The organism is uncultured Ruegeria sp. (assembly GCF_947500045.1).
In the GTDB taxonomy this organism is placed as follows: domain Bacteria; phylum Pseudomonadota; class Alphaproteobacteria; order Rhodobacterales; family Rhodobacteraceae; genus Ruegeria.
Genome location: NZ_CANMQQ010000009.1, coordinates 1 through 113,298, shown reverse-complemented (window position 1 = coordinate 113,298; position 113,298 = coordinate 1). Strand labels below are relative to the sequence as shown.

Annotated in this window: 109 protein-coding genes, 3 tRNA genes and 1 riboswitch (1 of these 113 only partly in view); of the genes, 72 read left to right on the top strand and 40 right to left on the bottom strand. The window is 57.3% G+C overall.

The window, feature by feature from the left end:
- Positions 1 to 270, top strand: the final stretch of a protein-coding gene (locus tag Q1B46_RS15475; RefSeq protein WP_299949277.1) for a TIM barrel protein. The gene continues 486 nt to the left of window position 1, outside the view; only the last 270 of its 756 coding nucleotides appear in the window; its start codon lies off the left edge, out of view; its stop codon occupies positions 268 to 270.
- A gap of 73 nt (positions 271 to 343) precedes the next feature.
- A complete protein-coding gene (locus tag Q1B46_RS15470; RefSeq protein WP_299949275.1) occupies positions 344 to 574 on the top strand; it encodes a DUF2798 domain-containing protein in 231 nt (76 codons plus the stop codon).
- 45 nt (positions 575 to 619) lie between these two features.
- Here the strand turns inward: Q1B46_RS15470 and polA are convergent, their stop codons facing one another.
- From polA to Q1B46_RS15455, 3 genes are all read right to left on the bottom strand, one after another.
- Positions 620 to 3,421 carry a DNA polymerase I gene (gene polA, locus Q1B46_RS15465; protein ID WP_299949273.1) on the bottom strand — a complete coding sequence of 934 codons (2,802 nt, stop codon included), beginning with the start codon at positions 3,419 to 3,421 and terminating at the stop codon, positions 620 to 622.
- A gap of 111 nt (positions 3,422 to 3,532) precedes the next feature.
- Positions 3,533 to 4,195 (bottom strand): YrbL family protein, encoded by a 663-nt coding sequence (locus tag Q1B46_RS15460; protein ID WP_299949271.1) that lies wholly within the window; start codon positions 4,193 to 4,195, stop codon positions 3,533 to 3,535.
- 47 nt (positions 4,196 to 4,242) lie between these two features.
- Positions 4,243 to 4,428, bottom strand: a complete 186-nt coding sequence (locus Q1B46_RS15455) for a zinc-finger domain-containing protein (protein WP_299661826.1) — start codon at positions 4,426 to 4,428, stop codon at positions 4,243 to 4,245.
- Positions 4,429 to 4,515: 87 nt separating this feature from the next.
- Here Q1B46_RS15455 and Q1B46_RS15450 point away from each other — a divergent pair, with 87 nt between their 5' ends.
- Positions 4,516 to 5,508, top strand: coding sequence for an ABC transporter ATP-binding protein (locus Q1B46_RS15450; RefSeq protein WP_299949409.1), 993 nt, complete (start codon positions 4,516 to 4,518; stop codon positions 5,506 to 5,508).
- Here the strand turns inward: Q1B46_RS15450 and Q1B46_RS15445 are convergent.
- A complete protein-coding gene (locus tag Q1B46_RS15445; RefSeq protein ID WP_299949270.1) occupies positions 5,505 to 5,972 on the bottom strand; it encodes a DUF1203 domain-containing protein in 468 nt (155 codons plus the stop codon). The two genes, Q1B46_RS15450 and Q1B46_RS15445, sit on opposite strands and share 4 nt — an antisense overlap.
- A 198-nt stretch (positions 5,973 to 6,170) precedes the next feature.
- Here Q1B46_RS15445 and Q1B46_RS15440 point away from each other — a divergent pair, with 198 nt between their 5' ends.
- Positions 6,171 to 7,109, top strand: a complete 939-nt coding sequence (locus tag Q1B46_RS15440; RefSeq protein WP_299949268.1) for a DMT family transporter — start codon at positions 6,171 to 6,173, stop codon at positions 7,107 to 7,109.
- Between the two features lie 53 nt (positions 7,110 to 7,162).
- On the opposite strand, the gene Q1B46_RS15435 is transcribed toward Q1B46_RS15440, so the two are convergent.
- Positions 7,163 to 8,275 (bottom strand): S-(hydroxymethyl)glutathione dehydrogenase/class III alcohol dehydrogenase, encoded by a 1,113-nt coding sequence (locus tag Q1B46_RS15435; protein WP_299949266.1) that lies wholly within the window; start codon positions 8,273 to 8,275, stop codon positions 7,163 to 7,165.
- Between the two features lie 128 nt (positions 8,276 to 8,403).
- Between Q1B46_RS15435 and Q1B46_RS15430 the strand changes: the two genes are divergently transcribed.
- Positions 8,404 to 8,691: an I78 family peptidase inhibitor gene (locus tag Q1B46_RS15430; RefSeq protein WP_299949264.1), complete on the top strand. Its 288-nt coding sequence runs from the start codon at positions 8,404 to 8,406 to the stop codon at positions 8,689 to 8,691.
- Between the two features lie 2 nt (positions 8,692 to 8,693).
- Here the strand turns inward: Q1B46_RS15430 and Q1B46_RS15425 are convergent, their stop codons facing one another.
- Positions 8,694 to 9,419: an SDR family NAD(P)-dependent oxidoreductase gene (locus Q1B46_RS15425; RefSeq protein WP_299949262.1), complete on the bottom strand. Its 726-nt coding sequence runs from the start codon at positions 9,417 to 9,419 to the stop codon at positions 8,694 to 8,696.
- 184 nt (positions 9,420 to 9,603) lie between these two features.
- Between Q1B46_RS15425 and Q1B46_RS15420 the strand changes: the two genes are divergently transcribed.
- Genes Q1B46_RS15420 through Q1B46_RS15400 form a run of 5 tightly spaced genes read left to right on the top strand, consistent with a single transcriptional unit; the run spans position 9,604 to position 13,801 of the window.
- On the top strand, positions 9,604 to 10,932 hold the full coding sequence (locus Q1B46_RS15420) for an FAD-dependent oxidoreductase (RefSeq protein WP_299949260.1): 1,329 nt from the start codon (positions 9,604 to 9,606) through the stop codon (positions 10,930 to 10,932).
- Positions 10,889 to 11,425 carry a hypothetical protein gene (locus Q1B46_RS15415; protein ID WP_299949258.1) on the top strand — a complete coding sequence of 179 codons (537 nt, stop codon included), beginning with the start codon at positions 10,889 to 10,891 and terminating at the stop codon, positions 11,423 to 11,425. Before Q1B46_RS15420 ends, Q1B46_RS15415 begins: the two co-directional genes overlap by 44 nt.
- The gene (locus Q1B46_RS15410) at positions 11,425 to 12,648 is read left to right on the top strand and encodes an MFS transporter (protein ID WP_299949256.1); all 1,224 of its coding nucleotides are present in this window, start codon (positions 11,425 to 11,427) and stop codon (positions 12,646 to 12,648) included. Before Q1B46_RS15415 ends, Q1B46_RS15410 begins: the two co-directional genes overlap by 1 nt.
- The gene (locus Q1B46_RS15405) at positions 12,645 to 13,262 is read left to right on the top strand and encodes a DUF3833 domain-containing protein (RefSeq protein WP_299949254.1); all 618 of its coding nucleotides are present in this window, start codon (positions 12,645 to 12,647) and stop codon (positions 13,260 to 13,262) included. Before Q1B46_RS15410 ends, Q1B46_RS15405 begins: the two co-directional genes overlap by 4 nt.
- Positions 13,259 to 13,801: a DUF3833 domain-containing protein gene (locus Q1B46_RS15400; RefSeq protein WP_299949252.1), complete on the top strand. Its 543-nt coding sequence runs from the start codon at positions 13,259 to 13,261 to the stop codon at positions 13,799 to 13,801. The genes Q1B46_RS15405 and Q1B46_RS15400 overlap by 4 nt, the downstream gene beginning before the upstream one ends.
- A gap of 36 nt (positions 13,802 to 13,837) precedes the next feature.
- Here the strand turns inward: Q1B46_RS15400 and Q1B46_RS15395 are convergent, their stop codons facing one another.
- The 3 genes from Q1B46_RS15395 to Q1B46_RS15385 all read right to left on the bottom strand — a co-directional run bounded on the left by Q1B46_RS15395 (position 13,838) and on the right by Q1B46_RS15385 (position 16,789).
- Complete coding sequence (locus Q1B46_RS15395) at positions 13,838 to 14,626, bottom strand: ATP-binding cassette domain-containing protein (protein ID WP_299949250.1); 789 nt, start codon at positions 14,624 to 14,626, stop codon at positions 13,838 to 13,840.
- A gap of 1 nt (position 14,627) precedes the next feature.
- The gene (locus tag Q1B46_RS15390) at positions 14,628 to 15,752 is read right to left on the bottom strand and encodes an ABC transporter permease (protein ID WP_299949248.1); all 1,125 of its coding nucleotides are present in this window, start codon (positions 15,750 to 15,752) and stop codon (positions 14,628 to 14,630) included.
- 86 nt (positions 15,753 to 15,838) lie between these two features.
- Positions 15,839 to 16,789 (bottom strand): sugar ABC transporter substrate-binding protein, encoded by a 951-nt coding sequence (locus tag Q1B46_RS15385; RefSeq protein ID WP_299661787.1) that lies wholly within the window; start codon positions 16,787 to 16,789, stop codon positions 15,839 to 15,841.
- Between the two features lie 187 nt (positions 16,790 to 16,976).
- Here Q1B46_RS15385 and Q1B46_RS15380 point away from each other — a divergent pair, with 187 nt between their 5' ends.
- Entirely contained in the window at positions 16,977 to 17,981 is a 1,005-nt protein-coding gene (locus Q1B46_RS15380; protein ID WP_299949245.1) for a LacI family DNA-binding transcriptional regulator, read from the top strand.
- Here the strand turns inward: Q1B46_RS15380 and Q1B46_RS15375 are convergent.
- Genes Q1B46_RS15375 through Q1B46_RS15365 form a run of 3 tightly spaced genes read right to left on the bottom strand, consistent with a single transcriptional unit; the run spans position 17,978 to position 21,141 of the window.
- A complete protein-coding gene (locus Q1B46_RS15375) occupies positions 17,978 to 19,111 on the bottom strand; it encodes a Gfo/Idh/MocA family oxidoreductase (RefSeq protein ID WP_299949243.1) in 1,134 nt (377 codons plus the stop codon). The two genes, Q1B46_RS15380 and Q1B46_RS15375, sit on opposite strands and share 4 nt — an antisense overlap.
- A 13-nt stretch (positions 19,112 to 19,124) precedes the next feature.
- On the bottom strand, positions 19,125 to 20,018 hold the full coding sequence (locus tag Q1B46_RS15370; protein WP_299949241.1) for a TIM barrel protein: 894 nt from the start codon (positions 20,016 to 20,018) through the stop codon (positions 19,125 to 19,127).
- Positions 20,019 to 20,037: 19 nt separating this feature from the next.
- A complete protein-coding gene (locus Q1B46_RS15365; RefSeq protein ID WP_299949239.1) occupies positions 20,038 to 21,141 on the bottom strand; it encodes a Gfo/Idh/MocA family oxidoreductase in 1,104 nt (367 codons plus the stop codon).
- 128 nt (positions 21,142 to 21,269) lie between these two features.
- Here Q1B46_RS15365 and iolD point away from each other — a divergent pair, with 128 nt between their 5' ends.
- From iolD to iolG, 6 genes are read left to right on the top strand one after another with little or no spacing between them, the layout of a single operon-like run.
- A complete protein-coding gene (gene iolD, locus Q1B46_RS15360; RefSeq protein WP_299949237.1) occupies positions 21,270 to 23,138 on the top strand; it encodes a 3D-(3,5/4)-trihydroxycyclohexane-1,2-dione acylhydrolase (decyclizing) in 1,869 nt (622 codons plus the stop codon).
- Positions 23,138 to 23,977 (top strand): phytanoyl-CoA dioxygenase family protein, encoded by an 840-nt coding sequence (locus Q1B46_RS15355; RefSeq protein WP_299949235.1) that lies wholly within the window; start codon positions 23,138 to 23,140, stop codon positions 23,975 to 23,977. The genes iolD and Q1B46_RS15355 overlap by 1 nt, the downstream gene beginning before the upstream one ends.
- A complete protein-coding gene (gene iolC / locus Q1B46_RS15350; protein ID WP_299949233.1) occupies positions 23,974 to 24,951 on the top strand; it encodes a 5-dehydro-2-deoxygluconokinase in 978 nt (325 codons plus the stop codon). Before Q1B46_RS15355 ends, iolC begins: the two co-directional genes overlap by 4 nt.
- 12 nt (positions 24,952 to 24,963) lie before the next feature.
- Positions 24,964 to 25,821, top strand: a complete 858-nt coding sequence (locus Q1B46_RS15345) for a 5-deoxy-glucuronate isomerase (protein WP_299949231.1) — start codon at positions 24,964 to 24,966, stop codon at positions 25,819 to 25,821.
- Entirely contained in the window at positions 25,818 to 26,648 is an 831-nt protein-coding gene (locus tag Q1B46_RS15340) for a class II fructose-bisphosphate aldolase (protein WP_299949229.1), read from the top strand. The genes Q1B46_RS15345 and Q1B46_RS15340 overlap by 4 nt, the downstream gene beginning before the upstream one ends.
- A gap of 1 nt (position 26,649) precedes the next feature.
- The gene (gene iolG, locus Q1B46_RS15335; protein ID WP_299949227.1) at positions 26,650 to 27,639 is read left to right on the top strand and encodes an inositol 2-dehydrogenase; all 990 of its coding nucleotides are present in this window, start codon (positions 26,650 to 26,652) and stop codon (positions 27,637 to 27,639) included.
- Between the two features lie 357 nt (positions 27,640 to 27,996).
- On the opposite strand, the gene Q1B46_RS22215 is transcribed toward iolG, so the two are convergent.
- Complete coding sequence (locus tag Q1B46_RS22215) at positions 27,997 to 28,317, bottom strand: amidohydrolase family protein (protein WP_366871591.1); 321 nt, start codon at positions 28,315 to 28,317, stop codon at positions 27,997 to 27,999.
- 248 nt (positions 28,318 to 28,565) lie between these two features.
- Here Q1B46_RS22215 and Q1B46_RS15330 point away from each other — a divergent pair, with 248 nt between their 5' ends.
- On the top strand, positions 28,566 to 29,222 hold the full coding sequence (locus Q1B46_RS15330; protein ID WP_299949225.1) for an invasion associated locus B family protein: 657 nt from the start codon (positions 28,566 to 28,568) through the stop codon (positions 29,220 to 29,222).
- Between the two features lie 788 nt (positions 29,223 to 30,010).
- On the opposite strand, the gene Q1B46_RS15325 is transcribed toward Q1B46_RS15330, so the two are convergent.
- Positions 30,011 to 33,427 carry an AAA domain-containing protein gene (locus tag Q1B46_RS15325; RefSeq protein ID WP_299949223.1) on the bottom strand — a complete coding sequence of 1,139 codons (3,417 nt, stop codon included), beginning with the start codon at positions 33,425 to 33,427 and terminating at the stop codon, positions 30,011 to 30,013.
- Positions 33,428 to 33,842: 415 nt separating this feature from the next.
- Positions 33,843 to 33,918: transfer RNA gene (locus Q1B46_RS15320), tRNA-Lys, on the bottom strand.
- 210 nt (positions 33,919 to 34,128) lie between these two features.
- Here Q1B46_RS15320 and dapF point away from each other — a divergent pair.
- Positions 34,129 to 34,971, top strand: a complete 843-nt coding sequence (gene dapF / locus Q1B46_RS15315) for a diaminopimelate epimerase (protein WP_299661673.1) — start codon at positions 34,129 to 34,131, stop codon at positions 34,969 to 34,971.
- Positions 34,968 to 36,224, top strand: a complete 1,257-nt coding sequence (gene mtaB / locus Q1B46_RS15310; RefSeq protein WP_299949222.1) for a tRNA (N(6)-L-threonylcarbamoyladenosine(37)-C(2))-methylthiotransferase MtaB — start codon at positions 34,968 to 34,970, stop codon at positions 36,222 to 36,224. The genes dapF and mtaB overlap by 4 nt, the downstream gene beginning before the upstream one ends.
- Positions 36,225 to 36,369: 145 nt before the next feature.
- Here mtaB and Q1B46_RS15305 read toward each other — a convergent pair whose 3' ends face one another.
- Genes Q1B46_RS15305 through petA form a run of 3 tightly spaced genes read right to left on the bottom strand, consistent with a single transcriptional unit; the run spans position 36,370 to position 39,106 of the window.
- On the bottom strand, positions 36,370 to 37,158 hold the full coding sequence (locus Q1B46_RS15305) for a cytochrome c1 (protein WP_299949221.1): 789 nt from the start codon (positions 37,156 to 37,158) through the stop codon (positions 36,370 to 36,372).
- Between the two features lie 17 nt (positions 37,159 to 37,175).
- Positions 37,176 to 38,507 (bottom strand): cytochrome b, encoded by a 1,332-nt coding sequence (gene petB, locus Q1B46_RS15300; RefSeq protein WP_299661667.1) that lies wholly within the window; start codon positions 38,505 to 38,507, stop codon positions 37,176 to 37,178.
- 14 nt (positions 38,508 to 38,521) lie between these two features.
- On the bottom strand, positions 38,522 to 39,106 hold the full coding sequence (gene petA / locus Q1B46_RS15295) for a ubiquinol-cytochrome c reductase iron-sulfur subunit (protein ID WP_299661665.1): 585 nt from the start codon (positions 39,104 to 39,106) through the stop codon (positions 38,522 to 38,524).
- A gap of 487 nt (positions 39,107 to 39,593) precedes the next feature.
- Here petA and Q1B46_RS15290 point away from each other — a divergent pair, with 487 nt between their 5' ends.
- Positions 39,594 to 40,046 carry a cytochrome C gene (locus Q1B46_RS15290; protein ID WP_299949218.1) on the top strand — a complete coding sequence of 151 codons (453 nt, stop codon included), beginning with the start codon at positions 39,594 to 39,596 and terminating at the stop codon, positions 40,044 to 40,046.
- 12 nt (positions 40,047 to 40,058) lie between these two features.
- Here Q1B46_RS15290 and Q1B46_RS15285 read toward each other — a convergent pair whose 3' ends face one another.
- Positions 40,059 to 40,670, bottom strand: coding sequence for an FMN-binding negative transcriptional regulator (locus Q1B46_RS15285; protein WP_299949215.1), 612 nt, complete (start codon positions 40,668 to 40,670; stop codon positions 40,059 to 40,061).
- 55 nt (positions 40,671 to 40,725) lie between these two features.
- Positions 40,726 to 40,921: riboswitch (FMN riboswitch) on the top strand.
- A 128-nt stretch (positions 40,922 to 41,049) separates the two neighbouring features.
- Here Q1B46_RS15285 and Q1B46_RS15280 point away from each other — a divergent pair.
- The 5 genes from Q1B46_RS15280 (at position 41,050) to cobO (ending at position 44,997) form a co-directional block, all read left to right on the top strand.
- On the top strand, positions 41,050 to 41,490 hold the full coding sequence (locus tag Q1B46_RS15280) for a 6,7-dimethyl-8-ribityllumazine synthase (RefSeq protein WP_299949213.1): 441 nt from the start codon (positions 41,050 to 41,052) through the stop codon (positions 41,488 to 41,490).
- A 113-nt stretch (positions 41,491 to 41,603) separates the two neighbouring features.
- On the top strand, positions 41,604 to 42,704 hold the full coding sequence (gene aroC, locus Q1B46_RS15275; protein ID WP_299949211.1) for a chorismate synthase: 1,101 nt from the start codon (positions 41,604 to 41,606) through the stop codon (positions 42,702 to 42,704).
- Complete coding sequence (locus tag Q1B46_RS15270; RefSeq protein ID WP_299949209.1) at positions 42,688 to 43,350, top strand: HD domain-containing protein; 663 nt, start codon at positions 42,688 to 42,690, stop codon at positions 43,348 to 43,350. The genes aroC and Q1B46_RS15270 overlap by 17 nt, the downstream gene beginning before the upstream one ends.
- Before the next feature lie 53 nt (positions 43,351 to 43,403).
- Entirely contained in the window at positions 43,404 to 44,339 is a 936-nt protein-coding gene (locus tag Q1B46_RS15265; RefSeq protein ID WP_299949207.1) for a DMT family transporter, read from the top strand.
- Between the two features lie 58 nt (positions 44,340 to 44,397).
- Entirely contained in the window at positions 44,398 to 44,997 is a 600-nt protein-coding gene (gene cobO / locus Q1B46_RS15260) for a cob(I)yrinic acid a,c-diamide adenosyltransferase (RefSeq protein ID WP_299949205.1), read from the top strand.
- Positions 44,998 to 45,470: 473 nt separating this feature from the next.
- Here cobO and Q1B46_RS15255 read toward each other — a convergent pair whose 3' ends face one another.
- From Q1B46_RS15255 to Q1B46_RS15245, 3 genes are all read right to left on the bottom strand, one after another.
- The gene (locus Q1B46_RS15255; RefSeq protein ID WP_299949203.1) at positions 45,471 to 45,836 is read right to left on the bottom strand and encodes a hypothetical protein; all 366 of its coding nucleotides are present in this window, start codon (positions 45,834 to 45,836) and stop codon (positions 45,471 to 45,473) included.
- 111 nt (positions 45,837 to 45,947) lie between these two features.
- Positions 45,948 to 46,898, bottom strand: a complete 951-nt coding sequence (locus Q1B46_RS15250; protein ID WP_299949201.1) for an AraC family transcriptional regulator — start codon at positions 46,896 to 46,898, stop codon at positions 45,948 to 45,950.
- A gap of 116 nt (positions 46,899 to 47,014) precedes the next feature.
- Positions 47,015 to 47,881, bottom strand: coding sequence for a branched-chain amino acid aminotransferase (locus Q1B46_RS15245; protein WP_299949199.1), 867 nt, complete (start codon positions 47,879 to 47,881; stop codon positions 47,015 to 47,017).
- A gap of 158 nt (positions 47,882 to 48,039) precedes the next feature.
- On the opposite strand from Q1B46_RS15245, the gene Q1B46_RS15240 reads away from it, so the two are divergent.
- From Q1B46_RS15240 to Q1B46_RS15175, 14 genes are all read left to right on the top strand, one after another.
- Positions 48,040 to 48,552, top strand: coding sequence for a MarR family transcriptional regulator (locus Q1B46_RS15240; protein ID WP_299661643.1), 513 nt, complete (start codon positions 48,040 to 48,042; stop codon positions 48,550 to 48,552).
- Positions 48,549 to 49,250 carry a response regulator gene (locus Q1B46_RS15235; RefSeq protein WP_299661641.1) on the top strand — a complete coding sequence of 234 codons (702 nt, stop codon included), beginning with the start codon at positions 48,549 to 48,551 and terminating at the stop codon, positions 49,248 to 49,250. The genes Q1B46_RS15240 and Q1B46_RS15235 overlap by 4 nt, the downstream gene beginning before the upstream one ends.
- Before the next feature lie 69 nt (positions 49,251 to 49,319).
- Positions 49,320 to 50,246, top strand: a complete 927-nt coding sequence (locus Q1B46_RS15230; RefSeq protein ID WP_299949196.1) for a histone deacetylase family protein — start codon at positions 49,320 to 49,322, stop codon at positions 50,244 to 50,246.
- Positions 50,243 to 50,485: an exodeoxyribonuclease VII small subunit gene (locus tag Q1B46_RS15225; RefSeq protein ID WP_010443127.1), complete on the top strand. Its 243-nt coding sequence runs from the start codon at positions 50,243 to 50,245 to the stop codon at positions 50,483 to 50,485. Before Q1B46_RS15230 ends, Q1B46_RS15225 begins: the two co-directional genes overlap by 4 nt.
- Positions 50,486 to 51,352, top strand: coding sequence for a polyprenyl synthetase family protein (locus Q1B46_RS15220; protein WP_299949191.1), 867 nt, complete (start codon positions 50,486 to 50,488; stop codon positions 51,350 to 51,352).
- Between the two features lie 14 nt (positions 51,353 to 51,366).
- Positions 51,367 to 53,295 (top strand): 1-deoxy-D-xylulose-5-phosphate synthase, encoded by a 1,929-nt coding sequence (dxs, locus tag Q1B46_RS15215; protein WP_299949189.1) that lies wholly within the window; start codon positions 51,367 to 51,369, stop codon positions 53,293 to 53,295.
- A gap of 211 nt (positions 53,296 to 53,506) precedes the next feature.
- The gene (gene napF, locus Q1B46_RS15210; RefSeq protein WP_299949187.1) at positions 53,507 to 54,019 is read left to right on the top strand and encodes a ferredoxin-type protein NapF; all 513 of its coding nucleotides are present in this window, start codon (positions 53,507 to 53,509) and stop codon (positions 54,017 to 54,019) included.
- Positions 54,016 to 54,288, top strand: a complete 273-nt coding sequence (locus Q1B46_RS15205) for a chaperone NapD (RefSeq protein ID WP_299949185.1) — start codon at positions 54,016 to 54,018, stop codon at positions 54,286 to 54,288. Before napF ends, Q1B46_RS15205 begins: the two co-directional genes overlap by 4 nt.
- Positions 54,289 to 54,305: 17 nt before the next feature.
- A complete protein-coding gene (gene napA, locus Q1B46_RS15200) occupies positions 54,306 to 56,798 on the top strand; it encodes a nitrate reductase catalytic subunit NapA (RefSeq protein WP_299949184.1) in 2,493 nt (830 codons plus the stop codon).
- Between the two features lie 27 nt (positions 56,799 to 56,825).
- Positions 56,826 to 57,644 (top strand): ferredoxin-type protein NapG, encoded by an 819-nt coding sequence (gene napG, locus Q1B46_RS15195; protein WP_299949182.1) that lies wholly within the window; start codon positions 56,826 to 56,828, stop codon positions 57,642 to 57,644.
- The gene (napH, locus tag Q1B46_RS15190) at positions 57,641 to 58,552 is read left to right on the top strand and encodes a quinol dehydrogenase ferredoxin subunit NapH (RefSeq protein WP_299949181.1); all 912 of its coding nucleotides are present in this window, start codon (positions 57,641 to 57,643) and stop codon (positions 58,550 to 58,552) included. The genes napG and napH overlap by 4 nt, the downstream gene beginning before the upstream one ends.
- 12 nt (positions 58,553 to 58,564) lie before the next feature.
- Positions 58,565 to 58,999 (top strand): nitrate reductase cytochrome c-type subunit, encoded by a 435-nt coding sequence (locus tag Q1B46_RS15185; protein WP_299949180.1) that lies wholly within the window; start codon positions 58,565 to 58,567, stop codon positions 58,997 to 58,999.
- Positions 59,000 to 59,025: 26 nt separating this feature from the next.
- Positions 59,026 to 59,718: a NapC/NirT family cytochrome c gene (locus Q1B46_RS15180; RefSeq protein ID WP_299949179.1), complete on the top strand. Its 693-nt coding sequence runs from the start codon at positions 59,026 to 59,028 to the stop codon at positions 59,716 to 59,718.
- A gap of 13 nt (positions 59,719 to 59,731) precedes the next feature.
- Complete coding sequence (locus Q1B46_RS15175) at positions 59,732 to 59,989, top strand: hypothetical protein (RefSeq protein ID WP_299661616.1); 258 nt, start codon at positions 59,732 to 59,734, stop codon at positions 59,987 to 59,989.
- A gap of 28 nt (positions 59,990 to 60,017) precedes the next feature.
- Here Q1B46_RS15175 and Q1B46_RS15170 read toward each other — a convergent pair whose 3' ends face one another.
- On the bottom strand, positions 60,018 to 60,719 hold the full coding sequence (locus tag Q1B46_RS15170) for a Crp/Fnr family transcriptional regulator (RefSeq protein WP_299661613.1): 702 nt from the start codon (positions 60,717 to 60,719) through the stop codon (positions 60,018 to 60,020).
- 186 nt (positions 60,720 to 60,905) lie between these two features.
- Between Q1B46_RS15170 and hemA the strand changes: the two genes are divergently transcribed.
- Positions 60,906 to 62,129, top strand: coding sequence for a 5-aminolevulinate synthase (hemA, locus tag Q1B46_RS15165; protein ID WP_299949178.1), 1,224 nt, complete (start codon positions 60,906 to 60,908; stop codon positions 62,127 to 62,129).
- 53 nt (positions 62,130 to 62,182) lie between these two features.
- Here the strand turns inward: hemA and Q1B46_RS15160 are convergent, their stop codons facing one another.
- The 6 genes from Q1B46_RS15160 to Q1B46_RS15135 are packed head-to-tail and all read right to left on the bottom strand — an operon-like array spanning position 62,183 to position 67,631.
- On the bottom strand, positions 62,183 to 62,470 hold the full coding sequence (locus tag Q1B46_RS15160) for a nitric oxide reductase F protein (RefSeq protein WP_299949177.1): 288 nt from the start codon (positions 62,468 to 62,470) through the stop codon (positions 62,183 to 62,185).
- A 5-nt stretch (positions 62,471 to 62,475) separates the two neighbouring features.
- A complete protein-coding gene (locus Q1B46_RS15155) occupies positions 62,476 to 63,024 on the bottom strand; it encodes a cytochrome c oxidase subunit 3 (protein WP_299949176.1) in 549 nt (182 codons plus the stop codon).
- Positions 63,021 to 64,943, bottom strand: coding sequence for a VWA domain-containing protein (locus Q1B46_RS15150; protein ID WP_299949175.1), 1,923 nt, complete (start codon positions 64,941 to 64,943; stop codon positions 63,021 to 63,023). Before Q1B46_RS15150 ends, Q1B46_RS15155 begins: the two co-directional genes overlap by 4 nt.
- A 9-nt stretch (positions 64,944 to 64,952) precedes the next feature.
- Positions 64,953 to 65,762: a CbbQ/NirQ/NorQ/GpvN family protein gene (locus Q1B46_RS15145; protein ID WP_299949174.1), complete on the bottom strand. Its 810-nt coding sequence runs from the start codon at positions 65,760 to 65,762 to the stop codon at positions 64,953 to 64,955.
- A 2-nt stretch (positions 65,763 to 65,764) separates the two neighbouring features.
- Entirely contained in the window at positions 65,765 to 67,165 is a 1,401-nt protein-coding gene (locus tag Q1B46_RS15140) for a cbb3-type cytochrome c oxidase subunit I (protein ID WP_299661595.1), read from the bottom strand.
- Between the two features lie 16 nt (positions 67,166 to 67,181).
- A complete protein-coding gene (locus Q1B46_RS15135; RefSeq protein WP_299661593.1) occupies positions 67,182 to 67,631 on the bottom strand; it encodes a cytochrome c in 450 nt (149 codons plus the stop codon).
- Between the two features lie 239 nt (positions 67,632 to 67,870).
- Between Q1B46_RS15135 and Q1B46_RS15130 the strand changes: the two genes are divergently transcribed.
- Positions 67,871 to 68,977 (top strand): Hint domain-containing protein, encoded by a 1,107-nt coding sequence (locus tag Q1B46_RS15130; RefSeq protein WP_299949173.1) that lies wholly within the window; start codon positions 67,871 to 67,873, stop codon positions 68,975 to 68,977.
- Between the two features lie 25 nt (positions 68,978 to 69,002).
- On the opposite strand, the gene Q1B46_RS15125 is transcribed toward Q1B46_RS15130, so the two are convergent.
- On the bottom strand, positions 69,003 to 70,193 hold the full coding sequence (locus Q1B46_RS15125) for an NnrS family protein (protein ID WP_299949172.1): 1,191 nt from the start codon (positions 70,191 to 70,193) through the stop codon (positions 69,003 to 69,005).
- A 243-nt stretch (positions 70,194 to 70,436) separates the two neighbouring features.
- Here Q1B46_RS15125 and Q1B46_RS15120 point away from each other — a divergent pair, with 243 nt between their 5' ends.
- The 20 genes from Q1B46_RS15120 to Q1B46_RS15025 all read left to right on the top strand — a co-directional run bounded on the left by Q1B46_RS15120 (position 70,437) and on the right by Q1B46_RS15025 (position 90,965).
- A complete protein-coding gene (locus tag Q1B46_RS15120; protein WP_299661584.1) occupies positions 70,437 to 72,113 on the top strand; it encodes a cytochrome D1 domain-containing protein in 1,677 nt (558 codons plus the stop codon).
- A 124-nt stretch (positions 72,114 to 72,237) separates the two neighbouring features.
- Positions 72,238 to 74,025, top strand: a complete 1,788-nt coding sequence (locus Q1B46_RS15115; RefSeq protein WP_299949171.1) for a NapC/NirT family cytochrome c — start codon at positions 72,238 to 72,240, stop codon at positions 74,023 to 74,025.
- Positions 74,026 to 74,079: 54 nt separating this feature from the next.
- Complete coding sequence (locus Q1B46_RS15110; RefSeq protein WP_299949170.1) at positions 74,080 to 74,481, top strand: plastocyanin/azurin family copper-binding protein; 402 nt, start codon at positions 74,080 to 74,082, stop codon at positions 74,479 to 74,481.
- Positions 74,482 to 74,670: 189 nt separating this feature from the next.
- On the top strand, positions 74,671 to 75,432 hold the full coding sequence (gene cobA / locus Q1B46_RS15105; RefSeq protein ID WP_299661575.1) for a uroporphyrinogen-III C-methyltransferase: 762 nt from the start codon (positions 74,671 to 74,673) through the stop codon (positions 75,430 to 75,432).
- Entirely contained in the window at positions 75,425 to 75,823 is a 399-nt protein-coding gene (locus tag Q1B46_RS15100) for a cytochrome c (RefSeq protein ID WP_366871571.1), read from the top strand. The genes cobA and Q1B46_RS15100 overlap by 8 nt, the downstream gene beginning before the upstream one ends.
- Entirely contained in the window at positions 75,820 to 76,965 is a 1,146-nt protein-coding gene (locus Q1B46_RS15095) for a cytochrome D1 domain-containing protein (RefSeq protein ID WP_299949169.1), read from the top strand. The genes Q1B46_RS15100 and Q1B46_RS15095 overlap by 4 nt, the downstream gene beginning before the upstream one ends.
- A 1-nt stretch (position 76,966) precedes the next feature.
- Entirely contained in the window at positions 76,967 to 77,956 is a 990-nt protein-coding gene (locus tag Q1B46_RS15090) for an AsnC family transcriptional regulator (RefSeq protein WP_299661569.1), read from the top strand.
- Entirely contained in the window at positions 77,953 to 78,402 is a 450-nt protein-coding gene (locus Q1B46_RS15085) for an AsnC family transcriptional regulator (protein WP_299949168.1), read from the top strand. Before Q1B46_RS15090 ends, Q1B46_RS15085 begins: the two co-directional genes overlap by 4 nt.
- A complete protein-coding gene (locus Q1B46_RS15080) occupies positions 78,399 to 78,881 on the top strand; it encodes an AsnC family transcriptional regulator (RefSeq protein WP_299949167.1) in 483 nt (160 codons plus the stop codon). The genes Q1B46_RS15085 and Q1B46_RS15080 overlap by 4 nt, the downstream gene beginning before the upstream one ends.
- A gap of 3 nt (positions 78,882 to 78,884) precedes the next feature.
- Positions 78,885 to 80,099, top strand: a complete 1,215-nt coding sequence (nirJ, locus tag Q1B46_RS15075) for a heme d1 biosynthesis radical SAM protein NirJ (protein WP_299949166.1) — start codon at positions 78,885 to 78,887, stop codon at positions 80,097 to 80,099.
- A gap of 133 nt (positions 80,100 to 80,232) precedes the next feature.
- On the top strand, positions 80,233 to 81,717 hold the full coding sequence (locus Q1B46_RS15070; RefSeq protein ID WP_299949405.1) for a nitrite reductase: 1,485 nt from the start codon (positions 80,233 to 80,235) through the stop codon (positions 81,715 to 81,717).
- Positions 81,674 to 81,937 carry a hypothetical protein gene (locus Q1B46_RS15065; RefSeq protein WP_299949165.1) on the top strand — a complete coding sequence of 88 codons (264 nt, stop codon included), beginning with the start codon at positions 81,674 to 81,676 and terminating at the stop codon, positions 81,935 to 81,937. Before Q1B46_RS15070 ends, Q1B46_RS15065 begins: the two co-directional genes overlap by 44 nt.
- A gap of 105 nt (positions 81,938 to 82,042) precedes the next feature.
- Positions 82,043 to 82,507, top strand: coding sequence for a DUF2946 family protein (locus tag Q1B46_RS15060; RefSeq protein ID WP_299949164.1), 465 nt, complete (start codon positions 82,043 to 82,045; stop codon positions 82,505 to 82,507).
- 44 nt (positions 82,508 to 82,551) lie between these two features.
- Positions 82,552 to 84,675 (top strand): NosR/NirI family protein, encoded by a 2,124-nt coding sequence (locus tag Q1B46_RS15055; RefSeq protein ID WP_299949404.1) that lies wholly within the window; start codon positions 82,552 to 82,554, stop codon positions 84,673 to 84,675.
- Between the two features lie 15 nt (positions 84,676 to 84,690).
- On the top strand, positions 84,691 to 86,598 hold the full coding sequence (nosZ, locus tag Q1B46_RS15050) for a TAT-dependent nitrous-oxide reductase (RefSeq protein WP_299949163.1): 1,908 nt from the start codon (positions 84,691 to 84,693) through the stop codon (positions 86,596 to 86,598).
- Positions 86,599 to 86,602: 4 nt separating this feature from the next.
- The gene (locus Q1B46_RS15045) at positions 86,603 to 87,859 is read left to right on the top strand and encodes a nitrous oxide reductase family maturation protein NosD (RefSeq protein ID WP_299949162.1); all 1,257 of its coding nucleotides are present in this window, start codon (positions 86,603 to 86,605) and stop codon (positions 87,857 to 87,859) included.
- Complete coding sequence (locus Q1B46_RS15040) at positions 87,849 to 88,742, top strand: ABC transporter ATP-binding protein (RefSeq protein WP_299949161.1); 894 nt, start codon at positions 87,849 to 87,851, stop codon at positions 88,740 to 88,742. The genes Q1B46_RS15045 and Q1B46_RS15040 overlap by 11 nt, the downstream gene beginning before the upstream one ends.
- Entirely contained in the window at positions 88,739 to 89,560 is an 822-nt protein-coding gene (locus Q1B46_RS15035; RefSeq protein ID WP_299949160.1) for an ABC transporter permease subunit, read from the top strand. The genes Q1B46_RS15040 and Q1B46_RS15035 overlap by 4 nt, the downstream gene beginning before the upstream one ends.
- The gene (locus Q1B46_RS15030) at positions 89,557 to 90,072 is read left to right on the top strand and encodes a nitrous oxide reductase accessory protein NosL (RefSeq protein WP_299949159.1); all 516 of its coding nucleotides are present in this window, start codon (positions 89,557 to 89,559) and stop codon (positions 90,070 to 90,072) included. Before Q1B46_RS15035 ends, Q1B46_RS15030 begins: the two co-directional genes overlap by 4 nt.
- Complete coding sequence (locus tag Q1B46_RS15025) at positions 90,069 to 90,965, top strand: FAD:protein FMN transferase (protein WP_299949158.1); 897 nt, start codon at positions 90,069 to 90,071, stop codon at positions 90,963 to 90,965. The genes Q1B46_RS15030 and Q1B46_RS15025 overlap by 4 nt, the downstream gene beginning before the upstream one ends.
- 27 nt (positions 90,966 to 90,992) lie before the next feature.
- Here the strand turns inward: Q1B46_RS15025 and Q1B46_RS15020 are convergent.
- Positions 90,993 to 91,068, bottom strand: a tRNA-Thr gene (locus Q1B46_RS15020).
- A 158-nt stretch (positions 91,069 to 91,226) separates the two neighbouring features.
- Here Q1B46_RS15020 and Q1B46_RS15015 point away from each other — a divergent pair.
- The 4 genes from Q1B46_RS15015 (at position 91,227) to Q1B46_RS15000 (ending at position 96,148) form a co-directional block, all read left to right on the top strand.
- Entirely contained in the window at positions 91,227 to 92,420 is a 1,194-nt protein-coding gene (locus Q1B46_RS15015) for a YcaO-like family protein (protein WP_299949157.1), read from the top strand.
- Positions 92,417 to 93,769 (top strand): TfuA-like protein, encoded by a 1,353-nt coding sequence (locus Q1B46_RS15010; protein WP_299949156.1) that lies wholly within the window; start codon positions 92,417 to 92,419, stop codon positions 93,767 to 93,769. Before Q1B46_RS15015 ends, Q1B46_RS15010 begins: the two co-directional genes overlap by 4 nt.
- A 23-nt stretch (positions 93,770 to 93,792) precedes the next feature.
- The gene (locus Q1B46_RS15005) at positions 93,793 to 95,103 is read left to right on the top strand and encodes a hypothetical protein (protein WP_299949155.1); all 1,311 of its coding nucleotides are present in this window, start codon (positions 93,793 to 93,795) and stop codon (positions 95,101 to 95,103) included.
- A gap of 136 nt (positions 95,104 to 95,239) precedes the next feature.
- Positions 95,240 to 96,148: a hypothetical protein gene (locus tag Q1B46_RS15000; RefSeq protein ID WP_299949154.1), complete on the top strand. Its 909-nt coding sequence runs from the start codon at positions 95,240 to 95,242 to the stop codon at positions 96,146 to 96,148.
- Positions 96,149 to 96,502: 354 nt separating this feature from the next.
- Here Q1B46_RS15000 and Q1B46_RS14995 read toward each other — a convergent pair whose 3' ends face one another.
- The 7 genes from Q1B46_RS14995 to Q1B46_RS14965 form a co-directional block, all read right to left on the bottom strand.
- Positions 96,503 to 98,224 carry an AIPR family protein gene (locus Q1B46_RS14995; RefSeq protein ID WP_299949153.1) on the bottom strand — a complete coding sequence of 574 codons (1,722 nt, stop codon included), beginning with the start codon at positions 98,222 to 98,224 and terminating at the stop codon, positions 96,503 to 96,505.
- 306 nt (positions 98,225 to 98,530) lie between these two features.
- The gene (locus Q1B46_RS14990; RefSeq protein WP_299949152.1) at positions 98,531 to 100,300 is read right to left on the bottom strand and encodes an adenylate/guanylate cyclase domain-containing protein; all 1,770 of its coding nucleotides are present in this window, start codon (positions 100,298 to 100,300) and stop codon (positions 98,531 to 98,533) included.
- 78 nt (positions 100,301 to 100,378) lie between these two features.
- Positions 100,379 to 101,014 carry a GNAT family protein gene (locus tag Q1B46_RS14985; protein ID WP_299949151.1) on the bottom strand — a complete coding sequence of 212 codons (636 nt, stop codon included), beginning with the start codon at positions 101,012 to 101,014 and terminating at the stop codon, positions 100,379 to 100,381.
- Positions 101,015 to 101,186: 172 nt separating this feature from the next.
- Complete coding sequence (locus Q1B46_RS14980) at positions 101,187 to 101,486, bottom strand: lipid-A-disaccharide synthase N-terminal domain-containing protein (protein WP_299661471.1); 300 nt, start codon at positions 101,484 to 101,486, stop codon at positions 101,187 to 101,189.
- On the bottom strand, positions 101,483 to 102,244 hold the full coding sequence (locus tag Q1B46_RS14975; protein WP_299949150.1) for a glycosyltransferase family 2 protein: 762 nt from the start codon (positions 102,242 to 102,244) through the stop codon (positions 101,483 to 101,485). The genes Q1B46_RS14980 and Q1B46_RS14975 overlap by 4 nt, the downstream gene beginning before the upstream one ends.
- Positions 102,245 to 102,445: 201 nt before the next feature.
- A complete protein-coding gene (locus Q1B46_RS14970; RefSeq protein WP_299949149.1) occupies positions 102,446 to 103,930 on the bottom strand; it encodes a glycosyltransferase family 39 protein in 1,485 nt (494 codons plus the stop codon).
- 157 nt (positions 103,931 to 104,087) lie between these two features.
- Positions 104,088 to 104,164 (bottom strand) — tRNA-Arg (locus tag Q1B46_RS14965).
- 115 nt (positions 104,165 to 104,279) lie between these two features.
- Here Q1B46_RS14965 and Q1B46_RS14960 point away from each other — a divergent pair.
- Together Q1B46_RS14960 and Q1B46_RS14955 are read left to right on the top strand one after the other, a co-directional pair.
- A complete protein-coding gene (locus Q1B46_RS14960) occupies positions 104,280 to 105,305 on the top strand; it encodes a LacI family DNA-binding transcriptional regulator (RefSeq protein WP_299949402.1) in 1,026 nt (341 codons plus the stop codon).
- 6 nt (positions 105,306 to 105,311) lie between these two features.
- Positions 105,312 to 106,526 (top strand): crosslink repair DNA glycosylase YcaQ family protein, encoded by a 1,215-nt coding sequence (locus tag Q1B46_RS14955; RefSeq protein WP_299949148.1) that lies wholly within the window; start codon positions 105,312 to 105,314, stop codon positions 106,524 to 106,526.
- Between the two features lie 3 nt (positions 106,527 to 106,529).
- Here Q1B46_RS14955 and hpaR read toward each other — a convergent pair whose 3' ends face one another.
- A complete protein-coding gene (hpaR, locus tag Q1B46_RS14950; protein WP_299949147.1) occupies positions 106,530 to 106,964 on the bottom strand; it encodes a homoprotocatechuate degradation operon regulator HpaR in 435 nt (144 codons plus the stop codon).
- 142 nt (positions 106,965 to 107,106) lie between these two features.
- Here hpaR and Q1B46_RS14945 point away from each other — a divergent pair, with 142 nt between their 5' ends.
- Positions 107,107 to 108,525: a pyridoxal-dependent decarboxylase gene (locus Q1B46_RS14945; RefSeq protein ID WP_299949146.1), complete on the top strand. Its 1,419-nt coding sequence runs from the start codon at positions 107,107 to 107,109 to the stop codon at positions 108,523 to 108,525.
- On the opposite strand, the gene Q1B46_RS14940 is transcribed toward Q1B46_RS14945, so the two are convergent.
- Positions 108,512 to 109,654, bottom strand: a complete 1,143-nt coding sequence (locus Q1B46_RS14940; RefSeq protein WP_299949145.1) for a DUF3095 domain-containing protein — start codon at positions 109,652 to 109,654, stop codon at positions 108,512 to 108,514. The two genes, Q1B46_RS14945 and Q1B46_RS14940, sit on opposite strands and share 14 nt — an antisense overlap.
- A gap of 144 nt (positions 109,655 to 109,798) precedes the next feature.
- Between Q1B46_RS14940 and Q1B46_RS14935 the strand changes: the two genes are divergently transcribed.
- From Q1B46_RS14935 to Q1B46_RS14925, 3 genes are all read left to right on the top strand, one after another.
- Entirely contained in the window at positions 109,799 to 110,971 is a 1,173-nt protein-coding gene (locus Q1B46_RS14935; RefSeq protein WP_299949144.1) for an MFS transporter, read from the top strand.
- 18 nt (positions 110,972 to 110,989) lie between these two features.
- Positions 110,990 to 112,024, top strand: coding sequence for a glycosyltransferase family 4 protein (locus Q1B46_RS14930; protein ID WP_299949143.1), 1,035 nt, complete (start codon positions 110,990 to 110,992; stop codon positions 112,022 to 112,024).
- A gap of 111 nt (positions 112,025 to 112,135) precedes the next feature.
- Positions 112,136 to 113,158, top strand: coding sequence for an aspartate-semialdehyde dehydrogenase (locus tag Q1B46_RS14925; protein WP_299949142.1), 1,023 nt, complete (start codon positions 112,136 to 112,138; stop codon positions 113,156 to 113,158).
- Positions 113,159 to 113,298 lie beyond the last annotated feature (140 nt).

Here is a 113,298-nt window from a genome sequence, read left to right as displayed (position 1 = left end):
GATCGGCCGAATGTCGGCCTGCAATATGACAGCTTTCATGCGCAGATGATCCATGGCGACGCGCTGGCGATCTGGCATCGCTTTCTGCCCCGTATCGTACACGCGCAAATCGGGGCCGCTCCGGATCGTTCAGAACCCGGTCTGGGCAAGACGGATTTCCCCGCGCTTTTTACCACAATGGACCAGTCCGGCTATGACGGTTGGGTCAGTGCCGAATACACACCCTCTACCCGGCGGACCGAGGATTCGCTGGTATGGATGCGGCAATAGCACCTGCATCAAGACTGGATTTTCGGGCTGAAATGGCGCAATTGAAGATATCGACACGCCAAGGACGCCGCACATGATCCCTGCCCGCTTTGCCAATGCCCTGTTCGCCCTGATCATGTCCGGTCTCATGTCCTGCATCGTCACCGGTATTGCCACGGTGAAGGCCATCGGCCTTGGCCCTTCGACATTTGGGGATTGGATGGCTTCATGGATCTTCTGCTGGCCCATCGCCTTCACCGTGATCCTGACGCTGGGACCGTCCGTGAAACGACTGATCGCGCGCCTGGTCAGGCCTCAGGCCTGACCCGCTGCAAAGAGGGCCCGCAGGGCGTGATGAGCAGCGCCACCCCTAGTGCGCTTCGGCCCAGTTCGGCCCCTGTCCGGCGTCCGCGATCAGCTTGATATCCAGCTTCACCGCTGGGTCCGCAGCCCCTTCCATCACCGCACGCGCGACTGAAATGGTCTGATCCACGGCATCCTCGGCCACCTCGAACAACAGCTCATCATGCACCTGCAGAAGCATCTTGGCGGGCAAACCGTTAATCGCGTCTGGCATCCGCACCATCGCACGCCGGATCACATCTGCTGCCGTCCCCTGAATCGGTGCGTTGATCGCTGCACGGCGTGAAAACCCAGCATGCGGTCCCTTCGCATTAATCTCGGGCGTATGGATTTTTCGCCCGAACAGTGTCTGCACATAGCCATTTTCTTTCGCGAAAGCGATCGTGTCGTCCATATAGCGTCGTATGCCGGGGAAGCGTTCGAAATAGCGATCGATGAAGCCCTGAGCGTCCGCCCGCGGGATGCGCAGATTGCGCGCCAGACCAAAGCCCGAAATGCCATAAATCACACCAAAGTTGATCGCCTTGGCCTGCCGCCTGATATCCGGCGTCATCTCATCCAGCGGAACATCGAACATTTCGGACGCTGTCATGGCGTGAATGTCCAAGCCATCTGCAAAGGCCTGTTTCAGGGTCGGAATATCCGCAATATGGGCCAGAATCCGCAGCTCGATCTGGCTATAGTCCAAACTGACCAACACATTCCCCGGCTCTGCAATAAACGCCTCGCGAATGCGTCGTCCTTCTTCCGTTCGCACCGGTATATTCTGCAGGTTTGGATCGGTCGACGCCAATCGCCCGGTGTTCGCCCCGGTGATCGAATAAGACGTATGCACCCTTCCCGTATCCGGGTTGATGTGGGTCTGAAGCGCGTCGGTGTAGGTCGATTTTAACTTGGACAGCTGCCGCCAGTCCAACACCCGGCGTGGCAATTCATGTTCGGTGGCAAGATCCTCAAGAATATCAGCACCTGTCGAGTATTTCCCGGTCTTGCCTTTCTTGCCGCCCTCAAGCCCCATCTTGTCGAACAGGATTTCGCCCAGCTGCGCCGGAGACCCGACATTGAAGTTCTCCCCCGCCAGTTCGTGGATGTCAGCCTCTAACCCGGCCATTTTCTGCGCAAACGCGTTGGACATACGCGATAGCACATCGCGGTCGACTTTGATGCCATGCATCTCCATTTCGCTCAGAACCGGGACCAGCGGACGTTCTAGCGTTTCATAAACTGTCGTCACCTGAACCTGATGCAGCTGCGGCTTGAACAGTTTCCACAGGCGCAGCGTGATATCTGCATCCTCGGCCGCATAAGCCGTTGCCTCGTCAATCGGAACCTTGTCAAAAGTGATCGCTGACTTGCCCGACCCCAACAGCGGTTTGATAGGGATCGGCGTATGGCTGAGATAGCGTTCAGACAGCGTATCCATACCATGCCCGTGCTCACCGCCATGCATTGCATAGGACATCAGCATCGTGTCATCGATGGGTGCAACATCGACGCCATACCGTCTGAATATCTTGGCATCGTATTTCATGTTCTGCCCGATCTTCAGGATCGACGGGTCCTCAAACATCGGTTTCAGTAAGGTCAAGGCCTCATCCACCGGCATCTGCCCCTCGGCCAACGCGTCTGATCCGAATAGATCATCGGTTGCACTTTCGCGATGCGTCAGTGGGATATAGCAGGCTTCACCCGCCCCAACACACAGCGAAATGCCAACCAGATCGGCGATCATCTCATTCAGGCCGGTGGTTTCAGTATCCACAGCGATCCAGCCACGCTCATAGGCCTGATCGATCCATTTCTGCAAAGCACCCGCATCGCGCACGCATTCGTATTTCGACGCGTCGAACGGGATCGCCTCGGCCTCGGGTTCATCGACCGGAGCAGGCGCGTCTGCGATGACCGGGGCTTCAGCCCCCAGCTTGTCAGCAATCCGCTTGGTCAGCGTGCGGAACTCCATCTCAGCCAGAAAACCCAGCAGGGTTTCGGCATCAGGATCCTTCACTTCCAAATCATCCAGAGTGAAATCCAGCGGCGTCTGTTCGTCCAGCTGTACTAATTTCTTAGACAGCTCAATTTGATCGCGCTTTTCGATCAGTGTCTGGCGGCGCTTAGGCTGTTTGATCTCTTCTGCGCGGTCCAGCAGCGTTTCGAGATCACCATATTCGTTGATCAACAGCGCAGCAGTTTTCACCCCGATCCCCGGAGCCCCCGGTACGTTATCAACCGAGTCGCCAGCCAGCGCCTGCACATCGACCACCCGTTCTGGTCCCACACCGAATTTCTCGATCACCCCGTCACGGTCGATGCGCTTGTTCTTCATCGCATCAAGCATCTCGACGCCACCACCAACAAGCTGCATCAGGTCCTTGTCAGAGCTGACGATGGTCACTCGGCCACCGGCCTCACGCGCCTGAACCGCAAGGGTCGCGATGATGTCGTCAGCCTCGTACCCCTCAAGCTCTTTGCAGGCGATGTTAAACGCGCGCGTCGCTTCGCGGGTCAGGGGCATCTGCGGGCGCAGGTCCTCGGGCATTGCCTCGCGGTTGGCCTTATACAGGTCATACAGATCGTTGCGGAACGTGTGCGATCCCTTGTCAAAGATCACCGCCACATGCGTTGGTGCATCAGGCCCTGCGTTATCTTCGACATATTTCTGCAGCATGTTGCAAAAACCCGAGACCGCCCCAATCGGCAACCCGTCCGATTTCCGCGTCAACGGCGGCAGGGCATGATAGGCACGGAAGATAAAGGCCGATCCGTCAATCAGATGCAGATGGCAGCCTTTTCCGAATTGGGTCGTGGTCATAGGGGGCTCCTGCGCTGGGTTGCGCCAAGTTGTACAGAAGGGCTGAATAAAAGACGAGGCCGGTCAACATTCAAATGGTCGGTTCCTTGGGGTGATATTCGAAACCGGACCTCAGGTAGTCGAAAAAGCGCGTTGCTCCGCATTCCACGTCAAGCCTGCTTTTTCCGCAATCAGTGCGAACTGTTTATTCAGTGAGCGATCATTCAGGCGTCGGGACAGGCTGCGCAATGGGATGAGGTTACGTTCTCCATATCCATCAATCAGAAAACAGGCCGGTCCTGCGCCCCGTGTCCCATAGACGATGTTTGAGCTTTTGACGTCGCGCGCGACGATATGATGGTCAAACATCTGCCCGACAAAAACATTCAGCGCATCCAACGCCGGGTCGTCCAATCCGTTGCGGTAGACTTCATAAAGCTTAGGCGCAAGACCGCCATCAAGGCCAGCAATGCGCTCTACAACCACACCAGCCCCGCGACTGGTCTGGACCACGCCCAACATTCTGGACAGGGGTGAGTGCTCAATCTTCGTCCCAAGTTTCAGCGATACGCGAAGCTCACATTCCAGTTCTTTCAGAGTGCTGCGATATTGCGCTTCGGGGAACAATTTCCACGCCAAACGCTTACCAAATCTGTGAGAGACGCGATCTTCGGACCGGGTAAAGACCTTGATCAGAAGGTCAGGTTGGCCAGGAAAATCATAGACACTGCGCACGGTTCCGTTCGCAATTGGCTGGTTTTCGGAAAGATCGATTGTCTTTGCTGTGAACAGCATCTTCTTCCCCTGCCAAACAGAGCCCCGAATGCGCGCTTCAAAGGCCTTTAGCTGCCTTGATCTGAGCCCGCATCACGCAACACATATTTACAATCGCAATAAGGGCACTCGACCCAACCTGTGTCTTCAGGAATCTGCAGCCAGACACGCGGATGACCCAGCGCGCCCTCGCCGCCATCGCAGGCGACTCGGGCTTTGTCGACAATCTTGGTTTCCGGCGCATCAAGTGTCACGGCTGGCGATCCTTCTTTGGTTGTCGGCCTCGCGGGCATGTATTAGGTGCGTTTATGAGCGATGAGCAATCCGGGGGCAAGGGCCACATGGCCGATGCGGCAATCACAATCAACGCACTGCGCAAGACCTATCGCGGCAGCAAGGGTCAGCCCGAGAAACAAGCGCTGAAAGGTATCGATCTGGTTGTGCCGCAGGGCTCGGTATTCGGCCTGCTTGGTCCGAACGGCGCCGGTAAATCGACGCTGATCAATATTCTGGCGGGTCTGGTTGTCAAAACCTCGGGCAGCGTCTCGATCTGGGGCTTTGATCAGGATCGAAACCCGCGCCAATCGCGCGCGGCCATTGGCGTGATGCCGCAGGAGTTGAACCTTGATCCGTTCTTTTCGCCGCGCGGCGCGTTAGAGGTTCAGGCCGGACTTTATGGCGTCCCCAAATCAGATCGGCGGAGCGATGAGATCCTCGACCTCGTTGGCCTAAGCGACAAAGCCGAAGCCTATGCGCGGACGCTTTCGGGTGGGATGCGGCGGCGTTTGCTGCTGGCCAAAGCGCTGGTGCACCATCCCAAGATATTGGTGCTGGATGAACCCACTGCGGGCGTCGACATCGAACTGCGCCAGATGCTGTGGGCCAATGTCCGCAAGCTGAATGAACAGGGCATGACCATCATCCTGACCACGCATTACTTGGAAGAAGCGCAAGAGATGTGCGACGAGATCGCCATCATCAATCACGGCGAAAAGATCGCGCAGGACAGCACGGCCAATCTGCTGGGCCGCATGGACAGCCGAACCATGGTGATCGTGCCAGATTCTCCTATCCAGGCTCTGCCCGAGGCCGAAAACGTGACCGCAATTCAACGTGAGAATGGCGATCTTGTGCTGCAGTATCACAGCAATCAAACCAACGCTGAACAGGTACTCGAAGCGGTGCGTCAGGCCGGAATCCGTATCCGCGACGTCCGCACAGAAGAGGCCGATCTTGAGGATGTGTTCCTCGCGCTGACCTCAAGCCGAACTGACGACGTCATGATTGACGACCCCGGCAAACCGCGCCGGGGTATGCACCGCGTCAAGCTTTAGGCGCGATCAATGCGCGCGTGATAGCAGTTGTTCAAGGCTGATCTAACGTGGATATAAGCCACATCTGAACGGGCAAATATGTTCTCGGCTGTCTCCTGCAACTGCGCCTGCGGGGCAATGATCCCGGTTCCATAGACGATCCGATCGTCCGACCCATATCCTTTGATCAGGTAGTTGGGTGAGTCGCTCAGCGCCTCAGGCAATGCATCCCTATCTTCGTAACGCAGGCACGGTTCTGCACATAGAAAGATAGGACCGGTTTCAGCATAGGGCTGCGTTTCCGGAAAAGGGCGGTGGGCCAATACCAGCATATCTTTGCCCTTCGGAATATATGTCAGGCAATGTCGGCAAGGGTTTCCCGCCCCGTTGGAAATCGCGCGCTCCGGCGGGTTTCCATATCCGTCAGGCGCGCCAGCGCGATACGCCTGAACCTGTTCGGTAGGAAGGGCTGAAATTCTGTGCATGATATATCTCCTTGAGGTCAAGGCGATCATGCCCAAAGCTCAGGGCGCGCTCGACCCGGTTCCTGCGCATTGCATCAGATGCAACCCTGCATGCAAAAGAATGTTAGCGGTAAAATTAGGGCTACACGTTGTGACAATTTGAGTCTAAGCAGGCATCAAACGCCCCTTACCACTTCATCCGAGATTGAGGCTTCTGTCATGAGCACTCAGAACACAACCCTTCGTGGGCTCGCTTTTGCGTTCCTGGGCTTTGCTGTCTTTGCCACCCATGATGTGCTAATCAAAGTGCTGGGTGGCACCTATTCGGTATTGCAGATCATTTTCTTTGCCACGTTGTTTTCGTTTGTCCCGATGGCCGTGACAATTCTGGCTGACCGGACCACCGGCAACTTCATGCCACACCACCCGTGGTTGGTGCTGTTACGGTCTGCTTTGATGATTATCGCAATGTCCTGCGCCTTTTATGCATTTTCGGTCCTGCCTTTGGCCGAGGTCTATTCGCTGCTGTTTTCCTTCCCACTCGTCGTCACTGTGCTGGCGATCCCGATTCTGGGCGAGGTTGTCCGCGCCCAAAGATGGGCAGCCGTGGGGGTTGGCTTAATCGGCGTTCTCATCGTCCTGCGCCCGGGCGCGACTGAGATCACATTGGGGCATTTGGCGGCTCTAACTGCTGCTTTTTGCAGTGCATTTGCCTCGGTTCTGGTCCGCAAGATCGGGAATGAAGAGCGTTCGGCGGTCCTGATCCTCTATCCCATGTTACTTGCCATTGTAGTGATGAGCGTTGTGCAGCCGGCTGTCTATCAAGCGCCATCTCTGCTGCATCTGGCCATGATGGCACTGGTCGGCGTGTGCTCGGTGATCGCGCAACATCTGATCATTCTGGCCTATCGCGCCGCACCTGCCGGGGTTATTGCCCCCAGCCAGTACAGCCAGATCATCTGGGCCACGATTTTCGGCGTGATTTTCTTTGGCGAACACCCGGATATCTGGGTGGCAGTTGGCGCAAGTATTATCATCGCATCTGGTGTCTTTGTGGTCTGGCGTGAAAGCCGGACCAACACCACCTCAGCCAATACTCCTGTACTACGGGTTAGGTCACCTCGGTCGGATACCGGCGCGACGCGTCCGGGAGAATAAAAACGGCGCGCCCAATCGCGCGCCGCATCGGCATTTTCCGTCAATTTAGAGCCTTAGTAGATTACCACCGACCGAATGCTCTCACCCTTATGCATCAGGTCAAAGCCGTGATTGATGTCGTCCAGACCCATGGTGTGGGTGATCATTGGGTCGATCTCGATCTTGCCGTCCATGTACCAATCGACGATCTTGGGCACATCGGTCCGGCCACGTGCGCCGCCAAATGCGGTGCCTCGCCATGAACGGCCGGTGACCAGTTGGAAGGGGCGGGTCGAAATCTCAGCACCCGCAGGTGCCACGCCGATGATGATCGATTCACCCCAGCCCTTGTGAGCAGATTCAAGCGCCGCGCGCATCACGCCGACATTACCGGTGGCATCAAAGGTATAGTCTGCACCGCCCTTGGTCAGATTGACCAGATAGGGTACCAGATCGCCCTCAACCTCGGACGGATTGACGAAATCAGTCATGCCGAACTTGGTTGCCATCTCAACTTTGGAGGGGTTCAGGTCAACACCGACGATCTGATCGGCCCCGGCCAGACGCAGGCCCTGGATCACGTTCAGACCAATACCACCCAGACCAAACACGATTGCACGGCTGCCAATCTCGACCTTGGCGGTATTGATCACTGCCCCGATGCCAGTTGTTACACCACAGCCGATATAGCAGATTTTGTCGAACGGCGCGTCCTCACGCACCTTGGCCAGCGCAATCTCGGGCAGAACAGTATGGTTTGAGAACGTCGAGCAGCCCATGTAATGCAGGATCGGATCACCATCCAACGTCGAAAAGCGCGAAGTGCCATCCGGCATCAGCCCCTGACCTTGGGTTTCGCGGATTGCCTGACACAGGTTGGTCTTGGGATGCAGACAATATTCGCACTCGCGACATTCAGGCGTGTAAAGCGGGATCACGTGATCGCCGGGCTTCAGGCTGGTGACACCCGGGCCGACCTCAACCACCACGCCCGCACCTTCGTGGCCCAAAATGGCGGGGAACAACCCCTCGGGGTCCGCACCAGACAGGGTGAATTCGTCAGTATGGCAGATACCGGTGGCCTTGATCTCGACCAGAACCTCACCCGCCTTGGGGCCTTCAAGGTTCACGTCCATTACTTCTAAAGGTTTGCCTGCCTGGACGGCCACGGCTGCACGGGTACGCATCTAACTTTCTCCCTGACAGTTTCGCCCGACCCTGCGTCAATTGCAGGGTTTTTTCAACTGCACTTTCATGACAGGTTGGCTAAATCTTTGATATTTCAGAAACGACATCAACAGAAAGCCTTGCGCCAATGTACCGCCTATTTCCGATCCTGATCCTTTTGACCGCATGTTCCGAGAACTCGCCCCCCCAAGATGCAGCATCTGAAGCAGAAGATGCGTCGGTCGATCTAGCTTTCTGTCAGGGGCAACCGTTTGCCGATACAATTGGCCAGCCGGTCTCAACAATTCAAGCCGAGCTTCCCGAGCGGTCGCGCGTTCTCGGCCCGGATGATATTGCCACTCAGGACTATCGCATAGATCGGCTGAACGTGTATGTGAACGGTTCTGGGATCATTCAGCGATTGACCTGCGGATAAGATCACTTTCCACGGTAAACAAGAATATCTGGTAGATAGTCTATCAGGCGCATCAGCCATGAAAATGGCGCTGGGAAATCGGTGCGAAAACGGCGTCGGGACATCGCCCGGACCACACGGTCAGCAGCATCCTCGGGTGTCATCAGCATCGGCATCTTAAAGCTGTTTTTGTCGGTCAGGCGTGTCTTGATGAAACCGGGGTTTACGATCCGTATCGTGACGCCTGTGCTCGCCAGATCATGTCGCATGGTCTCGGCCAACGAAATCAGAGCGGCCTTGCTTGACCCATATGAAATCGCGTTGGGCAAGCCGTGATATCCGGCCAATGAACCGATCAACGTGATATCTCCGCGTCCCTTCTGAATGAGACCGGGCACCGTTTCACCCAGCACACGAAGCGCGCCAGAGAAGTTTACATCGCTGATTGCCAAAGCAGATTTGGTATTCCAATCCGCCGTGTTGATCGGGTCGTATGTACCCGCATTGTAAACAAGACCGTCGAATGTGCCGACCTCGTCAACCGCGCGGCTGACAGCGTCCAGATCGGTCACATCAAACGGGACTGCGCGTGCATTGGGCAGGTTTTCACAGATCTCTTCCAGTCGGGGAACATTCCGTGCCGACAGGACCAGATGCGCACCCTTATGGCTCAATGCTTCGGCAAGCGCCCGGCCCAGCCCTTCGCTGGCACCGATGATCCAATAAGTATTTCCTTCAAATCCGTGCATGCCTGGGCCTTTTTGGTGTTGCTGAGATCATTACGGCCCGATGCCTGCATTGGATCACGCCTGATCCATCGAACAAACGACCAGGCACCACATCATAGTGCGTTCGAAAAAAACTTCTAATCCGGTTGATCCATAGAAGCCTCCCCTGCGTATCCTATTGTAAAAGCCGAATAACGAGGATGGAATGTTCGACGAAACCCGGGGCGTACGCAAGAAAATCGCAGTCATAGGCGCAGGCATTTCAGGTCTTTCCGCAGCTTATTACCTTTCTGAAAACCACGATGTAACCGTGTTTGAGGCGGAGCCTCGGTTGGGCGGTCACGCGCGAACAGTGATGGCGGGGCGCAATGGCGATCAGCCGGTCGACACCGGATTCATCGTCTTCAACTATGCCACATATCCGTATCTGACCCGCCTATTCGACGAGCTGAATGTGCCAGTGACCAAAAGCGAGATGAGCTTTGGTGCCACGATTGACAACGGCCGCATCGAATACGGTTTGAACAACCTGCGCACGTTGACGGCGCAGAAACGCAATCTGGCTCGCCCGGCATATTACAAGATGATCGCCGACATCCTGCGCTTTGGCAAAGAGGCCCCCGAAGCTGCGCAGGACGATGACACCACGATCGGAGAGCTGGTGGATCAGCTCCGCCTCGGCCATTGGTTCCGGCACAATTACCTGATGCCCATGTGCGGCGCGATCTGGTCAACGCCTGTTGAGTTTGTCGATCAGTTCCCCGCCCGTTCGCTGGTGCAATTCTTCCACAATCATGCGCTGTTGGCCACTGGCCGCGCCAATCAGCATCAATGGTACACGGTGAAGGGTGGCAGCATCGAATATGTGCGCCGGATTGAGGCTGCACTGCGCACGCGTGGTTCCGACATCCGTCTGGCATCGCCCGTGCAGCGTATCGAACGACATGATCTGGGCGTTACCGTACACGCAGTCGGTGAAATCGATCTGTTTGACGAGATCATTCTGGCCACCCATTCTGATCAATCCCTCGCCATTTTGGGCGATGCAGCGACTGAGGCCGAAAAAGCCGCACTCGGTGCGATCCAATATCAACCGAACAAAGCCATTCTTCATTGCGATCCCGGCCAGATGCCCCGGCGGCGCGCCTGTTGGTCCAGTTGGACGTACAGGTCACAAAAAGGCAATGTTGGGGTCACATATTGGATGAACCGGCTTCAGAACATCCCTGACAGTGATCCGCTGTTTGTAACGCTGAATGCCGCATCAGACATTCCCGCTGACAAGATCTATGACGAGGTCGAATTTGCCCATCCGGTATTCGACAAAGCGGCCCTGCGTGCGCAAGGCCAAATCCGTGAGATGCAGGGACAAAACCGAACCTGGTTTGCCGGCGCCTATAACAGGCACGGCTTTCACGAAGACGGGATTGCCAGCGCGATGCATGTCGTCGAGCGCCTCACCGGCATCCCGCAGATCATCGGAGCTGACAATGGCATATCAAAGAATGAACCCGCCGTTCCCGCCTCGGCCTAGTGTCTATGCAGCACTTGCGTCGCTGATGCTGCTGCTCCCCGGTGGGTTAGCGGCGTCACCTGTTTTGGGTGTCCTCAACAATGCTGAATTACGCGGCACGGCGACGTTCCGCTATCTGGGGTTCCCGATTTACGACGCACAGCTATTCACACAAGGCGCTGCGCCTCTGAATTGGAATCAGGATTTCGGCCTCGAACTTCGCTATCGTCGAAATCTGTCCAAGAAGGCTCTGGTGAACTCGACATTGGACGAAATGAGGCGGATCGGACGCGCGGCCCCTGTGCGCGCGCAGCTCGAGGTCTGTTTCGACGCAGTCAGCAAGGGCGACCGCTATGTCGCAATTTCGCAGGGGCCGAACAAGGTCGGGTTCTGGCTAAACGGGCAGAAGGTCTGCACCATGTCCTATCCAGGCATCAAACGCAGTTTCATGTCGATCTTTCTGGGTGAGAACACCCGGTCGGCGGCATTCACGCAGGCTTTGCGAGGGAACTGATGCTGTATCCGCGTGTCAGCCTCTATGCGCTGATGCTTGCTGCGGCGGGTATCCCACTTTACATCCACCTGCCGCGCTTTGCTGCCGTAAATCTGGGCATAGGGCTGGGGATGATTGGCACAGTGCTGCTGGTCATCCGGTTGGTCGATCTGGTGCAGGACCCGCTGATCGGCTGGTCGATTGACCGCTGGCCTGGTGGGCAGATGTTGTTCGCCGTTGCCGCTGCGTTGGGTCTGGCGATCGGATTTCCATTGCTCTTCGGCCTGTCGAAAGGTGCGAGTATTTTTGCGTTAGTGCCTGTTTTGATCCTGTTGTTCTCGGCCTATAGCCTCGGGACAATCCTGCTTTATGGTCGAAGCGCGACGCTGGCCAAGCAGACCAGCCCGAAAGAGCTGATGACGCTCGCAGCTTTCCGCGAAGGCGGGCAACTGACCGGCGTCATTATCGCGGCTGCCGCGCCCGCGCTGTTTGTGGCACTGGGCGCAGGGGCGCAGGGATACCCGGCCTTTGGGCTGTTCCTTGGAGTTCTGGCCGTGATCACATTGATCGTCACCTTACCGATATGGCGACGTCCACCGATCACCGGGCAGGGTTTGTCTTTCCACGGGCTAGGACAAGCCGGGGCGCTGCGCCTGCTCGCGCTGGCGCTGGTAAACAGCCTTCCAGTTGCGATCACCTCGACCTTGTTTTTGTTCTTTGTCGAAGACCGCCTGCAACTGCCCGGCATAGCTGGGCCACTGCTGATCCTGTTTTTCCTCAGCGCCGGGTTGAGCGTTCCATTCTGGGCACGGCTCAGCAACCGGATTGGCCCGAAACAGACTCTGATAATCGCGATGCCACTGGCCATACTTGGCTTTGTCGGCGCAGCGCTTCTGGCACCTGGAAATCTAGCCGGGTTTGCTGTCATTTGCCTTTCTTCAGGCGCAGCGCTTGGGGCGGATATGGTCGTCCTGCCAGCCATGTTCTCGGTTGTTCTGACACGGGCTGGGCTGAACGCCTCCGCCGCATTCGGCATCTGGTCCTTCGCGGGCAAGCTGGGGCTCGCTCTGGCTGCATTTTTCACTCTGCCGCTGCTGGAACGCAGTGGCTTTATTCCAGGACAGGCTAATTCGGCTGAGGCTTTGAACACGCTCACCATCGCCTATGCGGTACTGCCCTGCATTCTCAAACTCGGAGCGTTTGGCATGGTCCTGACGCTCCCGACAGAGGGCGCTGCCAAATGAAAACTCTCCTGATTTGTCTGCTCGCAATTTTCACGCTGATCGCTTTGAAGAACCGTTTCCTAAGCTTCCGCGCGCAATCCCCGTCTGACTACAGCGGGACCGGGCCTGAGTTCTCACTGAAAGAAAACCTGAACGGAGAGATCCTGTCAGAAGGGCTGATCTACGGCCCAAATGGCAAGATGTCGAACAGCTTTGTCGCGCGTATGGTCGGCGAATGGGACGGTAACACGGGGACACTGACCGAATATTTCACCTATTCCAACGGCAAGAAGATGACTCGGAAATGGTATCTGACGCTGGGCACCGGGAACACGTTTACCGCAACTGCAGATGACATTGTGGGCGAAGGCAAAGGCGTGATCTCAGGCGCGACTGTGAAACTGACCTATCGGATCATGCTACCCGAAGATGCCGGGGGGCATACGTTGGATGTGACCGATTGGATGTACCTGATTGAGAATGGGGCGATCTTGAACCGTTCCGAGATGCGTAAATACGGGATTAAGGTTGCCGAATTGATCGCCACAATGCGCCCAGCCCCCGAGGTGAAATCAGCCCATCTACATGGAGCAAACGGGCGTGATATAGAGTCTGAACAAAGGCTTATGCAATGATTGCCCGCCGTACACTGATCGTGGTCGTCGCTCTTGCGGGGCTGGCGATGCTCGCCGCCTGCTCGGCCAAGCCGCGCATCCCGAAGACCTTTCTATCAGATCGCCAACTGAACCTTGAAGAGTTCTTTGAGGGCAAAACTGTCGCCTACGGCCAGTTTCAGGATGTACTGGGCAATGTCCCGCGCCGTTTCACGGTCGACATTAATGGCACCTGGGATGGTAAAACGCTGACGCTGGTTGAGGATTTCATCTATGACGACGGCGCGACCGAACAGCGAGTTTGGACGCTGACCAAAACCGGTGAGGACACTTGGACCGGTACCGCGCCCGGCGTTTTGGGCACTGCAAGTGGCGTTGAGCGGGGTGATACCTTCAACTGGAAATATAAGATCGACCTGCCCGTCAAAGACGGCACCATGCGGGTCAATTTCGATGACTGGATGTGGCTTTTGTCCGATGACCGATTACTGAACAGAGCCTATGTTTCGCGTTTCGGCGTGCGACTGGGTGAGGTCATTCTATTCTTCGAGAAAAAGTAGTCACCCCGCCGTCACTGCCCGCGGGGTGAAAAAACATCAAACGGTGCCGCCAAGGCTGCCCTCAAGCGCTACCATCTCCTGACCGCCGGCCATCAGGTCCTGCAGCTCTTCCGGCGTGATCTGTCCGCGCTGCGCCGTACCCAGGGTCTTGCCCCGGTTCAGAACCGTGAACCGATCCCCTACCGCCAGCGCATGGCGGACATTGTGTGTGATGAAGACCACCGCGATACCTTGCTTGCGCACCTTGTCGATGGTTGCCAGCACATTGGCGGTCTGACGCACACCAAGGGCCGAGGTCGGTTCATCAAGGATCAGAACTTTGGCGCCGAAATGAACCGCACGTGCGATGGCGACCGTCTGGCGTTCACCACCAGACAGCGTGCCAACCGCCTGATCCGGTCCACGTAGGTTGATCCCCATCTTCTTCATTTCTTCCATCGTGACGTTGTTTGCATACTCATGATCGAAGAAGTTGATCGGGCCAATTTTCTTCACCGGCTCGTTGCCCATGAAGAAGTTGCGCGAGACGGACATCAAAGGGATCATCGCCAGATGCTGGTGAACCGTCGCGATCCCGGCCTCGATAGCATCGCGCGGGTCTGCGAAATGCATCGGTTTGCCTTCAAACAGGATCTCGCCATGCGTGGGCTGGTGGACACCGGACATGGTTTTGATGAATGTCGACTTGCCCGCGCCGTTATCGCCGAGAAGACAGTGGCATTCACCGGGGAACACATCCACCGAGACACCCGCCAACGCGATCACGCTGCCGAAGTGCTTTTCGATGTTCTTCATCTGGATGATGGGTGCATGTTCGGGATTCATATCAACGCTCCCCTGTGATGATACGGCGGATATAGGTGTTGAGGATCACAGCCCCCAGAAGGATGACGCCCAGGAACACGCGGAACAGCGAGCTTTCAACACCGGCAAAGAATAGGCCTTGTTGTACTACCCCAAAAATCAGCGCACCCAGCGCAGCCCCCAGAACCGAGCCATAACCTCCGGTCAAAAGCGCACCACCGATGACAACGGCAATGATTGCTTCGAACTCTTTCAGCAGACCCCGATCGGCACCAGCAGAACCAAACTCCATGACCTGACAGACTGCAAAAACTGTGGCGCAGAATGCCGTGAGCATGAACATCAGGATCTTGACCTTGTTGACTGGCACACCCGAGTTACGGGCGGCCTCGGCATCGCCGCCGGAGGCATATATCCAGTTGCCAAATTTGGTTTTGGTCAACAGGACATGTCCAAAGATGATCAGAACTATGGCCCAGACGATCAACATCGGAATGCCATCGACGACTGGTTGGCCCTGACGCGTGCCGCGTTCAAACACCGCGATGACCCCGGCGTCGCCCAGCCATTGGAACAACCCTTGCAAGATTTTGCCACCAAAGATGGGGGCCAGCCAGTCTCCTTCTGCTACATCCTTCACGCCACCGATGATCGTTTTACGTTCAATCACCTGAGGCAGGAATATGGTGAAACCGCGCAAAATGAACAGGAAAGCCAGCGTTACGATAAAGCTGGGCAAACCGGTTCGTATCACAATCCAGCCATTGAGCGCACCTATCGCCATAGCCATGGCAAAGGTCACGATAATGGCCATCCAAACCGGCCACGCCAGCGTGACCGAGAAAATGGCGATCATCATGCCGGAGAAACCGATCATCGAACCGACCGACAGGTCAAACTCACCCGCGATCATCAGAAGACAGGCACCCACTGCAATAATCATGAATTGCGCCGAGACGACCGACCAGTTCATCATGCCCTGCGCGTTGAACATACCGCTGTCGAATGCGAATAGCAGGAAAAAGGTGAACACGGCGACGGTGCCAACCATACCGCCAAGCTCGGGCCGGATCAGGGCCTTGCGCAACGGCGAGATCTCTTTGATCCGTTCGTCATTTAAAGTCGCGTTTTGAGCAGACTCGCCCATGAGAGCGCTCCTCCGATAAAAACAGTGATTTTACGTCTAAAAGTCAAAGCGGGCACCCTATGCTCAGGGTGCCCGCGCTGTAAGAATTAGCGGTACTCGCCAGCGAATTCTTCGATTTTGGTCAGACCGTCAGCGGTTACGAAACCGGGGCCCGAGTTGATGTTGTTGCCGGGCAGAACACCATAGCGGTGATAGTTGGTCATGACGACAACCGGCAGGTAGGCCTGCAAGAACGGCTGCTGGTCAATGCCCCACTGGATCACGCCGGACTTGATGCCTTTGACAATCTCGCCACCCAGATCGAATGTTCCGAAATAGATATCACCGGCCATGCCATTTTCTTCAAGTGCCAAAATGGTTGGATCAGCCGAGACTGGACCAAGCGTCAGAACAGCATCGGTATCGGGGTTCGCCGACAGATAAGCCAGTACGCGGTTCTTGATTTCGGCCGGGTCCTGACCGGCATCGATCATCTGATTGCCCAGTTCGATCCCCAGACCGTCTGCAAAACCCTGGCAGCGTTCTTGGCTGGAGGGCTGAACAATATAATGGTTCACACAAAGGAACGATCCGATGCCGTCGCCCTTGGCCCGTTGGCCCGCAGCGAATCCAGCGTCGTATTCGGGCTGACCCACATACATCAGCGCCCCAACTTCGCGCGCCTGATCCGGGGTGCCGGTGTTCATGATGATGACATCGACGCCCGCGTCCACGGCCGATTTAATCGGACCGCTCAGCACGTCATAATCGGCCAGAGTTGTGATGATCCCGTTCGGCCCTGAAGCAGCAGCCTGATCGATGATCCGCGCCATGTCGGCCAGATCGCCGGTGGGCGGGTTGCGGTATTCAACCTCAACACCCATCTGATCGCCCGCAAGCGCGATACCGTTCTTGATCGTGTTCCACCAGCTGTCGCTGTCTGGCGCGTGGCTGACCAGAATGTATTTCTCACCTTCCGCCGCAGCGCTTGTGGCTGCGATCAGCGGCGTCGCAGCGACTACCGCCGCCAGCGCCAGCTTCTTCGTCAGTGAAGTCATGATGTCCTCCCAAAAACTCATGTTATCGCGGATTGAGGCTGCCCTCTGCACCTCTCCGACTCGAGTTAGAGCATATCCGATCACATTTTGCAACCGGTTGCAAAATATATTAGATGTGTTTCATACTGTATCTGCCAGGGAATACGCGTAAAAGGGCTGCTGAAAACTTAGAAAGGTCAAACGGGATATGGCTGTCACATTGAAAGAGGTTGCAGAACGCGCGGGTGTATCCCGATCCGCCGTGTCGCGCACTTTCACGGATGGGGCCTCGGTTTCCGACAAGATGCGGCGCAAGGTCGAGAAGGCCGCGCGAGAGCTGGGATACAGCCCGAACGCGCTGGCCTCGTCACTGACGACGGGGCGAACCAAGCTAATCGGGTTGGTGTCGAACAACTTTCACAACCCGATCTTCCTTGAGGTTTTCGACCTCTTTACCCGTGGCTTGCAGGACCGGGGCCTGCGCCCACTACTGGTGAACCTGACCGATGAGGTCGAACCCGAGAATTCGGTTCGAATGCTCCGGCAGTATTCGGTCGACGGCGTTGTAGTCGCTTCTTCGACTTTGCCACCCGGCTTTGCCAAGGCGTTTCGTGATGCGGGCGTGCCAGTGGTGCACAGCTTTGGCCGATCATCATCCTCGCCACAAGTCCATGTTGTCGGGATCGATAACGTGGAATGCGGGCGCATGGCCGCACGTGAACTGGTGGCGCGCGGGTATAAAGAGGTGGCCTTTCTAGGCGGGCCCGAGGCCGCGACCTCGACCCAGGACCGCCATGCGGGCTTCATGTCGGAAATGGCGCAGCACCCTAAGATTGGTGTGTCCTGTTCGTTTGCCGAGGCCTACTCGTTCGAGGCAGGTCGTCAGGAAATGCTGCGCCTTTTGAAATCTGAACGGGCCGAGGCGTATTTCTGCGGTGACGACGTTTTGTCCATCGGTGTGCTGTCGGCGATTTTGGATAGTGACCTAAAGGTACCCGAAGATATCGGCATCATTGGCTTGAATGATATGGAGATGGCACGGTGGGAGAACATCGACCTCACCACCATCCATCAGCCAATCCGTCAGATCGTCAGTTCGTCGATCGAGTTGATGGTAGCGACCCTGAACGAGCCCGACCGATACCCAGAGGCGCGGATCTTCCCCTGCTCAGTGGTGGAACGGGGCACACTGCGCCCCGCTATTGAAGGTTAACGGAACATTGGAGGACGCGCGTCCATCCACGCACTGCCCTGTTTTGCCGATTCGACCGCAGTGTGCACCGCCGCCATTGATCTGACGCCGTCTGCCGCATTGGGCAGTCCGTCGCGCGCTTCCCCGGCAATCGCGTCGGCCAGATCGCAATAGATATTGGCAACTGCCAGAGGGAACCCTTCGGGATGCGCGATCGCCACGCGGCTGAGGCGCTGCGCTTCTTCGTGCAAACCGCCTTCACCCTTTTCGATGATCTGTAGGCGCCCACCAACGGGCGTATAGATCAACTGGTTCGGTTGCTCTGACGCCCAGCGCAGGCCACCGGTCTCACCGAACACCTGAATGTCGAACCCATGCTGACGACCGATGGCCACCGACGATGTCCACAGCCGGCCAACCGCGCCTTTTGCCGTGCGGAAGTTGACCATCGCGTCATCTTCCAGCTCTCGGCTGCCAATGGTTGAGGCAAAATCTGCAGAAAGGGTTTCGACTTCGTCATCAGCAATGAACCCGGCCATATGCATTGCGTGGATACCGCAATCGGCAAACTGGCCGGAAACCCCCGCCATCGCCGGATCATAACGCCAGCGTACACGCGGATTATCGGCATCTGTCGCATCGCCGTGATGGCCGTGGCTAAAGTTAGTGACGACCAGACGAACCTTGCCTAACTCACCTGCGCGCACCATGGCGCGCGCTTGGCGCACCATTGGATAGGCGGAATAGCAGTAGTTTACTGCACAAATCTTCCCGGATTTCTCAGCAACTTTGACGATTTCTTCGCCCTCTTCCACAGTCATGGTCATGGGCTTTTCGCACAGCACATTGAATCCAGCTTCGAGGAAGGCTTTGGTAATCTCGAAATGCGTCGCATTCGGCGTTGCCACTGTGACCAGATCGATCTTGTCGTCGCGGTCGCGCTCACCGGCCAGCATCTCGGTCCAGTCGCCATAGGCCCGCTCTGCCGCGATGCCCAGTCTCAGCGCATATTCGCGCCCAACATCTGGCCGATGATCCAGCGCTCCGGCGGTGAGTTCAAAGTGCCCATCCGCCAACGCGCCCAACCTGTGTGCCGGGCCGATTTGACTGCCTTCGCCGCCACCGATCATGCCCCATTTCAGCTTGGTCATTGTCTGGACCTCCTTAACTGAAACCAATGGATTCAAGATATTCGCGGTTCTTCCGCGCGTCACCTACCGGATCAGGATCAAGCGTCGGATCACAATCTTGCTCTACCGTACACCACCCTGCGAAACCTGCGTCCAGCAGCACCTGACGGACCGACGGAAACTCAACATCGCCCTCACCCAGATTGCAGAATATCCCTTGCCCGCAAGCGTCATAGAATCCGGTTCGATTGGCAATCACATCCGCCTTCACGCTGGGCGAGATATCTTTGAAGTGCATGTATGAGATCCGGTCAACGTAACGCGTCATGAAATCCACGGGATCAAACCCGGCATAGGAATGGTGCCCGGTGTCAAAGCAGATCTTCAGCAGGTTTTCGTCTACCTCATCCAGCAGCCGGATGAGTTCGGGTTCAAAGTCCATGAAGCCGGCCGCATGAGCGTGCATACCAACGGTCAGCCCGTATTCCTCAGACCCAATACGCGCACTTTCGGCAATCCGGTCGCGATATGCCGTCCACTCCGCCTTGTCCATCTGCTCAGCCTGATCGGCACGACCAGCGGTCGGCGCACGGCGGGGGGATATCGCATCGATCAGCACCATGTGCTGCGCCCCGTGCGCTCTCAACGCGCGTGCGGTGCGATGGGTGGCGTCAAGCACGTCCTCCCACGCATCGGGGTCGTGATAGTTGCGAAATACCACACCACCGATCAGTTCCAAGTCATGCTCGGCTAGCGCATCGGCCAGAACCGCTGGGTCTTCGGGCATGAAGCCCACCGGACCCAATTCGATGCCCTTGTACCCGGCCTCGGCACAGTCGCTGAGAACGGTTTTCCAATGCGGATTGCGCGGATCTTGCGCAAATTCTACGCCCCAGGAACAGGGCGCATTACCAATTCTGATGCTCATCTTGTCTTGTCTCCGATGCTCAGAAATCTTCGATGTTTTTCCAGTTTTCATCCGCCGACGACGCCAGCGCCGCAGCGACGATCCGGTTGACCTCATGCCCGTCACGGAAGGTTGGCCAGACCGGTTTGCCTGTCTCGATCGCGTGCAGAAAGTCGCGCGCTTCGATGATGATCTGATCCTGATAACCCGTGCCATGGCCAGGCCCCTGACAGAACGGTTCATAGTCGGGATGGGCGGGGCCGGTCAGGATCTTGCGAAAGCCGCGCTCGGCCTCGGGGCCGTCCATACGATAGAGCCACAATGCATTCTGATCCTCCTGATCAAAACGGATCGCACCCTTGGTGCCGCTGATCTCATAGGCGTAACCCATCTTGCGCCCCGTCGCGATACGGCTGAAATACATCGAACCCATCGCACCGTTTGCAAACCGCACCATCATCTGGGCGTGGTCGTCATTGTCCACGTCTCCACCCGGGCGGCTTTTGTGTACGGTCTCAACCTCTGCCATCACGCGTGAGATTGGCCCAATCAACGCCAGCGCGGCATTGATCATGTGCGGGGCGAGGTCACCCATTGTTCCGTTGGACATTCCCATCGTGCGCCAAGTCGCGGGGGCCTGTGGATCAGCATAGAAGTCTTCCGTGTGTTCGCCCCGGAACCAAGTGATGTCGCCGATCTCTCCATCGGCGATCAACCGGCGGGCGTGTTGGCTGGCGGGCGTGCGAATATAATTGAAACCAACCATATTTGGCAGACCTGATTCCGCCGCTGCGAACACCATGGCGGCACCATCTTCCATCGACGCCCCCAAGGGCTTTTCGCACAAAACTGGTTTGCCCAGCGCAAAGGCCGCCAGTGCGATCTCGCGATGCGTTTCCTGAGGCGTGGCGATCACGATGGCGTCGACTCTCGGGTCATTCACCAGTACACGCCAATCATCGGTTGCACGCGCGAATCCATAGGCCTGACGGTATCGATCAGCGCTTTCCGGCGAGGACGCGCACACCATCTCTAACCGTGGCCGCAACGCGGTGTTGAACACCGCCCCGACCGAAGACATGGCGACCGCATGGGCCTTGCCCATATATCCGCCGCCCAGAATGCCAATGCCGATTTCTGCCATTCTGACGCCCTCCTTCGCTTTTTCTTGAAAACCATTTGCAACCGGTTGCAAAACTTGTATCGTGAGAATAGGACTCTCGCAAGCTGCATTCGGCACTGCACCGCAATTTTCCAAAGGAGCCCGCAGACATGTCCGCGCAACACGACACCGTTTACCTGACAACAGCGCAGGCGATCATTCGCTGGTTATCGAACCAGTTCATCGAGATTGACGGACAGGAATATCGCCTATGTGGCGGGGGTTTCGGGATTTTCGGACATGGCAACGTGACATGTCTGGGCGAAGCTCTTCATTCGATGCGGGACGAACTACCCCTGTATCGCGGACAGAACGAACAGAGCATGGGATTCGCTGCATCAGGCTATGCCAAGCAGTGGTTGCGTCAGCGATTCATGTTCTGCACCGCCAGCGCCGGGCCGGGCACCGCGAATCTGCTGACTGCTGCCGGACTGGCCCATGCCAATCGTTTACCGATGCTGATGCTGTGCGGAGATACATTCATCACTCGCCTGCCCGACCCGGTTCTGCAGCAGATGGAGAACTACAACGATCCAACCTTTGGCGTGAACGACGCGTTCAAACCTGTCAGCCGCTATTGGGATCGCATCACGCATCCGGCGCAGGTCATTCAATCTCTGCCCGCCGCCATCGCAACCATGTTGGACCCGGGCGATTGTGGTCCCGCTTTCCTCGGGCTGCCGCAGGACGTGCAGGGGTGGACCTATAACTACCCGGTGAAGTTCTTTGAAAAGAAGGTACATCGCATTCGCCGCCAGTCACCTGATGCGGATGAAATCGAAGATGCTGCGGCGGCTTTAATGGGCGCGAAACGCCCAATGATCATCGCCGGTGGCGGAGTACAGTATTCCAAGGCCGTCACCGAGCTGACCGAATTTGTGGAAAAACATCAGATTCCAGTGGTCGAAACCATCGCGGGCCGTGCAAACATGCTGGCGACCCATCCGCTGAACATCGGCCCGATTGGTGTGACCGGCTCAGACAGTGCCAACGCGATTGCGGAACAGGCGGATGTGATTGTCGCCGTGGGCACGCGGCTTCAAGACTTCACGACCGGATCATGGACCGCCTTTGCCAAGGACGCCCAGTTCATCTCGATCAACGCGGCGCGCCATGATGCGGTCAAGCATATGTCCTTGCCGGTTGTTGGGGATGCGAAACTTTCTCTTCAGGCTCTAACACAGGCGAATGACTATACCGCGCCGACCGATTGGGTATCTCTGGCGCAAGACGAGCGGCGCAAATGGGATGCCTATGTCGCCGAGAACGTCGCCTACGGCAATCGTCCGAACTCCTACGCGCAAGCCATCGGCGTTGTGAACGAGCTTTGTGACGCGCGCGACCGAGTGGTCGCCGCCGCCGGAGGCCTACCCGCAGAGGTTACCGCCAACTGGCGCACGCTTGATATCGGCACGGTTGATGTCGAGTTCGGCTTTTCCTGCATGGGCTATGAGATCGCAGGTGCCTGGGGCGCACGTATCGCCCAATCCGAACGCGAGCCCGATAAGGACACCATCACCTTCTGCGGCGATGGATCTTACATGATGTTAAACTCGGACATCTATTCATCAGTCCTGAGCTGCAAGAAGTTGATCGTTCTGGTGCTGGACAACGGCGGCTTTGCCGTCATCAACAAGCTTCAGAACAACACCGGCAATGAAAGTTTCAACAACTTGCTGGCAGACTGCCCCACCATCCCGGAACCGTTCGGCGTTGATTTCACAGCCCACGCGGCCTCGATGGGGGCAACCAGCGAAAAGGTCGCAAACCCTGCGGAACTGGCTGAGGCATTCAAGCGCGCCAAAGCCAGCGACAAGACCTATGTGATCGTGATGGATGTGGACGCCTATGACGGCTGGACCACCGAAGGTCATACGTGGTGGGAGGTCGGAACGCCCCACACCTCGGCGGACGAAAAGGTCCGCAACGCTCATGTCGAATGGGAAACCACCCGCGAAAAACAACGCAAGGGCATCTGATGAAACGGTTCACAGCAGAAACAGCCGATCCCGACGCCATCGTCGAAGAGTTGCTGAACGGCGGCGGGGCGGTTGCCATCTCGGGCTTGTTCACGCCCGAGGAGATAGCCGAAGCGCGCGCCATCATCATGGAGCATTCTGAATCAGCGGCCGAAAAAGTGACCCACTTTCAAGGTGCTGCGGAAGAGGATGGCAAGCTGAACCTGCAGCGCCGGGTCTGGAACCTGCTGGGTAAGGGCGACGTGTTTTCCCGCATGGCCGCGCATCCGGTTCTGATGAAAATCCTCCGTAAGTTTCTGGGAACCGAGTTCATCATGGGCTCAATCGCGGCCAACCGCATCCTGCCGGGTGGTCCTGGGCAGGAACCGCATGTGGACTATCCCTATTGGGACTTTCACAGCCCCGAAACACATCCTGTCGGCCTGAACGGATCATTTCCGATGAACGCGCAGGTTTCGGTCCTGCTGGACCCGTTCACCGTAGAAAGCGGCGCGACCGGCTATGTGCCCGGATCGCAGAAAGAACTGCGCTATCCGACCTCCGAAGATAAGTTCTATGAAAACTGCGAGCAGATGACCGGTGAACCCGGTGACGTCGCTCTGTTCTACGGTGTCACATGGCATTGCGCGATGCCCAACAACGCCAATCACGACCGCAGCGCGATCCTGATCCAGTACCTGCCCAAATGGGTCAAACCGATGGAGGACATGCCCGCAGCACTACCACAGGACTTCCTCGATCAGGCGAGCCCTGATCTGCGGCAATTGCTGGGCCTCAACTACCCCTACCCCGAGGTGCTGGATGCTGCCCGGGCAGGAAATACCGAGGGGCGCAAGTGACTCTGATCGAAGGCATAAAAGGCAATCGCTTTGCAGTATTCGGGCGGGCTGGCATGGATATGTATGCCGATCCCGCCGGAACCAAAAGCGAAGACGCTGGGATGTTTCGCGCCGATTTGGGCGGATCGAGCGCCAATATCTGCGCTGGATTGGTCAAGTTGGGCAGTCAGGCAGCGCTGATCACCTCGGTCTCGGACGACGCGGTGGGGCGGTTCTGTGTGAACAGGCTGCAGGACTATGGCGTGGAAACGCGGTATATCCGCGCGGTGGGCGGTGAGGCGCGGACCTCTCTGGCTGTCTACGAAAGCTGCATCGAGGACTTCCAGAACGTCATCTATCGCAACGGTGCCGCCGATTTTCAGGTGACCGAAGCGGATATGGACGTAGTGGACTATGGCGCGTTCTCGGCCCTGATCACTGCTGGCACGGTGTTTGCGTCGGATCCCTCGCGCTCGGCCACGTTCCGCGCGTTCGAAAACGCCCGCGCTGCTGGTCTGCCTGTCATATTCGACATCGATTACCGCCCCTATAGCTGGCCGTCCCCGGAGGTCGCCTCAGAGGTTCTGACCCGCGCAGGCAACGAAAGTGACCTGATCGTTGGCAATGACGAAGAGTTCGGCTTTATGGCCGGTGGCATCGAAAAAGGGTTGGACAAAGCCCGCGAGCTGGCCGCCAACGGCAAGATGGTGATCTATAAGATGGGCCACGAAGGGGCCATCACTCTGACCGATGGGCAAGAGATCCGCACCGGTATCTACCCGGTCACTGCCGTAAAACCGAACGGCGCGGGGGACAGTTTTCTGGCTGGCTTTCTAGCCTCGGTCGCGGCGGGTCATGGCCTGCGCGACGCGGTTTTGCGTGGCTCGGCCTGCGCCTCCATCGTTGTGTCGAAGCCCGGTTGCGCCGGGGCCATGCCGACCACGCCCCAGCTTGACGACTTTCTGGCCCAACACCCGGGTCCAACGGATACCTGAAAGGAGACGCAGATGCATATTGCGCCCCATGACAACCAGAACAAAGCCATTGTCGATGCCGACAGTGAACTGGTGCCGCTGAACTATTTCAATATCGTCAAACTGAAAAAGGGTGAGGTGTTCGAATACGCCGTGCCCGGATATGAGACCTGCATCGTACCTGCAACCGGCACCGTCGATGTCGACGTGGACGGCGCGGTGTATTCCAATTTGGGCAACCGCACAATCGACGTTTGGGATGGCGAGCCCGAGGGCGTCTATGTACCCGTCGGCGCCAACGTCCGCATCACCTGCGTGACAGACGAGACTGAGACTTTCATTGCCGGGGCAAAATATGACCGTGTGCTCGAACCTTTTGACGTGCGCGTGCCAGAGCTGGATCTGGTGCAATATGGCTCTGACGACACCAAGACCCATCGCAAGATCAAACATATCCTTGGCGCAAACCACCACGACAAGGTGGGCCGCCTGCTGGTGTCAGAGCTTTATACCGTGGGTCAGGGCGGATGGTCCGGCTTCCCCAGTCACAAACATGACACCGACCGCCCAGACGACGAAGGCGGGATGATCGAGACCCGCCATGACGAGACCTATAATTTCCGCTTCCGGCCCAACTTTGGCTCGGGCATCCAGATGTTACAGCGTGAAGATAACAAGCCGGGCGACGCCTATCACATCATGGATGGCTCAACGATCATGATCGACAAGGGTTATCACCCCTGTGCGGTTCTGCCGGGGTATGAGATGTACTATTTCACCATCCTCGGTGGCCTCAGCCAGCGCTCGCTAAAGCAGTATTTCCAACCGACCCATGCAGCCCAGCTGCATACGATTCCGGGCATCATGGACATGGTGGCCAAGTTCAAATGAGCCTTGTGACATTATCGGACGTGCTGCAATCCGCGCTGCGTAACGGCTATGCCGTGGCCGGACTGGTGACGCTGGGCTGGGAGGATATGCGCGCTTATGTGGCTGCTGCCGAGGCCGAAGGTGTACCCATCATCCTGCAAGCCGGCCCATCCTGCCGCGAACACACGCCGCTGCCGGTTCTGGGCAAGATGTTCCGCCATCTGGCCGAAGGGGCCAGCGTTCCTGTCGTCGCCCATCTGGACCATGGCTACACCCATGAAGAGTGTTGCGTCGCTATCGATAGTGGCTTCACCTCAGTTATGTTCGACGGCTCGCGCAAACCATTGGCCCAGAACATTGAAGAAACCGCGGCGATCGCCGAGAGGGCACATGCCGCCGGGGTCTCCTGTGAAGGAGAGATTGGCTTTGTGGGCTATTCCGGCAGTGAAGGTTCAGACGGGACCGACCCGGATGAGGCAGCACGGTTCGCCCGTGAGACTGGCGTAGACGCAATGGCAATCTCGGTCGGCAACGTCCATTTGCAACAGAACAAAGAAGGCGGTCTGGACAAGGCCCGCATTCGTGCCATCGAAGCCGTGACCGAAGTTCCACTGGTCATTCACGGTGGATCAGGCGTCCCTGTTGCGCAGCGCACAGCGCTGGCGCGCGGGTCTAAGGTTTGCAAGTTCAACATCGGGACCGAGCTGCGGATGGCCTTCGGGAACGCCCTGCGCAAGGCCGTGAACACCGACCCAGAGAGGTTCGACCGCGTTCAAATCCTGAAAGAGACACACGAACCGGTGGTCGAGGCGACACGCCGGGTTCTGCAGGCATTCAAAGGGGCATGACATGCTGAATATCGGGCTTCTTGGTTGCGGGCGTATCGGGCAGGTGCATGCGCGCTCGATCGGGCAGATTGACGGCGCGCGGGTCACGGCTGTGGCCGACGCATTTGCCGAACCCGCCCAGACACTGGCTGACAAAACCGGCGCAAACGTGCTGCCGGCGGAAGACCTGATCGAAAGCACGGATGTCGATGCGGTGGTCATCGGAACCCCGACCGACACCCATTACGACCTGATTCACCAAGCTGCGAACGCAGGCAAAGCGATCTTCTGCGAAAAACCGGTCGATATGTCTGCCGACCGTATCCGCGACTGTATCAAAGTGGTCGAGGCCACAGGCGTGCCCTTTATGACCGCCTTCAACCGCCGCTTTGACCCAAGTTTTGCTAATATCCAATCCCGCATAACCAACGGCGAAATCGGAAACGTCGAGATCGTCACCATCCTGTCCCGCGACCCCTCACCACCACCGATCAGCTACATCAAAAGTTCCGGCGGGTTGTTCCGCGATATGATGATCCACGATCTCGACATGGCTCGCTTCCTGCTGGGCGAAGAACCGGTCAGCGTATATGCCGTCGGGTCATCGCTCGTCGATCCCGAGATTGGCAAAGCCGGAGATGTCGATACAGCTGCCGTTACCCTGACCACAGCCAGCGGCAAGATTTGCCAGATCTCAAATTCGCGTCGCGCCAGCTATGGCTATGACCAACGCATCGAGGTGCATGGTGAGAAAGGTCTGTTGCGCGCGGAAAACATGTTGGAAAATACGGTCGAAATTGCGACCCCGCTGGGATTCCGCAAAGCCCCGGCCCAGCATTTCTTCCTGGAGCGCTATGAGAGCGCCTATCGCGCCGAGATGGCTCATTTCATCACAGCGATGAGCGGGTCTGAGCCCCTTTCGCCTGGAATCATCGACGGATTGCGCGCACAGATTCTGGCAGACGCGGCAGATACTTCGCTGAAACAGGGAACAGTTGTCAGCCTCGCCTGATGTGTTGGGCTGGCTAACAGGATCAAGGTACGACGCGCCGAACTCGTACCCCCTCAAGAAATCATCAGACGTCTTCTAGGCGCGCCGTGTTTGCTTGGTATCGGCACCAGATGTCCGGAATGTGTCTGGAAGATTAATTTTTCCTACTACGGGGAACCCCCAATATACGGGGCGGATGGCTTGGAATAGTCTGCTTTCAACGGATCGTTTCGCCGATCCGAATATCCCCCTTGCAGAGGGGTTGGTCATTACCCCCTCACCAACCCCTCTGCAAAATTCAAATCCGATGTATGGTGTCGGTCGCTGACATAACATCCAATATTCTGACAACCCAAGTTCTCAGATAGTTTGCAAAGATTAGTTTTTATTCTCAATATGATAGAATCGTTTCGACGTATTCTGGAACACGTCGTCATGATACGAAGCCGGGAGGAGGTATTGGTATCGGGATACAACTTCTTCGTAAGTTGAAGTCAGACTATCGACCGGAAAATTCGATCCGAACATGCAGCGATCGGCGCCAAACTGCGATAAGCAGGTTGAAATGATGGGCGAGACGCTTTCAGCGGTCCAGTCGTGATCAAACATTCCAAGGCCCGAGAGTTTGCAATGAACCTGCGGCAGGGCCGAAAGTGTTGCCAACGCATCCGCCCAGTTTTGTAATCCCGTTGACGACAGACACGTTTGAGAAATGTTTGAAGATTTTGAAATTAAGGGTCTCAGAGGTTATCCCGACCAATTGGAGGAGTTCGATACATAGGAATGGGTTTTTCTCACGGATGCACGGTACGGGTGGCGGCCACCGCCCTAGCAAAGCGAACCAAGCGAACAAGCACGAGATGCGAAGTCGCGCATCCTAACTCTTGAGGAACGCTATTGGTAGGCATGTAAGTGCGGCTCGTGAGTTAAAAAGCTGATTGAAGGGTGTGGATGATGCAAAATCTGCCCACGCGCCTGTGATTTTGTTACTTTTTGTATCGAACAATTCAGCGCTGCCCATACTGTCCCGTCAGCTCTGGCCCAGCCATGAGATACTTGATACGAAACATGGAAAAATTCAGTTGTCTCAACGAAAGTTAATTATGTATCAGACCTTTTTGATTGCCGCTGTCTGCTTTGCTGCCATTGGGCCCGCCGAGGCAAAACCTAAGAAGGTTGCCAGAGTTGCTGATTGGAGCATTCTTTGCGAAAGGCAAACGTCTAAATGTGTGGCAAGTCAAAATATCAATTATCAGGGTACGAACATTGCGAACATAGTTGGTTTTCCAGCGGACCAAGAAGGAGCAGTTGCCGGACTGGCATTGCAATTGCAGACAACTTTGGATCTAGGGAAAGGTGTAACTGTATCGATTGATGGGCAACCTAGTCTAAAATATAATCTCCAGTTTTGCGCCCCTACACATTGCCAAGTTAACATGGGGCTGTCTCAGAAGATGTTAAATGCGTACAACAAAGGGGAAGAGGTGGAGGTATCCTATTTCTTCGCGGGCTCTCCAACACTGCGGCGCAGCTTCACGTTTTCTCCACGTGGTATCTCGACGGCCCTCAAAGAAGCGAAAAAACGGAGCCATCCAGCCAACTGATGACAATACGTCATCGCCATTTCGAACGTGCCCCGCCGCCCTTGAGCAGTCCATACAGAAGTAAGGGGGCTCCCCAATATCGCGGCCAAACCTTTTTGGTTACCTTTGAGTTACCGAGCCAATTACACTGACAGCTCCGTGTATCCCTTTGTGAGGGCTAGCCTAGACTCCTTCGATCGCCCCTTCAGGCCCCTATGAAACAAGCAATAGCCCTCGTTTGCTCAGGCTACACAGGCAGATTTAGCGGCGCAGGTACTTCGTAACGCTTCAACCATTCCTTGATGACGAACCAATAATCCTGCGGCATTGCGATATATCGGCGTGATTGCAGCTTCGCGATTCCCAGAAGAAATCGCACCAGCACGGCCAAGCATACAAGCCGCTGTTCGAGGGAACTTATTGGACCTTTTCTTGCCGGTGGAACGCTTGAACTGATGATGTGGAGTGGAGCGACTGAAAAGCGACAAAGTACCACTAACACACTTTGTGTCTCCCATATGTCCCCCAGAGATTAAAGTTAGAGCGTTAGCACGATGCGATACTTCGCACCTGTTTGGTGTAAGGTATTGATTTTATATTTGGTGTAAGATGATACGGAGTTTGGCACCTGAATCTTAAAAGTACCTTTATATTACATAAGGTTAACCTCAAGACGTCGACAAAAGACTGACGCTTTTCGACAGAAAGTATGTCGCTTTCCCAGATCAATCCGCTAAGATCACAGAAAGCGTGAAACCACCCTGCCAGCGCACGGCAGGGTGAGTAAAAAGAGTGATTTCGTGGGACTGTCAGCGCTTTTCGCGAGCACCTAGGCTTTGCTTGATGACCTCAATCTCGCTTTGAAGGTGCGAACCATTGTACACGATCGACGTTTCGTGGCGCGCATATCGGCCCTTCCGGTCAGCGCTCAGCCAATTGTAGGAGCCGATGCAAAGCCGATTGGCATCCACTATGACAATCTTGCTGTGCAGCTGACGCACTTCGTGGACTCGTACACCTACATCTTGCAGTGCAGATGTTGCTGCTTCTAGCTGTGTTACGCCATCATCGTACTTCAACTGGTTCAACAGAGGATCTGCGATGACATCGATTTCTGCACCCCGCGCCACCGCACCTTGGAAAGCATCCAGTAACCCAGCACGTTTCATTGTTGAGGCAATGATCCACGGGCTGACGATGGTCATTTCACGGGCTGTGGACAGGGCATTTTTCAAGAACCGATCGTGTTCTTCTGCGTCTCTCAATGTCGAAAGCGGGTGACTTGAATCCTGAAGATCGGAGCGCGGCTGCGCAGTAAACTCAAGCACGCCATCGCTCTGAGAGAACAGACATTCAGCCAAGACCGATCTGGGCGTACCCTTCGCAGCCGACGAAAATACATCCATGTCACCGAAGACAAGGAAGCTGTCTTTTGCACGTGATACGGTCACATTCAGCATACTTGGTGACATGTCGATGAAATGCCCGTCGGCATGTTTGGAATAGACCGGTGAGAACAGGATGACTGGTCGCTCAGCCCCTTGAAGCGAGTGAACCGTGCCAACGGTCATTTTCGCGTCAATGCCTCGTTCGGCACAAGCGCGTTTGATTTCTTGCACCTGCCGCCCGAAGGGCGTGACGACACCGACTATGTCTTCCAGTTTTTTGTTGTATTGGCCTTCAAGATCCTGCCGATTTTCTGCGAGCCAGTCTGCAATTGTTGCAGCCTCAGTCGCGTTTGCGCGGCTGCCGCCGAAGCTTAAAGCCATACCATCAATATGTAGGTACCCCATCGACGGTACAGCGCGACCCTCGGGAGCACAGCCTCGCATCGGTTTGAGCGATCCTTTGTAGCAGAGTTTGTTGCTGAAATTGATGATTTCGTCAAAGCAACGCCGATGCTCGAACAGGTAAAGCCCTCGCTCTAATTCCGGGTAGGGCTCATAGACGCACGCTTGCTGGGCGAGGCGCATTACACTACCGTCAACACTACGCATGCCCGTATCTGACAGTGTCGCCAAATCGGCCTCGGCATAGGTCTCTTTTAGAAAACCGGCACTTTGCAGATTGCCAATATCGACTGCTTTAGACACAGATGAGATTGGTTCAATCTGCTGGGTGTCCCCAATGACCAAGGCGCACTTCGCTAATGCAAACGAGGGCGCCGCAACCTCCGGCAAGACTTGCCCGGCTTCGTCAACAATCAGCAAGTCGATGAAGTCGAACAAATAGCCTGTGCCCCATTCACCGCCAGACTTCAGACCAAAGCTCATTTTGCCTGGCAAGCTCGCAAACGTGGAAACAGCACAGGGTGTCAGCATCATACGACGGTGCCAGCGTGGTTCGATTGTTTTCCGCCCGGTTTTCCGATGCGACGCCACGATATCGTCTAAGCTATCTTCCATTTCCAGAAGCCACCGCCCCTCCCAATAGTGGCAAGCCAATCGGAAAAGAAGAAAACGGGCGTGGCAATCGGCAAATCTATCGACGTCCAATGCATCAGTTGCTGGAACGGCCGACGCACCAAGATTTTCCGTTGCGCGCGCCCATGCTCTCTTCGCCTGATTCAGATTTTCTAACGCTGACCGTGCTGCCTCATATCTGGACTTGGTGGTTTTAGCAGCCTCCTGTGCAATTCGAACCGCATTTCGCAGGCTATTCCCCAAACTTTCAACCGAACTGACATCGGAGAAATCCAGCGTGCAGCCGATGGTTTCCAGGGAGACACGCCCTTTCATCACTCTTTTTTGAGCCACAGATGGAAGAAAGTTGAACATTACTAAAAAGACAGATTCATCAGCCTGATGTTTGGTCCACCCGGATTCCCAAGTCTTGTGGCGCTCAAGTTCTGCTGCGCCATCCTGCATTGCTTTTTCCACCTGCAGCAGTGTTGCCTCGGCATCGTCGCCCAATAGGTTAACAACTTTCGATGTTGCCTCCTCAACCCATTTCCGTGACTTGTCCGCATCGGACAGTTTTGCAACCTCTTCAGCAATCCGCTTGTGTAAGGAAGATACGATCTCTTTCACATCTGGATTTTCAAGGCCCGGAAATGCAGATTTCCCTGCCTCCAGAAAAGCGTCTCTGGCGCGGGGAACATAGTCATGGCTTTCTAGTTCATTGAAGTACCGCTCAGTTTGATACCGGCGAGCAGCCTCGGCCTCTTTTGATTTTGCTGGAAGAAACAACCCGTAGCTTTTGAGGCCAGGCAACCAACGACCCGCGAATGGGCCTTCGCCTTCGGAGAAGTCCTTGCCGAACGCGCCGATAATGTTTGTTACAGCCTGGTTATTGGTGGACGCCGCGACGATGACCGGTGGAGCACTTTCTTCCAGCGCTGCGCGAACCCACGCATCTGCAATGGCCGACAGGAGCATTGTCGTCTTGCCTGTTCCAGGAGGCCCGTTGACAGCAAGCACATCGCTGGGTTTTCCGGTTGAGAGATATGAAAGAACCTGACGTTGATGATCTGCGAGCGGAAATTCATCGCTGGCATGTCCCAGTCGATTTATGAAGTTCGCTTCCGTCTGAGGAGAAAGCTCCTTTTTGGTTGAGGGCGATCCGGCCAGATTTTCTAACAGCGGCGCTTTGTGTTTTTCACCAAGCAGCGTGTCATAGAGGCTGATAACTTGCGCAATAGCTGCGGCAGCCTCACCGGAAACCTCCATAAATCCCACGCCGGCAGAGAGATAATTGTCATCGTCAGATGGCCACCCGGGAGAAACGGCATCGAGCATTGCACGACAGTGTTTTAAGTATTGGTCCCAAACAGGGGAGTTTTCGTCTGGCGAGAAGGGCGACGCTGAAAGAAAGGTATCGAAATCCTCAACCTTGCCGAGCGAAAAAACATCGTTGGGGAGTGGCTTCAGCACGTCTCTCGCAATGACGTTTCGGGATGGGCGAATGTTACCGTCTCTATCGACGGTCGCCTCTGTAACTACAGGTGCGACGATTTCTGGAGAACCATTGGATATAGTCGCACCGTGGGAAGTTCTCCGAGCCATGACCATCGGCCAGATTTGTACGTCTACTACCTTGGTATCCGGCTTCTGTCCTTCAAAAACATTGCGAACCTGGTTCTTAGGCAGCACTCCATCGCGCAGCGTGTCTTTCGACAGTTCGATGAAATCCTTCCGATCCCGCTGCCTGAAGCGACCCCGCCCCAATGCACCATCCGCCAACGACGCGCGCCAGTAACCTAGAATCTCATGGAACCCACTATTCATCGCAACCTGCCAAATTTTATGCCCGCACCGTACAATGAGCTGGTGCGAGCCAATTATTAAATACAACCCTAGGCATAGCCTGATTGTCAGACAGGTGACAGGTCCTTCAAGGCGGTTTTTCTACTGAGTATGGGGGCGTGGAGCTGCGGTTTTATCAACCCTCCGCTTGACATGTGCTTGGGAACACGCCCGGCCGCATTCACTTGGCAGTCTTCAATGTCGAAATACCTGACACATCCACATCGCAAGAAGCATGCGCTACATCATAGGCGCTCTGTATTTGAATCCAGATGTCGGCACCGAGCTTAACAGTGCACCCATGAGACGCATGATGCAAAGCCCAAGAGTTTCCCATAAAAGCGACAAACTCTTGTCAAAAGAGACGAACTTCGTGTCATCTTCCATTTGAAAAAAGTGGTGAGCCGTGCAGGATTCGAACCTGCGACCCACTGATTAAAAGTCAGTTGCTCTACCAACTGAGCTAACGGCCCACTCTTCTTTGAATCTTTTCGATCCATGGCGCTCTGTAAGGTATTTTCCCAACTGGGTTCAAGACCTTAATTTGCACCCCGGTACACTGTATTGAGTTGTCAATCCAGCGTCCCGATAGGCGGCCTAATTAGGCAGGTGGCGCTAGGGGGTCAACCCCTTTTTTAAGGAATCTGTGCGACAGGGTGGATTCATATTGTTGCCAAGGTTATATGCCCGCAATGCGACCTATAAACGATACCGGATTGCCCTTTATGAAAATGCACGGGCTGGGCAATGACTTTGTCATTGTAGACGCGCGTGCGCATGCTGACCCGATCACGCCGGCATTGGCTATGGGAATCGGGCATCGGCAGTTTGGCGTGGGTTTCGACCAGCTGGCAGTGATCGAAAGCGGAAAATCGGATGCCCATTTGGTGTTCTACAATGCTGACGGATCAACCTCGGCTGCCTGTGGCAATGCCACGCGATGCATAGCGCGGTTTTTGATGGATGAAACCGGCAGCTCCGATCTGACACTGACAACAGAGCGTGGTATGTTATTTGCGCGTGACGCGGGCAAGGGACTGACTTCGGTCAACATGGGTCAACCTCAGATCTTTTGGAATGAGATCCCTTTGGCCGAAGAGGTGGAAACGCTGGAGCTCCCTATCGAGGGCGGACCGACCGCGACCGGTATGGGCAATCCGCATTGCACCTTCTTTGTTGATAACGCTGACGCAATCCCGCTGGAAGAATTCGGCGCGCGCTATGAATACCATCCGCTCTATCCGGAACGTACCAACGTGCAAGTCGCTCAGATCACGGGGCCTGACCAGATTCGTATGCGCGTATGGGAGCGTGGTGTCGGCGTCACTCTGGCTTCCGGCTCATCTTCCTGCGCTACAGCCGTTGCAGCGGCCCGGCGTGGTCTCACGGGGCGCAAGGTCCAGGTGGAACTTGACGGCGGGACAATCTGGATCGACTGGCGCGATGACGGTGTCTGGATGACAGGGCCCACGGCCCACGTCTTTTCTGGCACGTTGACGCCAGAGTTCCTGAGGTCGCTGGAATGAACCCACCCAAATTCAGCACGCTAGGCTGCCGACTGAACGCCTATGAGACCGAAGCGATGAAAGAACTGTCGCAACAGGCCGGCTTGGAAAACGCGGTGATCGTAAACACCTGCGCTGTGACCGCCGAGGCGGTGCGTAAAGCCCGCCAGGAAATCCGCAAGCTGCGGCGGGAAAACCCAGGCGCCCGCTTGATCGTCACCGGCTGCGCCGCGCAGACCGAGCCCGAGACCTTCGCCCGGATGGATGAGGTTGACGCGGTGATCGGGAACACTGAAAAGATGCAGCCCGAAACCTGGAAACGGATGGCCGCGGATTTCATCGGCCAGACCGAAGCCGTTCAGGTGGATGACATCATGTCTGTCACGGAAACGGCTGGCCATCTGATCGACGGTTTTGGCACCAGATCACGCGCCTATGTTCAGGTCCAGAATGGCTGCGACCATCGCTGTACCTTCTGCATCATTCCCTATGGCCGGGGCAACTCGCGCAGCGTCCCAGCGGGTGTTGTGGTAGACCAGATCAAACGGCTGGTCGACAAAGGCTATAACGAAGTTGTCCTTACCGGTGTGGATCTCACGTCATGGGGCGCTGACCTGCCTGCCACGCCCAAACTGGGCGATCTCGTTATGCGCATCCTTAAGCTGGTGCCCGATCTTTCACGTCTGCGCATCAGCTCGATCGACTCGATTGAAGTGGATGAGAACTTGATGCTGGCCATCGCAACCGAACCGCGCCTGATGCCTCATCTGCATCTGTCCTTGCAACACGGCGATGACCTGATCCTGAAACGCATGAAGCGTCGCCACCTGCGCGATGACGCCGTCCGCTTCACCGAAGAGGCCATCAAGTTGCGCCCGGACATGACGTTCGGCGCTGATATAATCGCCGGATTCCCGACCGAGACCGAGACCCATTTCGAGAATTCACTGAAATTGGTCGAAGACTGCAGCCTGACATGGCTGCACGTGTTTCCCTATTCAAAACGCCAGGGAACCCCAGCCGCCCGCATCCCCCAACAGGTGAATGGAACGACCATTAAAGCGCGCGCAGCCCGCCTGCGTTCAAAGGGAGAGGAGCAAGTTGCCAAGCACCTTTCAGGCCAGGTTGGCAAAGTCCACAATATCTTGATGGAAAACCCTCATATGGGCCGGACCGAACAGTTCACCGAAGTGTCATTCGACACGCCTCAGCAAGAAGGTCAGATCGTGACGACGAAGATCACCGGTCAGACCTCTCGCCAACTCCAGGCCTGATCCGCCCTTCATCTGGCTAAAAATATCTCGGGGTTGAATTGGCCGCAGGCCAAGAAGGGGCTGGCCCCTTCTGCCAACCTCGCAAAGAAAAACCCCCGCAGCCTTCAGGGAGCGGGGGTTTTTAATTTTTTTAACTCAATGGACCTTAGTCCTTGCGGGTTTTGCCTTTGTGAGGCGCCCAGAGGCGCTTGTTCACCAGATACAGCAGCACTGACAAAACAGTCAGAAACAGAACACCAACGAAACCGGCGTTCTTGCGCTCCATCATCTTCGGTTCTGCCGTCCACATCAGGAAGGCTGCCACGTCTTCAGACATCGCCTCAACCGTGGCTGGATGCCCGTCAGCAAACTCCACCTGATCTTCGGACAAAGGCGGTGCCATCGAAATCCAGCCGCCGGGGAAGGCCTTGTTCTCATAGAGAACCGTACCAGCCTCTTCCTTTTCTTCACCGGTGTAGCCATCCAGAAGCGAGGCAATGTATTCCGCGCCGCCCATACCTTTGACCAACTGGTTGATGCCCAATCCGTACGGACCGTGGAACCCGGCACGAGCCTTAGCCATCAGGCTCAGGTCCGGTGCGCCAACACCGGTGTTGGCCGGGAAGTGGTCGGTTGGGATTGCCGGGCGAAAATCATCCTCCTCGGGATCGAACACTTCGAAATTGTCGGCCGCATAGGTGATGACCTGCTCTTCCGAGTATCCCAGATCCTCGAGCGTCCGCAGAGGAATGTATTGCAGACCGTGGCAAGCGGCGCAAACCTCGGTATAGATCTGCAGACCGCGCTGAAGCTGGTTCTGATCCCAGGTCCCAAAAGGACCCTCGAACGAAAAGTCGAAGTCTTCGATGTGTTGCTCACCGCCACCTGCCGCAAAGGTCGAGGCGGGCGCAATTGCTATGGCAAACGCGGCACCGATTGCAAGTTTCTTGAACATGTTTCCCGTCCCTCTTCTTACTCGGCCGGCGTGGCATCGGCGTCAGCCTTGCCATAATGCGCGTTGAAGTCTTCTTCGATGGTCTCGGGCAGGGCCAGAGGTTTCTCGATCACGCCAAGGATCGGCAGGATCACGAAGAAATAGGCGAACCAGTAGGCCGACGCGATCAGCGAGAAGGTCGCATAGGGCTCTTCTGCGGGCATCGCACCCAGCCACATCAGGGCAAAGAAGTCGATGATCAGCAGGTAGAACCACCATTTGAACATCGGGCGATACTTGCCCGAACGCACGGTCGACGTGTCCAGCCACGGCGCCAGCGCCATGGCCAGGATCGCACCAAACATCGCCAGAACACCAAAGAACTTGGCGTCGATGATGCCGCCTGTGATGAAGCTGGCGAACTGAACGACCCAGACCTCACCGGTGAAGGCACGCAGGATCGCGTAGAACGGCAGGAAGTACCATTCGGGAACGATATGCGCGGGTGTGACCAGCGGGTTTGCTTCGATGTAGTTGTCCGGGTGGCCCAGATAGTTCGGCATGTAGCCAACGATTGCCCAGAACACGACCAGAATAACCGCCAGGGCGAACAAGTCCTTGATCACGAAGTAGGGCCAAAACGGCAGAGTGTCCTTCTCGGCCTCGGCTTTCGACCCTTTGCGGACATCAACACCCGTGGGGTTGTTGTTGCCGGTGGTGTGGAAGGCCCAGATATGCACGATCACCAGCGCCGCAATCACAAACGGCAGCAGGTAGTGCAGCGAGAAAAAGCGGTTCAGCGTGGCGTTGTCCACCGCGGGTCCGCCCAGCAGCCAGGTCTGGATTGCTTCGCCAACAAATGGGATCGCGCCAAACAGGCCGGTGATCACGGTCGCACCCCAAAAGGACATCTGACCCCAGGGCAGAACATAGCCCATGAAGGCGGTGCCCATCATCATCAGATAGATCAGCATGCCAATGATCCACGTGATTTCACGCGGGGCTTTGTACGAGCCGTAGAACAAGCCACGGAAGATGTGAATGTACACCGCAACAAAGAACAGCGACGCGCCATTCATGTGAATGTAGCGCAGCATATAGCCGCCGTTTACGTTGCGCATGATGTGTTCGATGCTGGCAAAGGCCAGGTCGACATGCGGAGTATAATGCATCACCAGAACGATGCCGGTAACAATCTGCAACGCCAGGCAGAACGCCAGAACGATGCCCCAGATCCACCACCAGTTCAGGTTCTTGGGCGTGGGAATCATCAGGGTGTCATACAGCAGGCCGACAATCGGAAGACGGCTGTTCAGCCACTTCTCGCCATTTGTCTTCGGCTCGTAATGATCGTGGGGAATTCCGGACATAAGTTGGGTCTCCCTTAGCCGAGTTTGATGGTTGTGGCGTCCACCCATTCCACAGGCGGAATAGGCAGGTTCTCAGGCGCGGGGCCTTTGCGGATACGACCGGAAAGGTCGTAGTGTGAGCCGTGACAGGGGCAGAACCATCCACCAAAGTCACCAGCGTCGCCCAGAGGCACACAACCCAGGTGGGTGCAAACCCCCATCTGAACGATCCATGCGCCCGGCGCTTCGCCTTCCGGCGAGGGCATGACACGGTTGGCATCGGTTGCCGGTGCATCGGCATTCAGGTTGAAGTTACGGGCCAGCGGATCGGGCAAGGCGTCAAGACCTTCCGCATCCTGACCCTGCGCTTCCTGAATTTCAGCACCGGTGCGGTGGCGAATGAATACCGGTTTACCCAGCCATTTCACGGTGAGCTGCGTGCCCGGTTCAACCCCACTGACATCCTGACGGATCGAGGACAGCGCCTGAACGTCTGCCGATGGGTTCATCTGGTTAACGAGGGGCCATACAGCCGCCCCCGTCGCAACGACACCTGCGCCGCCAGCGACGTAGTAGAGGAAATCTCTGCGGGTGCCTTCGTGGTCTTCAGCGTGGGACACGAGGTTATCTCCGAATTGTCTGGCGCCCGCGAACGGGCATATAGCTCGCGCACCGCAGGGAATGCGGTGTCTTAGAGGGGGTATCTATCGGGGAGAATAGAGTTCGTCCAGCGCTCTTAAACGCGCAATACGCCGCATCTAAGCATTCATGTCACTGTGAGAGGGCAAAATTTCAATATCAAATGCAGATTTTGACTTTTGTGGCAGCGGTCTGGTGTGCGCTGGATAAGCGTGATTCGCCATCTGCCCGCCCTCGATCATACCCGAACCAGAGCAAGTTCACGTGCCGTTGGAACCGCTGGCCTTACCCGGAATCCCGCCCTGGGTTTGCCACTATCTCTTCCTGTTAAACACGTCTCTGACACATTTAAATTATTAATATAAAATAGATATTTCATAATCATGCATTTCAACGGGAATTCGATTGAACTATTTGCATGAATGCGTGACAGGCCAAGGGCAACCACCGTCCAGCCGGAGATTTCCAATGTCAAAGATTGCAGCAACCACGATTCTTCTGGTGCTTCTGTCCCCATTACAAGCGATAGCAGCCGGTGATCCGGCGAAAGGCGGGAAACTCTATAACCGGTGCTCATCCTGCCATGCGATCATCAAAGTTGGCGAGATTTTGGTCAAAGGCGGTATCACCGGGCCGAATCTCTATGGTGTTGTTGGCCGCGTCGCCGGGACCGAATACGACTATCTGAACGGCAGCGAGCGTCTGCCGATCGGTATGTTCACCGATGACATGATCCGCGCTGGTCAAGAAGGGCTGGTGTGGACCGAAGAAAACATCGCAGCCTATTCTCAAGACCCGATCAGTTTCATCCAGGAATACCTGGATGACGACACCGCCCGCCCGAATATGAGTGTAAAGCTACGCAAAGGCGCCGAGGATATTGCCGCCTATCTGGCCACGTTCAATGCCCCTGAATCTTAAAGTCGGCGTGCCCTAAACACCTCGCATCAGATCCGCCAATTGCGCGGTCTCGCTGCCGATCCCGTCCAGTACATGCTCTGCCGCCGCCTCCCGCGCGGCGTCGGGTTTGTTCTGGCCCAGCTTCCAGGTGCCTTGAATGTCATCCACCTGCATCCGACACGGCACGATCATCCGCATCATCCGCGCTAAAGCTGCATCCGACATCTTGTCGGTCACCCAGGGCGGCTTGGGTAGCAAACGCGCTTCGTAAAACGCCGACTGCCGCTTCAATAGATCCAACAGCTCGTCCTGCGGGCGCAACTCCAGGCGCCCGGTCAGATGCACCGCGACATAGTTCCAGGTCGGAACCAGATCCGCGACCCCATACCAGTCAGGAGAGATATAGCCATCCGGCCCTTGTACCGCGATCTTGGCCGCCTGCGTTGCACGCAACGCCTGCACTATCGGATTCGACCGCACCAGATGCAGTTCAGCCACCGTGCCGTCTTCGGACAACAAAAACGGAACATGGCTCATCAACGGCGCACCCTCACTGGACACTGCCAAGACGCCAAAGGCACGCTCTCGGGCAAAACTGATGTGACGTGCGCGATCCTCGGCGCGAAAGGCTGGGTAGGGGTGCATGTTGATCCTCCTACTAATTTCTCTTGCAGAAGCGATGTGTCCTTGGCAAGGTCTGCCTCGTTCTCAGGGCGGGGCGAAATTCCCCACCGGCGGTATGCGGGTATGACCCGTAAGCCCGCGAGCGGCCTCGCCGTCTCCACAATCCGAAAAGTGGGAACCGGTTTTCGGATTGTGGAACCATGGAAAGGTGACAAGCAGATCTGGTGAGAGGCCAGAGCCGACGGTTACAGTCCGGATGAAAGAGAACGTGCAGCGCATCGGTGTTACGATGTGTTTGCTCGTGATCGCCTTGGGTGACGTGTCATGCCAGGCTGGCAACGAAAAGTGGAAACCGGTTTTCACGACCGCCAGCAGGCCACCAAGCTGAAAGGAGATCATAATGACACACACCCGCTATGCTTTTGTTAAAGCTAACTGGCATTCCGATATCGTGGATCGCGCGCTGGATGGATTTCTCGAACTGGTTCCAGCGGATCAAGTCGATGTGTTCGACGTCCCCGGCGCGTTCGAAATGCCCTTGCTCGCCCGCGATCTGGCGCAGACTGGGCGCTACGCCGCTGTAGCCTGCGCTGCCTTTGTCGTGGATGGCGGCATTTACCGGCATGATTTTGTCGCGCAAGCGGTCGTCGATGGGTTGATGCGCGCGGGGCTTGATACAGGTGTTCCTGTGCTGTCGGTCTCGCTGACACCGCATCAGTATCAGGAAACCGAACATCACAATGGCATCTACCGTGCGCATTTTGTCGAGAAGGGGCGTGAGGCAGCGCATGCTGCGCTCAAGATCAGCGCCACCCGCGCCTCAGTGGCTCAAGCCGCTTGATTTTCTGTCTAATCGCGTCGCCCACTGGGCGGCGCTTACTCGACCGCAAACGCAAATCCGCTTGAGGCTCAAGGCACTCCCCGCTAATCACATCGTTCAAAGGAGCTTGCCCCATGTCGATGAACAGCTTTGGACATCTTTTCCGAGTCACTACCTGGGGTGAAAGCCACGGGCCCGCATTGGGGGCCACAGTCGATGGCTGCCCTCCGGGTGTTGCGATCGATGAGGCGATGATCCAGCACTGGCTGGACAAGCGCAAACCGGGCCAGAACAAATTTACCACCCAGCGGCGTGAAGCCGATCAGGTGAAAATCCTGTCTGGGGTGTTCGAGGGACAAACAACCGGAACCCCCGTTCAGTTGATGATCGAGAACACCGATCAGCGCTCGAAAGACTACGGTGACATCATGGACAAGTTTCGTCCAGGTCACGCCGATATCACCTATTGGCAGAAATACGGTATTCGCGACTATCGTGGTGGCGGGCGCAGCTCGGCCCGGGAAACCGCCTCGCGCGTTGCCGCTGGCGGGTTGGCGCGCGAGGCGATCAAGCAGATCGCCCCGAATGTGCAAATCACCGGCTATATGACCCAAATCGGCCCGCACAAGATTGATCGTTCTAACTTTGACTGGTCACAGATCGAACAAAACCCGTTCTGGACACCTGACGCCAAATCCGCCGAGGATTGGGCGGTTTATCTCGATGACCTTCGCAAATCCGGGAACTCAGTGGGCGCGGTTGTCGAGGTTGTGGCGCGCGGCGTCCCGGCGGGGCTGGGCGCGCCAATATATGCCAAGTTAGATACTGATTTGGCCGCTGCGATGATGTCGATCAACGCCGTCAAAGGGGTCGAGATTGGCGAAGGTATGGCCGCCGCCGAACTCACCGGCGAAGCCAACGCAGATGAGATCTTCATGGGCCAAAACGGCCCGCAATACAGCTCCAACCACTCGGGCGGCATTCTGGGCGGTATCTCGACCGGACAGGACGTTGTGGTCCGCTTTGCGGTTAAGCCGACCTCGTCCATCCTGACCACCCGCAGGACCATCACCAAATCCGGTGAAGAGACCGAGATCATCACCAAAGGACGCCACGACCCCTGCGTAGGCATCCGTGCCGTACCAGTGGGTGAGGCGATGATGGCCTGTGTAATCCTCGATCATCTGCTTCTGCATCGTGGTCAGATCGGCGAGAACCGTGGGCGGATTGGCTGATCTGCGCGCCAGGCTTCGGGCAGTCGTCACGCAGCGTATGCAGACGGATCCAGCGCATGATCTGACGCACCTTGATCGGGTTTGGGTCAATGCGCAGGCCATCGCGGATGAACACACCAATCAGCGCGTGTTGCTGGCGGCGTGTTATCTGCACGATCTGATCAACCTGCCCAAAGATGATCCCGAGCGGCATCTGGCCTCAAAACAATCTGCGGCAGAATCAGAGCCTATTCTTGCCGAAATTGGCTTTTCGACCACCGAAATTCACGCAACGCAGCACGCTATTACGGCACACAGCTTTTCCGCCAACATCCCACCTGAGACGCCCGAAGCCCGTGTCCTGCGGGATGCCGATCGTCTGGACGCTTTGGGGGCGATTGGTATCGCCCGCACCTTTTCGGTTTCGGGGGCGCTGGGGCGGGCACTGTATGATACGAAAGACCCGTTCGGCGCAAACCGACCAATGGATGATCTTCGGTTCTCGATTGATCACTGGAAAGTCAAGTTGCTCAGGTTGCCCAACGAAATGCTGACCGAAAAAGGCCGCGCCCTTGCGCAGGAACGCGCGGCGCGAATGGTGCGGTTTCTGAAGGACTTGTCAGATGAAATCGACGCTCCGCTTCCCTCTGATTGGGCAAACCTCTGACACGGGCATTTCGGCCTGTTGATCTTTTTTACGCAAAAGCGCAGGGTCGCGCCATGGCGGAATCCTTAACATCGCATCGTCCGGCCCTGGCCGTGGCGCTGAAACTCGGTGCGCTGGTGCTGTTCACGTCGATGTCCGCTTTGGTCAAGGCGCTGTCAGATGATTTTCCTCCGGGTGAGATGGTGTTTTTCCGCTCACTATTCGCCATTCCGGTCATCATTGTCTGGCTAAGTTGGCGTGGAGAATTGGCACAAGGTTTCATCGTAAAAAAGCCCATGGGCCATTTCTGGCGTGGTGTTTTGGGCACGTCGGCCATGGGATTGACCTTTACCGGCCTTAGCCTGCTGCCTCTGCCCGAGGTCACGGCCATCGGCTATGCCACCCCGATTTTTACGCTGATCCTGGCGGCGATCATGTTGGGTGAGCGGATACGAATGATCCGCATTGGCGCGGTTGCCCTTGGCCTTGTTGGTGTTCTGATCATGGTTTGGCCCCGCCTGGGGTCAGGTACTGCTGAAACCGCGGCAACAATTGGTGCGCTCTGCGTTTTAGCGGCCACCGTAGCGCGCGCGTTTGTGCAAATACATATTCGCCAACTGGTGCAGGTGGATCATCCGGCTGCGATCGTGTTCTACTTCTCTCTCACTGCGACTTTACTTTCGAGCCTGACGGCGTTCTGGGGTTGGGTGATCCCAAGCTGGGAGCAAGCCGCATTGCTGGTGACAATCGGCGTGATCGGCGGAGTAGCACAGATTCTGGTGACCTCTTCCTACAAGTTTGGCCAAGCCTCGATGCTGGCGCCTTATGACTACACCACAATGTTGTTTGCCATCATCATCGGCTACATCTGGTTTGATGAGCTGCCGACACTGGTGATGCTGGGCGGCGCGGCGCTGGTGATTGCCGGCAATGTGGTGGTGATCCTTCGCGAACACCAACTTGGGCTCGACCGCACCAAAGCGCGGTCTGTTACCGACCCCAAAGCCTGACTTTACCTTTCGCAAACTTCCCCTAGTTTGGGGCGCGATATACCTATGAGGTTTCCCAATGAGCGACGCACAGAACCACAAAGACAAGATGCAAGAGGTGCAGGCCAAGCACCGCAAGAAAGTGTCCGAGGCGGTTGATCCCGGCCGAGGGCTGGTTCTGATCAATACCGGCAAAGGCAAAGGCAAGTCTTCGGCCGCTTTTGGCGTGGTGATCCGGGCGTTGGGCTGGGGTCAAAAGGTTGCGGTGGTCCAGTTCATCAAGGGCAAATGGAAGACCGGAGAGCGCAGATTCTTCGAAGAACGCGATCTGGTCACTTGGCATACAATGGGCGAAGGCTTTACCTGGGATACACAGGACCGCGAACGCGACATCGCAGCGGCGACTTCTGCCTTCAACAAAGCCTGTGATCTAATGAAAAGCGGTGACTATGACCTGGTTGTTCTGGACGAAATCAATATAGCCCTGCGTTACGAATACCTTTCAGTAGACACTGTTATTGAAGGGCTTCAGGCCCGCTCGGACAAAACCAGTGTGTTCATGACGGGCCGGGATGCCCCGCAGGCTTTGCGTGACTATGCGGATCTGGTGACTGAGATGACCGAAGAAAAACATCCGTTTCAGGCCGGTATCAAAGCCCAGCGCGGCGTGGACTTCTAAGCTCGCGAATCTCCTTCGTTCAGCGCGCGCAATGATGCGCGCCTGACAGGCTGCGGCTTTACGTCAGAGTTTTCCTCAAGCTTTCGACAGCGTTCGGCATCGCATGTCTTGTGGTCGAGATATGCAGCAACATCCGATGTCAGTGCATCACAATCACATGACGCGCAGCAGGGATCGTCCATCAATTCTTCGAAACGTTCGCGCAATCGCAGCCTCCCTGTGGTCGTTTCCGAGGCGATGGCAGGCCTTCACATCTGCCTTAGCTGAGCCCACAGATCGCCCCGGAACTTAGTGCTTGATGTTATCATCTGGCGTTGCGTTATATCTGATAGTTTTTATCGGAAAATTCAAGCAGGAAAATTTTAAGCGGATGGCCAGCTTCTCGGTCAAAATCCCTTAATTAGAGCCTGATATGAGCGGGACCACCCGGTTACCCGCATGGCCCATCAATACTTCACGAAGCCGATGTTAGATCAGGCCACAGCGCTCCGCTCTGGTGCGCTGAGGGAAATGACGACAACGACCGCAGCACCGTTCACCCAGTAAAACAGGGCATCAAGCCCCGAAAACCCAAACAGGCTGGGTGCCAGCAAGAACGTGACGCCAACCAGCAGATCAACGGCTTGGTGGAACTTGTAAGACAACACGCGCCAAATGCCGAGATGGTGATCTGTCATAACGGTCAGCACAAAAGCAGCGATACCCGTAACAACGGACAAGCAGAACGCCATCGGGTTGGACTGACCCAGCACCAGAACAAAAGGCAATACCATCAGCGCAACCGCAACCGGGTAGTCGAGATACGCATGGACAGAGCGGGTGACAAAACGCAGAGACATGTGAACTTCCTTTCTTCAATCACTGATGGCTAAAGAATAGGACCGGTAGTTCGAACGTAGCATCCCTGATCGTTTGCTAAGTGTTGCAGATCGTCCGAAAATTATGAACGACTAGTGCATGGCCCGATATGCTGCGGGCGACAAGCCAACTTGCTTTTTAAACACACGCGAAAATGCAGCCTCGGACGCATAACCGACCTCGGCAGCGGCATCTGCGACGTTCCAACGGCTTTCGGTCAACCCATGGCAGGCGATCTGCATCCGCCAATCCGTCAGGTACTGCATCGGGGTGGTTCCCATCTTCTGGGCAAAAAGCTGGGCAAATGCGGTGCGCGACATCGCCGCCTCTCGTGCGAGCGTTGCGACGCTCCACTCTTGCGCCGGAGATTGGTGAAACGCCGTCAGCGCCCGCGAGATGCGCGGATCAGCAAAACCAGACAGCGCGGCATCATCGGGGCTTTGATGTTCCAGATAGGCTCTGATTGCTTGCGCAAACAGCACTTCGGACAATTTCATCGCGATCAGATCGCCGCCAATTCGGGCACCGGACACTTCTGATCCGATCATGCGCAACGTGGCCTCGATCCACGAACCTGCTTCTTCCCCGTAATTCTGGATCAGAATGTAGGGGGGCAGACGGTCAATCAGCATATGCCCGGCCCCGTTTCGCCCGGCAGGGCCAGTGAATGAGAAATGGCCGCAGATCAGTTGCGTATCGCGCTCTTCCTCGGTGCCGCCATAGACCAGAACGCCATCGCCCTTGTAGCCCGATTGCTCCAACACCTGCTCAAGCGGCAGTGCATCTAACGGATTGACCTCATTACACATCAACGCATGTGGGGCACCATGAGGGATCAGGATCAGATCCCCCTGCCGCAGTCTTAGCGTTTCACCGGTCGCTGAAAGATGAACCTTCAGCTCGCCGCGCTGGACAAAGTGAAACCGGGCCACGTTTTCGTAGCCCGGCACCTGTATCCCGAAGGGTGGGGTAAAGGATGTGCGGAAGTAAAACGTGCCGCGCAAAGACAGGCGGGTGAGAATATCGCTGAGAAGATCCAACATGGTTCAAGAATACGGCCAAGCGCGGCAACGTCCATATCCCTGGACGATCTGCATGGAAATATGCACGAACTGCGCTTCGAACCCCTGCCGGAGCGGGGGTTCGAATCGGATTTGGGTTATGCGCGGACCAGCTTTTCGTAGTCTTCAGCGATTTCGCGGGTCAGTTCGCCGACCTCAAACGTGTAGTCGCCGATTTGCCCGACTGGTGTCACTTCAGCCGCTGTTCCGGTCAGCCAGCACTGTTCGAAATCTGCCATCTCTTCGGGTCTAATGCGGCGTTCGTGAACGGTGACGCCCTTGTCTTTCAACATCTGGATCACAGTCTGACGGGTGATGCCGTTCAGAAAGCAATCGGCCAGCGGGGTATGCACCTCACCATCTTTGACGAAGAAGACGTTTGCACCGGTCGCCTCGGCCACATTGCCCTTGTAGTCCATGAACAGCGCGTCCGAGCACCCCTTGGCCTCGGCCTTATGCTTTGAGATGGTGCAGATCATATAAAGACCCGCCGCCTTGGCATGCACCGGAATGGTTTCAGGGCTGGGGCGCTTCCACTCGGCGATGTCCAGCTTAGCACCTTGCATCTTGGCGTCGCCGTAATAGGCACCCCAAGGCCAGATTGCGATGGCCATCCGAACCGGGTTCTTGGCAGAGGCTACACCCATATCCTCGCCCGATCCGCGCCAGACCAGCGCGCGGACATAAGCATCCTGCAGACCACTGGCTTTCAACGCCTCTTCTTTGGCGGCTTCGATATCGTCGACCGAGTAAGGCATCGGCATATCCAACGCCTCAGCCGACGCGATCAGACGCTCGGAATGCGCGCGGCTTTTGAAGATTTTGCCATTATAGGCGCGCTCACCCTCAAACACCGAAGACGCATAGTGCATCGCGTGGGACAGGATGTGCACATTGGCCTCACGCCAGGGCACCAGTTCGCCATCCATCCAGATGACACCGTCACGATCATCATATCCCGCCATGCGAAACCTCCTGAACCGGGTTACATTTTCGATTGTTGCGCCGTTTAGGTCCGCATCGGACATATTGTTGCGCAAAAACTGCGATTCGATACCTGTGCACTCTTGGAATGTCAATAAGGCTGACATAAAGTCGAACCATATTGCGAATGAGGCCCGACATGTCCGACATCCGTCCCGCCCCGGTCTTTGGCGGAGAGAGCCTGTTGTTTCTGACAGATGAGCAACTGAGGCAGGGCATCGAGGCCATGTTTTTTGCCTATCGCGGCTTTACCGCCGATCCCGACCGTATCCTGACCGAGTTGGCGTATGGCCGTGCGCACCACCGTGCCATTCACTTTATCAATCGTGCGCCGGGCACAACCGTCAACAATCTGCTGGCCATATTGGGCGTCACAAAACAGTCTCTGAACCGCGTTTTGCGCAGCCTGATCGAAGATGGGCTGGTTGAAAGCCGGGTCGGCACAGTGGACAAACGCGAACGCCACCTATTTCTGACTGAGAAGGGTAAGGCGTTAGAGGCTAAATTGTCCGACGCCCAGCGCGCCCGAATGCGCGCGGCCTATAAGGATGCGGGTCCCGACGCTGTCGCTGGATTTCGCAAAGTGCTTGAAGCGATGATGGATGCTGATATGCGTCGTGCATATACGAAACTGCGGGATACAACTTTATGAGCGAAATGGACGCCCATCTTCTGATCGTCGACGATGACGAGCGCATTCGCGATCTGCTCAAGAAATTCCTGATGCGCAGCGGGTTTCTGGTGACGTCCGCGCGCGATGCCGCCCATGCACGGCGCGTGCTGTCAGGATTGGATTTCGATATGATCGTGCTGGACGTGATGATGCCCGGCGAGGACGGCGTCAGCCTGACCCGGGCCTTGCGCGAAACGCATTCAACCCCGATCCTGCTGCTGACAGCCAAAGGCGAAACCGAGCATCGGATCGCCGGGTTAGAGGCCGGCGCGGATGATTATCTGGCGAAGCCGTTCGAGCCCAAAGAGCTGCTGCTGAGGATCAATGCGATTCTACGCCGGATGCCGGAAACACCGGCGCAGGACACAGCGGCCAAGATCCTGAATCTTGGACCAATTCGATATGATATCGAGCGGGGCGAGATGTGGCAGGGGGAAGACCCGGTGCGTCTGACCGCAACTGAGAGCCAGCTGATGAAGATATTTTCGGCCCAGCCCGGCGAAGCGATCAGCCGCGCCAAACTGGTCGAGGATCTGGGACGCGACAAGGGACAGGCACAAGAACGCGCCGTGGATGTACAGATCACACGCCTGCGTCGGAAGCTGGAGCAGGATCCGAAGCAACCACGCTATCTGCAGACCGTGCGCGGTGCGGGCTATATGTTGGCCCCTGATTGATTTAGCCGCTGCGCGGCGATTTTACGCCTTCGGCGAAGGTATTTTTAGCCAGATGAAGATGGGATCCTGATGAAAACCGCCCTTTTGACCCACGCTGATTGTCTTGGTCATGTAACGCCGCAAGGCCACCCGGAACGTGTGGCGCGATTGGAGCATGTCCTACATGCGCTGGAGGGTCTGGATTTACAACGGGTGACCGCACCTTTGGCGGCGGATGACGATCTGCTGCGCATTCATCCACAAAGTCACATTAACAATGTCCTCGACAGCAGGCCCTTAGAGGGCTTCAAGCAGATTGATGGCGATACCTTCATGTCTCCGGGGTCGGTTGATGCGGCCTATCGCGCGGCGGGTGCTGTGGTTCGGGCCGTCGATCTGGTCTTGGGTGGTGAGGTACCGAACGCGTTTTGCGCGATACGACCACCGGGACACCATGCCGAGACCGAAGCCGCCATGGGGTTCTGCCTGTTTGGCAATGCCGCGCTGGCTGCCAAGCATGCGCTGGATCACCACGGATTGAGCCGCGTCGCGGTTGTGGATTTCGACGTGCATCACGGCAATGGCACGCAGGATCTGCTGTGGGACGAAAAGCGCGCATTGGTGATTACCAGTCAGCAGATGCCTTTGTGGCCCGGCTCTGGCCGTTCGGACGAAACCGGCGTTTATGAAACGGTGCTGAACATACCCCTGGCTCCCGGCACAGGCGGGGCTGAGATGCGGACGGCTTATGAAACGCAGGCCTTTCCGCGCCTGCGGGCGTTCAAGCCGGAACTGATCATCATATCTGCCGGGTTTGATGCACATCAGGATGACCCGCTGGCCAATCTCAATTGGTCCACGGGCGATTTCGCCTGGATCACGGCCGAGCTGTGCAAGATCGCCAATGAGCTGTGTCAGGGCCGTATCGTCTCGACTCTGGAAGGTGGGTATGATCTGAACGCACTGGCCGAAGCGACACGCGCGCATGTGGAAGAACTGATGAAAGCAGCACGATGACCGATACTCCAGTAGAACAGATGACGTTTGAACAGGCGATGAAAGAGCTTGAGGCCGTGGTGGGCCAACTGGAACGCGGAGATGTCGCGCTGGATCAGTCGATTGCCCTGTACGAGCGTGGCGCTGCTTTGAAGAAACGCTGCGAGGATGAATTGAAGCGGGCTGAAGAGAAAGTGGCCGCGATCACGCTGGACGCTGATGGCCAGCCAACCGGGACGACGCCTGTCGAAGGTCAGTAAATGTTTCGCGAAAAGCTGGCGCAGGATGCAGCGCGGATTCAGAACCAATTCGATCTGGTTCTGGGGGCGCTTGACGATCTGGATGTGACCCAGGCGATGGCCTATGCCACGCGGGGCGGCAAGCGTCTACGCGGGTTCCTGGTGCTTGAAAGCGCGCGCTTGCATGGGGTTGAGCCAGCACAGGCGATCTGGCCTGCGACGGGGATTGAGGCACTGCATGCCTATTCTCTGGTTCATGACGACCTGCCATGTATGGACGATGATGATCTTCGGCGTGGTCGTCCCACAGTACATATAAAATGGGATGAGGGCACTGCAGTTCTGGCAGGGGATGCGCTACAGGCACTCGCTTTTGAGCTTTGCATCCGGCCTGAGGTTGGGAGCACCAAAATACGCGCAGAATTGGCTCTGACACTGGCTAAGGCCAGCGGGGCGCAAGGCATGGTTCTGGGCCAGGCGCTGGATATTGCGGCGGAAACAGCTGCCGCACCGTTGACACTTGAAGAAATCACCCATCTGCAAGCTGGTAAAACCGGCGCTTTGATCGAATGGTCCGCCTGCGCAGGCGCGCGGTTGGCTCAGGCCAACCCCGAGCCCCTGCGCCGATATGCCCAAGCCCTTGGCCTTGCTTTTCAAATCGCGGATGACATCTTGGATGTCGAAGGAGATGCCGAAAAGGCCGGAAAGCGGCTGCAGAAAGATGCGAATGCAGGCAAGGCGACCTTTGTCTCGCTACTGGGTCTGGGTGCTGCTAAAACCCGCGCCGCCGAGCTTGTTGATCAGGCTTGCGCAACGCTGGACGGATATGGCCCCGCAGCTGAAACCTTGAAGCAGGCTGCCCGCTTCGTTATTGCCCGGGATAGCTAAGCCAGGAACGCCAAATGTCTGACCGCCCGAACACGCCCCTGCTGGACCTTGTGAACCGCCCTGCGGATCTCAAGCAATTCTCGGACGCACAGCTGCATCAGGTGGCTGGCGAGTTGCGGGCCGAGACAATCTCGGCGGTTTCGGTTACCGGCGGGCATCTGGGGGCAGGTCTGGGTGTGGTGGAACTGACCACGGCGCTGCATGCAGTGTTCGACACACCGCGCGACAAGATCGTCTGGGACGTCGGTCACCAGTGTTATCCGCATAAAATCCTGACCGAGCGCCGTGACCGCATTCGCACCCTGCGCACGAAAGATGGCCTGAGCGGATTCACCAAACGCAGTGAAAGCCCCTATGACCCGTTTGGCGCGGCCCATTCCAGCACTTCGATCAGCGCCGCGCTGGGATTTGCCGTGGCGCGCGATCTGGGTGGCGTAACGCCAGAAGGTCTGGGGGATGCGATTGCGGTGATCGGCGATGGCTCGATGTCCGCAGGTATGGCTTTTGAGGCGATGAACAACGCCGGCCACCTGAAGAAACGTCTGATCGTGATCCTCAACGACAATGAGATGAGCATTGCGCCGCCCGTTGGCGCACTTTCGAATTACCTGTCGCGCATTTATGCTGAAGAGCCGTTCCACGATCTGAAAGCCGCAGCCAAGGGTGCGGTATCGCTGCTGCCGGAACCCTTCCGCGAAGGGGCAAAGCGTGCCAAGGAGATGCTGAAAGGCATGGCCATGGGTGGGACGCTGTTCGAAGAGCTGGGCTTTTCCTATCTTGGTCCGATCGACGGGCATGATCTGGATCAGCTGTTACCGGTATTGCGCGCGGTCAAGGCCAAGGCGACCGGCCCGATCTTGATCCACGTGCTGACTAAAAAGGGCAAAGGTTATGCCCCAGCCGAGCAGGCCCGTGACAAGGGTCATGCGACGGCAAAGTTTGACGTAGTCACAGGCGAGCAAAAGAAAGCGCCCTCCAACGCACCCTCGTACACTTCGGTCTTTGGCAAGACTCTGGCCGAAGAAGCCGCGCGGGATGACAAGATCGTCGCGGTTACCGCCGCGATGCCAGATGGAACCGGTCTGAACCTGTTTGCCGAACGTTATCCGTCGCGCTGTTTCGATGTGGCGATTGCCGAACAGCATGGCGTAACCTTCTCGGCCGCGCTGGCGGCGGGGGGGATGAAGCCGTTTTGTGCGATATATTCTACCTTTCTGCAGCGTGGCTACGATCAGGTGGTCCATGATGTAGCCATCCAGCGCCTGCCCGTGCGCTTTGCCATCGACCGCGCAGGTCTGGTGGGTGCTGACGGGGCGACCCACGCAGGATCATACGATATCGCGTATATGGCCAACCTGCCCGGTATGGTCGTCATGGCTGCCGCAGATGAGGCTGAATTGATGCATATGGTTGCCACCGCCGTGGCACATAACGATGGTCCCATCGCGTTCCGATATCCCCGTGGCGAAGGTGTCGGAGTTGATCTTCCAGAACGCGGCGAAGTGCTGGAGATCGGCAAGGGCAGACTGATCCAGAAAGGTGCCCGTGTGGCGCTGTTGTCATTTGGCACGCGGCTGGCCGAAGTGCAGAAGGCGGCAGAAGCACTGACCGCGCGGGGGATTACGCCAACCATCGCGGACGCACGCTTTGCCAAGCCACTGGATCGGGATCTGATCCTTGATCTGGCCGCAAACCACGAGGCGCTGATTACCATCGAAGAAGGGGCCATCGGGGGCTTTGGCAGCCACGTGGCGCAGCTGCTGGCGGATGAGGGCGTGTTCGATCACGGCCTAAAATACCGCTCTATGGTGTTGCCGGATATTTTCATTGATCAGGCCAGCCCATCGGACATGTACGCGGTGGCGGGTATGAACGCGGAACAGATCGAGGCCAAAGTGCTGTCTGTTCTGGGCGTCACTTCGATTGGTGAGAAACGCGCCTGAAATGGCGGTTTCGTAAGGTGCGATCTTGCAGCTTTGAAATATAAGTAATCAAAAAATCGGAAATGATGCATTTTCTGCGCATAAATTTCGGTTACCAATCAACCAAACCCGTCAAAAAATGACATAGGTCAATATCCCAAGGTTCGGGGTACACTAAAACCCGACTCAGGGTCAGGTTGAATCTTGCCCTTTTGTATAAGGTCGCAAGCGAATGAATAAGCTAGCCAGCCGCCGCGCGTTTCTTAAGGGAAAAGTGCTGCGCGATGAACAGACATCCATCCGCCCGCCCGGCGCAGATACAGCCGAGTTTCTTGATCTGTGTACGCAATGCGACGAATGCCGCGAAGCCTGCCCAGAAGACATCATCAAATTTGATACACAAGGCTGGCCCGTCGTGCAGTTGGATTCAGGTCCCTGCACTTTCTGCGGCGATTGCGCCAACGCTTGCCCAACCGGGGCACTGAACCCCGAACACATAGCCGACTGGCCCTGGCGCGCCAAAGTCGCGGCCTCGTGCCTGTCGATGAACGGTGTCAGTTGCCGGATCTGTCAGGACGTTTGCGACCACAGCGCGATCCGCTTTCAGCTGCAAACCGGTGGCCGCGCCGAGCCCGTGCTCGACATCAATAGTTGCACCGGCTGCGGCGCCTGCGCCAGCGCCTGCCCCGCCGGATCAGTAAGCTTTCAACGCCACACCCCGTCAATTCAGGAGGGTGCCCTATGAACATCTGTGGTTGCCTCGTTCATGTGACCCCCGAAACCACCCAAAGCGCGCAGGATGCGATTGCGCGCACAGACGGGGCCGAAGTTCATGCGGCGGCCGAAGATGGCCGCCTTGTTGTTGTGGTCGAGGATACGCCGGAAAAACTGGCGTCCGAGACGATCATGGATCTGCATCAGATCCCGGGCGTGATCTCTCTGACCCTGACATATCACCATTTTGAAGACCTTGCGGAGCCCCGTCCGCACCTCAACGCTTCTCGCCAGATCTAAAGCCGGAGACCCCTGTCATGACCATCTCTGAATCCCGCCGGACCTTTTTGAAATCAACCGCTGCCGCCGCGACGGCCTCGGCCGCAGGTATTCCACTTGCAACCGGGCAAGCCAGCGCTCAGGTCGGAAACCCGGACATCCGTTGGGACAAAGCCGCCTGTCGGTTCTGCGGCACTGGCTGCTCGGTCCTGATTGGCACCAAAGACGGACGTGTCGTCGCCACCCAAGGTGACCCGGACGCGCCGGTGAACCGCGGCTTGAACTGCATCAAGGGCTATTTCCTGTCCAAGATCATGTATGGCAAAGACCGCCTGACCACGCCAATGTTGCGCAAGACCAACGGCGAATACGACAAAAACGGTGAATTCGAACCCGTCAGCTGGGACGAAGCTTTCGACGTGATGGCTGCCAAGTGGAAAGAAGCGCTGGCCAAGAAAGGCCCAACCAGTGTTGGCATGTTCGGTTCGGGTCAGTGGACCGTCTGGGAAGGCTACGCTGCGTCCAAACTGATGAAGGCTGGCTTCCGCTCGAACAATATCGATCCCAACGCGCGGCACTGTATGGCCTCGGCGGTTGTCGGCTTCATGCGTACCTTCGGCATCGATGAGCCGATGGGCTGTTATGACGATCTGGAACATGCAGATACCTTCGTGCTCTGGGGCTCGAACATGGCCGAGATGCACCCGATCCTGTGGTCGCGCCTGACAGACACGCGCCTGACCAAGCCCGGCTGTGAAGTGCACGTGCTATCGACCTATGAACACCGCTCGTTCGAACTGGCCGATAACGGTATCATTTTCGCACCTCAGACGGATCTGGCGATCCTGAACTATATCGCCAATTACATCATCCAGAACGGCGCGGTGAACGAAGACTTCGTCAAGAACCACGTCAACATCACCAAAACCGCCACCGATATCGGCTATGGTCTGCGCGACAGCCACCCGTTGCAGCAAGAGGCCGAAAACCCGAACTCGGGCAAGATGGAGCCGATCAGCTTCGAAGAATATGCCGAGGCGGTTTCGAAATACACGCTGGACTACACATCTGAACTGTCGGGCGTCCCCGCCGCTCAGCTTGAGCGTTTGGCGCAGCAATATGCTGACCCCAACCGCAAGGTGATGAGCCTTTGGACCATGGGCTTCAATCAGCACACACGCGGATCATGGGCGAACTCGCTGATGTACAACGTGCACCTGCTGGTGGGTAAAATCTCGGAACCCGGCAACTCGCCCTTCTCGTTGACCGGTCAGCCTTCGGCCTGTGGTACGGCGCGCGAAGTTGGTACATTTGCCCACCGTCTGCCCGCCGATATGGTCGTGGCAAACGACAAACATCGCGAGATTTGTGAGACTGCGTGGAAAATCCCTGCGGGCACCATCCCGCCCAAGCCCGGCTTTCACGCCGTGTTGCAGCACCGCAAGCTGAAAGACGGTGATCTGAATGCCTACTGGGTGCAGTGCAACAACAACATGCAAGCCGCACCCAACATTAACGAAGAAGGTTATCCCGGCTATCGCAACCCGGAAAACTTCATCGCCGTATCCGATCCTTATCCGACTGTGACCGCGCTGTCTGCCGACCTGATCCTGCCGACGGCCATGTGGGTCGAAAAAGAAGGTGCCTATGGTAACGCCGAGCGTCGCACCCAATTCTGGCGGCAACAGGTCAAGGCCCCGGGCGAGGCGAAATCGGACCTTTGGCAGTTGATGGAATTCGCAAAACGCTTCACCGTTGAAGAGGTTTGGGGTGAGGAGTTGCTGGCCACCATGCCCGAACATCGCGGCAAGACCATGTATGACGTGCTCTTCGCCAACGGCACCATCGATAAATTCCCGCTGTCGGAAACCGCTGAAGGGTTCGACAACGATGAATCCGAGCACTTTGGTTACTACGTCCAAAAGGGCCTGTTCGAGGAATATGCCGAGTTCGGTCGCGGCCATGCACACGACCTTGCACCGTTCGAGATGTATCATCAGGCCCGTGGCATGCGCTGGCCTGTCGTGGACGGGAAAGAAACACTCTATCGCTTCCGCGAAGGTTATGACCCCTATGTACCTGAAGGCGCGGATGTGAAGTTCTATGGCCACAAGGACGGCAAGGCCAAGATCATCTTTGCCCCATACGAACCCGCACCCGAGGAACCGGATGAAGAATTTGATCTGTGGCTCTGCACCGGTCGTGTTCTGGAACACTGGCATTCAGGTTCGATGACCCGCCGGGTGCCCGAACTGCACCGCGCCTATCCGGCAGCCGTGATTTACATGCACCCCGAAGACGCGCGTGATCGTGGTCTGCGCCGAGGGCAAGAGATCGTTATTTCCACCCGCCGTGGCGAGGTCAACAGCCGGGTTGAGACCCGGGGCCGCAACAAGGTGCCGCGCGGACTGGTCTTTATGCCATGGTTCGACGAAGGCCAGCTGACCAACAAGCTGACTTTGGACGCAACCTGCCCGCTGTCGAAAGAGACCGACTTCAAGAAATGCGCCTGTAAGATCGAGCGGGCGTAAAGGGCAAGCAAGGCAAAGGTCGTCCCCATGTCTCGTGTTGGCTCTCCTCTCTCGCCGCAGCGGCGTCGGTTCCTGCAGGACTCGGCACGCGCTGCGGGTGGCTGCGTGGCAGCCGGTTCGGTGCTGGCCTGGCTGGCGCGGGACGCACGGGCGTTGCCAGCCGAGGCGTTGCGACCCCCCGGAGCCTTGCCGGAAAAAGACTTTCTGTCGGCCTGCATCCGTTGTGGATTGTGCGTGCGGGAATGTCCCTATGACACGCTGAAACTGGCTGAACTGGGCGTTGATGCGGTGGCCACCGGCACGCCGTATTTCACTGCCCGTGATGTTCCCTGTGAGATGTGTGACGACATTCCCTGCGTCGCGGCCTGCCCCACTGGGGCGCTGGATCCTGGATTGGACAACATCGACGACGCCAAGATGGGTGTCGCCGTTCTTGTCGATCAGGAGAACTGCCTGAACTTCCTCGGCCTGCGGTGCGACGTCTGTTATCGGGTCTGCCCCGTCATCGACGAGGCCATTACGCTGGAAGTTGAGCACAACGCCCGCTCGGGTCACCACGCGATTTTCATCCCAACGGTTCATTCCGATCACTGCACCGGCTGTGGCGTTTGTGAGAAAAGCTGCGTTCTGCCCGAGGCCGCGATCAAGGTTTTGCCTGCCCGACTGGCTCGTGGCAGCAGCGCCGCCCACTACCGCAACGGCTGGGAAGAAAAAGAAGCCAAGGGTGCCCCCGTCGTTGAAGGCATCATCGATCTGCCCGACCGGTTGCCGGGACCGGGAACAGACAACCTGGTTGCCCCAGGCGGGTTCGAACCCAGTTTCAAATTGCCGGAGGTCACCCAATGACCGCCCGCACTTATATGCCACTGGGGCAAGAGGCCATCGCCGCCAAAGGCTGGCTGGGAGCCCATAAATACCTGCTGTTGCGCCGCACCAGTCAGCTGTTCTTTCTGGTCCTGTTTCTACTGGGGCCGTGGTTTGGGATCTGGATCGTACAAGGCACTTTGGCCGGATCATTGACGCTGGGCGTATTGCCCTTGACTGACCCATTTATTTTTCTGCAAAGCCTGATTGCCGGGCACTGGCCCGCACTGACCGCTGCCATCGGCGCAATCATCGTTCTGGTCGCTTATGCGCTGATCGGTGGTCGTGTCTATTGTTCCTGGGTCTGCCCGATCAATCCGGTGACGGACGGCGCGCACTGGCTGCACCGGAAGCTACGTCTGCAAAAAGGCTGGCAGCCCAAACGCGGCGCGCGTCTATGGATCATGGCCACCGTCCTGATTGTCTCTGGCCTGACCGGCACAATCGCGTGGGAACTGGTCAACCCAATCACCATGCTGCATCGCGGACTGATCTTTGGCATGGGGTTTGTCTGGGCAATGGTTGCGGCAATCTTCCTGTTCGACCTGTTTGTCTCGCGCCACGGATGGTGCGGACACATCTGCCCCGTAGGCGCGTTCTACGGGCTGGTGGGCAGCAAAGCGATGCTGCGGGTCAGTGCGACCAACCGCACCGCCTGTGACGATTGCATGGATTGTTACGCGGTCTGCCCGGAAAACCACGTCATCTCTCCGGCGCTGAAGGGTAAAGACACCCCGCTGATCCTGTCGCCCGATTGTACAAATTGCGGGCGTTGCATCGATATCTGCGCCGAAGACGTTTTCAAATTCACCCATCGGTTCGACGCCCTGACCGTCGCGCCACCGGAATCAACTGCCGCGCCCCAGCCGCGCGCCTCAAGACCTTTTTGAAGGAGTGAGACAATGAAAAAGCCGATCCTAGTGTGCCTTGCCCTGATCCCGCCGCTGCTCCTCGGCGGCCTGGCCCTTGCACAATCTGCCGGGGTCAACAGCCTGCGCGGTGCCGAAGTGGACGAGCCCGCCGTTCTGGACCAAGTTCACCGCACTATCGAAGGCCGCATGCAGCGCAACTATCGCCAGCAGCCACCGCTGATCCCACACTCGACCGAGCAATACCAGATCGACCTGCGAACCAACCAGTGCCTGTCGTGCCACGACTGGACCAAGGCCGGCGAGCGCAACGCGCCTACGCTGTCGATGACCCATTATCTGGACCGCGAAGGCCGAGAGTTGGATCAGATCGCCGGCACTCGGTATTTCTGCAACCAGTGTCACGTGCCGCAAGCTGATGCGCTGCCGCTGGTCGATAACACATTTGAACCTTCCTCCGGGAACTAAACTCAGGTCGAAAAGGAGAGCGCGACATGTCCGACTCCCAAGAAAAACAAGGGCTCATCCGGCGCCTCTGGACCTGGTTCTGGAGCCCGATCGCCGTCCTAAGCGTTGGTTTCACCCTGCTGGCCGGATTTCTGGCGGGCATTCTATTCTGGGGTGGGTTCCACTGGACGCTGGAACTGACGAATACAGAAGAGTTCTGCACCTCGTGCCACACGATGGAAACGAACCTTGGTGAATACCGCGAGACCATTCACTACAACAACCACTCGGGCGTACGGGCGATCTGTTCAGACTGCCACGTTCCGGATGAATGGAACCACAAGATCAAAGCCAAGATCATGGCCGTGAAGGACGTTTATCACGAACTTGCTGGCACGATTAGTACCCCCGAAAAGTATGAGGACCATCGACTCGCTATGGCATCAGCCGTGTGGAAAAAGATGAAGGAATCCGACAGCCGCGAATGCCGCAACTGTCACAACTTTGACTATATGGATTTCACCCTTCAGGAAACCCGCGCTGCCAGCGAACACCAGCGCGCGATCGACACCGGTATGACCTGTATCGACTGCCACCAGGGTATCGCGCACAGCCTGCCGCCCGACTATCTGGAAACGTACCAGAAGATCTCGGAGGCCGTGGATGGTGAGGTTCTTCAGAAACACGCAGCCGCGTCAGGCGACGATATCCGTTCGTTCCTGAGCAAAAGCACGGACTAAGGTGGGGGCAGAGATGTTAGAGATACTTGGAACCATCGGCGGCAACGTATTGGGCCTGCCCGGCATTCTTGGTCTGGCGCTGGGCATGATGACCCGCCAATTGTGGCTGGGCGCACTTCTGGGCGGTTTGGTCGGCCTGATCGCGCCACTGCTTTTTGCCGGGTGGCAGTTTTCCCATGTTGGATCGGTGGCGCTTGTGATCGCAATCGTTGTTGGCGTCTGCGCCGGTAGTCTGGGCACCGCAATCCGCCGCAAGGGCACAACCGTCTGAAACAAACCGGCCCGGCGGAACTGCCGGGTTATCGGCTCCAATTTTCCGCCGGATCGCTTTCGGCATACTCCCGCAGTAATGCGATATCCGAAATCTCGGCGTGGTTGCGGTTGACCTTTACCCCAACCGCCTTGAGCCGTGAAAACGCGCGGCTCAGGCTTTCGGGCTTCATTCCAAGACGCCCCGCAATCAGCATCTTGTCGTAGGGCAACGATACATCGCACCCGCCCGTTTCGTCGTCGCAGAGGTTCAGCAGAAACTCGGCCACACGCTGTGCACCGGTTTGTGCCTTGAGCTGCTCCAATTGCGCCACCAGCGAGTGCAGATGGGTAAAAGTCGCGGCCAGAATCGAAATCCCAATCTCGGGGTCCTCTTTCATCAACGAGATCAGGATCGGGCTGGGGATATGCATGACATCACAGGCCGATACGGCTTCGGCCGAGACCGGATAAGGCACGTTGCGCAGCGCCAAGGCTTCGCCAAAACTGTCGCCACGGGTAAAGACGCTTACCACGGCTTCGGCCCCGGTGGGTGTCATGCGGAACAGTTTGACCCAACCTTCCAGAACCACGTGTACGGCCTGTGCCTTTTCTTCCTGCAGAAAAATCGTCTCGCCCCGGTCGTACTGACGCCAGATTGCGTGGCTCAGCAAAGTCTCGACATGCTGATCCGGCAAACTGCGCAACAGCAGCGACTGTCGGGCGATCGCCTTTTGTGCCTCATGAGACATGAAATCACCCCTGTGCCTTTCTCGCCGAAGTCAAACGACGTCCATCCATCCCAACCTCAAACTACGCCAAACACGGCGCTTGTGCACTACCCTTTTGATACGTTCTCAACTTGACAATTGTCATGTTGTGGGATGCTGCGCTGCCTTATTCTCAGCCCAAAGCCAGTAATCCGGGGAGCACGCAAGATGGACTACGAGCGTTTTTTTGATCAGAGCCTCAATGACCTTCGAGGTGAAGGAAATTATCGTGTTTTCATCGACTTGCAACGTCACTGCGGGTCCTTCCCAAACGCACGTCAAACAGATGGCTCGGTCCAGCGGGATGTGCGGATCTGGTGTTCAAATGACTATCTTGGCATGGGCCAGCATCCATCGGTGATCGGTGCGATGCATGACGCATTAGACCGCTGCGGTGCAGGGGCCGGGGGTACGCGGAACATATCGGGCACCACCCACGATCATGTGTTGCTTGAGACTGAACTGGCCGATCTGCACGGAAAAGAAGCAGCACTTCTTTTTACGTCCGGATATGTTTCGAATTGGGCAGCCCTTGGAACGCTCGCTGCGAAAATCCCTGGCCTGATCGTGTTCTCTGATGCGCTGAACCATGCCTCGATGATCGAAGGCATCCGCCATTCGCGGGCTCAGAAGGTTATCTGGAAGCATAACGATCTGGCAGATCTTGAGGCGAAACTGGCCGCCGCAGACCCCGATGCGCCCAAGATGATCGCCTTTGAATCGGTCTATTCGATGGACGGTGATATCGCGCCCATCAAAGAGATTTGCGATCTGGCCGACAAATATGGCGCGATGACCTATCTGGATGAGGTTCACGCCGTTGGCCTCTATGGCCCACGCGGCGGTGGTATCGCGGAACGGGAGGGCCTGATGGATCGCCTGACCGTGATCGAAGGGACCCTCGGCAAAGCATTTGGTGTCGTTGGGGGTTACATCGCGGCCTCAGCCGCGCTGTGTGATTTCGTGCGCAGCTTTGCCAGCGGGTTCATCTTTACCACTGCTCTTCCACCCGCAATCGCAGCCGGAGCAGCAGCTTCGATCCGGCACCTGAAACAATCCAATACCGAGCGCGACCTGCAAAAGGCGCGTGTGGCGCAGGTACGTGCCCGTCTGGACGCGGAAGGTATTCCGCACATCCCCAACCCCAGCCATATCATCCCGGTGATGGTCGGCGATCCGGTAAAGTGTAAGTTCATCTCGGACACACTACTGGAAGAGTTCGGCATCTATATCCAGCCGATCAATTATCCCACTGTGCCGAAAGGGACTGAGCGTCTGCGGATCACACCGTCCCCGGTGCATACGGATGAGGATATCGACCATCTGGTTGGCGCGCTTTCCGCCTTGTGGCAACGGTGCCAGATTGCACGGATGCCGATGGCTGCACAGTAATCAAGAAGCGCCCCCTTGCGTGAAACTTCGCCGTCTCTTCGGAGGCGGTGTTTTTAGATCAGGTAGAGCGCAAAGGTGATAATCACAAAACCTGTCAAAACCACGGTGAACCCCCGCAGCCAGGCTGGGCTGATTGCCAGGTCCAGATATCGGGCGAGGATAATCCGACATTTCGCCAAAGCGAGAATCAAGATGCCGCCGCCCAAAAACGCGGGAGGGATGGGCAGCATGGTCAACAGCGCCGACGCGATACTGAGCACCAGAAGAGTGAACCAAGCGCGTGTGAGTGTGTTCAGGTGCCTCCGGCGGCCGTATTTGGGACAAGAAGAAGCGGTGGGCATTATCATCATCCCAATAGGTAGATTACCGGGAAGAGCATGATCCAGACCAGGTCGACCATATGCCAGAACTGTGCGCCTGCTTCGATGTTGTTGGGGTCATCCCGCCAGGCGACCAGCAGTAGAATGCCCACACCGGCCAACACATGTGCCGCGTGAAACCCGGTGAGCAGGTAGTAAAACAGGAAAAACGGGTGGGTCTCAAACGTGATCCCCTGCGCAGCTTTTCCTACGTACTCTGCGCCCTTAATTACCAGGAACACGACGCCCAGCGCAGCCGCTGCGATCAACGCCAGTCGGGCCAAACCTCGGCGCGCTGTCCGCCGCCAATGCAAGGCCTGCGCGGCCAAGTAGCCCGAGGTGACCAGCACCACTGTGTTGAGCGCCGCACCGGTGCGATAGAGATGCGATTGGGCTTCGGCAAATCCAGCAGGGTCGGTCAGGCGTACGCCCATGAAGGCAATCAGGCCGGCGCCGAACACCAGCAGTTCCGAGATGATCAGAACCCACATCAGCAACTCGCCCGGAAGCTCGTCGATCAAAGAGGTCTCGGTCATGCGCCGACCAATTGGCGGTATATCTGCGGCAGGGCCATGGTCAGGCGATGCGGGTCCGGGATGACTGCAAAACCGCCCTGTCCGAACATCCTCGGGAACCAGCTTTTGCCGGTTTTGTCGATGGTGACACCGAAGACCGATTGCCCGGCCCGGCGCGCTTCACGGACGGCCATGCAGGTGTCTTCGATACCGTGACGGCCCTCATAATGGTCCAGATCGTTGGGCTTGCCGTCGGTGATCACCAGCAATAACCGGCGTTTGCGCGATTGGCTGGCCAGATCAGCCGAGCAATGCCGGATCGCCGCGCCAAGCCTTGTGTAGTGGCCGGGTCGCAGCGACGCGATACGTTGTTCGACCAATCCACCCATCGGCTCATCAAACCGCTTGCACCGCTGCACATAGACGCGCTGACGTTTCAGCGAGCTGAAAGCATGGATTGCGAAATCGTCACCGCAAGCGTTCAGACCCCAGGCGAGCGCAGCCAGCGCCTCGCGCTCGATATCGATCACAGCGCGGCCTGTAACGGCGCTTTCGGTCGAGCGGCTGACATCCAGCAGGATCGAAACCGCCAGATCACGCGCCTCGGGGCGGGATTGCATCCAGATACGCTCGGTCCCTTCGCCATTTGCACAGCGGTCAACCTGTGCCCGAACGGCTGCCTCGATATCCAGCTGATCGCCATCCAAATGGCCGCGGGTCATCACACGGCCGGGGCGCAGCGCTTCGAACTGGCGTTTCACGGCTCGAATGCGGCGGGCGGTTGCGGGGTCCTTGCCAAACTCTGCAGCGTCTTCGCGAATCTCGGCGTCCGAGGTCAGGACGTTGACGTGATCGGGCAGGTATCGACCGGTGCGCACGTCCCATTCTGGATAAAGGATACGCCCTGAAAGGCGTTCGCGGTTCACATCTTCGGGCGCGAGATCCAGATGCAGTTTCAGCTTGGTTGGCGGTGCCTTCGAGATCTGGCCAAGGCCAATCTCTTCCTGATCATCCGCAGCTTTCTTGGCGTTATCAGGATCGTCGTCATCGATACGCCGGTTTATATTCAGGAACTCGGCCCAGCTGAGGATGGCTTCGAACTTGTGCAGGATGAAACTGTCACTACGGGATGCCTGATCCGATTTGCGGCGGCGGGCGCGATGGGTTTTTTCGCCAGATTCTTCGGGGGGGCCTTCGGTATCTGGGTTCTCGACCTCGTTATGTTCGGAAAATCCAACCGCGCGCAATTCGGGCCACAGCGGGATCGGGCGGAAGGACTGGTAACCGCGCGGGGCGGTCAGGTCATCGTCCAGCGCTAGGAACTGCTCGGCTTTTGGAGACAGAGGGGCGGGGTCGCCCAGCATGGAGCGGACGAGCTCTTCAACTGCAGCTTCAGCGGGCGGTAATCCGGGGATATCGCGGTGATGCAGAACACCTTTGCAAAGCTCTGTGTAAAGCGGGCGCAAGCCTTGGGCGTTGTCCAAGGTCGCCTCGACCATTTGTCGGGCAGCGTACAGTGCACGCAGATCGGCGCGCAGTGGATCGTCTTCGTCAATTCGGGTTCCGGCATGGGCCGCTGTTGCCGCCAGCCAGACATAAAGTGCACCATTCGCTTCACGTGCGGGGAATACTGCAAGCCGGTCCGGCAGACGCAGAACTTCACCATCAAAAGATGCGCGCGGCATCAGCTCGATCTCGGTCGCCAGACGACGGCGCCAGCTTAGACGGTGGCGTGAAACCTCGGGCGAGACCGGGCGCAATTCGACGCCCGGACTACCCCCAAGTCCTCGGAAGAGGACGGCCAGCCGCCCCGCGACCTCAGAAAGGTCGACCGCGGCTCCATCGTGCACCTGGGGTGCATCGAGGCGGCTGGCAAGGGTGTGCCACAGTTTCCCGATCGTTTCTTCGGGTTCCCATGGCTCAAAATCGATCTTGACCATTGGCCGGCCTCACCCAAAGACAGCCGTGACAAGATCGAGGAGCCCGCGTTTGATATCCTCGTCATCAGTCAGAGGTTCGATCATGGCGGCGAGGATGGCGCGGTCGGTAGACATGCCTTGTGCGATCAACGTCGCCGCATAGACGACCAGACGGGTGGAAACACCTTCCTCAAGGTCCTGACCCTTGAGCCCGCGCAGTTTGCCCGCCAACCGCACCAGCGGCTTGCAACGCTCCAACGGGAGGCCGCTTTCCTTGGCGGCAACTTCGGCCTCCATCTGAGGTGATGGGAAGTCGAATTCCAGCGAAATGAACCGTTGCCGGGTCGAAGGTTTCAGGGTTTTCAGGATATTCTGATATCCCGGGTTATACGAGGCGACCAGCATGAAACCGGGCGAGGCCTCAAGCTCTTCGCCCGTGCGATCAATCGGCAGGATGCGCCGGTCATCGGTTAGCGGGTGCAAAACGACGGTGACGTCCTTGCGCGCCTCGACCACCTCATCAAGGTAGCAGATCGCGCCTTCGCGCACCGCACGGGTCAGGGGGCCATCGACCCAGACGGTTTCTCCGCCTTTCAGCAGGTAGCGCCCGATCAGGTCGGCGGCGGCAAGGTCATCGTGGCAGGCCACGGTATAAAGCGGGCGGCCTAGACTGGCGGCCATATGGGCCACAAAGCGGGTTTTTCCGCAGCCTGTCGGGCCTTTCAGCAGGACTGGCAGGTCATTTTCATACGCAGCGGTGAACACATCGCATTCATCACCTTGTGCGAGGTAAAAGGGGGCGTTTGCCGCCCCCTCGTTCAGTTTCATGGAGCCGTCCATCTTCATGACTCCGCTGCGACGTGGTCAGGATCGCTCTCCAGCCGGTCGCGTTCGATCGGACCGGGTTCAACCACCTCTTTCCGGGGTACCCAGATCGAGTAGATGAACAGCAGCGCACCAAGGACCACAACCACACCTGAGCCAAGACGCATCCAGTAGAAGATCGCGATCTGGTCCTGGACGTCCATGAAGTAGTCGCCGACAACACGTTGCATGTGTGTCTGCACGGTACCGCCGAAGGTCAGCACGAAGGTCATGAAGACCATGCCGCTGGTCATTAACCAGAACGAACCCATGTTCAGAACCTGATTATAGGGATCACGGTTCTTCAGGATCGGCATCGCATAGCTGAAGATCGCCAGATTGAGGCAGACATAGGCGCCGTAGAAGGCCAGGTGACCGTGGGCCGCGGTGATCTGCGTACCGTGGGTATAATAGTTCACCCCGTGCAGCGTATGCAGGAAGCCCCAGACACCGGCGCCGAAGAAGGCCAATGTGGCACAGCCCAGCGACCACAGCAGCGCGGCCTTGTTGGGGTGATCACGGCGACCTTTCCAGACCATGACGAAGGCAAAAGCCATCATCGCGAAGAACGGGATCACCTCGAGGCTTGAGAAGATCGAACCAATCCACTGCCAGTATGCAGGCGTACCGATCCAATAGTAGTGGTGCCCAGTGCCAAGGATGCCCGAGAACAGCGCGGCAGCGACGATGACATAGAGCCATTTTTCGACCACCTCACGGTCAACACCGGTCAGCTTCAACATCAGGTAGGCCAGGATCGAGGCCATGATCAGTTCCCACACACCTTCGACCCAGAGGTGGACAACATACCACCAGTATTGTTTGTCCAAGGACAGGTTGCCTGGGTTGTAGAAGGCGAACAGGAACAGCAGCGCCAGACCCCACAAACCCAACAGAAGGATGTTGGTGATGGCAGTTTTCTTGCCCTTCAGAACGGTCATCGACACGTTGTAAAGGAAGATCAGCGCGGCCACGACGATGCCCATCTTGACCCATTTAGGCTGCTCAAGGAACTCGCGCCCCTCTTTGCCCAGCAGCCAGTTGCCTTCGAATAGGTTGAACACATAGGTCACAACCACGCCCAAGGTACCGACCACAAGGATGATCAGCTGCAGATAGGCCAGTTTGGTCGAATGGATCTCGCGTTCCGCCTCTTCCGGTATCAGGAAATAGGCAGCACCAAAGAAGCCAAGGATCAGCCAGACGATCAGCGAATTGGTATGCAGCATCCGCACGATGTTGAACGGCAGAAGCTCACTCAGGAAGTTTGGGAATACATAGATAAAACCGGCCAGAAGGCCGCCGATCACCTGTATCGCAAACAAGGCCATGGCTACTGCAAAGTAGGCATAGGCGATTTTTTGGGATTCGTATTTCATTGCTCCGTTCCCTTTCTCAGCCTGCCTCGTTGGGCGGCCAGCCCTGAGCGTCGATGTTGTCTGTCCAGATCAGGAAGTTCGCCAGATCACGGATCTCTTCGTCGCTGAGGTTGAAATTGGGCATCTGCCGACGACCGGGAATGCCGGTTGGCTGTGCTTCCATCCAGCCCTTGAGCGCTTCAAAGGCTGATTCCGGGTCGTCCAGCACACCCCAACGGGTCATCACGTTACCAACCTCGGGGGCAAAGTATGCGCCTTCGCCCAAGATGGTATGGCAGTTGATGCAGGCGTGTTTTTCCCAGACGTGTTTGCCCCGCACCACGCTTTCATCAAGATTCGCGGCGTTTTCCGAGTTGACGATATACCAGTGCGAATGGGCCGACAGGGCCAGAAAGATGAGAATGAAGAACAATGACCCGCCATAGAATATGTTGCGAGCCATGTTCTTTGTCATGACTTCTCGCATTGCGCTCTCCTTTGCGCAGATTAGTTTGTGCGAGCAGAATGACGTCAGTGCACAGAAACTGCCTTAACGAAAGTCAAGGCTGCACAGCCTAGCTGGGACGCGTCGGTAAATTCTTGATGGGAATGCAAAAAAGGCCTGAAATTGCCTTGAAATCATCCTACCGACGCGTGATTTTATATTCAGGCTGTTGGGAACTGTTACGACGCGTCTAAGTATCGGGACGAGTGAAGGGGTCAGGCATGGCGAACTATTCATATATCGGCTATGCGCCGGGGGTCATTTCGGTGAACTTCGCCACATTCTCGACCGGAACAATAACGCTCAGCTCAGCCTACGACCCAGATACTGACCGCCGCGTTTTCAATGTGGCCGATGCCGCCGGTGGTACCCTTGTAAACGGCGATCCTGACAACGGCACGGATTTCAATGGCGACCGTTTCAACAATGAGGTTGGAGATGATCTGACCCAATCAGGCGTGGTGACCAACCTGGATGGCTCGGTCACGATTGATTCTGGCGCCATCTATCTGGAAGAATCCTACAGCCTGGCCAATCCCAGCGGTGGCACCATCGATGTTTTCCGGGTCGAAGTTGAAGGCAACCTTGTCGGGTATATCACGTCCGAGCCGTTGACTCCCGGGACTGTCTACACCTTCGTCAGGTCAAACGTGACCCCAGACAATGCCCCCGACACGACGGATCCGGGTGCGATTGTTGACGTGCCCTGTTTTGCTGCAGGCACCCTTATTGCGACACCCAAAGGCGATGTCGCTATCGAATTGCTGTCGGCGGGGGATAAGGTTCTGACCCTTGATCATGGCCCACAACGTATTCGATGGATCGGAGCGCGATCGCTTAATGAGGTTGAACTGGCGCGCAAACCAAAATTGCGCCCGATCCGAATCGCCGCCGGAAGCTTAGGCAGCGGCCTGCCGCACCGCGATCTGCTGGTTTCGCCGCAACATCGCATGATGATCCGTTCAACGATCGCAGTCCGCATGTTCGACAGCGAAGAGGTTCTGGTGCCCGCTCATAAACTCGTGGGAATCCCCGGGATCACCATCGAAGAGGCAGCTCAAAGCGTCGTCTATTACCATATGCTGTTTGATCGGCACGAGATTGTGCTAGCCGAAGGCGCACCGTCCGAAAGCCTGTTCACGGGTCAGCAGGCCCTGAAAGCCATACATCCAGAAGCGCTGGCTGAAATTGTTGCCCTCTTCCCCGAACTGACCTCAGCCGATCATCATCCTGAAGCTGCACGCCAAATTCCAAAACACGGAAAAAAGATCCAATCTTTGCTGCGGCGACACAAAAAGAATGACAGGGTGTTGATCCGGCCTTCGTGAACTGGTCTTGCGCGGGTGCTGACACTCAGGATGCAAGTCGCGGACCGGTTAGTGCGGGCCACATGGCGATCAGATAAAGTACGATTGCGCTGATCCACAGGCCGTCAGAGGCAAGCATCGCAATCAGATATCCCTGATCAAGGGCTGATCCAACCCAGCGCAGAATCGCGGCCGAGGCCATAAGCCCGTAGGCGGTTGCCATGGGCGGCGATGCCACAAGTGCGCGGCCACTGTGGCCAAGGGCGGCCCGACTCATCACGGCGAGGGTCATACCCCCGACGCAGCCGATTCCCAGCAAGTGCAGCGCGCCAATCTCGCTACCGAAACCCAGCACGGCCAGACCCCACAGGATCAGCCCCAAGGCCAACATAACCAAACCAATATGCAGGGCGATCAGGATGGGCTGGCGCAAGGCCCAGCGCATACGCCAACGCATCATGCGCAGGAACTGGGCAATACCCAGCATCAGGGCAATTCCGCCGGTAATTGGACCCATCCCGAAGATCAGCACACCCGGCGGCAATAGTAATGCCAATACCATCGCGGCCTTGTCGAAGGCTCCTACCGATACGGGCCAGTTGGTTTCGGGTTCTCCCGCGCGCTTCATAGCATTGCGGGTAAAGGCCGGCGTGATGCGTCCGCCGAGTATCGCGATCATGCTACAAAGTGTAAGCAGCCCGGCACGCAGCCCGATGTTCTGGGTGTCACCTGTCACGCCGATCCATTCCAGATGGGTCAACAGGTTGGAGATCCAGATATAGCTGAGCAACAGCAGAAATATCATATTCTGCGGTTTGGGGCGTCGGACCAGCTGGCTTGCGATCTTTGCAGCCAGAACCGGGACAAACGCCAGATCGACGACAGCAACCAGGGTTGGTGGCAGCGCACCGGAGAACCACATCGCAAGCCGACCGGCCAGCCAAAGACCCGCAACCGCCATTATGAACTGCGCCCGTGCTTCTGGTGTGCCTGTCCAGTTCGGTACTGCTGTCAGGAAAAATCCACCAAGGGCTGCGGTGGCGTACCCAAAGATCATCTCGTGCGCGTGCCACATAGACGGGCTCATGGCATAGGTGGGATCTTCGTAACCGATCAACCCTGTCTGCGTCGCCAGCCAAAGACCCCAGACACCGCCCGCAAACAGGCCAAATAACCCGGCTGACAGGAAAAAGACGCGAAACCCCTCGCCCAACACCCGCGCGATCATTGCCGGCATGCCTGCTCTCCTCGGCCTCATTGATTGCTGGATTCGGTCTAGCAACATCGGTTCGTGGAGGACTTAACCGAAATCAAGCGTCGCATAAACATGACCCTAAAACACAGGTTTTTTCCCTAATTTACGCGCGAATCCAGTCTGTCAATTTCCAGTTAGCAAGCTTTCCGTTGACTTTCGTCAAGGCGAATTCGGCGCTGATGTTTCAGTCTGCGACCTGCCTCACCACGCATATGGAGAGTGATCATGTCACTTGGAATCAGCTACACGAAAGCCAGCCGCACACTTGGTGTTGGTTTGGCGATGCTGCTGGGCTCGGCAGCCGCACCGGTCTTCGCCCAAGAGCCAACATTAAGCGACGAAGCCTTTGAATCGTCCAAGCAGCTTTATTTTGAGCAATGTGCAGGTTGCCACGGTGTTCTGCGCAAAGGTGCAACCGGCAAGAACCTTGAACCCCACTGGAAAAAGACCGCAGCCGACGGCACCGTGACCGAAGGTGGCACGTTGCAACTTGGCCAGGATCGTCTTGAAAAGATCATCGCCTGGGGTACCGAAGGCGGGATGAACAACTTCTCGGACATCATGACCGAGCAGGAAATTAAGGACATGGCGACATACATCATGATGGATGCGCCCAAGCCACCTGAAATGTCGCTGGAACAGATGATGGCGACTCGCAAGGTCTATGTTGAAGAAGAGGACTACCCGACCGAGCCGCTGCATGGCCGCAACTGGGAAAACTTCTTTGTCGTCATCGAGCGTGATGTGGGCAAGGTGGCCGTGATCGACGGAGACACCAAAGAAGTGCTGACGCACATCCCGACCGGCTATGCCGTTCACGTTCTGAAAGCGTCGGAACACCACGCGCTGGAAGAGCCGGAACAGCCCGGTCGCTTCTGGTACACCATGGGCCGCGACGGCAAGATGACCAAGATCGACCTCTGGCAAACACCGGACAAGATGTTGGTGTCTGAGGTAAAGATTGCTTACGACGCCCGCGACGTTGCCGTATCCGGCGATGGTAAATACGTCATCGGTGGTGGGTACTGGCCGCCGCACTTTGCGATCGTTGACGCCCAAACCATGGAGCCGGTCAAGGTCGTCTCAACCCGTGGTGTGAATGTGGACGGAGATTACGTGGAAGAGGCCCGCGTGGCCGCAATCTACACCACTCCGAACGAGCCTACTTGGATCGTCGCCGTGAAAGAGCTGGGGCAGTTGTGGCAGGTCGACTATACCGATCTGGACAATCTGCGGATCGACAAGATCGACAGCGCCAAGTTCCTGCATGACGGATTCTTCGACCCGACAGGCCGGTACTTCCAGATCGCCGCAAACGCGTCGAACAAGATGGTTGTCGTCGATACCGAAACCCACAAGCTGGAAGCAATGATCGACACCGCTGCGTTGCCGCATCCCGGTCCGGGCGCTAACTGGGTTGACCCGAACTGTGGTCCGGTTGCTGGTACAACGCACCTTGGTGTCGGGACTGTGACGGTCTGGGGTAACGATCCAGAAAACCGCCCCGATGATGCGTGGAAGATCTGCTACGAAGTGGAAACAGACGGCCCCGGCCTGTTTGTCCGTACGCACCCGAATTCGGACTATATCTGGGCTGACCAGACCAAGCATCCGGAACCGGAAGTGCAGCAATCGGTGCAGGTCATCTCGAAAGAGACCGGCGAGATCGTGAAAACCATCCAGATCACCGAAGACGAAGGCAGCGCCGCTGTTCACTTCGAATTCAACGCGGATGGCACCGAGGTCTGGGTTTCCAAGTGGAACCTGTCAGATTCGCTGGAACCCAACGGTCAGATTGTCATCTTCGACGCCAAGACGTTGGAAGAGATTGGCCGCATCGAGGGGCTGTTTGCTCCGACTGGAAAGTTCAACGTCTACAACCGGTCGAACCACGTCACCTGACGGGTTCGCGACTAACTTTGGAAAGGGCGGGCCCCTCGCCCGCCCTTTCTTCGTTTGACCCCCAAGCCAAACTCACCGGCCTGCCACACAAGGCCAGACAAGACAGCCAAAACGGAGCCCGGATATGACTTCCGAACCGGAAAAGAAAAAACCGATCTGGCGCCGGTATTTCCTGTGGGGAATGCCCGTGGCCGGTATTGCCGCAGCCTTTGTCGGCGGCATCATCTTCTGGGGTGGGTTCAACACCGCCATGGAAGCCACGAACACCAAAGAGTTCTGTATTTCGTGCCACGAGATGCGCGATTTCGTCTACGAGGAATACACCGGTACCATCCATGACGTGAACCGGTCCGGCGTTGGCGCGGTCTGTTCCGACTGCCACGTGCCCAAGGACTGGACGCACAAAATGATCCGCAAGATCAAGGCGTCGAAAGAGCTGTATGGCAAGATGGTCGGCACCATCAACACCCGCGAGAAGTTCGAGGCCAAGCGTGTGCATCTGGCGATGAACGAATGGGAACGGATGAAATCCAGCGACTCGCGCGAGTGCCGCAATTGCCACGATTTCGAATCGATGATGCCCGAGTTCCAGAAACCCCGCGCGCGTCAACAGCACCTGAACGCGATGACCGCGGGCCAGACTTGCATTGACTGCCACAAGGGGATTGCGCACTCGGATGCCCGCGACCGGGCCGACGAAGAGTATCTGGAAAAGCTTGAAGCTCCGAACCCGGACTTCATCCGCGAGATACCGCCAGAATATCTGGCCAGCCTCGAGCGGATCGAAGCCAAGGAAACCGCCGAGGCCGAAGCCGAAAAAGCCGAAAAGCAGGCACAGCAGGAGGCCGTGCAGGCCCAGATTGCAGCAGCTGTGGATGCGGCCGTGGCCGAAGAACGCGCCAAAACCAGTGGCGAGGAAGCCGCTGCGCCAACGGGCGGCGGTGGCAGCAATGTCGGCGCGGATATCGACTGGAACGCCGTGGCCTCAGCAGATCTGAAACTATTCTACCCCGGTCAGGCCTCGTTTGAATGGGTTCAGAACGGCAAGTTCCACGGTGGTGCACGCCCGCTGACCAAAGGGGGCGATCAGTGTACAACCTGCCACGCCAAAGAGCTGGACACGATCGGCAACAAGATCGTTGCAGGTGGTGAGTTGGAGCCCACTCCAATCCCGGGCAAGCGTGGTGTGATCGATGCGACCGTACAGGCCGCACATGATGATCAGAACCTGTATATCCGTATGCAATGGCCAGATGCGGGGCACAATCCTGCACCTTTTGTTGATGGTGGTAAAATGGACCCCGACAACCAGATCAAGGTGGCCATGATGATCAGCGGTACCGGGATCGAGATGGGTGAACAGGTGGGTTGCTGGGCTTCGTGCCACGCCGACAATACCTATATGCCCTTCGCACCCGAAGCCGACGCCATCGCTGGTAACGCCGATGTGGTGGGCCGCATGACCGCTCAGGACACGGTGACAAAATACATCAGCGAAAGTCGGACCGAGGTCGAAGTCAAAGGCCGCCGCGGCAAGGCACTGGGTGGCTGGGACAAGCTGCAGGCCGCTGACCAGATCGAGCAGTATCTGGCCGACGGAACATATCTGGACCTGATGCGCGTCTATGCGGACGGCAGCGCCACTAACGGCTATCTGCTGGAGCAGCGGGTGGTCAATGACGGCGAAATCGCCGCCTCGGCCAGCCTTGATGGTGGTATGTGGACAGTGGTCTTCAGTCGCCCGCTGAACTCGGGCGCACCCGGCGATGTCCCGCTTGAGGCTGGTCAGACCTATACCGTCGGCTTTGCCATCCACGATGACTTTGCTGCCGCACGGTTCCACCACGTGACGCTGGATACCAGCCTTGCACTGGACGACGACGGCGCCTTCATCAACGTGGTCAAACAATAAAGGACAGGGGCCGGGCGATCCGGCCCTTTCCGCTTAGAAGAGGAGACTTGGACAATGAAACCCCAACACCTTCTTCCTCCGCTGCTGCTTCTGGCCGCGCCCGCCTTGGCGGATGAGACCGCCGCGCTGTGTGCCGAAGCAGAAGAGCGTTATGTCGAGCTGTTTGGTCAGCCCTCCGCCGCAGTTGAGGATGCCGAGGTGGTGCTGATGTACAAATACACCTTCTGCCCGGTCGAGCTGACGGTACAAGCAGGCACGACAGTGCGCTGGGTGAATGTGGACAAACGCACCAGCCATTCGGTCTTGCTGAAAGATGGCAGCGAACCCGAAAGCGACCGGCTGTTTCCTGAGGAATCAGTTGACCTGACCTTCCTTACGCCCGGTCCGCAGGATTACCTGTGCGGGCCACATTGGGAGACGCAGAACATGATCGGAATGATCACCGTCGAACCCTGAGCGCAAGCAACCATACAGGCATGAGAGAGGAGCGCGGGACCAATTCCCGCGCTCCTTAACTTATGTCAAGGAGGTTACTTTTTGATTGCGCCAGTCTGTCGCCATGACACGCCCGGCTCACCCAGCAACGTCACCAGATCGCGCCGGACCCTCGGGCTCAAAGGACATTCAGACCAAGCGAGTTCATACATGAGCGGTAAGGTTTATCTGATTGGCGCAGGTCCCGGCGATCCCGAACTGATGACCCTGCGCGCGCTACGGATGCTGCAAGGGGCGGACGTGGTTGTTTATGATCGTCTGGTCTCGGCCGATATCCTCAATCTGCACACAGAAGGCGCACGGCTGATCCCGGTTGGCAAAGCCCCTAAATGCCATACGGTGCCTCAAGATCGCATCAACGAAATACTTGTTGAAGAAGCCCGCGCCGGTCACACCGTTGCGCGCCTGAAGGGGGGCGATCCGATGATTTTTGGGCGTGGCTCGGAAGAGGCCGCCTATTTGATGGCAAACGGCATCCCTGTAGAATACGCGCCGGGCATTACTGCCGCGCAGGGCGCATCCTGTTCCACAGGCGTGCCGCTGACCCATCGCGGGCTGGCGACCTCTGTGCAATATGTCACCGGACACCGGCAGGCCGACAAGGTGCTGGATCTGGATTGGAAACGTCTGGCTGACCCCGACTCGACGCTCGTCGTTTATATGGGCGTCGCCAATATCGGTCAGATCGCCATGGGGCTTATGACCGAGAACCTGCCGGGTTCAACACCGGTTCTGGCGGTTGGCAAAGCGACCACACCGGATGAACGCCGCATGGTATCCCGGCTGGATCGACTGGCAGCGGACGTGCGTGAGGCCGATTTGAAGGCGCCCACGCTTTTCATCATCGGCAAGGTGGTGTCACTTTATGCCGAACGGCCTGTGGCCGAATTATTGGAGCAGGCCCATGGCTAGGCTCGGATGCAGGAATTCAGGGCCGCACCCGACACAGGGTGGGCAAGAAACGTCCGGTATCGCCGCCGGGCGTTCGATCTGGACCGGGCGCGCTGTTCTTTCAACGGCTGTGCTTGTGGCCACAACGGCCTTTGCCGCCGACACGCTTGACCCCAACGCGTTGAAGCGATTGGTCCATCAGGACTGTGGCTCGTGCCATGGGCTATCTCTGAAGGGCGGCCTTGGTCCCGATCTGCGGTCTGAGACGCTGGACCACTACGACGCTGACGTTCTAACCGGCGTGATCCTCGATGGCATTCCCGACACCGCGATGCCCCCGTGGCGGCCCCTGATCAGCGAAGAAGAGGCCGAATGGATCGCCCGTTACCTGCTGGCACAGGAGGCACAATGAAAACCCTCATCCTCACCCTTGCCACTACCCTGCTGATGACCACAGCCCAAGCCGAGCCTACCGCAACCGGAGACCTCGGCCTTGTGATTGAACGGGCCAATGGCTCGGTCCTGCTGGTGGATCAGTCTGACCGCGCCGCACTGGCCCGGATCGAAGGGTTGGGCGATCTGTCCCACGCCTCGTTGGTCTATTCGCCCGATGAACGCTTTGCCTATGTCTTTGGGCGCGATGGCGGGCTGACCAAGGTTGATATCGTCACCCGCCAGATCGTGAACCGGGTGATACAGGCGGGCAACGCCATTGGTGGCGCCATTTCAGATGACGGCAAATTGGTTGCTGTATCGAATTATGAGCCCGGCGGTGTGCGGGTCTTCGATGCAGACACACTGGATATGGTCGCGGATATCCCGACCGGCAGCAAAACCATCGGTCTGGTCGATGCGCCCGGTCGTCGGTTCGTCTTTACCATGTGGGACACGGGCGAAACCTGGATTGCCGATTTCGCCAAGGGTGATCCTAAGATCACCAAAATCCCTGACATGGGCAAAAACCCCTATGACGCGCTGATCACTGCCAATGGTCGCACCTATATCACCGGTTTGTTTGGCGAGGATGGCCTGACCGCGCTGGATCTGTGGGCCGAAACACCTGAACCCATTCGCGTACTACCCAACTATGGGCGCGGGCAGGAAGACATGCCGGTCTACAAGATGCCCCATCTCGAAGGCTGGGCGCTGACGGGTCGCGAGTTCGTTCTGCCTGCCGTCGGCCATCACGAGGTTCTGTGGATCGATGCTGATACACTGACCGAGACCGGACGCACCAAAACCCACGGCCAGCCGGTCTTTGCCATGGCCCGTCCCGACGGGCGGCAGGTTTGGGTGAACTTCGCCCACCCACTGAACGATACGATCCAGGTCATCGACAGTGTCAGCAAAGAAATCATCCACGAATTCAAACCGGGCCCAGCCGTGCTGCATATGGAGTTCACACCCCGCGGTCATGAGGTGTGGATCAGTGTACGCGACGCGGGCAAGGTCATGGTCTACGACACGCAAAGTTTCGAAAAGCTGCGCGAGATCGATGCGAACAGCCCATCCGGCATCTTCTTCACCGCCCGAGCACATAGAACGGGGCTTTGATATGCAGCATATAACCGACCCTATCGACCGCCGCCTGCTGGACGAATTCCAGCGTGACTTTCCCATCGCCGAGCGCCCGTTTCAGGTTCTGGCCGACGCGCTGGGTCTGGACGAGGCCGAAGTGCTCGATCGGCTGGAACGGATGCGCAAGACCGGACGCATCACGCGGGTTGGCGCGACGATTGCACCCGGCGCGGTTGCAGCCAGCACTTTGGCTGCCGTCGCCGCACCTACTGAGCGGCTGGAAGAGGTCGCCGCCCTGATCGACGCGGAACCCGGCGTGAACCACAACTACCAGCGCGAAGACGACTGGAACCTGTGGTTTGTGGCCACTGGACCGGACCGGGCACATGTGAACGACACGCTTGCGCGGATTAGCCATCGCACGGGGCTGCGGGTTCTGGACCTGCGGTTGGTGCGCCCATTCAATGTCGATCTGGGGTTCCGCATGTCGGGCAAAACCCGCACTGTTCCCCGCCCACGAAGGGTTGATTGTTCGGCCATGCGCGAGGGTGACCGGCCCTTGTTGCAAGCGCTCAGTTCCGGCCTGTCGCTGGTCGCTGAACCTTATGCGGCTCTGGCCCAGACACTGAACCGCAGCACAGGCAACGTGATGGAGCGCCTTGAGATCTTGCACCGATCTGGCATCATCTCTCGCCTCGGCGTCATCGTGCGCCATCGTGCTTTGGGCTGGTCCGCCAACGCAATGGTGGTCTGGGACATGCCAGCCGAACAGGTTGGCACCGCTGGTCCTGCGCTTGCGGCACATCCCGGCGTGACACTGTGCTATGAGCGTAACCCGGTCGAAGATGTCTGGCCCTATCGCCTGTATTCCATGATCCATGCCCGGTCGCGCAGCGAAGCGCTTGAGGTGCTGGCTGAGGCACAAGCCCTGCCGGAGTTGGCAGGCGTGCGCAACAAAGTGCTGTTCTCGACCCGCTGCTTCAAACAGACCGGTGCGCTGATCCAACCGAAAGAGGCTGCCGCATGAAACTGGACAAGACCGACCGTACGATCCTGAACCGGATGCAGGATGATCTGCCTTTGGTTTCGCATCCCTATGCCGCAGTGGCCAAGGAGCTGGGTCTCACCGAAGATGATCTGCTGGACCGCATGTCGCGGATGAAGGATGCGCGCGTGATCACCCGCTTTGGCCCCTTTTTCGATGCAGCCGCGTTGGGTGGAGCGTTCTGCTTGTGCGCCATGGCGGTGCCGACCGAGGATTTCGAAACTGTCCTGACCAAAGTCAATGCGCACCCCGAGGTTGCACACAATTATGAACGCACGCACCGGCTGAACATGTGGTTTGTTCTGGCGACAGAAACACCCGAAGGGATCACAAACACTGCCGAGGCAATCGAACGGGAAACTGGGATCGCGGTCCTGCAATTCCCCAAACTTCAGGAATTCTTCATCGGCTTCCGGGTGGCAGCATGATCGATACGAAAGACAGAGAGATTATCGAAGCGCTGCAAAGCGGCCTGCCCCTTGTGCCTGAACCATTCGCGCAGGTGGCCGAAACGCTTGGACTTAACGAAGCCGCCCTGATGTATCGTCTGGCCGACATGAAATCCCGCGGCGTCATCCGGCGCATCGCGGCGGCCCCCAACCACTTTAAGTTGGGAATGACCTCGAACGGCATGACCGTCTGGGATGTCGAGGACGATCGTGTCGCCGAACTGGGGGCTCAGATCGGGGCCCTGCCCTTCGTCACCCATTGCTACGAACGCCCGCGCGCGCTGCCCGACTGGCCTTATAATCTGTTTGCAATGGTTCATGGGTCGGACCGACAAGAGGTCGAGGAAAAGCGCGCTGAGATCTCTGTGATTCTCGGTGATGCCTATCGAGCGAACGATATCCTTTATTCCACACGTATCCTGAAAAAGACCGGGCTGCGCCTGAAAAAGAAAGGCTGAGACATGTTCCGCCTGACTGAATACATGCACCAACTCGTCAATCCAACTCCGGTGCGCAAACGCCGCCCCGGGCCCGTGAAACCAGTGGTGATCTGGAACCTGACGCGACGGTGTAATCTGAAATGTCGCCATTGCTATACCGTCTCGGCGGATGTGGCATTCCCTGGTGAGCTCAGCCATGAGCAAGCCATGGTAACCCTTGAGGATCTGGGCCAGTTTCGCGTCCCGGCCCTGATCCTCTCGGGTGGGGAACCGCTGGACCGGTTCGATTTTTACGACATCGCCAAACGGGCCCGCGATCTGGTGCCGATGTTGGCGCTGTCAACGAATGGCACACGGATTTACGACGAATCCGCTGACATGATTGCCGATGTGGGCTTTAGCTATGTTGGCATCTCGCTGGACGGGATCGGGGCCACGAATGACTGGTTCCGAGGTGTCGAAGGTGCCTTTGCCGACGCCCTTCGCGGCGTGCGCGAATGCAAGAAGCGCGGCATCAAGGTCGGACTGCGCTTTTGCCTGACCGAGGGCACACAGCACCACCTGCCCGACCTGTTGCAGCTATGTGACGACGAAGGTGTCGATAAGTTCTACCTGTCTCACCTCGTCTATGCAGGGCGCGGCGACAAGAACCGGGGCGAGGATGCCGAGCACCTGAGGACCCGCAAAGGCATGGACCTGTTGTTGGAGCGCGCATGGGAGGCCGCCTCAGGTGGGCGACCACTGGACGTTGTAACCGGCAACAATGATGCCGATGCCGGGTATTTCCTGAACTGGGTAAGTGATCATTTCGAGGAAGATAAAGTCCGCCATGTGCGCGAGCATCTGGCCGCATGGGGTGGCAATTCCAGCGGGTTGGGCGTGGCAAATATCGACAATCTGGGCCGCGTGCATCCCGACACCTACTGGTCGGATTACACGGTCGGTAACGTGAAGACCAAATCGTTCTCAGAGCTTTGGACCGGCGATGACCCGATGCTTGCCATGCTGCGTACCCGTCCGCGCCCACTGAAAGGGCGCTGTGGGGCCTGTCAGCTGAAGGATGTCTGCGGTGGAAACACCCGCATTCGGGCGCTGCAACTGACCGGAGATCCCTGGGCCGAAGATCCTGCTTGTTATCTATCCAACCAAGAAATCGGTGTCACGGATGCGGGTGAGCGTCTGCAAGTCACACCGTTCCGGGGGAAACGCCATGATCCGGCGCATCAGTTCTTTTGAAACCGATGGCTCTGTGCGCCCAGCCAATATGCGAGTGGCGTGTGCAGGAGCCTCCGGCGGCCGTATTCGGAACAAGAAGAAGCAGAGGGTTGGTCTGTTTCTAGCCAGCATAGCGCTTGCCGGGACAGCGGCGATGGCGCAAGCGGATGCATCAACGGATTATGCTGAGCATTGTGCGTCTTGCCACGGCGAGAACCGTCTGGGCGGCGTTGGCCCTGCGCTGATCCCCGAGACACTGAAACGCATGCGAGGGCCGCGCGTAGCGTCGGTGATCGCCGAGGGGCGTACGGCCACGCAGATGCCTGCGTTTTCGCATGAACTAGATGCGCTGCAGATCGAGGAGCTAGCGGGATGGCTGAAATCTCCGCTGGAGAGCAACCCCGAATGGGATGAGGCCGATATCATGGCCAGCCGTATTCTGGACGACGACTATGCGCCAGTGGATGGCCCCGTGTGGGACAGCGATCCGATGAATATCACGCTGGCCGTGGAGACCGGCGATCACCATGTCAGCGTTCTTGACGGTGATACCTTTGAAGTACTGGACCGGTTCGAGACGCCCTTTGCGGTGCATGGGGGGCCGAAGTTCAGCCCGGATGGGCGGTACGTCTTCATCATGTCCCGCGATGGTTGGGTTCAGAAATATGACATCTGGGCGCTGAAGCAGGTGGGGCGCGTCCGCGCAGGCCTGAACAGCCGTAACATCGCCATGTCGGGCGACGGTAAATGGGTTGCCGTGGCGAACTATTTACCAAACTCATTGACATTGCTTTCAACCGAGGACTTGTCAGTCGCGAAAGTCATTGAGATTAAAAGCAAAAAGGGAAACCCAAGCCGGGTTTCAGCCGTCTATCAAGCCCCCCCGCGCGAAAGCTTTGTACTGGCGCTGAAAGATGTGCCAGAGATTTGGGAGGTCTTTTATGGGGACAACCCACCGCAATCCGGCATTGGCCACGACTTCCGTATTGAGGGTCAGTTCAAGAATCCCAATCCGTTCCCTGTGCGCAAAATCACCACGCCTGACTATCTGGACGATTTCTTTTTCGACCAGAGCTATGAATACGTCATGGGGGCGTCCCGCGATGGCAAGGGTGGGCAGGTGATCGATCTGGTCATCGGGCACAAGGTGGCCGATCTGGATCTGCCGGGGATGCCGCATCTGGGGTCTGGCATTACCTGGAAACATGGCGACACGACCGTGATGGCGACGCCGCACTTGACCGATGGCACAGTGTCGGTAATCGACATGGAGACATGGGAAACCGTCAAGCGAATCAAGACCGAAGGGCCCGGGTTCTTTATGCGCAGCCATGAGAATTCTCCTTACGTCTGGGCCGATGTGTTCTTTGGGCCAAACAAGGACGCCATGCATGTGATCGACAAGCAAAGCCTTGAAATCGTGAAAACTTTGCGGCCTGCACCGGGCAAGACCGTGGCCCATGTCGAATTCACCAAGGATGGCAGTCACGCGCTAGTTTCGATCTGGGAAGATGACGGTGCAGTGATCGTTTATGACGCGCTGACGCTTGAAGAAGTGCGCCGCCTGCCGATGCGCAAACCGTCTGGAAAGTACAATGTCTGGAACAAAATCACCTTCTCGGAAGGCACCAGCCACTGAGGGTAAATGGCCGGTCTGGAAGCTGGCCATCCTGCTTTATCCGGCCACCGCGTTGACCGTTGCCATCAACCTGTTTTTGGCTGGATTGATCGCCCATAGCGCGGGGTTCGGAATAATCGAGCCGGTAACGGCGTTGGTTTGGTCGATCCCTCTGGGCATCCCTGCGACCTGGCTGGCCGGGCGATGGGTGCGTGGGCTTATGGATGAGTCAGATGATTGATTTTAAATCATAAAATCAGAACGCCGCCGCACCTAACCTAAGTCAAGTATCGCGCTGAGAGAATCCCTTAGAACACGAGGCGTAGCTTCCCGAGTCGGAGTCTCCATGCCTGCGCTGACCCCTCTGCACATTCTCCCTGCACGCGCCTTTCGCGCGGTTTGTGGGTTGGCGGGCATATTTCTTCTGTTGTTGCAGACCTTTGGGCCGGCATTGGCGAGTACTGGCGAAAGTGTCTGGGTGGAGATCTGCTCGGAAGGCGGCGCGGTCTGGGTTGAGGTTGATCTTGAGGAGGATGCCGAAGACCCGACCGCGTATTGCCCGAAATGCGCCGATTGCGCATTGTGTGCGATCACCAGCGCGGCACCTGTGCCGCAGGTGCTGGCGGTCGCGTATTCGGATTTCGTCCGTGTTGTACAGGGTCAGAACAGCGTTTCTTTCGAGTTGTACAACTCAAATTGGCGGTGGCCCGAAACCCGAGGCCCCCCGCAACCGACCCTAGACATAACTGAACGCGCCCTGCGCGCGTCCATGGTGCCCACCCAAACTATCGGAGGTGCGCCGTGGTCGTAAGTCGCGCAATCCATTTCCTGCTGGCTTTCACACTGTCCTGCCTGATGGCGATCAGTGCCCATGCCGAAAGTCTAGCCAGCTTCCTTCCTGAAATCGAACCCGCCGATCTGGCACCCGGTGCCGATGGCTTTGGCCCGGTCCGCGATGACGTCAAGGTTGCCCCCGTCATGAAGAGGGGTGAAACCGTTGCCTGGGCATTCCTGACCTCTGACTTCGTGGGCACGACGGGTTATTCCGGCAAACCCATCCATGTGGTTGCCGCCATTGATGACGATGCGGTGCTGACCGGCGTGCAACTGGTCAAACACTCGGAACCGATCGTGCTGATCGGCATCCCCAATTCCCGCATGGTCGAACTGACCGAAGGCTATACCGGTCTGGACCTCAAGCGCGAGGCCGAGACCGGGGGTGAGGGGCATGACCTCGACATTATCTCGGGGGCCACTGTCACGATCATGGTGATCGACGACAGCCTTGTGCGTGGCGGGATCAAGGTCGCGCGAGCACTGGGGCTGGGTGGTCTGTCTCCGGTATTGGCCGATGGACCCAAACGCGAAGTCGATATGGCGCAGAATGCCGTTTACGACTGGTCCACGCTATCCGGTGACGGATCGGTGCGGCGGCTGACGCTGGATATCGGACAGGTCAATGCCGCGTTCGAGGCCACCGGCGATCAGCGCGCCACAAAACGCCCTGAACCGGGTGAGCCGGATGACACCTTTATCGACATGCATATGGCGCTGGTCTCAGTCCCCTCGATCGGTAAATCGCTGCTGGGTGAAGCCGAATACCAGAATCTGATGAACTGGCTGGCCGATGGCGAGCAGGCCATTCTGGTGCTGGGGCGCGGGGCCTATAGCTTTAAGGGATCGGGTTATGTCCGGGGTGGCATTTTCGACCGGATTCAGCTGATTCAGGGCGACAACTCGGTGCGGTTTTTCGACAAGCAGCAACGCCGGTTGGGTAAGGTGGCCGCAACCGATGCGCCCAGCTTTACCGAGCTCGACATCTTCAAAATCCCCGCCGACGCCGAGTTCGATCCGGCTGAGCCGTTCCGCCTGCAATTGCTGGTGCAGCGCGCGGTGGGTGCCGTTGAGAAAACCTTTCTGACTTTCGATCTGGGCTACAAACTGCCCGAGCAATACCTGCTGCCGGTTGCGGCCCCTACCGTCGTTGATGATGCCACGGACGAGGCCGCCGCCAAGGCCGCACTGTGGAAACGCATCTGGAAGGATCGCACGGTCGAGATTGCCGGTCTGGGCGTCATGCTGCTGATACTGACCGCGACGTTCTTCTTCCAGTTCCACGCCACGATGAACGCCCGGGTCTTTTACTGGTTCCGCATCGGGTACCTGACGCTGACACTGTTCTTCATCGGTTGGTACGCCAACGCGCAGCTAAGTGTGGTGAACCTCATGGCGCTGGCGGGCAGTGTGCGAACAGGTTTCAGCTGGGATGCTTTCCTTCTGGACCCGCTGGTTTTCATCCAATGGTTCGCCGTGGCCGCCGCCTTGCTGTTCTGGGGGCGCGGCGCCTATTGCGGCTGGTTGTGCCCGTTTGGTGCCCTGCAGGAGCTAACCAACAAGATCGCACGGGCACTGAAAGTGCCGCAATGGACCCTGCCCTGGGGTCTGAATGAACGGCTGTGGCCCGCGAAATACATGATCTTCCTTGGTCTCTTCGGCCTCAGCTTTGTCTCCATCCCGCTGGCCGAGAAATATGCCGAGATCGAGCCGTTCAAGACCGCGATCATTCTGAAATTCATGCGCGACTGGCCGTTTGTGGTCTTTGCGCTGCTGCTGCTGGGGATCGGGCTGTTCATCGAACGGTTTTATTGCCGCTATCTCTGCCCGCTGGGTGGGGCGCTGGCGATCCCGGCCCGTATTCGCATGTTCGACTGGCTGCGCCGCTACAAGGATTGCGGCACCCCCTGTCAAACCTGCGCCAACGAATGCCCCGTTCAGGCAATCCACCCCACCGGTGAGATCAATCCGAACGAGTGCGTCACCTGCCTGCATTGTCAGGTGCTCTACCAGTCCGAGGACAAATGTCCCGTCGTTATCCGCCAGTTGAAACGGCGGGCCAAGACCGGGTCGGTCGATCTTAAGACCCCCCTCGGACAACCACCGGCGAACCATCCAAACGCCAAACCGCAAACCGCTTCCTAAAAAGGAGGAACGATCATGTCGGACAAAGAAAACAAACTAAGCATCACACGCCGCGGGATGCTGGGGGCCACTGCCACCGGCGCCGTGATTGCAGGGACCGGCCTCGGCTCGACCCTGATGAGCGCGCGCGAAGCCAGCGCCGCCGCCAATGCCCATCTGGAGCCTGGCGAGCTGGACGAATATTATGGCTTCTGGTCCTCGGGCCAGACTGGCGAGGTACGTATCCTCGGCGTGCCCTCGATGCGCGAACTGATGCGCATTCCGGTCTTCAACCGCTGCTCGGCCACCGGTTGGGGCCAGACCAATGAGTCGCTGAAAATCCTGACTGAAGGGTTGTTGCCGGAAACCAAGGCGTATCTGGCTGCCAACGGCAAGGTTACCTATGACAATGGCGACCTGCACCACCCGCATATGTCTTTCACCGATGGCACATATGACGGTCGCTATCTGTTCATGAACGACAAGTCCAACACCCGCGTGGCCCGTGTGCGTTGCGACGTGATGAAATGCGACAAGATCATCGAGATCCCGAACGCGCATGACATCCACGGCCTGCGCCCGCAAAAATACCCGCGCACCGGGTACATCTTCGCCAATGGCGAGCATGAGGCGCCGCTGATCAATGATGGCGAAATCCTCGACGATCCGTCGCAATACGTGAACATCTTTACCGCCATTGACGGTGATACGATGGAGATCGCATGGCAGGTGATGGTGTCGGGCAACCTCGACAACACGGACTGCGACTATCAGGGCAAATACGCCTTCTCGACCTCGTACAACTCGGAAATGGGTATGAACCTGGCCGAGATGACCGAGAATGAGCTGGATCATGTGGTCGTGTTCAACCTCAAAGGCATCGAAGACGCTGTTGCCGCCGGGAACTATCAGGAACTGAACGGCGTCAAAGTCGTGGATGGCCGCAAAGAGGCCGGCGGCGATCTGACCCGTTACATCCCGATCCCGAACTCACCGCACGGCGTGAACGCAGCACCCGACAAGAAACACATCATGATCAATGGGAAGCTGTCGCCGACCGTGTCCGTGATCGATGTGGAGAAGGTCGATGCGCTGTTTGCCGACAATGCCGACCCACGCTCGGCAATCGTGGCCGAACCGCAGCTGGGTCTTGGCCCGCTTCACACCGCGTTCGATGGCAAAGGCAATGCCTATACCACCCTGTTCCTCGACAGTCAGGTTGTGAAATGGGACATCGCCAAGGCGATTGAGGCTTATGGTGGTTCGGATGTTGACCCGATCCTCGACAAGGTGGATGTGCATTACCAGCCGGGCCACAACTCGACCTCAATGGGTGAAACGGCTGAGGCTGACGGCAAGTGGCTGATTTCGATGAACAAGTTCTCGAAAGACCGCTTCCTGAACGTCGGGCCACTGAAGCCGGAAAACGAGCAGTTGATCGACATCTCGGGCGACAAGATGAAGGTGGTCCATGACGGCCCGACCTTTGCGGAACCGCATGACTCGATCCTTGTTCATCGGTCGAAAGTGAACCCGGTCAACGTCTGGGATCGCAATGACCCGATGTGGGAAGAGGCGCGCCAGCAGGCGGCAGCCGATGGTGTAGATCTGGAAGAAGGTGCCGAAGAGCCCATCCGCGACGGCAACAAGGTGCGGGTCTACATGACCTCGACCGCGCCTGTGTTCAGCCTTGAGAAGTTCACTGTCAAACAGGGAGATGAGGTTACACTTTACGTCACCAACCTGGACGACGTGGACGATGTGACCCACGGGCTGTGCCTGTCGAACTTCGGTATCGCGATGGAAGTTGCACCGCAGGCGACCGCCTCGGTCACGTTCATTGCCGACCGTCCGGGCGTGCACTGGTTCTATTGCCAGTGGTTCTGCCATGCGCTGCACATGGAAATGCGTGGCCGGATGTTTGTTGAACCGCGGAGCGCGTAAGCCCATGCGTTGGCCCCTGCTCATACCGCTCCTGTTCGGCTCGCCCCTTTGGGCGGCGGATTGGGATGTGCCCAATCGGGCGGGGGCCATCAACGAGATACTGGCGCAGGCGGCGGATGGAGATACCCTCCGCCTGAGTCCCGGCGTTTACACCGAAACGCTTGTGCTGGACCGGCCCGTCACCATCGACGGGTTGGGACAGGCCACGATTGATGGCCAAGGTGAGGGCAGCGTCATCACGGTGACTGGACCGGGAGTGATCGTGCGCGGATTGACGGTGATCGGCTCGGGCTCTGACCATGACGGGATCGATAGTGGCATCCAGTTGACCAAGACGGCCACAGCGCCGGTGGTCGAAGATAATGTGCTGTTGGGCAATCTCTATGGCATCGACATTCATGGCGCCAAAGACAGCATTGTCCGGGGCAACCGGATCGAAGGCCGCCAAGACCAACGGATGAATGACCGCGGTAATGGCGTCTATGTCTGGAATGCCCCCGGCGCAGTGGTTGATGGCAATGACATCCGGTACGGGCGCGACGGGATCTTTGTGAACTCGTCCAAGAAGAACACCTTCACCAACAACCTGTTCCGCGATCTGCGCTTTGCTGTGCATTACATGTATGCGGACAACTCGGTGGTAAGCGACAATGTCTCGATCGGCAATGATCTGGGCTATGCGGTGATGTTCACGACCAATGTGACCGTGGCCAACAACGTCTCGATCGGCGACCGCGAACATGGCGTGATGCTGAACTATGCCAACAAGAGCACCATCACCGGAAACGTGGTGAAAGGTGCCAAGGAAAAATGCACCTTCCTCTATAACTCGAACAAGAACGAATTCACCGACAACTGGTTCCAGGGATGCGGCATCGGCATCCACTTTACCGCTGGCAGCGAGCGCAACCGTATCGTTGGCAACTCATTCATCGGAAACCGGACGCAGGTGAAATATGTCTCGACCAAATGGGTCGAGTGGTCCGAGGACGGACGCGGCAACTATTGGTCCGATTTTGCCGCCTATGATGTGGATGGCAACGGCATTGCCGATGCCCCCTATCGCCCCAATGACAGTATGGACCATGTGCTGTGGACCCAACCCTCAGCCAAATTGTTGCTCGGCTCCCCCGCCGTGCAGCTGGTGCGCTGGTCGCAATCGGCCTTCCCGGCGCTGTTGCCGGGCGGCGTGATGGACAGCAACCCATTGATGCAAGCCCCTGAACCCCCAGCTATGAAAAAGGTGCCTCATGACGGATAAGGCCCTGACTATTGACCATGTCAGCAAGGACCGAGGGAAAACCCGCGTTCTTGACGATATCACCCTGTCCCTTGCCCCCGGTCAGCGCGTCGCGCTGCTGGGCCATAACGGCGCGGGCAAGTCGACCCTGATCAAATCCATCCTTGGCCTGATCCCGATTGAAGGAGGCACCATTTGGATCGGAGACGCCAGCCCCGGCAGCGCGCAGGCGCGCCGCGAGACGGCTTATTTGCCCGAGGCGGTTTCCTTCCATCCCGCTTTGACCGGGCGAGAACAATTGACCCTGTTTGCGCAGCTTTCCAGTGGCAAGGCCGACGTTCCCGGCCTGTTGGAGCGTGTTGGTCTGAGCGATGCGCTCGACCGCCGGATCGGGGCCTATTCCAAAGGCATGCGGCAACGTCTGGGTCTGGCGCAGGTGCTGTTGGGCCAGCCGAAAGTGGCGCTGCTGGATGAGCCCACATCCGGTTTAGACCCAATCTCGCGGCAAGATCTTTATGCCATCATTGATGAGTTGGCAGGGCAAGGAACGGCGGTGCTGATCGCGTCCCACGCGCTGACCGAGGTTGAGGCCCGCACCGACCGGATTGCCATCATGCGCAAAGGCCGGATGGTTACCGATGACACGCTGACCAACCTGTCGGCGCTGGCCGGTCTGCCAATCCGCCTGAAGGTCCGCGCCAGTGCGAACCCCGACGCCTTGGCCGCTGAACTGGGCGGCAGCCGGATCAATGGCGCGTCGATTGAAATGCTCTGCACACCCAAGGACAAAATGGAGGCCCTGCGCCGGATCGCCGGACTGGGCGACGCGGTCGCGGATGTGGAAATGACCCCGCCCAAGCTGGAGGATCTTTATCGCCACTATGCACAGGAGGAGAGGTTATGACCCGCTTCCTCGCCATCACCCGCACCGAAATGTTGATCCTGCGCCGCAACCGCTGGCTGCTGGTCGCGACGCTGATCATGGTGCTGTTTGCCCTGGCGCTGACCTTTGCAGGCAGCGCGCCTACCGGCACGCTTGGCGTCGACATGCTGACCGTCTCAGTCGCGTCGATGACCACGCTGTCGGTCTACCTCGCCCCGCTGCTGGCGCTGATGATTGCCTTTGACGCCATCGCGGGCGACGTGGATCGCGGCAGCCTTTCACTGCTGCTGTCTTACCCGGCCGGGCGCGGGGAAATCCTGCTGGGCAAGTTCACCGCCCATCTGGCCGCGCTGGCCTTTGCCATGACCATCGGTTTCGGCACCGCTGGCGCAGTGGCCACCTTTTTTGGCGGCGCGGGGCCGGAAAGCCTGATGGCGCTGGTGCGCCTCATTCTCACATCGATCCTGCTGGGCGCCGTCTTTCTGGCGCTTGGATACCTGCTGTCTGCCCTGGCAAAGGGGGCCACGGCGGCGGCAGGCATGTCGGCCGGGCTCTGGCTGGTTTTTGTCGTCCTCTATGATCTGGGCCTGTTGGGGGCCGTGGTCATGGACAAGGGCGGCGTCTTCACCCAATCCGTCTTTCCATGGGTGATGGTGGCCAACCCGGCCGACGCATTCCGTTTGTGGAACATCGCGGCGACCGAGGGCGTCGCGATGGCCTCGGGCATGACCGGGGCTGCGCAAGCCCTGCCGGTCTGGGCTGCGCCCGCCTCGCTGCTGATCTGGCCGGTGTTGGGCTTTGCGCTTGCACGGCTCGCATTCCGGAGGGTCGAGCCATGAAACGTCTCGCCCTGATCGCACTGGTCGCGCTGGTGGCCTGCAAAGAGGAGGTGGCCGAGGCCCCCGATCCGGTCGATCTGACCCCCGATGCGCTGAGCTTTTTCTGCCAGATGAACATCGCCGAACATGGCGGGCCAAAGGGACAGATCCATCTTGAGGGTTATCCGACCCCGCTGTTCTTCGCGCAGGTTCGTGACATGGTGGCGTATCTGAAAAGCCCCGAGCGGGATGCCAAGATCACCGCCGTCTATGTCAGCGATATGAGCGTTGCGCCCAGTTGGCGGCAACCGGGGATATCGAACTGGATCGATGCTGATGGTGCAACCTTTGTCGTGGGTGCCGATGTCGCCGGCGGCATGGGCGCGCGCGAAGTAGTGCCCTTTGGCGACCCCGCCGCGGCAGAGGCGTTCATCGCGAATTATGGCGGCGCGGCGCTTCCGTTGTCGGACATTCCCGATACCGAGGTGCTGGGACCTGTCGATCTGGACCTCGCACTGGAGACACCCGCATGACCGTCCTGACCCGTCGCCGTTTCCTGACCATCTCAGCCGCCTGCGCTGCGGTTCCCGCGATGGCGGGCACTTGGGCCCAGTGGCGTGGTGTGGCGCTGGGCGCGCCTGCCAGCCTGCGGCTTGAGGGTGTGACGGAAACGCAAGCCGCACCAATCTTTGCTGCGGTCGAAGCCGAGTTGGATCGGCTTGAGAATATCTTCAGCCTTTATCGAACGCAGTCACAGATCAGCCAGTTGAACCGGACCGGTCGCCTGAGCGCCCCTGCGCCTGAACTGCTAGAAGTGCTGAGCCTGTGTTCCGCGCTTCACGACGCCTCGGGCGGTGCCTTTGATCCGACGATACAGCCGCTATGGCTGGCGCTCGCCAGCGGCGCGGCCCAGCCAAATGTGGACCGCGCGCGACAGACAATCGGGTGGGATAAGGTGCGCGTGGGCGCGGATGAGATTCACCTGCCGCACCCCGGACAATCCGCGATTACCCTGAACGGCATCGCGCAAGGGGCGATCACGGACCGGATTGCAGCGTTGCTGCGGTCTTTCAATCTGCACAATGTTCTGGTGGATATGGGCGAGGTTGCAGCCCTTGGTCGACGACGCCCGGGCGAGCAGTGGCATATCGGATTGGCCACACCTGATGGCATGGTCGCCAAACGGGTCAGGCTGCAAGACCGAGCCGTCGCAACCTCGGCCCCCGAAGGCACCATGCTGCAGGGTGATCAAGGCCACATCCTGGACCCGATGGGGATCAGTACAACACTTCGGGTCGTTTCGGTATCCGCCCCGCAGGCGGCATTGGCCGACGGTCTATCGACGGCCCTGTGTCTGACCCCAGAATCCGAAACCAACGGGCTGGTATCGCAGTTCCCAGGCGCAAAAATTGAAATGCTGATCTAAGCGCAGATAGTTGATGTCGAGACGAGATGGTGCCTCAAGAGGGACTCGAACCCCCGACCTTGTCCTTACGAAGGACCTGCTCTACCAGCTGAGCTATTGAGGCGATGCGCGAGCTCGTTTAACGGCAGGGCGCGGTTCTTGCAAGTGCGGATCGCTTGGGCCGGGCGGTTGACCCGTCTGCATTCATCCCGCATCCTGACGCCGACGCGATCCGCTTGGCGGGTTCGGCAGGTTTACCAGATAGTTGACAAGGCCATTTGAATGCCCGGGATTTCGCAGAAGACTTATGTGCTGGATACCCACCGGCTGCGCGATCCGGAACAGACCCTTGCCATTGTCAAACCGTTTCTCAAACAAATGGGCATCACTCGGATCGCCAACCTAACCGGGTTGGACCGGATCGGGTTGCCGACGGTGATGGTGACGCGGCCCAACTCGCGCTCGGTCGCGGTGTCGCTGGGTAAGGGATTGTCGCTGAGCGCGGCGCAGGCCTCGGGCGTGATGGAGGCGATCGAATCCTGGCATGCGGAGCGGATTGAGCTGCCGCTGCGGCTGTGCAGCCATGCGGATCTGGAACAGGATAAAGTGGTTGATGTCGACCGCCTGCCCCGTGTGACGGGCGGGCAGTTTGATCCACATGGGGCGATGCTGTGGGTGCAGGGGCGCGACCTGACCGCCGATGTTGCCTGTTGGGTCCCCTATGAGATGGTGGATACGGATTACACCACCTCACCGGTAACCGGGCAGCGCGCGTTTCCGCGCACGACAAATGGCCTGGCCTCGGGCAATGATGCCGTTGAAGCCGGCTGCCATGCGATCTGTGAACTGATCGAGCGCGACGCCACTACGCTGTGGCATCACGGAGGGGCCATGCCGCGCGTTGATCCGGCGACGGTCGATGATCCGCGCTGTCAGAAAGCGATGGATCAGATCACAGCGGCGGGCCTGGATCTGGGGATTTGGGACACAACTTCGGATATCGGTATCGCCAGCTTTCGCTGTGTCATCTGCGAGGCCGGAGAGGCAACGGGCCATATCGGCATAGGCGATGGTTGCCACCCAGACCGTGCCATTGCATTGCTGCGCGCGTTGACCGAGGCGGCGCAGACGCGGCTGACCTATATTTCGGGCGCGCGGGATGATCTGGACCCCGAGGAGTTCTCGGACGAGGCCCGCACGTGGCGCAGCCGGTATATCCGCGAGTTGATTGACGGCGCTGCGGCGACGGGACGTTTTATCGATTGCCCGTCGCATCTGACCGGGTCTTTCACCGAAGATCTTGATCTGCTGTTGACCAGCCTGTCGGCGGCTGGGATGGATCAGGTGGTGACCGTCGATCTGTCCCGGCCCGAGATCGATATCGCCGTTATACGCGCGGTTATTCCGGGGCTGGAGGCACCGCATGACGATCCCGATTTCATCGCGGGCCCAAGGGCGCGGGCGGTGTCGGCATGAGCATCGTTGTTTTCGTTGGACCCACGCTGCGGGCTGAGTCGGTGCAAGAGCATCTGGACGCGACCATCCTGCCCCCGGTCCAGCAGGGGGATGTGTATCGCGTGGTGCGCGACAAGCCGCGGGCCATTGGCATCATCGATGGGTATTTCGACGGTGTGCCCTCGGTCTGGCACAAGGAAATCCTGTGGGCGCTGGAACAGGGCATCCCGGTTTTCGGCAGCGCCAGCATGGGCGCGTTGCGGGCCGCCGAACTGGCCGAATTCGGGATGATTGGCGTCGGACGGGTATTTGAGGATTATCTGAGCGGCGCGATTGCTGATGACGATGAGGTCGCGGTGCTGCACGGTCCAGCCGAGCTTGGCTTTATGCCGCTGAGCGAGCCGATGGTTTCGATCCGTGCCACGCTTGCAGAAGCGAAGGCCGCCAAAGTGGTGTCGGAAGAGGTTGCCCAGACCCTGTTGGATGCGGCCAAGAGCCTGCACTATCGCGACCGAGTTTGGGATAAGATGATTGCGGCGGCAGATACCGCCTTGGGTCTGGAAGTGTTTCGGAGCTGGCTGCCCGAGGGGCAGGTGGATGCCAAGGGTGATGACGCCCGTGAGATGTTGACGCAAATGGCGCAGTATCTAAAGGCGGACAAAGAGGGCCCGGTCGCGCCGCGTGTTGAACGCACTCTGGTCTGGCGCGAACTGAAGGCTCGGGTCGATTCCGAGAGCGCCTCGCAAGAAACAGAGGCACGGGCATTGGTGGATGAGCTGCGACTGGATCCACAGTTATATGCCCGTCTGCGCGACCGTGCCGCGTTACACCTGCTGGCGCGGGATGAAGCGCATCGGATCAACCATTTGCCCGACCGTGATGCGCTGCGGCAACAGATGACCGCGCACCGTTTTGTGGCACGTCTGCCCCGCCATGCCGATTTGATGGAATGGCTTCAGGACAACGACCTGACCCTAACACAATACGAAGCTATGCTGGCCGACCGTGCCCATAAGGATGCGATTGTTTCCGCGCGTGCGGACGATCTGGACACAGCCCTATTGGCCGAGCTTCGCCACGATGGCAGCTATGGCACGTTACGCGACCGGGCGCGGCGCAAGGCTGATCACCTCGAGGGGCTGCATCGGGTGAATGGCACCGCTGGCGACACGAACAGAACGCAATCGCTGATCTGGTTTTTTGAAACACGGCTTGACCAAGCGATACCGGATGATCTTGAATCCTATGCAATCGCGCTTGGCCTTGAAGGGCGCGAGGCGTTTCTTGATTTGATTGAAGCCGAATTCATGTTTTGCCACGTCGGTGGCGATCCCGAGGACCAGGTGCCCGATAAGCGGGCTGAACTCTGACGGGACGATAACGGGAGGGGACATTGACGATCTGGCCCGACTATTCGGAAAGTGAAACTCCGGGCACGCGGTTTCTGCTTTACCCGCAATCGCCTTATCTTGAGCCAAACTCGAAACCCGAACTGGTCGAAATCTCGGCCCCGCAGGGCAGTATCGGGCCCGGACCCTCGGGGCCGCGCATGTACGCGATGTACCCGGTCGACAAGACGACCCCCTATGGCGCGATGATCGAGGGTGAAGATGGCCCCGAGATGTATCTGCCCGCCTGGGACGGCTATATCCTGCCACCACCCGAACCCGATGAGTTCGGTAATTTCATCCATATCGATCCCGAAGACCCCGGCTTTGAAGCCGCCCATCTGTTCGGGTCGGCCCATTTTACCATGGATGTGTGGGAGGGATATTTCGGCCGGTCGATCCCGTGGCATTTCGAGCGTGACTTCGACCGGCTAGAGCTGTCATTGCTGCCCGGTCTCGACAATGCGCATATCGGTTGGGGGTTTCTGGAAACCGGCGGCACCCGCGAGCATGGCGATGAATACCGCCCCTACAGCCTGAACTTTGACGTGGTGGCGCATGAGATCGGGCATGCCATCATTTACAGCGTCATCGGCCTGCCCTCGGAAGAGGATGCAACTGGCGAGTATTACGGGTTTCATGAATCTGCGGCGGATATGGTCGCGCTTTTGGCGTCTTTGCATTTCGGCTCGGTCGTGGATGAGGTGCTGAAGAACACGCGCGGGAACCTCTATACCTATAACCGGCTCAGCCGCTTTGCCGAGCTGTCGCAGAACTCGCAAATCCGGATCGCCGCCAATGACCGGACGCTGTCTGAATTCTCGAAGGGGTGGTCAAGCGAACACGCCCTGTCTGAACCGCTGACCGGTGCCATGTTCGATATTCTGGTCGATATCTACCATGAACGGCTGGTCGCCCATAATGTGATCGATCCTGAAATGGAGGAATTGTCGGACGTGCTGGAAGGGTCCGACGAATACAATGCGATCATGCAGGATTTGTTTGATGAACATTACGCCGCCGACCCCGAAGGGTTCCGCGTTGCGCTGATCGAAGCGCGGGATTTGCTGGGAACTTACCTTGCCGATGCGTGGGAGATGCTGGACGCTGACATGTTAAGCTATTTCGGGGTCGAGCGCGCTTTGGTCGTGGTCGATCACGAGATCACCGGCGGTGCATTCCGGCAGATCATCGAGGGCAATTTCCGAATGCGCGACATCGGACTGACACGGCCCGGCCCACGTCTGACCAAGCCGGACGGGTCAAGCCATGCAGCGTCGGTTCGTACATTGGCGCCCGAAGCGAAAGAGCCTTAAAGTCTTTGTTTTTGCCCCGCTATTATGGCAGGTTATGCACACGGGGTGATAATTTGACAATCGAAGCGCAAGGAATGCGCAAACTGGGACAGGCGTTGCCCTAGGCTCCGCCGGCCCCCGATAGGGAGAAAGTGATATGTCTGAGTCCTTACTCAGTTTTTCCGAGGTATTATTGTTCGGGCGAGAGTTAAGCGATCTTAAACTGAAACAGCGTTCGGTCCGTTTGGCGGAAGAGCTTGCAACCGAAGCTGAGCTGAATAACACCTTCCTGAAGATCGACGGTGTTGTTGTCCGCGAAGACGACCGGGTTCTGGTTCAGGTGGGCGCATCAGCGAACGCGCATTCAGGCATCTACAAGGTGGTCAAATCCGGTAGAGAGTTCAAATTCGATAAGCGCAAGAAAGTCTCACACGACTCGTTTGTCTACATTCGCCGGGGCCGCCAGTTCAAAAATACCTATTGGCAGCAGACCGCAAACAGCCACAAAGATCAGCTGTTCATCGAACAGGATGACCGCAGGAGGGGTCGCGGCGTAAATAATTTTATCGGCGACCAGCTTGGAGGCGATGCGCGGCTGGCTCGGATTTACGGCTTCGCCTACGATGGCACCTATTACGAGATGCCCGAACCGACGATCTTTCTGGTCCACGGCCACGGCGAAAGTGCCACCGGCGGCAACCTGCCCTACGGGTTCAAGCTGGACAAAGCCGGAGAGGATACCACGCAGCAAACCGCGCGCGCACCGATGAACCCATCGGTCTCGGGCGTGGCTGCTGCAGACTACCAGATTGCCAGCGATATTCGTGTCTGGAACTACGATCAGGCTGATTACACCCTCCGCATGGATATTGCGGCTGGCCAGATCGAAGAAGTGCTGTTGGACGTCTATTTCGAATACGACGCCCCGATGGTCAGCGGTGCCAAGGTATCCGGGGCCAAGGTCAGTGGGGCCAAGGTATCCGGAGCGAAAGTCAGCGGAGCCAAGGTATCTGGCGCCAAGGTCAGTGGTGCCAAAGTGTCCGGTGCAAAGGCGCGCGGGGAATAGGACCGGTTAAGACGAGGCGCTCTTGAGTTAAGCCTTATATGACAAGTGTTGCTGACCACATACGTGCAAGTGTGTGGACAGCAGCGACTTTATGCCTGCATTGAGCCCGGACCGGACATAGCCGAGTGATCTGGTAGCTGCGTGTGCACAAGGTTGCTTAGCAGCCCAAAGCGGACGACCGGCACCCAAAGTCAATGCTGCGGTCACAGACCACAAAGCAGACCTTCGCACCAACGTCCTCTTATGTTGGCTTAGCCGAGTAAGAGCTTGTGGCTCGTTGCATTCAGAATGCTGGGTTTCCCGACAATCGGCATCAATAGTGTTCAAGAAAATGGCCGAAGAGCCCCCTCCCAACTAAATCCTAAAAAAGGAATTAGTGAAGCTTTCCGAGAAGCTTTCCGTTCGAATAAAGTCTCGAACCTGTTCCCTAGTCTTCGCACCAGCGGCAGAAATCAAACTATCCATATGGTTTGAAACTTTCTGGACATGCTCCGCGTACAAGTCGTTATCGAGTATGATAGCCATAACAGATTTTTGTACCGCAGAACGCTGCCTTGGATTCGCCTCAAGAAGGTTCGGCGTGTTCCAAAACTGACGGACTAAAGCATACAGGATAAAGAACTTATAAATGACATAAGTACGGGGCACCTTGGATGTGCGAACAAGGTAATCAAATTTGTATAAGGAAAGCGCTGCCATGTGATAGAGTTCGACACTGTGATCTCGCAAGAAAATCTTATCTGCAAACTCTTTGCGGATTCCCCTATGATCGCGTGCAGCGCGATTTGGTTGAAAAAAGAAGGCTGCGGCTGCGATCTTCATTAGATCGGACGGCTTCATAATCCGAGTTCGCTCTATTGCGACATCTCTATATTGATTGTCCCGTCGTTCGATGAGAATTCTCTCATCCCCATCCTGGCCAGAGCAATATATCTCAAGGTCTTTCATGAATGGGAGTAAGGCCCAAAACTGATCTTCTCGAACCTCATTTTGCTTGTTCGTTCCTACTATGATTTTGGCAATGAAGTCCGGATCAGAGCTTCCGATCAACCTGAGCGGCACGCTAATCTGGCTAGCACAATCAGGCGCTTGAGCAAGGATATTTGTAGTTTGGCAACCGTTGACTATTTGGTAATCCTCAATAGTAAACGTATCGCCTTTCCGGGCAATGGTTTTTGAAACCACTGTAATGCCGTTGTTTTTGAATACAAAAGACGACAGATCGCCTGCTTCAAGTTCGGCAAGTATTGATTTGTTTATCTCTGAGTTCGGATTGAAATCTCTGACGTTGTCATAGAATAGAGCGCGGTTTATATGACGCTCTCCCTGACTATCAGCTTCACCTAGAGCCATCTCCAAAATTTGGTCTGCGGTAACATAGCCGATATAGGCTTCTTCGATGTTATCGTGATCTGGAAGCGTCATATTTTTTGGAAAGCTAATCGATGCTTTCGATGAGTTTGTTGCCGCTCTGAACGCATCCTGAATGTCGCGGGCACCCAAACATAAAATGTCGATTGAACCAAATACATTGAGCGCCGCTAGCCGAGACCGGTTGCTTTGAATGAGAGTGCCGATTGCATCTGATATTTCCCCGGAACCAGTTGTGCAGAAATAGCACTTGAGGTCCGGATTTGACCTAGTTGCGGCTGCAAATACCTGATCGCGCGCACCAACCAGATCTTCGATCTGATCACCCTTCAAAAGTTCTAAGTCGGTGAAAAAGTCATAAACAGCATCAAGAAACTTCGAAATCTGCCCGTAGTCGAGGCCGTCCGACGTTTTGGACTGATACATATGGAAGGATCCGACGTGGTTCCTTCCAACTGAAAGTACAGACTCGGCCTCATCGGCGTCAACACACAGAGTACCTTGAACACTAATAGCAATCCCATCAATGCCAAACTCTTGGCCTCTCAGGTGGGCTCGAAATGGATCAATATTTTCGCCTAGAATGCCGTTTTCTACAGCAAAAATGGACATCACTTCGAAAAAATCACTGTCGTCACCTTTTTCGTGTACGTTAGCATTTTTGAAATCGTTGAGCTGAGCTCGAACAATTGGGTTCATTGCCATCAAAAATCATCCTAAATAAGTATGCTTCCACACGCTAAGCGGGAAATAGGCAAGACGACAAGTAGGTTCTAGCCTAGCTTGCGAGATTGACGCTAGGAAAGAACCATCCATTGGCTACCACAATCATTTTTTGGTTGGAGAGATCACACACGCACCGCTCGTCTGCTTCCCGCCCACCTTGCAGAAAGCATGGATCTCAGGATGCACCAAGATCGTGTCCGCTTTGGGCTGTTTCAGCCTCAAGACGCCGCCATGCATTGCAATTTTGCAGTGTCCGGTTTCTGCGCCTTGCTGCCGTTCTTGCTCTCAGAACCCGGCCTTCTTTAGACCCTCAACAAAATGCTGTGTGTCATCGGACAGGCGATCCGGTTGAACCTTCGCCCAGCGCGACAGGGAAAAATTCGGATGGACCGCGCGATGTTTGTCGGCGATTTGACGCGCCATATCCAGTTCGCCCTTATGGGCATAGCTGGCGGCCAGCACCCGCTGTCCTTCGGTGGGGTTGTTCATCTTGTTCACGCAAGAGATCACATCGTCATATCGCTTGAGGTTGTAATAGGCCCCGCCCAGATGCCAGAGGTACTGATCGGGGAAATAGGGGTTCAGGCGCATCGCCTGTTGCAGGTGTTGAATCGCGGTTTCGTTGTCGCCCCAATGGGCCAGCGCATCGGCGTAGTCAGAGTGCATATCCGCGTCATTGGGGTTCAACTGCAAGGCGCGCTTGTAGGATTCGATCGCCGCGTCATGCTCTTTCCGGTACAGCTGGACATAGCCCAGCTCTCCAAATCCGCGCGCATCTGTGGGGTCGAGTTCCACGGCGCGTTGGGCCAGCGAGAGCGCCTTGTCCAGCGCGCTGCCCGGATCTTCGGTCCAGGAATAGCGCCAATCGATGTTGAGCGTGCGCGACAAGGCCGCTGCAGCCCTTGCATATCCACCGTCACGTTCCAGTGCAGATTCGTAGCAATGCTGCGCCTTGCGGTTATCATTGCGCGTGTATTTGAAGATATGATGCTGCCCCTGCAGGACAGAGCCATAGGCCTGCAGGTCTGACGGTATCGACTGCACCATGCGCTGTTTCTCGTGCGACTCGATCATCACCGCCGTGGCCGCGACAATGCATTCGGTCACTTCATCCAGAATATCGAAGACATCGTCGAGCTTACGGTCGAATCTTTCGCCCCAGATTGTGCGCTCAGAATTTGCATCTATCAGCTCGGCGGTGATCCTGATCCGGCTGGACGAACGACGAACACTGCCGCGCGCGATATAACGCACATTCAGACGCCGGGCCGCCTCTTGCGGGGACATCGACTGGGTCTTGAAGAAGAAGGATGAATTCCGGGCAATGATGAACAGGTTCCGGAATTTCGACAGGTTCATGATGATGTCATCGGTCAGCCCTTCGGCAACCCAGCTGTCATCCTCACCCCCGCCCTGGCTGGCGAACGGCAGCACCGCGACCGAAGGGATATCGGGCCGTTCCAGCACCTCCAACTGCATTTCGGGGCGCAAGGTTGCGGCCATTGTGGCGCCTTCAACCTCGGTTCGTACACAGTAAGTGGCTACCGGAGACAGGATATTTTTAAGCTGCTTTGGCCCAAGAAATTCATAGCCATAGCGCAGGCGATTGCGGATCTGCTCATAGACGGCTGCGCTGACATACACCCGCTCAGGCTCGGCAATCTCTTGCAGGCGGGCGGCGATGTTGACGTTATCGCCGTGGATACCGCGTTCATCCATCAGCACTTCGCCCATGTGCACGCCTGCGCGGAACTTGATCTGCTGACCGTCCAGCCGCGTCTGATTATGCTCTGCCGCAATCCGGTGCAGTTCGATGCTGAATTCAACCGCGCTGGTGGCGGTATCAAAAAGGGCAAGAATGCCGTCACCGCGCACCTCGATGATCTTGCCCTGATATTTTATGCAGATGCCCTCAAGTTGGGACAGAAGAGATTTCAACGCATTGTACGTGTCCATCTCATTTTCACTCATCAGGCGGGAATAGCCGACAACATCGGCAAATAGCACCGCCCCAAGCTTTTGTTTAATTGATGGGTCCGAACCGGTCGTTTTCACTGATAGCACTCAATTGCGTAGTCTCGTCGAGGCCGACGAGAGCGTTTTAACAAAGTTTCAAACAAATTTCGCGTCATTTCATGAGTCAGCATTGCTTTCAGGCGGCCAGGACCAGCCTGTCGCGCCAAAGCTGACTACGATTTCACGGTCCAGTTCCTGTGCAAGCGCTGCCCGTCGTTCTGCCCAATCCTGTTGCAGTATCCCGACGACGACCATGTCGTGAAACTGCCCGTCAGCAAACCAGGCCTGCCTTAAGGTGCCTTCAACCTGACAGCCCAGTCGACTGATCAAATCGCGGCTGCCGAGATTGTCAGACCGATAATACGACGTGATCCGGTTCAGCCCCAATTGCTGGAACGCAAAATCCAGCATCAGAGCAACTGCCCGCACGGCCACACCCTGACGTCGCAAAGATTTTTCGACAAACACCGGAATTACCGCATCTCGGTTGAAAGGCGATATTGATTCGAGCCCGACCACCCCGACAGTTTCGCGATCATCGCTTTCAATCACGAACCAACATCTTTCATTCCTGCCCGAGACACCAACAGCATCGTCCCACGCATGTTCGGTTTGCATCAGATTCTGTGGAATACGCGTGGTCCTGTCGAACAGGGCAAGATCACGAACATCCTGAAACCAGCGGGCCACAATCTCAAGATCCGCCTTTTCCATGGGGCGCAGTTTGAACTGCCGGTGTGAGGTGTCGGGCAAGGGAAACGACCTCCGAATACAAAATGCAAAAATCTATTCGCGCGATACTAGCATAAAAATCTCAGAAACAAGAACGGGTTATTCACACAACCCACCGGTCAACTGCGGCCCCGCTGAACGGGGCGGTCGACATGGTCTGGCGAAGGATCAAATTGGGCGTATTTAGATCGGATCAGCGCTTCTCGGCGCGGATCAGGAAGATGTTGCGCAGGTAGATCGACAAACCCATCGACTGACCCAAAATAAACACCGGATCACGGCGATAGATCGCGTAGCTGAGCAATATAAGTCCACCGCCTATGGAAAGATACCAGAACGCCAACGGTATGACCGATTTCTTGGCGCGTTCGGACGTGATCCACTGAACAATGAAGCGGGCGCTGAACATCAGCTGCCCGGCCAGACCGATGAATACCCACAGGGCCTCGGTCGGGCTGTCGACGTGCAGAATTTCGAGAATGGTTTCTTTCACGGCCGATTCGCCTCGGTTGCCGAAACGGATTTGGCGCGTCGGGTCAGCCAGACGACGCCGAACAGATCCCAAATGCCAACAATAGCCCGCCCGAAATTGGTGTATTTTGACTGGCCTGTCATACGCTGCTGATGCGCCACGTCAACCAGCGCCACATTCCAACCGTAGGCTTTGAAAAGCGCTGGCAGATATCGGTGCATATGGTTGAAAAATGGAAGATCAAGAAAGGCTTGCGTTCGAAACGCTTTGAACCCGCAACCCGTATCACGGGTGCCGTCCTTCAGCATCCAGCCGCGCAAGGCATTCGCAAAACGCGAGGCGAGCTTTTTTGACGCGGTATCTTTCCGGCCAACCCGTTGTCCCGCCACAAGACCGACACTCGCATCACCGCCCGAGACCAGAGGGGCCCAAATCTTTGGCAGCTCTGCCGGAGGGTTCTGCCCGTCCCCGTCAAGCGTACAGCAGATATCTGCCCGCGCAGCCTTGACCCCAGAATGCACCGCCGCGCTTTGACCCCCGGCCGTTTTATGCTGGAGAATGCGCAACTGCGGGCAATCCGCCTGCATTGCCTTAAGCGCCTCATAGGTTCCGTCGGTCGACCCATCATCCACCGCGATGATCTCAAATTCGGGCAGGTCGGATGCCGCGTCACAGATCCCTTTCACAAGATCGGGCACCGCACCCTGTTCATTGTGCATCGGAATCACAACCGAAACAGCGGGTCGGCTATCAGCACTGGCATCGGATTCTGCACGCATTGAAATAAACTCTTGTTGAGTCAGTCACATGGGCTTTTGATTGATCGTCAGTAAAAATTCAAGTGGCGACCGCAAGGAAAGCCAATGATCAGCGCAACTTTGCGGAACCCCTGCGCAGCCCGACAATCGGTTCGGACGCCGTGCACTGGCTGTGACAAGCGGATCGATATCAACCGTCCACCAAAGCCTGCGCCAACATGTCTATTCCGAAACGACTTTGACCCCGGTTGCCGACCAGTAGACAAGACCTTCGACCGCTGTTGGTTCTGTCGAAAGCCCATCAAGTTCGGGCGCAAGCTGCTCAAGCTCGGCTATCGTGCAAAGACCCCGCAGCGGGCCAGTCGTGTAGTCGAATTTTTCCAGATACCGCTGCAATTCCAGCCTGCGCAGGTAAATGAAGCGCTGACCGTTTGAGGCATAAACTGACGCCGCACCAGGCGGAACCCGCATTTTTCGGTCACTTGCACAGATCAGCAGTGTTTCATCAGGCTGCAGCATGTCTCCAAGCGGCTTCAGGAGTTCTGATTCAGGCACACCCAGACGCACGCGACCCTGGCCAAGATCCGTGGCCACACGATCTTTGAGCGGCCCGCCCGCGAAGAAGCACAAGACCAGCGCAACGCCCATTCCAACCCATTGCAGGCGTTTGACGGAAAACAGCAGGCCTGTTGCCCCAACCATCAACATCGGGAGGATAAGCAACGTGTATCTTGCATATACTTTGCCCGATGCAGCCCACATCATGATGACAAAAAATACCGCTATTCCGGTCGCAACGTACAGCTTGGGGCGTTTCTGCAGGAAGGGAAGCGCGCAAAGGCCGACAAAGCCGATCAAACGGAGCCACGGCTCACCCGTGAGGATCAGATCATAGAGTTTTCCCAAGCCCCGGTCGCTGAGCGACGGGCGAAAACGGTCCAGCATCTCGCCCTTGATGTTGCCATCCAGCGAGCCATCAAAAAGAAAGCGGAGTTCCTGCAGTATCGGCCAGGCAAAGGCCAGCGGGACCGATATCGCCAGCATCCGCCGAAACTTTTTGTTTCGCCAGATTTCGATCGGCGGTTCGGGTTGCCATTTTCGGGTTATCTTCAGTGTCAGAAAGGCCAATGCAAGAAAGGCCAGCGGTGTCGGGCTTTTCTGTAACGCGGCCAAAACGATGGTTGCACCAAATAGGGGCCAGTATTTTGGCCTTTCAAACGCCGCGATCAATGCCGCGATGCTGAGGGTCGAGAAAAATACAGCCCCCATATCCAGCATCGCAGAGGTGGCGTGTTGCCAGAACTGCAGCGAACTGGCCACCATCAGAACCGGGGGCAACATGGCCCAAGGGCTTAGCGGGATCATGACCCGCGCCAGCACCGCAGTCGCCAACAGAACACCCAGCGCAAAAATCATCGAAGGCAATCGCAAGGCCAGAATGTCCGCAACCCCGAATTCCATCAGCAGCGCCGACATCCAATATTGCATGGGCGGCTTTTTCAAACTGGGCGCATTGTTGGAATACACCGCCAGCCAGTCGTCATTTCTGGCGAACCCTGTACTGCGGTCATAGGTGTAGAATTCATCATAATGATAGATGTGGCCGACCCCGAGGTCATTCAGATGCCATGCCCACACGACGAAAATCACCAGTGCAGTGATGAAATAGGGAAGCGAAGTTTTCCAGTTCAAGGCGTTGCTGGTCATGCTGTTTTTCAGTTCCATCGCGCGATTGCGGGTCTCTGGCAATGCCCTTGTCAGGCCAGACAGGGTGCCGCTGTTCGATCTGCGTCACCTATTGCGAGACCTTCGTAAGGGCAAGGCATTTGTTCGCCTCACCACAGCCAGAAAGTTCGCGAAAATCTGGCGACCCCGGCAGGATTCGAACCTGCAACCTGCCCCTTAGGAGGGGGCTGCTCTATCCAGTTGAGCCACGGGGCCGCGCAACGTTTTTTCTAGCGGGGTTTTTTCGGCTTGTCATGGGCTTTGCACAACAGTTGAACAGTTTACCCTGTTCACGCTACCATCGGGGAAACTAACAATGCAGGTATCCCCGGTGACAACAGAAACTAAACGCCCGCTTACCCTTCGCGATGTCTCGGAAGCGTCCGGAGTGTCCGAAATGACGGTCAGCCGGGTGCTGCGCAATCGCGGCGATGTGTCCGATGCCACCCGAACCCGCGTTCTGGCTGCAGCGAAGGAGCTGGGGTATGTGCCTAACAAGATCGCGGGCGCGTTGGCATCAAGCCGCGTGAACCTCGTGGCGGTGATCATACCGTCGCTGTCGAATATGGTATTCCCCGAGGTGCTGACCGGTATCAATCAGGTGCTGGAAGATACAGAGCTGCAGCCGGTGGTCGGCGTCACAGATTACTTGCCCGAAAAGGAAGAAAAGGTTCTGTACGAGATGCTCTCGTGGCGGCCGTCGGGCGTGATCATTGCCGGGCTGGAGCATACGGAAGCCGCGCGCGCCATGCTGGATTCTGCCGGAATTCCGGTGGTCGAGATCATGGACACTGACGGAAAGCCCGTCGATGCGATGGTGGGGATTTCACACCGTCGCGCCGGGCGCGAGATGGCGCAGGCGATCCTGAAGGCAGGATATGAGCATATCGGCTTTATGGGCACCAAGATGCCTCTGGACCACCGCGCCCGGAAGCGGTTCGAAGGCTTTACCGAAGTGCTCGGCAAGCATGGAATTGAGATCGAGGATCGCGAGTTCTATTCAGGTGGCTCGGCACTGGCGAAGGGGCGTGAGATGACGCAGGCCATGCTGGAACGCTCACCCGAGTTGGATTTTCTGTATTATTCCAACGACATGATAGGTGCGGGCGGGCTGCTGTATCTGCTGGATCAAGGCATTGATATCCCGGGTCAGATCGGATTGGCCGGGTTCAACAATGTAGAGCTGCTGCAAGGCCTGCCGCGCAAGCTGGCCACAATGGACGCTTGCCGGACCGAGATCGGACGCACTGCTGCTGAAATCATCGCGGCCAAGCTGGTCGATCCGGAATCGGATGTTGAAACCCGCGTCACCCTGACCCCCAAGATCAGCTTTGGCGATACACTGAAGCGGCGTTAAAGCCCGATGGCACTGCAACGATTGGATAACCGTGCAGCGCGGGCACTGTTCATGGATCGCCATGCATTGCTGGAACAGCCCACCGGAAGCTCCAAGGGCGATGACCTGCTGCATCTGATTCATCGCCTGGGGTTTGTGCAGCTTGACAGTATCAACACAGTTGCACGCGCCCACGACATGATCCTCTATGCGCGGCGGCCCAGCTATCGCGCGCGTCATCTCAAGCGACTTTACGAGCGTGACCGGGCGCTGTTCGAGCATTGGACACATGACGCCGCAGTCATTCCGATGGAATTTTATCGCCATTGGCATCTGCGATTTCTGCGCGATGCCGATATGTTGAAAGCACGCTGGAAAAACTGGCGGCGTGACGGGTTTGAGCAAAAGTTCGACACTGTTCTGAACCATATCCGCGATCATGGGCCCGTCGGATCGTCCGATGTGGGCAAGGACGAAAAGAAGGGCTCGGGCGGTTGGTGGGATTGGCATCCATCAAAAACAGCGCTGGAGTATCTTTGGCGGTCCGGGGCTCTTACGGTGGTTGGGCGCGACGGGTTTCAAAAGCGATACGATCTGACCGAGCGGGTGATCGAAACCCAGCTTTGCCCCGGCAACATACCCTGCGACACAGATCAGACCGTGGATTGGCTGTGTAGTTCAGCGCTCGATCGGCTGGGCTTTGCAACCTCGGGTGAGCTGGCCGCTTTTTGGGATACCGTCAGCGCAGCCGAAGCGAAAACGTGGTGCGAACAGGCCCTGACAAAGGGCGAAATTGAAGAAATTGCCGTGGTTTGTGCGGATGGGAAGGATCGCAAAGTCTTTGCCCGACCCGGTATTTGTGAACAAGCCGCAGCGCTGCCCAGTGCGCCGGGCCGGATCAGGATTCTCAGCCCGTTTGATCCCATGTTGCGTGACCGTAACCGAGCCGAGCGCTTGTTTGGGTATCACTATCGCATCGAAGTGTTCGTGCCCGAACCTAAGCGCGTCTATGGTTATTATGTCTTCCCGATGATGGAAGGGGACCGGCTGATCGGGCGCATCGACATGAAGGCGCACCGTGATCGCGGCGTGTTGCATATTCGTGCAGTGTGGCCTGAACGGTCCATCCGCTGGTCCGACGCAAGAACCCGGCGTCTGGAGGCCGAGCTTGACCGGGTTCGACGATTCGCTGATCTGAGCGATATTGAGTTTGCCGACCAATGGCTAAAAGACCCTAAGTAGAGCCTAATCTTCGATTTCGTGAAGTTCGCCCAGAAGGTTCAACAGCAGCTCGTGCCGCTCGGCCCCCATCAAGGCACGGGTATGTTCCGCCAGCTGCAACATTTCCTGCAGGTTGGTATGGATTATCTGCAGACCGTCATTTGTGATTTCAACAATTTGGCGACGCCTGTCTTGTGTATCTGCGCGCCGGATGATCAGCTTCTTGTCTTCCAGCTTTTTCAAGATCCGAGTCAGGCTGGGAAGAAGCAGACAGGCGCGTTCAGCGATCTGCGTGGGTTCTTGCGCGCCTTCTTCTTGCAAGACCCGCAGAACGCGCCACTGCTGTTCGGTAACGCCCACGTCGCTTAGCACGCCACGTATAGGGCCCATCACCTTTTCGCGCGCGCGCAATAAGGCAATCGGCAACGATCGAGATGTCAAAGGTAAAGTCTTCACCATAAGGGAATTTTCGCGCAACTTTCTTTGTTTCGCAATAGATTGATGGATCTTCCGAATTCGTAGCACTAGATTTTAGTTAACTTGTTCAATAAAATGATCTAGTCGGGCCGCACGACAGCAGGTTGACCAAAAGGAGATGATGATGAACTGGGACGAGTTTTCCGATTGGGGCAAGAAAGCCGCCGAATGGGCGCAAGACTATCACCTGACCGTAGGCGAAAGACCTGTTCGTGCCCAGACAGAACCCGGTGATATCCTGAACGCATTGCCCGCACATCCTCCTGAAAAAGGTGAAGCGATTGAGGATATCTTTCGTGATTTCGAGCAAATCGTCATGCCCGGGATCACCCATTGGCAACATCCCCGATTTTTTGCCTATTTCAACGCCAACGCTTCGGCCCCGTCTGTGCTGGCCGAGTTTCTAACCAGCGCCATCGCGCCACAATGCATGTTGTGGCAAACTTCACCCGCCGCGACCGAGATGGAAACGCGGATGATGGAGTGGCTGCGCGATGCGCTGGACCTGCCCGTTGAATTTGCCGGCGTCATTCAGGATTCCGCCTCGTCGGCGACGCTGGCTGCGGTACTGACCATGCGCGAAAAGGCAACGAAGTGGCAGGGTAACAGCCAGGGTCTGTTCGGTCAGAAACCGCTGCGCGTTTACTGTTCGTCCGAGGTGCACACATCGGTCGACCGTGCCATTTGGGTGGCTGGGTTTGGACAGGACAATCTGGTGCGCATCCCGGTTCAGGGCGATTGGCGCGGGATGGATCCCGAGGCACTTGAGGCAGCAATTTTGTCCGATTTAGACTCTGGTTATCAACCATCAGGCGTGATTCTGTGTGTCGGTGGAACCGGAACAGGCGCGACCGATCCAGTAGATCGCTGCCTTGAAGTCGCGCGGAAATACAACCTCTATACCCATGTCGATGCAGCCTGGGCCGGGTCGGCCATGATTTGCCCAGAATATCGCCATTACTGGCCCGGGATCGATCAGGCTGACAGCATCGTCTTCAATCCACACAAATGGCTCGGCGTACAATTCGATTGCTGCGCGCATTTTCTGAAAAACCCCGATGATCTGGTGCGCACGCTAGCAATCAGCCCGGAATACCTGAAAACCCATGGGAAGGACGGAATAATCAATTATTCGGAATGGTCGGTCCCGCTGGGCCGTCGGTTCCGGGCGCTGAAGCTGTGGTTCGTCATCAGAAACTACGGGCTGGAGGGATTGCGCGAGCGGCTGCGCAATCACGTCAACTGGTCCGTTGCTTTGCATGACCGGTTGGGAGCCGAACCAGATTTCCAAATCGTCACACCGCCGATGTGGTCGCTGTGGACATTCCGCTATGCGCCTGCGGGCGCTACTGACCTGGACGAACTGAACCTGCGATTGGTGAATGCGATCAACGATGACGGGCGGATCTACCTGACCCAAACCCGGGTGGATGGAGATATGGTGATCCGCTTTCAGGCCGGTCAGTTCGAAACCACCGAACAAGATGTCATGATGGCCTATGACGTGATCACCGAGATCGCGCGCCGCCTTAGGCACGCATGACAGCGGCGGCCTGTGCATAGCCGCCCGAGGCCCCGTCAACGAAATGCACATGGTCATCGCGCATGGCCGAGGGGACAAAGCAGGTCATCATCGCTTCTTGCTGGGCATGCAGGCCGTATCGGATTTTACCTTTTGACTGTGCGTCTTCCAGCATTCGGGTGATCTGGTCCAATGTGGCCGGATCACAATCCAATGTCATTTTCAGCCCGTCATCGAACTTGCGGAAATCGGCGTTGCGGCTCACCATCTCTTTGTAGTGGTTGGGTTCGAACTGCCCCAAGCGCATCCCGGTTTTGAATAGCAAACCGATCAACATGTTCCCGATCATCAGACGTATCTTCTGCATGAGCAAATTGCGCCCAGCGCGTGAGACATGGGCATCGAGGTCTGCACCGGGAGGTGGCCAACTCATCGGGGGACCCTTGAGTGGAACCGGGTGACCGGCACGTTCCAACCCCTCGGCGACAGACAGCACAGATTGGGTCAGATTGGCAAAATCTGCTTCGTTAGACTCTGATGTTGGCTGAATTACCAGTGACACGATTTGACCGTGTCGGGCCGGGCTGTTGGACCAGCGGCAGGACAGGCCGGTCAGATCGGGCTGCGCGTCTGGCCCAGCCGGTTGGATGGTAAAGGTCCCGGATTTCATCTGTGCCTCAGCCCATGCCAAACCACCGCCCGTAAACATCGCATAATCAACCCCGGTAGAGGGCGCAAAGCGCGCGACACGCAGATCGCGACCAGCGGCGCGGATATCGGACACGGAAACCAGCGCTGCACGCAGCGTGATCGCGAACTCTGTTTCGGCCCAACTTTGCAATGCCGCCAGTGTTTCCCGAGCGGCATCGGCATCTTCCCCCGGCACAGCAAACCCAGCGCCATCGCCGCCGAAGACATAAGGAAACACCCGCCCGCCCAGCGCGTTGATCATGCCCGAGATCACAGCCGCACCGACCATGTTCACCGTCTTATAGCGACCCCTTGCGATCTCTCCGGTCGAATCCACGATATCGGCAACTCCCAGGATCCACGTATCTGGCAGGGGTGTGAACTGGGCAGGGTCGCTGAGGCGCAGGAAGTCGTTCGAAATGGGAACGGAGTCATAAAATAAAGAGTCTAAGGGGGGCATGGCGCTCTCTGAAAATCCAAAACTGTTTACAAGATAGCCCAAACCCGAAAGATGTCTGCCCCTTTCGAAACCTCGCATGCGCTTGTGCGGCGCTGCACGACGTGCAAAGCATCGCAGACGGGCATTCGGGCAAAGGGGCAGCATATGCAGGCAGGGTTGGTAGTATTATGTCTGGCTTATGTCCTCAGCCAGTTTTTTCGCGCTTTTCTGGCCGTGCTGACGACCGATCTGGGCAGGGATATCGGGGCCACGCCCGAAGACCTCGCCTTTGCGTCGGGTCTTTGGTTTCTGCTTTTTGCTGCGATGCAGATTCCGGTGGGGTGGGCGCTGGATCGGGTGGGGCCAAGGCGCAGCTCGGCCCTTTTGCTGTTGATCGGTGGCGCGGGTGGGGCAGGCCTGTTCGCTGTCGCCACAACACCGTTTCATGTGGCGCTGGCCATGGCACTGATCGGGGTTGGCTGTTCACCCGTCCTGATGGCGTCCTACTATATCTTTGCCCGAGAGTTTCCGCCTGCCAAATTCGCCACACTCGCCGCCGTCATGCTGGGCGTGGGGTCTGTCGGCAATCTGGTAGCCTCGTACCCGACGGCGCTGGCGGTCGAATTGATGGGATGGCGCGCCACGCTGGCGGGGCTTGCGATCATCTCGGGCGTGGTCGCGGCGGGTATTTGGCTAACCGTGCATGACCCGAAACGCGTCGAGACCGAGCAGAAGGGATCGGTTCTGGATCTGCTGAAGGAACCGGCGCTGTGGGCGATTCTGCCACTGATGTTGGTGGCCTATGCGCCCTCTGCCGCATTGCGCGGGCTCTGGGCCGGGCCGTATTTTCGCGATGTCTTCAACCTCAGCACGGCACAGATCGGTCAGGCGACGCTGATCATGGGGGCCGCGATGATTGCGGGCACATTTGCTTACGGGCCGTTGGATCGCATCTTCAAGACGCGCAAATGGGTGATTTTTAGTGGCAACGCCTTGGGCGCAGTTGCCTTGGTGTTGCTTTGCCTATGGATCGACGCAGGCGTCTGGCTTTCAATTCTGTTGCTTGCTGTCATCGGGTTTCTAGGCGCCAGCTTTCCGGTCATCATGGCCCATGGGCGCGCCTTCATTCCGGCGCATCTAGTTGGGCGGGGCGTTACGTTGTTGAACCTGTTTGGCATCGGCGGCGCTGGTCTGGCGCAATTTGCCACTGGGCGCATCCATGCGGCCAGCGCCGGGATTGGCCCCACTGCGCCCTATACGGCAATCTTCGGCTTTTTCGCCGCCACCCTTGCCATTGGCTGCGTGATCTATCTATTCAGTCGGGACAGCGTGGACTGAAACATCCGGAGGCCGCCCGTGCAGGACATTGAGGTGATTGCGCCCAATCTGAAGCATTCCCTGTCGGGCGTGACAACCACGGTGATCCGGCTGTTGCCGATCCAAGACAAAATGATCGGCATACGCGCCACCGGCCCCGGCCTGCCGGATGATTTACCCCATATCAGACTCTGGAAACTGCTGTTCCTGCCTAATCGCAAACGGGTCTGGCATGCGCGGCGGAATACCGAGATGTTGATGGGTCTGATCCTGCGTTCGGTTTTCAGGCGCAACTACAAACTGCTGTTCACCTCCGCTGCGCAGCGCGATCATTCCGGATTTACGAAACGGCTGATCTCTAAAATGGATGCGCTGATCGCCACGACGCCTCAGGCGGCTTCATTTCTGGAGCATCCCGCAACCGTTATCATGCATGGCGTCAATACCGAGCTGTTCCACCCATCTGATAACAAACACGCCCTGCGCCAAAAGCTTGGTCTGCCTGAGGGGCTGCTGATCGGCTGTTTTGGCCGCATCCGCCCTCAGAAAGGGGTCGACCTGCTGGTTGAGGCGGCGCTACAGGTTCTGCCCAACCACGCGGATGCCCATGTGATCTTCACCGGGCGCGCCACCAAAGAGTTCGAGGCATTTCAGGCCGAGCAGATACAAAAGCTGCAAGACGCCGGTCTTGGCGATCGAGTGCATTTTCTGGGAGAGCGCCCCTGGGATGAGATTGTCGAAACCTACCGCGCGCTTGATCTGTTTGTCGCCCCTGCGCGGCACGAAGGGTTCGGCCTGACCCCGCTTGAGGCGATGGCATCGGGCGTTCCCGCCATTGCCTGTCACGGGGTCGGCGCGTTCAGTGCGCAGATCAAAGATGGTGAGACCGGACGGCTGGTTGAAAAAGACAACGCAGCAGCGTTGGCCGGGGCGCTGGAGGATATGCTGCAGGACCGCGCAGCACTCGCCGCTGCGGGTCAAGCCGCGCGCGCGCATGTCGAACAAAATTTTCGAATCGAAGGCGAAGCGCAGGCCATTGTAAAGGTCTATCGGCACCTTCTGGACGCGGACTAGCCCCCGGCAACCGTGACAAATCGGTGTGAGCGGGCGAAATATGCCCAAAAGCCCTTTTTTCTTCGCTGCATCGCGGCTATGAACGCGCGTCCTTAACTTTGGAGACATGAAATGGGCTATCGCGTCGTAGTCGTCGGCGCCACGGGTAACGTGGGCCGCGAAATGCTGAACATCCTGGCAGAACGCCAGTTCCCCGTCGATGAACTTGCCGCTCTGGCAAGCCGTCGCTCGCTGGGTACCGAGGTGACTTTTGGCGACAAGACACTCACGACCAAAGACCTGGACACGTTCGATTTCACCGGCTGGGACATGGCGCTGTTTGCCGTGGGCTCCGAGGCCACCAAAGTGTACGCCCCCAAGGCGGCGGCCGCAGGCTGCGTGGTAATCGATAACTCATCGCTTTATCGCTATGACCCGGACATTCCGCTGATCGTGCCGGAATGTAACCCCGAGGCGATCCACGGCTACAAGAACAAGAACATCATCGCCAACCCCAACTGCTCGACCGCGCAGATGGTTGTTGCGCTGAAACCGCTGCATGATCGCGCGCGCATCAAACGCGTTGTTGTGTCGACCTATCAGTCAGTGTCGGGTTCCGGCAAAGAGGGCATGGATGAGCTTTGGGATCAGACCAAGGCCATCTACAACCCTACGACTGAAGTTGAACCGAAAAAGTTCCAGAAACAGATCGCCTTCAACGTCATTCCGCAGATCGACGTCTTCATGGAAGACGGCTCGACCAAGGAAGAGTGGAAGATGGTTGTCGAGACCAAAAAGATCGTCGATCCGTCGATCAAGGTCACCGCAACCTGCGTCCGCGTACCAGTATTCGTTGGCCACTCCGAGGCTGTGAACATCGAGTTCGAAGAGTTCCTGGACGAAGACGAAGCCCGCGATATCCTGCGCGAAGCACCCGGCATCATGGTGATCGACAAGCGTGAGGACGGCGGCTATGTCTCGCCCATCGAATGCGCGGGCGATTTCGCCACCTTCATCAGCCGCATCCGTCAGGATTCGACCATCGAGAATGGTATCAACCTGTGGTGCGTCAGTGACAACCTGCGCAAGGGTGCCGCCCTGAACGCCGTTCAGATCGCCGAGCTGCTGGGCCGTGAGGTTCTGAAGAAGGGTTGAGGCCCGAACCGTAATCTCTGACCAAGTAAACCCCGCTGCACCGCCAGTGGGGTTTATTGTTTTTTCAATAGGCGGAGTAATCAGAGCGCAAAGCGACTCTTTTTGGTATTTGAAGAGCCGAGCACTACGAATGGCGGCAT

Excerpts from the sequence above, each read along its gene's own strand:
- Q1B46_RS15170 (WP_299661613.1), bottom strand. The coding sequence starts at position 60,719 with ATGTCTCATGAGGCACAAAAGGCGATCGCCCGACAGTCGCTGCTGTTG.
- Q1B46_RS14940 (WP_299949145.1), bottom strand. The coding sequence starts at position 109,654 with ATGCCCCCCTTAGACTCTTTATTTTATGACTCCGTTCCCATTTCGAAC.
- Q1B46_RS15365 (WP_299949239.1), bottom strand. The coding sequence starts at position 21,141 with ATGGCAGAAATCGGCATTGGCATTCTGGGCGGCGGATATATGGGCAAG.
- Q1B46_RS14945 (WP_299949146.1), top strand. The coding sequence starts at position 107,107 with ATGAACTGGGACGAGTTTTCCGATTGGGGCAAGAAAGCCGCCGAATGG.
- Q1B46_RS15155 (WP_299949176.1), bottom strand. The coding sequence starts at position 63,024 with ATGACCGAGACCTCTTTGATCGACGAGCTTCCGGGCGAGTTGCTGATG.
- napG (WP_299949182.1), top strand. The coding sequence starts at position 56,826 with ATGTCTCGTGTTGGCTCTCCTCTCTCGCCGCAGCGGCGTCGGTTCCTG.
- Q1B46_RS15345 (WP_299949231.1), top strand. The coding sequence starts at position 24,964 with ATGCATATTGCGCCCCATGACAACCAGAACAAAGCCATTGTCGATGCC.
- Q1B46_RS15420 (WP_299949260.1), top strand. The coding sequence starts at position 9,604 with ATGTTCGACGAAACCCGGGGCGTACGCAAGAAAATCGCAGTCATAGGC.
- Q1B46_RS15405 (WP_299949254.1), top strand. The coding sequence starts at position 12,645 with ATGAAAACTCTCCTGATTTGTCTGCTCGCAATTTTCACGCTGATCGCT.
- Q1B46_RS15110 (WP_299949170.1), top strand. The coding sequence starts at position 74,080 with ATGAAACCCCAACACCTTCTTCCTCCGCTGCTGCTTCTGGCCGCGCCC.
- Q1B46_RS15430 (WP_299949264.1), top strand. The coding sequence starts at position 8,404 with ATGTACCGCCTATTTCCGATCCTGATCCTTTTGACCGCATGTTCCGAG.
- Q1B46_RS15185 (WP_299949180.1), top strand. The coding sequence starts at position 58,565 with ATGAAAAAGCCGATCCTAGTGTGCCTTGCCCTGATCCCGCCGCTGCTC.
- Q1B46_RS15000 (WP_299949154.1), top strand. The coding sequence starts at position 95,240 with ATGTCTGAGTCCTTACTCAGTTTTTCCGAGGTATTATTGTTCGGGCGA.
- Q1B46_RS15040 (WP_299949161.1), top strand. The coding sequence starts at position 87,849 with ATGACGGATAAGGCCCTGACTATTGACCATGTCAGCAAGGACCGAGGG.
- Q1B46_RS15140 (WP_299661595.1), bottom strand. The coding sequence starts at position 67,165 with ATGAAATACGAATCCCAAAAAATCGCCTATGCCTACTTTGCAGTAGCC.
- Q1B46_RS15175 (WP_299661616.1), top strand. The coding sequence starts at position 59,732 with ATGTTAGAGATACTTGGAACCATCGGCGGCAACGTATTGGGCCTGCCC.
- cobO (WP_299949205.1), top strand. The coding sequence starts at position 44,398 with ATGAGCGACGCACAGAACCACAAAGACAAGATGCAAGAGGTGCAGGCC.
- napH (WP_299949181.1), top strand. The coding sequence starts at position 57,641 with ATGACCGCCCGCACTTATATGCCACTGGGGCAAGAGGCCATCGCCGCC.
- aroC (WP_299949211.1), top strand. The coding sequence starts at position 41,604 with ATGTCGATGAACAGCTTTGGACATCTTTTCCGAGTCACTACCTGGGGT.
- Q1B46_RS15285 (WP_299949215.1), bottom strand. The coding sequence starts at position 40,670 with ATGCACCCCTACCCAGCCTTTCGCGCCGAGGATCGCGCACGTCACATC.
- Q1B46_RS15400 (WP_299949252.1), top strand. The coding sequence starts at position 13,259 with ATGATTGCCCGCCGTACACTGATCGTGGTCGTCGCTCTTGCGGGGCTG.
- Q1B46_RS15435 (WP_299949266.1), bottom strand. The coding sequence starts at position 8,275 with ATGCGTACCCGTGCAGCCGTGGCCGTCCAGGCAGGCAAACCTTTAGAA.
- Q1B46_RS15440 (WP_299949268.1), top strand. The coding sequence starts at position 6,171 with ATGAGCACTCAGAACACAACCCTTCGTGGGCTCGCTTTTGCGTTCCTG.
- Q1B46_RS15035 (WP_299949160.1), top strand. The coding sequence starts at position 88,739 with ATGACCCGCTTCCTCGCCATCACCCGCACCGAAATGTTGATCCTGCGC.
- Q1B46_RS15470 (WP_299949275.1), top strand. The coding sequence starts at position 344 with ATGATCCCTGCCCGCTTTGCCAATGCCCTGTTCGCCCTGATCATGTCC.
- Q1B46_RS15425 (WP_299949262.1), bottom strand. The coding sequence starts at position 9,419 with ATGCACGGATTTGAAGGAAATACTTATTGGATCATCGGTGCCAGCGAA.
- dxs (WP_299949189.1), top strand. The coding sequence starts at position 51,367 with ATGTCTGACCGCCCGAACACGCCCCTGCTGGACCTTGTGAACCGCCCT.
- Q1B46_RS15375 (WP_299949243.1), bottom strand. The coding sequence starts at position 19,111 with ATGACCAAGCTGAAATGGGGCATGATCGGTGGCGGCGAAGGCAGTCAA.
- napF (WP_299949187.1), top strand. The coding sequence starts at position 53,507 with ATGAATAAGCTAGCCAGCCGCCGCGCGTTTCTTAAGGGAAAAGTGCTG.
- iolG (WP_299949227.1), top strand. The coding sequence starts at position 26,650 with ATGCTGAATATCGGGCTTCTTGGTTGCGGGCGTATCGGGCAGGTGCAT.
- Q1B46_RS15245 (WP_299949199.1), bottom strand. The coding sequence starts at position 47,881 with ATGGCGGGATATGATGATCGTGACGGTGTCATCTGGATGGATGGCGAA.
- Q1B46_RS15085 (WP_299949168.1), top strand. The coding sequence starts at position 77,953 with ATGAAACTGGACAAGACCGACCGTACGATCCTGAACCGGATGCAGGAT.
- dapF (WP_299661673.1), top strand. The coding sequence starts at position 34,129 with ATGCCCGCAATGCGACCTATAAACGATACCGGATTGCCCTTTATGAAA.
- Q1B46_RS14955 (WP_299949148.1), top strand. The coding sequence starts at position 105,312 with ATGGCACTGCAACGATTGGATAACCGTGCAGCGCGGGCACTGTTCATG.
- Q1B46_RS15065 (WP_299949165.1), top strand. The coding sequence starts at position 81,674 with ATGTCTGGAACAAAATCACCTTCTCGGAAGGCACCAGCCACTGAGGGT.
- hpaR (WP_299949147.1), bottom strand. The coding sequence starts at position 106,964 with ATGGTGAAGACTTTACCTTTGACATCTCGATCGTTGCCGATTGCCTTA.
- Q1B46_RS15370 (WP_299949241.1), bottom strand. The coding sequence starts at position 20,018 with ATGAGCATCAGAATTGGTAATGCGCCCTGTTCCTGGGGCGTAGAATTT.
- Q1B46_RS14935 (WP_299949144.1), top strand. The coding sequence starts at position 109,799 with ATGCAGGCAGGGTTGGTAGTATTATGTCTGGCTTATGTCCTCAGCCAG.
- Q1B46_RS15415 (WP_299949258.1), top strand. The coding sequence starts at position 10,889 with ATGGCATATCAAAGAATGAACCCGCCGTTCCCGCCTCGGCCTAGTGTC.
- napA (WP_299949184.1), top strand. The coding sequence starts at position 54,306 with ATGACCATCTCTGAATCCCGCCGGACCTTTTTGAAATCAACCGCTGCC.
- Q1B46_RS15385 (WP_299661787.1), bottom strand. The coding sequence starts at position 16,789 with ATGACTTCACTGACGAAGAAGCTGGCGCTGGCGGCGGTAGTCGCTGCG.
- Q1B46_RS15305 (WP_299949221.1), bottom strand. The coding sequence starts at position 37,158 with ATGTTCAAGAAACTTGCAATCGGTGCCGCGTTTGCCATAGCAATTGCG.
- nirJ (WP_299949166.1), top strand. The coding sequence starts at position 78,885 with ATGTTCCGCCTGACTGAATACATGCACCAACTCGTCAATCCAACTCCG.
- iolD (WP_299949237.1), top strand. The coding sequence starts at position 21,270 with ATGTCCGCGCAACACGACACCGTTTACCTGACAACAGCGCAGGCGATC.
- Q1B46_RS15255 (WP_299949203.1), bottom strand. The coding sequence starts at position 45,836 with ATGTCTCTGCGTTTTGTCACCCGCTCTGTCCATGCGTATCTCGACTAC.
- Q1B46_RS15055 (WP_299949404.1), top strand. The coding sequence starts at position 82,552 with ATGGCGATCAGTGCCCATGCCGAAAGTCTAGCCAGCTTCCTTCCTGAA.
- Q1B46_RS15120 (WP_299661584.1), top strand. The coding sequence starts at position 70,437 with ATGTCACTTGGAATCAGCTACACGAAAGCCAGCCGCACACTTGGTGTT.
- Q1B46_RS15355 (WP_299949235.1), top strand. The coding sequence starts at position 23,138 with ATGAAACGGTTCACAGCAGAAACAGCCGATCCCGACGCCATCGTCGAA.
- petB (WP_299661667.1), bottom strand. The coding sequence starts at position 38,507 with ATGTCCGGAATTCCCCACGATCATTACGAGCCGAAGACAAATGGCGAG.
- Q1B46_RS15225 (WP_010443127.1), top strand. The coding sequence starts at position 50,243 with ATGACCGATACTCCAGTAGAACAGATGACGTTTGAACAGGCGATGAAA.
- Q1B46_RS15095 (WP_299949169.1), top strand. The coding sequence starts at position 75,820 with ATGAAAACCCTCATCCTCACCCTTGCCACTACCCTGCTGATGACCACA.
- Q1B46_RS15380 (WP_299949245.1), top strand. The coding sequence starts at position 16,977 with ATGGCTGTCACATTGAAAGAGGTTGCAGAACGCGCGGGTGTATCCCGA.
- Q1B46_RS15250 (WP_299949201.1), bottom strand. The coding sequence starts at position 46,898 with ATGTTGGATCTTCTCAGCGATATTCTCACCCGCCTGTCTTTGCGCGGC.
- Q1B46_RS15410 (WP_299949256.1), top strand. The coding sequence starts at position 11,425 with ATGCTGTATCCGCGTGTCAGCCTCTATGCGCTGATGCTTGCTGCGGCG.
- Q1B46_RS15100 (WP_366871571.1), top strand. The coding sequence starts at position 75,425 with ATGGCTAGGCTCGGATGCAGGAATTCAGGGCCGCACCCGACACAGGGT.
- hemA (WP_299949178.1), top strand. The coding sequence starts at position 60,906 with ATGGACTACGAGCGTTTTTTTGATCAGAGCCTCAATGACCTTCGAGGT.
- polA (WP_299949273.1), bottom strand. The coding sequence starts at position 3,421 with ATGACCACGACCCAATTCGGAAAAGGCTGCCATCTGCATCTGATTGAC.
- Q1B46_RS15160 (WP_299949177.1), bottom strand. The coding sequence starts at position 62,470 with ATGCCCACCGCTTCTTCTTGTCCCAAATACGGCCGCCGGAGGCACCTG.
- Q1B46_RS15205 (WP_299949185.1), top strand. The coding sequence starts at position 54,016 with ATGAACATCTGTGGTTGCCTCGTTCATGTGACCCCCGAAACCACCCAA.
- Q1B46_RS15340 (WP_299949229.1), top strand. The coding sequence starts at position 25,818 with ATGAGCCTTGTGACATTATCGGACGTGCTGCAATCCGCGCTGCGTAAC.
- nosZ (WP_299949163.1), top strand. The coding sequence starts at position 84,691 with ATGTCGGACAAAGAAAACAAACTAAGCATCACACGCCGCGGGATGCTG.
- Q1B46_RS15115 (WP_299949171.1), top strand. The coding sequence starts at position 72,238 with ATGACTTCCGAACCGGAAAAGAAAAAACCGATCTGGCGCCGGTATTTC.
- mtaB (WP_299949222.1), top strand. The coding sequence starts at position 34,968 with ATGAACCCACCCAAATTCAGCACGCTAGGCTGCCGACTGAACGCCTAT.
- cobA (WP_299661575.1), top strand. The coding sequence starts at position 74,671 with ATGAGCGGTAAGGTTTATCTGATTGGCGCAGGTCCCGGCGATCCCGAA.
- Q1B46_RS14970 (WP_299949149.1), bottom strand. The coding sequence starts at position 103,930 with ATGACCAGCAACGCCTTGAACTGGAAAACTTCGCTTCCCTATTTCATC.
- Q1B46_RS15230 (WP_299949196.1), top strand. The coding sequence starts at position 49,320 with ATGAAAACCGCCCTTTTGACCCACGCTGATTGTCTTGGTCATGTAACG.
- Q1B46_RS15135 (WP_299661593.1), bottom strand. The coding sequence starts at position 67,631 with ATGCGAGAAGTCATGACAAAGAACATGGCTCGCAACATATTCTATGGC.
- Q1B46_RS15325 (WP_299949223.1), bottom strand. The coding sequence starts at position 33,427 with ATGAATAGTGGGTTCCATGAGATTCTAGGTTACTGGCGCGCGTCGTTG.
- Q1B46_RS15450 (WP_299949409.1), top strand. The coding sequence starts at position 4,516 with ATGGCCGATGCGGCAATCACAATCAACGCACTGCGCAAGACCTATCGC.
- Q1B46_RS15030 (WP_299949159.1), top strand. The coding sequence starts at position 89,557 with ATGAAACGTCTCGCCCTGATCGCACTGGTCGCGCTGGTGGCCTGCAAA.
- Q1B46_RS15220 (WP_299949191.1), top strand. The coding sequence starts at position 50,486 with ATGTTTCGCGAAAAGCTGGCGCAGGATGCAGCGCGGATTCAGAACCAA.
- Q1B46_RS15390 (WP_299949248.1), bottom strand. The coding sequence starts at position 15,752 with ATGGGCGAGTCTGCTCAAAACGCGACTTTAAATGACGAACGGATCAAA.
- Q1B46_RS14925 (WP_299949142.1), top strand. The coding sequence starts at position 112,136 with ATGGGCTATCGCGTCGTAGTCGTCGGCGCCACGGGTAACGTGGGCCGC.
- Q1B46_RS14975 (WP_299949150.1), bottom strand. The coding sequence starts at position 102,244 with ATGCGTGCAGAATCCGATGCCAGTGCTGATAGCCGACCCGCTGTTTCG.
- Q1B46_RS15045 (WP_299949162.1), top strand. The coding sequence starts at position 86,603 with ATGCGTTGGCCCCTGCTCATACCGCTCCTGTTCGGCTCGCCCCTTTGG.
- Q1B46_RS15280 (WP_299949213.1), top strand. The coding sequence starts at position 41,050 with ATGACACACACCCGCTATGCTTTTGTTAAAGCTAACTGGCATTCCGAT.
- Q1B46_RS15460 (WP_299949271.1), bottom strand. The coding sequence starts at position 4,195 with ATGCTGTTCACAGCAAAGACAATCGATCTTTCCGAAAACCAGCCAATT.
- Q1B46_RS15090 (WP_299661569.1), top strand. The coding sequence starts at position 76,967 with ATGCAGCATATAACCGACCCTATCGACCGCCGCCTGCTGGACGAATTC.
- Q1B46_RS15240 (WP_299661643.1), top strand. The coding sequence starts at position 48,040 with ATGTCCGACATCCGTCCCGCCCCGGTCTTTGGCGGAGAGAGCCTGTTG.
- Q1B46_RS15070 (WP_299949405.1), top strand. The coding sequence starts at position 80,233 with ATGGCGCAAGCGGATGCATCAACGGATTATGCTGAGCATTGTGCGTCT.
- Q1B46_RS15125 (WP_299949172.1), bottom strand. The coding sequence starts at position 70,193 with ATGCCGGCAATGATCGCGCGGGTGTTGGGCGAGGGGTTTCGCGTCTTT.
- Q1B46_RS15150 (WP_299949175.1), bottom strand. The coding sequence starts at position 64,943 with ATGGTCAAGATCGATTTTGAGCCATGGGAACCCGAAGAAACGATCGGG.
- Q1B46_RS15145 (WP_299949174.1), bottom strand. The coding sequence starts at position 65,762 with ATGGACGGCTCCATGAAACTGAACGAGGGGGCGGCAAACGCCCCCTTT.
- Q1B46_RS15010 (WP_299949156.1), top strand. The coding sequence starts at position 92,417 with ATGAGCATCGTTGTTTTCGTTGGACCCACGCTGCGGGCTGAGTCGGTG.
- Q1B46_RS15015 (WP_299949157.1), top strand. The coding sequence starts at position 91,227 with ATGCCCGGGATTTCGCAGAAGACTTATGTGCTGGATACCCACCGGCTG.
- Q1B46_RS15130 (WP_299949173.1), top strand. The coding sequence starts at position 67,871 with ATGGCGAACTATTCATATATCGGCTATGCGCCGGGGGTCATTTCGGTG.
- Q1B46_RS15025 (WP_299949158.1), top strand. The coding sequence starts at position 90,069 with ATGACCGTCCTGACCCGTCGCCGTTTCCTGACCATCTCAGCCGCCTGC.
- Q1B46_RS14995 (WP_299949153.1), bottom strand. The coding sequence starts at position 98,224 with ATGGCAATGAACCCAATTGTTCGAGCTCAGCTCAACGATTTCAAAAAT.
- Q1B46_RS15290 (WP_299949218.1), top strand. The coding sequence starts at position 39,594 with ATGTCAAAGATTGCAGCAACCACGATTCTTCTGGTGCTTCTGTCCCCA.
- Q1B46_RS15445 (WP_299949270.1), bottom strand. The coding sequence starts at position 5,972 with ATGCACAGAATTTCAGCCCTTCCTACCGAACAGGTTCAGGCGTATCGC.
- Q1B46_RS15235 (WP_299661641.1), top strand. The coding sequence starts at position 48,549 with ATGAGCGAAATGGACGCCCATCTTCTGATCGTCGACGATGACGAGCGC.
- Q1B46_RS15080 (WP_299949167.1), top strand. The coding sequence starts at position 78,399 with ATGATCGATACGAAAGACAGAGAGATTATCGAAGCGCTGCAAAGCGGC.
- Q1B46_RS15180 (WP_299949179.1), top strand. The coding sequence starts at position 59,026 with ATGTCCGACTCCCAAGAAAAACAAGGGCTCATCCGGCGCCTCTGGACC.
- Q1B46_RS15395 (WP_299949250.1), bottom strand. The coding sequence starts at position 14,626 with ATGAATCCCGAACATGCACCCATCATCCAGATGAAGAACATCGAAAAG.
- Q1B46_RS15060 (WP_299949164.1), top strand. The coding sequence starts at position 82,043 with ATGCCTGCGCTGACCCCTCTGCACATTCTCCCTGCACGCGCCTTTCGC.
- Q1B46_RS15265 (WP_299949207.1), top strand. The coding sequence starts at position 43,404 with ATGGCGGAATCCTTAACATCGCATCGTCCGGCCCTGGCCGTGGCGCTG.